Annotated in this window: 82 protein-coding genes and 1 pseudogene; 43 read left to right on the top strand and 40 right to left on the bottom strand. The window is 72.8% G+C overall.

What is annotated here, in order from left to right:
* Positions 1-200: 200 nt before the first annotated feature.
* Positions 201-1,244 (bottom strand): LacI family DNA-binding transcriptional regulator, encoded by a 1,044-nt coding sequence (locus ACFV20_RS08045; RefSeq protein ID WP_385653735.1) that lies wholly within the window; start codon positions 1,242-1,244, stop codon positions 201-203.
* 403 nt (positions 1,245-1,647) lie between these two features.
* Between ACFV20_RS08045 and ACFV20_RS08040 the strand changes: the two genes are divergently transcribed.
* On the top strand, positions 1,648-3,264 hold the full coding sequence (locus ACFV20_RS08040) for a carboxylesterase/lipase family protein (RefSeq protein WP_385653734.1): 1,617 nt from the start codon (positions 1,648-1,650) through the stop codon (positions 3,262-3,264).
* A 23-nt stretch (positions 3,265-3,287) separates the two neighbouring features.
* Here the strand turns inward: ACFV20_RS08040 and ACFV20_RS08035 are convergent, their stop codons facing one another.
* The 5 genes from ACFV20_RS08035 to ACFV20_RS08015 are packed head-to-tail and all read right to left on the bottom strand — an operon-like array spanning position 3,288 to position 11,477.
* Complete coding sequence (locus ACFV20_RS08035) at positions 3,288-3,857, bottom strand: SLATT domain-containing protein (RefSeq protein ID WP_385653732.1); 570 nt, start codon at positions 3,855-3,857, stop codon at positions 3,288-3,290.
* 30 nt (positions 3,858-3,887) lie between these two features.
* Positions 3,888-5,252: a hypothetical protein gene (locus ACFV20_RS08030; RefSeq protein ID WP_385653730.1), complete on the bottom strand. Its 1,365-nt coding sequence runs from the start codon at positions 5,250-5,252 to the stop codon at positions 3,888-3,890.
* Positions 5,249-6,430 carry a hypothetical protein gene (locus tag ACFV20_RS08025; RefSeq protein WP_385653728.1) on the bottom strand — a complete coding sequence of 394 codons (1,182 nt, stop codon included), beginning with the start codon at positions 6,428-6,430 and terminating at the stop codon, positions 5,249-5,251. The genes ACFV20_RS08030 and ACFV20_RS08025 overlap by 4 nt, the downstream gene beginning before the upstream one ends.
* Positions 6,427-8,064 carry a TolB family protein gene (locus tag ACFV20_RS08020; protein WP_385653727.1) on the bottom strand — a complete coding sequence of 546 codons (1,638 nt, stop codon included), beginning with the start codon at positions 8,062-8,064 and terminating at the stop codon, positions 6,427-6,429. Before ACFV20_RS08020 ends, ACFV20_RS08025 begins: the two co-directional genes overlap by 4 nt.
* The gene (locus tag ACFV20_RS08015) at positions 8,061-11,477 is read right to left on the bottom strand and encodes a hypothetical protein (RefSeq protein WP_385653725.1); all 3,417 of its coding nucleotides are present in this window, start codon (positions 11,475-11,477) and stop codon (positions 8,061-8,063) included. Before ACFV20_RS08015 ends, ACFV20_RS08020 begins: the two co-directional genes overlap by 4 nt.
* A gap of 225 nt (positions 11,478-11,702) precedes the next feature.
* Between ACFV20_RS08015 and ACFV20_RS08010 the strand changes: the two genes are divergently transcribed.
* The gene (locus ACFV20_RS08010; RefSeq protein WP_385653723.1) at positions 11,703-13,193 is read left to right on the top strand and encodes a hypothetical protein; all 1,491 of its coding nucleotides are present in this window, start codon (positions 11,703-11,705) and stop codon (positions 13,191-13,193) included.
* Positions 13,194-13,427: 234 nt separating this feature from the next.
* Here the strand turns inward: ACFV20_RS08010 and mmuM are convergent, their stop codons facing one another.
* On the bottom strand, positions 13,428-14,339 hold the full coding sequence (mmuM, locus tag ACFV20_RS08005) for a homocysteine S-methyltransferase (protein WP_385653721.1): 912 nt from the start codon (positions 14,337-14,339) through the stop codon (positions 13,428-13,430).
* 129 nt (positions 14,340-14,468) lie between these two features.
* On the opposite strand from mmuM, the gene ACFV20_RS08000 reads away from it, so the two are divergent.
* The 8 genes from ACFV20_RS08000 to ACFV20_RS07965 all read left to right on the top strand — a co-directional run bounded on the left by ACFV20_RS08000 (position 14,469) and on the right by ACFV20_RS07965 (position 23,744).
* A complete protein-coding gene (locus ACFV20_RS08000; RefSeq protein ID WP_385653719.1) occupies positions 14,469-15,860 on the top strand; it encodes an amino acid permease in 1,392 nt (463 codons plus the stop codon).
* A gap of 9 nt (positions 15,861-15,869) precedes the next feature.
* Positions 15,870-16,988, top strand: coding sequence for an aminoglycoside phosphotransferase (locus ACFV20_RS07995; RefSeq protein ID WP_385653716.1), 1,119 nt, complete (start codon positions 15,870-15,872; stop codon positions 16,986-16,988).
* A gap of 23 nt (positions 16,989-17,011) precedes the next feature.
* The gene (locus ACFV20_RS07990) at positions 17,012-17,389 is read left to right on the top strand and encodes an MOSC N-terminal beta barrel domain-containing protein (protein ID WP_385653715.1); all 378 of its coding nucleotides are present in this window, start codon (positions 17,012-17,014) and stop codon (positions 17,387-17,389) included.
* A gap of 234 nt (positions 17,390-17,623) precedes the next feature.
* Entirely contained in the window at positions 17,624-17,980 is a 357-nt protein-coding gene (locus ACFV20_RS07985) for a hypothetical protein (RefSeq protein ID WP_385653712.1), read from the top strand.
* A 310-nt stretch (positions 17,981-18,290) separates the two neighbouring features.
* Positions 18,291-19,406, top strand: coding sequence for a family 43 glycosylhydrolase (locus ACFV20_RS07980; protein WP_385653710.1), 1,116 nt, complete (start codon positions 18,291-18,293; stop codon positions 19,404-19,406).
* A 1-nt stretch (position 19,407) separates the two neighbouring features.
* On the top strand, positions 19,408-20,820 hold the full coding sequence (locus ACFV20_RS07975; protein WP_385653708.1) for an RICIN domain-containing protein: 1,413 nt from the start codon (positions 19,408-19,410) through the stop codon (positions 20,818-20,820).
* Between the two features lie 105 nt (positions 20,821-20,925).
* A complete protein-coding gene (locus tag ACFV20_RS07970; protein WP_385653705.1) occupies positions 20,926-21,969 on the top strand; it encodes a rhamnogalacturonan acetylesterase in 1,044 nt (347 codons plus the stop codon).
* A gap of 92 nt (positions 21,970-22,061) precedes the next feature.
* Positions 22,062-23,744: a DUF2264 domain-containing protein gene (locus ACFV20_RS07965; protein WP_385653703.1), complete on the top strand. Its 1,683-nt coding sequence runs from the start codon at positions 22,062-22,064 to the stop codon at positions 23,742-23,744.
* Positions 23,745-23,875: 131 nt separating this feature from the next.
* Here ACFV20_RS07965 and ACFV20_RS07960 read toward each other — a convergent pair whose 3' ends face one another.
* The 9 genes from ACFV20_RS07960 to ACFV20_RS07920 all read right to left on the bottom strand — a co-directional run bounded on the left by ACFV20_RS07960 (position 23,876) and on the right by ACFV20_RS07920 (position 35,128).
* Positions 23,876-24,868: a phosphotransferase enzyme family protein gene (locus ACFV20_RS07960; RefSeq protein WP_385653700.1), complete on the bottom strand. Its 993-nt coding sequence runs from the start codon at positions 24,866-24,868 to the stop codon at positions 23,876-23,878.
* On the bottom strand, positions 24,843-25,451 hold the full coding sequence (locus tag ACFV20_RS07955) for a TetR/AcrR family transcriptional regulator (protein ID WP_385653698.1): 609 nt from the start codon (positions 25,449-25,451) through the stop codon (positions 24,843-24,845). The genes ACFV20_RS07960 and ACFV20_RS07955 overlap by 26 nt, the downstream gene beginning before the upstream one ends.
* A gap of 110 nt (positions 25,452-25,561) precedes the next feature.
* Positions 25,562-26,425: an antibiotic ABC transporter ATP-binding protein gene (locus tag ACFV20_RS07950; protein ID WP_385653695.1), complete on the bottom strand. Its 864-nt coding sequence runs from the start codon at positions 26,423-26,425 to the stop codon at positions 25,562-25,564.
* Between the two features lie 354 nt (positions 26,426-26,779).
* On the bottom strand, positions 26,780-29,653 hold the full coding sequence (locus ACFV20_RS07945; protein ID WP_385653693.1) for a glycoside hydrolase family 2 TIM barrel-domain containing protein: 2,874 nt from the start codon (positions 29,651-29,653) through the stop codon (positions 26,780-26,782).
* A gap of 12 nt (positions 29,654-29,665) precedes the next feature.
* Positions 29,666-30,550, bottom strand: a complete 885-nt coding sequence (locus tag ACFV20_RS07940) for a carbohydrate ABC transporter permease (RefSeq protein ID WP_385653691.1) — start codon at positions 30,548-30,550, stop codon at positions 29,666-29,668.
* Positions 30,547-31,512, bottom strand: coding sequence for a carbohydrate ABC transporter permease (locus ACFV20_RS07935; RefSeq protein WP_385653688.1), 966 nt, complete (start codon positions 31,510-31,512; stop codon positions 30,547-30,549). Before ACFV20_RS07935 ends, ACFV20_RS07940 begins: the two co-directional genes overlap by 4 nt.
* Before the next feature lie 20 nt (positions 31,513-31,532).
* The gene (locus ACFV20_RS07930) at positions 31,533-32,798 is read right to left on the bottom strand and encodes an ABC transporter substrate-binding protein (RefSeq protein WP_385653685.1); all 1,266 of its coding nucleotides are present in this window, start codon (positions 32,796-32,798) and stop codon (positions 31,533-31,535) included.
* A 218-nt stretch (positions 32,799-33,016) separates the two neighbouring features.
* Entirely contained in the window at positions 33,017-34,264 is a 1,248-nt protein-coding gene (locus ACFV20_RS07925; RefSeq protein ID WP_385653682.1) for an ROK family transcriptional regulator, read from the bottom strand.
* Between the two features lie 198 nt (positions 34,265-34,462).
* A complete protein-coding gene (locus ACFV20_RS07920; RefSeq protein WP_385653680.1) occupies positions 34,463-35,128 on the bottom strand; it encodes an ANTAR domain-containing protein in 666 nt (221 codons plus the stop codon).
* Positions 35,129-35,365: 237 nt separating this feature from the next.
* On the opposite strand from ACFV20_RS07920, the gene ACFV20_RS07915 reads away from it, so the two are divergent.
* The gene (locus ACFV20_RS07915; RefSeq protein WP_385653679.1) at positions 35,366-35,716 is read left to right on the top strand and encodes a helix-turn-helix transcriptional regulator; all 351 of its coding nucleotides are present in this window, start codon (positions 35,366-35,368) and stop codon (positions 35,714-35,716) included.
* 94 nt (positions 35,717-35,810) lie between these two features.
* Here the strand turns inward: ACFV20_RS07915 and ACFV20_RS07910 are convergent, their stop codons facing one another.
* Positions 35,811-37,067 (bottom strand): FAD-binding protein, encoded by a 1,257-nt coding sequence (locus ACFV20_RS07910; protein WP_385653677.1) that lies wholly within the window; start codon positions 37,065-37,067, stop codon positions 35,811-35,813.
* A 175-nt stretch (positions 37,068-37,242) separates the two neighbouring features.
* Between ACFV20_RS07910 and ACFV20_RS07905 the strand changes: the two genes are divergently transcribed.
* The 6 genes from ACFV20_RS07905 to ACFV20_RS07880 all read left to right on the top strand — a co-directional run bounded on the left by ACFV20_RS07905 (position 37,243) and on the right by ACFV20_RS07880 (position 44,836).
* On the top strand, positions 37,243-38,250 hold the full coding sequence (locus ACFV20_RS07905; RefSeq protein WP_385653675.1) for a hydroxyacid dehydrogenase: 1,008 nt from the start codon (positions 37,243-37,245) through the stop codon (positions 38,248-38,250).
* A 150-nt stretch (positions 38,251-38,400) separates the two neighbouring features.
* Positions 38,401-39,720: a radical SAM protein gene (locus ACFV20_RS07900; RefSeq protein ID WP_385653674.1), complete on the top strand. Its 1,320-nt coding sequence runs from the start codon at positions 38,401-38,403 to the stop codon at positions 39,718-39,720.
* Between the two features lie 235 nt (positions 39,721-39,955).
* Complete coding sequence (locus ACFV20_RS07895; protein WP_385653673.1) at positions 39,956-41,452, top strand: cellulose binding domain-containing protein; 1,497 nt, start codon at positions 39,956-39,958, stop codon at positions 41,450-41,452.
* Positions 41,453-41,662: 210 nt separating this feature from the next.
* On the top strand, positions 41,663-42,769 hold the full coding sequence (rsgA, locus tag ACFV20_RS07890) for a ribosome small subunit-dependent GTPase A (RefSeq protein WP_385653671.1): 1,107 nt from the start codon (positions 41,663-41,665) through the stop codon (positions 42,767-42,769).
* 160 nt (positions 42,770-42,929) lie between these two features.
* Positions 42,930-44,345, top strand: coding sequence for a DNA-3-methyladenine glycosylase 2 family protein (locus ACFV20_RS07885; RefSeq protein WP_385653669.1), 1,416 nt, complete (start codon positions 42,930-42,932; stop codon positions 44,343-44,345).
* Complete coding sequence (locus ACFV20_RS07880; protein WP_385653668.1) at positions 44,342-44,836, top strand: methylated-DNA--[protein]-cysteine S-methyltransferase; 495 nt, start codon at positions 44,342-44,344, stop codon at positions 44,834-44,836. The genes ACFV20_RS07885 and ACFV20_RS07880 overlap by 4 nt, the downstream gene beginning before the upstream one ends.
* A gap of 34 nt (positions 44,837-44,870) precedes the next feature.
* Here ACFV20_RS07880 and ACFV20_RS07875 read toward each other — a convergent pair whose 3' ends face one another.
* A complete protein-coding gene (locus tag ACFV20_RS07875) occupies positions 44,871-45,353 on the bottom strand; it encodes a DUF456 domain-containing protein (RefSeq protein WP_385653666.1) in 483 nt (160 codons plus the stop codon).
* Positions 45,354-45,564: 211 nt separating this feature from the next.
* On the opposite strand from ACFV20_RS07875, the gene ACFV20_RS07870 reads away from it, so the two are divergent.
* Both ACFV20_RS07870 and ACFV20_RS07865 read left to right on the top strand, forming a co-directional pair.
* Positions 45,565-47,184: a protein phosphatase 2C domain-containing protein gene (locus tag ACFV20_RS07870; protein ID WP_385653665.1), complete on the top strand. Its 1,620-nt coding sequence runs from the start codon at positions 45,565-45,567 to the stop codon at positions 47,182-47,184.
* 66 nt (positions 47,185-47,250) lie between these two features.
* Positions 47,251-48,993: a pyruvate dehydrogenase gene (locus ACFV20_RS07865; protein WP_385653662.1), complete on the top strand. Its 1,743-nt coding sequence runs from the start codon at positions 47,251-47,253 to the stop codon at positions 48,991-48,993.
* 8 nt (positions 48,994-49,001) lie between these two features.
* Here the strand turns inward: ACFV20_RS07865 and ACFV20_RS07860 are convergent, their stop codons facing one another.
* The gene (locus ACFV20_RS07860) at positions 49,002-50,609 is read right to left on the bottom strand and encodes a helix-turn-helix domain-containing protein (RefSeq protein WP_385653661.1); all 1,608 of its coding nucleotides are present in this window, start codon (positions 50,607-50,609) and stop codon (positions 49,002-49,004) included.
* A 233-nt stretch (positions 50,610-50,842) separates the two neighbouring features.
* Between ACFV20_RS07860 and ACFV20_RS07855 the strand changes: the two genes are divergently transcribed.
* Positions 50,843-51,466: a hypothetical protein gene (locus tag ACFV20_RS07855; protein ID WP_385653659.1), complete on the top strand. Its 624-nt coding sequence runs from the start codon at positions 50,843-50,845 to the stop codon at positions 51,464-51,466.
* Positions 51,467-51,892: 426 nt separating this feature from the next.
* Positions 51,893-52,375, top strand: coding sequence for an ATP-binding protein (locus ACFV20_RS07850; protein ID WP_385653748.1), 483 nt, complete (start codon positions 51,893-51,895; stop codon positions 52,373-52,375).
* 57 nt (positions 52,376-52,432) lie between these two features.
* Here the strand turns inward: ACFV20_RS07850 and ACFV20_RS07845 are convergent, their stop codons facing one another.
* Complete coding sequence (locus ACFV20_RS07845) at positions 52,433-53,473, bottom strand: DUF2637 domain-containing protein (protein WP_385653657.1); 1,041 nt, start codon at positions 53,471-53,473, stop codon at positions 52,433-52,435.
* 305 nt (positions 53,474-53,778) lie between these two features.
* Positions 53,779-54,630: a (2Fe-2S)-binding protein gene (locus ACFV20_RS07840; RefSeq protein ID WP_385653656.1), complete on the bottom strand. Its 852-nt coding sequence runs from the start codon at positions 54,628-54,630 to the stop codon at positions 53,779-53,781.
* Between the two features lie 175 nt (positions 54,631-54,805).
* Between ACFV20_RS07840 and ACFV20_RS07835 the strand changes: the two genes are divergently transcribed.
* On the top strand, positions 54,806-55,696 hold the full coding sequence (locus ACFV20_RS07835; protein WP_385653655.1) for a GntR family transcriptional regulator: 891 nt from the start codon (positions 54,806-54,808) through the stop codon (positions 55,694-55,696).
* A 318-nt stretch (positions 55,697-56,014) separates the two neighbouring features.
* Here ACFV20_RS07835 and ACFV20_RS07830 read toward each other — a convergent pair whose 3' ends face one another.
* Both ACFV20_RS07830 and ACFV20_RS07825 read right to left on the bottom strand, forming a co-directional pair.
* On the bottom strand, positions 56,015-56,782 hold the full coding sequence (locus ACFV20_RS07830; protein WP_385653654.1) for a hypothetical protein: 768 nt from the start codon (positions 56,780-56,782) through the stop codon (positions 56,015-56,017).
* Positions 56,783-56,947: 165 nt separating this feature from the next.
* Positions 56,948-58,621, bottom strand: coding sequence for a PucR family transcriptional regulator (locus ACFV20_RS07825; protein ID WP_385653652.1), 1,674 nt, complete (start codon positions 58,619-58,621; stop codon positions 56,948-56,950).
* Positions 58,622-58,927: 306 nt separating this feature from the next.
* On the opposite strand from ACFV20_RS07825, the gene ACFV20_RS07820 reads away from it, so the two are divergent.
* The 5 genes from ACFV20_RS07820 to ACFV20_RS07800 all read left to right on the top strand — a co-directional run bounded on the left by ACFV20_RS07820 (position 58,928) and on the right by ACFV20_RS07800 (position 65,564).
* Positions 58,928-59,818, top strand: a complete 891-nt coding sequence (locus tag ACFV20_RS07820) for an FAD binding domain-containing protein (protein ID WP_385653650.1) — start codon at positions 58,928-58,930, stop codon at positions 59,816-59,818.
* Positions 59,818-60,402 carry a (2Fe-2S)-binding protein gene (locus tag ACFV20_RS07815; protein WP_385653647.1) on the top strand — a complete coding sequence of 195 codons (585 nt, stop codon included), beginning with the start codon at positions 59,818-59,820 and terminating at the stop codon, positions 60,400-60,402. The genes ACFV20_RS07820 and ACFV20_RS07815 overlap by 1 nt, the downstream gene beginning before the upstream one ends.
* A gap of 2 nt (positions 60,403-60,404) precedes the next feature.
* Positions 60,405-62,804 (top strand): xanthine dehydrogenase family protein molybdopterin-binding subunit, encoded by a 2,400-nt coding sequence (locus ACFV20_RS07810; protein ID WP_385653644.1) that lies wholly within the window; start codon positions 60,405-60,407, stop codon positions 62,802-62,804.
* Positions 62,805-62,914: 110 nt separating this feature from the next.
* Complete coding sequence (locus tag ACFV20_RS07805) at positions 62,915-64,372, top strand: NCS2 family permease (protein WP_385653642.1); 1,458 nt, start codon at positions 62,915-62,917, stop codon at positions 64,370-64,372.
* A 40-nt stretch (positions 64,373-64,412) separates the two neighbouring features.
* Positions 64,413-65,564, top strand: coding sequence for an XdhC family protein (locus ACFV20_RS07800; RefSeq protein ID WP_385653641.1), 1,152 nt, complete (start codon positions 64,413-64,415; stop codon positions 65,562-65,564).
* Positions 65,565-65,646: 82 nt separating this feature from the next.
* Here ACFV20_RS07800 and ACFV20_RS07795 read toward each other — a convergent pair whose 3' ends face one another.
* Both ACFV20_RS07795 and ACFV20_RS07790 read right to left on the bottom strand, forming a co-directional pair.
* Entirely contained in the window at positions 65,647-66,087 is a 441-nt protein-coding gene (locus ACFV20_RS07795) for an SRPBCC family protein (protein WP_385653639.1), read from the bottom strand.
* Positions 66,088-66,115: 28 nt separating this feature from the next.
* Positions 66,116-66,901: a polysaccharide deacetylase family protein gene (locus ACFV20_RS07790; protein ID WP_385653637.1), complete on the bottom strand. Its 786-nt coding sequence runs from the start codon at positions 66,899-66,901 to the stop codon at positions 66,116-66,118.
* Positions 66,902-67,048: 147 nt separating this feature from the next.
* Here ACFV20_RS07790 and ACFV20_RS07785 point away from each other — a divergent pair, with 147 nt between their 5' ends.
* The 3 genes from ACFV20_RS07785 to ACFV20_RS07775 all read left to right on the top strand — a co-directional run bounded on the left by ACFV20_RS07785 (position 67,049) and on the right by ACFV20_RS07775 (position 69,965).
* Positions 67,049-68,050, top strand: a complete 1,002-nt coding sequence (locus ACFV20_RS07785; protein WP_385653636.1) for a glycosyltransferase family 2 protein — start codon at positions 67,049-67,051, stop codon at positions 68,048-68,050.
* The gene (locus ACFV20_RS07780) at positions 68,047-68,628 is read left to right on the top strand and encodes an HAD-IIIA family hydrolase (protein WP_385653634.1); all 582 of its coding nucleotides are present in this window, start codon (positions 68,047-68,049) and stop codon (positions 68,626-68,628) included. Before ACFV20_RS07785 ends, ACFV20_RS07780 begins: the two co-directional genes overlap by 4 nt.
* A gap of 350 nt (positions 68,629-68,978) precedes the next feature.
* A complete protein-coding gene (locus ACFV20_RS07775) occupies positions 68,979-69,965 on the top strand; it encodes a glycosyltransferase family 9 protein (protein WP_385653632.1) in 987 nt (328 codons plus the stop codon).
* A gap of 15 nt (positions 69,966-69,980) precedes the next feature.
* On the opposite strand, the gene ACFV20_RS07770 is transcribed toward ACFV20_RS07775, so the two are convergent.
* Positions 69,981-70,301, bottom strand: a complete 321-nt coding sequence (locus ACFV20_RS07770; RefSeq protein ID WP_385653629.1) for a hypothetical protein — start codon at positions 70,299-70,301, stop codon at positions 69,981-69,983.
* A 104-nt stretch (positions 70,302-70,405) separates the two neighbouring features.
* Entirely contained in the window at positions 70,406-71,314 is a 909-nt protein-coding gene (locus ACFV20_RS07765) for a polysaccharide pyruvyl transferase family protein (RefSeq protein WP_385653626.1), read from the bottom strand.
* Between the two features lie 124 nt (positions 71,315-71,438).
* Between ACFV20_RS07765 and ACFV20_RS07760 the strand changes: the two genes are divergently transcribed.
* Positions 71,439-72,305 (top strand): helix-turn-helix domain-containing protein, encoded by an 867-nt coding sequence (locus tag ACFV20_RS07760; protein ID WP_385653625.1) that lies wholly within the window; start codon positions 71,439-71,441, stop codon positions 72,303-72,305.
* Positions 72,306-72,379: 74 nt separating this feature from the next.
* Positions 72,380-72,835 (top strand): VOC family protein, encoded by a 456-nt coding sequence (locus ACFV20_RS07755; RefSeq protein ID WP_385653624.1) that lies wholly within the window; start codon positions 72,380-72,382, stop codon positions 72,833-72,835.
* Between the two features lie 9 nt (positions 72,836-72,844).
* Here the strand turns inward: ACFV20_RS07755 and ACFV20_RS07750 are convergent, their stop codons facing one another.
* On the bottom strand, positions 72,845-74,374 hold the full coding sequence (locus ACFV20_RS07750) for an MFS transporter (protein ID WP_385653746.1): 1,530 nt from the start codon (positions 74,372-74,374) through the stop codon (positions 72,845-72,847).
* Positions 74,375-74,669: 295 nt separating this feature from the next.
* Here ACFV20_RS07750 and ACFV20_RS07745 point away from each other — a divergent pair, with 295 nt between their 5' ends.
* From ACFV20_RS07745 to ACFV20_RS07735, 3 genes and pseudogenes are all read left to right on the top strand, one after another.
* Complete coding sequence (locus tag ACFV20_RS07745) at positions 74,670-76,226, top strand: Re/Si-specific NAD(P)(+) transhydrogenase subunit alpha (RefSeq protein WP_385653622.1); 1,557 nt, start codon at positions 74,670-74,672, stop codon at positions 76,224-76,226.
* Positions 76,227-76,232: 6 nt separating this feature from the next.
* Entirely contained in the window at positions 76,233-77,666 is a 1,434-nt protein-coding gene (gene pntB / locus ACFV20_RS07740) for a Re/Si-specific NAD(P)(+) transhydrogenase subunit beta (protein ID WP_385653619.1), read from the top strand.
* Between the two features lie 284 nt (positions 77,667-77,950).
* A pseudogene (locus ACFV20_RS07735) lies at positions 77,951-78,592 on the top strand (phosphatase PAP2 family protein); the annotation flags it as partial.
* 39 nt (positions 78,593-78,631) lie between these two features.
* Here ACFV20_RS07735 and ACFV20_RS07730 read toward each other — a convergent pair.
* Both ACFV20_RS07730 and ACFV20_RS07725 read right to left on the bottom strand, forming a co-directional pair.
* On the bottom strand, positions 78,632-79,312 hold the full coding sequence (locus tag ACFV20_RS07730) for a response regulator (RefSeq protein WP_385653618.1): 681 nt from the start codon (positions 79,310-79,312) through the stop codon (positions 78,632-78,634).
* A gap of 7 nt (positions 79,313-79,319) precedes the next feature.
* Positions 79,320-80,696 (bottom strand): sensor histidine kinase, encoded by a 1,377-nt coding sequence (locus ACFV20_RS07725; RefSeq protein ID WP_385653617.1) that lies wholly within the window; start codon positions 80,694-80,696, stop codon positions 79,320-79,322.
* Between the two features lie 294 nt (positions 80,697-80,990).
* On the opposite strand from ACFV20_RS07725, the gene ACFV20_RS07720 reads away from it, so the two are divergent.
* Complete coding sequence (locus tag ACFV20_RS07720; protein ID WP_385653614.1) at positions 80,991-81,668, top strand: hypothetical protein; 678 nt, start codon at positions 80,991-80,993, stop codon at positions 81,666-81,668.
* 59 nt (positions 81,669-81,727) lie between these two features.
* On the opposite strand, the gene argG is transcribed toward ACFV20_RS07720, so the two are convergent.
* The 4 genes from argG to ACFV20_RS07700 all read right to left on the bottom strand — a co-directional run bounded on the left by argG (position 81,728) and on the right by ACFV20_RS07700 (position 88,227).
* Positions 81,728-83,182 carry an argininosuccinate synthase gene (gene argG / locus ACFV20_RS07715; RefSeq protein ID WP_366715178.1) on the bottom strand — a complete coding sequence of 485 codons (1,455 nt, stop codon included), beginning with the start codon at positions 83,180-83,182 and terminating at the stop codon, positions 81,728-81,730.
* A gap of 73 nt (positions 83,183-83,255) precedes the next feature.
* Positions 83,256-84,248, bottom strand: a complete 993-nt coding sequence (gene meaB, locus ACFV20_RS07710; protein WP_385653611.1) for a methylmalonyl Co-A mutase-associated GTPase MeaB — start codon at positions 84,246-84,248, stop codon at positions 83,256-83,258.
* Positions 84,245-86,419, bottom strand: a complete 2,175-nt coding sequence (scpA, locus tag ACFV20_RS07705; RefSeq protein WP_385653610.1) for a methylmalonyl-CoA mutase — start codon at positions 86,417-86,419, stop codon at positions 84,245-84,247. The genes meaB and scpA overlap by 4 nt, the downstream gene beginning before the upstream one ends.
* Positions 86,419-88,227 carry a methylmalonyl-CoA mutase family protein gene (locus ACFV20_RS07700; RefSeq protein WP_385653607.1) on the bottom strand — a complete coding sequence of 603 codons (1,809 nt, stop codon included), beginning with the start codon at positions 88,225-88,227 and terminating at the stop codon, positions 86,419-86,421. Before ACFV20_RS07700 ends, scpA begins: the two co-directional genes overlap by 1 nt.
* A 303-nt stretch (positions 88,228-88,530) precedes the next feature.
* On the opposite strand from ACFV20_RS07700, the gene ACFV20_RS07695 reads away from it, so the two are divergent.
* On the top strand, positions 88,531-89,067 hold the full coding sequence (locus ACFV20_RS07695) for an ATP-binding protein (protein WP_385653604.1): 537 nt from the start codon (positions 88,531-88,533) through the stop codon (positions 89,065-89,067).
* Between the two features lie 228 nt (positions 89,068-89,295).
* Here ACFV20_RS07695 and ACFV20_RS07690 read toward each other — a convergent pair whose 3' ends face one another.
* On the bottom strand, positions 89,296-90,651 hold the full coding sequence (locus ACFV20_RS07690; RefSeq protein ID WP_385653602.1) for a hypothetical protein: 1,356 nt from the start codon (positions 90,649-90,651) through the stop codon (positions 89,296-89,298).
* A gap of 113 nt (positions 90,652-90,764) precedes the next feature.
* Between ACFV20_RS07690 and ACFV20_RS07685 the strand changes: the two genes are divergently transcribed.
* Positions 90,765-92,006, top strand: a complete 1,242-nt coding sequence (locus ACFV20_RS07685; protein WP_385653598.1) for a molybdopterin-dependent oxidoreductase — start codon at positions 90,765-90,767, stop codon at positions 92,004-92,006.
* A gap of 313 nt (positions 92,007-92,319) precedes the next feature.
* Here ACFV20_RS07685 and ACFV20_RS07680 read toward each other — a convergent pair whose 3' ends face one another.
* From ACFV20_RS07680 to ACFV20_RS07670, 3 genes are read right to left on the bottom strand one after another with little or no spacing between them, the layout of a single operon-like run.
* Positions 92,320-93,078 carry a class I SAM-dependent methyltransferase gene (locus ACFV20_RS07680; protein ID WP_385653596.1) on the bottom strand — a complete coding sequence of 253 codons (759 nt, stop codon included), beginning with the start codon at positions 93,076-93,078 and terminating at the stop codon, positions 92,320-92,322.
* A complete protein-coding gene (locus ACFV20_RS07675) occupies positions 93,075-93,845 on the bottom strand; it encodes a DUF2064 domain-containing protein (protein WP_385653595.1) in 771 nt (256 codons plus the stop codon). The genes ACFV20_RS07680 and ACFV20_RS07675 overlap by 4 nt, the downstream gene beginning before the upstream one ends.
* Positions 93,842-94,636 (bottom strand): glycosyltransferase family 2 protein, encoded by a 795-nt coding sequence (locus ACFV20_RS07670; protein WP_385653593.1) that lies wholly within the window; start codon positions 94,634-94,636, stop codon positions 93,842-93,844. Before ACFV20_RS07670 ends, ACFV20_RS07675 begins: the two co-directional genes overlap by 4 nt.
* A gap of 114 nt (positions 94,637-94,750) precedes the next feature.
* Here ACFV20_RS07670 and ACFV20_RS07665 point away from each other — a divergent pair, with 114 nt between their 5' ends.
* Positions 94,751-95,683 (top strand): response regulator transcription factor, encoded by a 933-nt coding sequence (locus ACFV20_RS07665; protein WP_385653590.1) that lies wholly within the window; start codon positions 94,751-94,753, stop codon positions 95,681-95,683.
* Complete coding sequence (locus ACFV20_RS07660; RefSeq protein ID WP_385653589.1) at positions 95,680-96,792, top strand: sensor histidine kinase; 1,113 nt, start codon at positions 95,680-95,682, stop codon at positions 96,790-96,792. Before ACFV20_RS07665 ends, ACFV20_RS07660 begins: the two co-directional genes overlap by 4 nt.
* 313 nt (positions 96,793-97,105) lie before the next feature.
* Here the strand turns inward: ACFV20_RS07660 and ACFV20_RS07655 are convergent, their stop codons facing one another.
* A complete protein-coding gene (locus tag ACFV20_RS07655) occupies positions 97,106-98,110 on the bottom strand; it encodes an NAD-dependent epimerase/dehydratase family protein (RefSeq protein ID WP_385653586.1) in 1,005 nt (334 codons plus the stop codon).
* Between the two features lie 124 nt (positions 98,111-98,234).
* Here ACFV20_RS07655 and ACFV20_RS07650 point away from each other — a divergent pair, with 124 nt between their 5' ends.
* Both ACFV20_RS07650 and ACFV20_RS07645 read left to right on the top strand, forming a co-directional pair.
* Positions 98,235-98,966 carry a flavodoxin family protein gene (locus tag ACFV20_RS07650; RefSeq protein ID WP_385653585.1) on the top strand — a complete coding sequence of 244 codons (732 nt, stop codon included), beginning with the start codon at positions 98,235-98,237 and terminating at the stop codon, positions 98,964-98,966.
* A 123-nt stretch (positions 98,967-99,089) separates the two neighbouring features.
* Positions 99,090-100,169, top strand: a complete 1,080-nt coding sequence (locus ACFV20_RS07645) for a DUF1996 domain-containing protein (RefSeq protein ID WP_385653583.1) — start codon at positions 99,090-99,092, stop codon at positions 100,167-100,169.
* 38 nt (positions 100,170-100,207) lie between these two features.
* Here the strand turns inward: ACFV20_RS07645 and ACFV20_RS07640 are convergent, their stop codons facing one another.
* Positions 100,208-100,810 (bottom strand): cysteine hydrolase family protein, encoded by a 603-nt coding sequence (locus ACFV20_RS07640; protein ID WP_385653581.1) that lies wholly within the window; start codon positions 100,808-100,810, stop codon positions 100,208-100,210.
* A gap of 317 nt (positions 100,811-101,127) precedes the next feature.
* Between ACFV20_RS07640 and ACFV20_RS07635 the strand changes: the two genes are divergently transcribed.
* Positions 101,128-102,243: a winged helix DNA-binding domain-containing protein gene (locus ACFV20_RS07635; RefSeq protein WP_385653579.1), complete on the top strand. Its 1,116-nt coding sequence runs from the start codon at positions 101,128-101,130 to the stop codon at positions 102,241-102,243.
* Positions 102,244-102,297: the final 54 nt, after the last annotated feature.

The following is a 102,297-nucleotide window of genomic DNA, read 5'->3' as shown; positions in this document are numbered from 1 at the left end:
TGCGGCCCTGGCCGCCGTTCCCGTCCCCCGCGCCTACCCGCCCCCCCGCCCCCGGCCCGCCCCGCGGCCCCCCCGGGGCGGCCGGGACGGGCCGGGATCGCGTCGACCGCGAACGGCGTCCCCGGCAGCGTGGGCGAGGCCACCCCGCTCAGCGCCTGCGCCGGGAGCCGCTCCCACGTCCCGGCGACAGCAGGCCTCTCCTACGCGCGCGGCGCCGCCGTGCTCGCCCGTTCCACCAGTCGTGTCGACAACTCCGTCCGTGTGCTCTCCGGGTGGTGGCCGTCCATCAGACGCAGCAGCGACCGCAGGGCCGTCGCGGCCATCTCGGACAGCGGCTGGCGCACGGTGGTCAGGCCGGGGGAGGCCCAGCGCGCCTCGGGCAGGTCGTCGAAGCCGACCACACTGATGTCGTCCGGGACCCTCAACCCCCTTTCGGCCAGGGCCGCGTAGACACCGAGTGCCATCCGGTCCGAGCAGACGAAGACAGCGGTCGGCGGCTCGGACAGGTCGAGGAGCTCCCCCATGCGGCGGTGGGCCACGCTCTCGTCGAAACCGGCGTGCCGCACGTACTCGGGGCGGTGCCGGACCCCGGCCGAGGCGAGGGCCGAGCGGTACCCGGCGACCCGCGCGCTGCTGCACAGCGTCCGCCGGGGGCCGGCGATGACGGCGATCCGCTCGTGGCCCAGGGCCAGCAGGTGTTCCGTGGCCGTCAGGCCGCCCTGCCAGTTCGCAGCCCCCACCGACACCACGCCCTCCGGAGGTTCCTGCACCGGATCGATCATCACGAAGGGGATGCGGTGCTGCTCCAGCCACGCGTACTGCGAGTCGCTGAGTTCGGCCAGGTTGAACAGGACCCCGGAGGAGCCCCGGGCGACGAGTTTGTCGAGCCAGCCGCGCTCCGGGCGGCCGACCCGGGAGCGGACCAGCGCCGCCGACACCACGACCTCCAGGCCCGCGTCGTGCGCCGCCTCCTCCACGCCGTGCAGGACGGCGCCGGACCAGGAGCTCTCCAGCGAGTGCACGACCAGGTCGACCAGCCGGGGCGCCTTCGCCGCGTCGAAGCGGGGTCTGCGCACGTAGCCGAGCCGGTCGAGCGCCTCGGTGACACGGCGGCGGGTCTCGGGTGCGACGTCCTCGCGGCCGTTGACCACCTTCGAAGCGGTCGGCACCGACACTCCCGCCTCGCGCGCCACGACCGCCAGCGTCGGACCGGCCGCCACGTTCGCACTCGCCGTACGGACCATCGGGAACCCACCTCTCCGGCCCGCCCGAGGGCCGTGGAAAGTTTCGACCAGCGCTGCACACGGCGGTCACGGGGTCCGGCCGGGCAGAAAGCGCTTCCTACTCTAGGTGGGGCGCAGGGCGGCGGGAAGGGAAACCGAACGCACCGCCGCCCACCGGCCAAAACTTTCGAAACCGCGAACAGTGCTCTCAGCGAACAGCGCTCTCAGCCGGGCGCGCAGGGCAGCCGGCCGTCACCCGCTGATGCCCGCCGTGAACGCGCGCGACCGCCTCGGGTTCGGCACGCCGACGTGCGCCGGGTAACCCGAACGGCCCTCCCGCCCGCCCGTGCGCCGGAATACCCGGCCAGAATGAGTTGCTCTGATCTTCACGGTGCACGAGCGCGGTGAGGAGGCTGGTGGACGGATGACCACAGACCGGACGGAACCGCAGGCGGACCCCGTGGTGCGCACGCCCTACGGCGCCCTCCGGGGCCGGTGCGAACGGGGCGTCGCGGTCTTCCGCGGCATCCCGTACGCCGCCCCTCCCTTCGGCCCGCGCCGCTTCCGGCCGCCCGTGCCCCTGCCGCCCTGGGACGGTGTCCGTGACGCCGGTGCCTTCGGCCCCACCCCGCCGAAACCGCCCTACTCCGAGGCCTTCGCCCGCTACCTGTCCGACCCGGTCGTGCCCGGCGACGACTGTCTCAACCTCAACGTGTGGACCCCGCAGCCCGACCCCCAGGCCCGCCTGCCCGTCCTGGTCTGGCTGCACGGCGGCGCCCTGACCAGGGGATCCTCGGCCGTACCCGTGTACGACGGGCACGCCTTCGCCCGTGACGGAGTCGTCTGTGTCTCCATCAACTACCGGTTGGGCGTCGAGGGTTACGGACTGTTCCCGGACACACCCCCGAACCCCGGCCTGCGTGACCAGATAGCCGCCCTGGCCTGGGTGCACGAGGCGATAGAGGCCTTCGGCGGCGACCCCGGCCGCATCACCCTCTTCGGCCAGTCCGCCGGGGCCATCAGCATCGGCGCCCTCATCGCCGCCCCGCAGACCCAGGGCCTGGTCCGGCGGGCCGTCCTGCAGAGCGGACCACCGGAGGCGTCCGAGCGGGCCAAGGTGCGGCGGATGGTCCGCCGCATGGCGTCCCGGCTGAAGATCCCCGCCACCGCCGAGGCCTTCGCCGCCGTCGACCGCGACCTGCTGCTGCGCACCCAGGCCGACGTGAGCAGGCTGAGCAGCCCGGTGGTCGGCGGCCCCGCGTTCGGCCTCGTCATCGACGGCGACGTCGTCCCGCGCGACCCCCTGGAGGCCCTCACCGACGGCGGCGCCGCCCCCGGCGTCGAACTGCTGCTGGGCTGGACCCGCGACGAGTACCGGCTGTGGCTGGTGCCGGGCGGACTCCTGGAACGCGTCGACCGCCTCGGTGCCGTCGCCCTCGCCGGAGCCATGGCCCGCTGCCACTGCGGCAGCGACGTCCCGCGCGGCTACCGCACCCTGCACCCCGAGGCCGGTACGGCGGAGACCGTCGGCCAGCTCGTCACCGACCACCTGCTGCGCATCCCCCTGCAGCACCTGGCCGACGCCCGCACGGAACCCTCGTACGTCTACGAGTTCGCCTGGCCCTCCAACCTGCCCGGCCTCGGCGCCTGCCACGCCCTGGAACTCGGCTTCGTCTTCGACACCGGGGACGTCCCCGAGTCGCGCAAACTCGCCGGTGAGGGTGCCCCGCAGGAACTGGCCGACGCGATGCACGGGGCATGGGTCCGCTTCGCCACCGACGGCGACCCCGGCTGGCGGCGCTGGGACGAAACCCACCCGGTGCGCGTCTTCGGCGACCGGGCACCGGGTGCCGAGAACGGTCTGGCCTACACGGCGTACGGCCCCCGCGACCGTGAAATCGCCTTCTGGAAATCCGACGCCGCCACACCCCCGGAGGCCGCACCCGAACCGGTCGCGGCCGACGTCTCACCCACGCGCAGCGCGGAACTCCGCTCGGCGGTACGCCGACTCCGCCGCTCCGGCGCACTGCGCCGGCACTGAGCCACGCCCTGGGAGAAGCCCGCTCACGGCGTCGTGGAGGGTTCCGCCGTCTCCCGGCCCGGCACCTCGGGTCCACGGTCCACCGCGTACGTCTGGCCGCCGCGCCCGATATTGGCCTGGGCACGCCGGTAGGCGCGCCGCCCCGGGGGATCCGCCGCCCGGTTCTGCTCGTCCCGGCGGGCCGTCAGCTCCGCCAGCACACCCCGGGCCTCGTCGACCGGCAGCACCGGCAGGTCCACGGTCCGGGCCTGCCGGGCGGCCGTCTGCACCTCCAGATAGGCGTTGGCGCAACCCGTGGCGTGGGACATGCGCTGCGGCGCGTTCACCGTGGTCATGACGGCACTGATCCCGGCCGACACCAGCGCGAGGATGCCGGCGGCGATGCGCCCCGTCGACTCCACCAGCGCGGTCGTACCGGCCACCGCGGCCAGCAGACTCGTGGGGATGCCCATCATCAGGTGCACGCCCCGCCAGTGCTTCGCCGTCTCGAACTGCGTCTGGGCGCTGTACATCGCGCTCTCCTCGAGCCTGCGCAGCTCGTCCGCGATCGCCGCCCGCCGGGTCTGCGGATCGGCCTGCCCGTCGTCTGCCACCGTGCCCCTCCTCGTCGTCGGCCACCCACGTCACCGGCGGGTGATCTCCTCCCGGAAGAGCCGAAGGGCCCCGGGTACGGCATGGTCGGGTGGGAGGGACGCCGCCGCCGACTCCCACAGACGCAGCGTGACGTTCGAGGAGGCGTGCAGCGACGGCACCAGTTCGGCGGCGGGGACGGAACGCAGCGCCGCGAAGGGCACGGCGGGTTCGTCCGCGACCAGCTCGAAACGCTCGGGTGGCGCGACCAGGTCCAGGGCCCCCGTCAGGCCCTCCTCCCGGCTGCGCAGCGCGATCCAGAAGCGGCGCCGCCGCGACGCCCCGACGTTCAGGACGAGGGGCGCCACGAGGCCGCCGGACGCGGTCGACCACCCTTCCCCGGCAGCGGAGGGGCTCGGGAGGGTCAGCGTCACCCACAGCCGGCCACCCGGTGATTGTTCCGCCCTCACCGCGAACAGGTCGTCCTGCGCGGACTGCTGGTACGTACGGCCGGTCTCCCGGTTCGCCGCGGCGGGCAGCTCGGCGTCCATGCGGACGGACAGGGAGGGCGACCGTCGCTGCGGGCCGGTGGTGCGCAGCCGGGAGGCGACCACCCGGGCCGGGTGCCGCAGGAGGACGTCCCGCGTGGCCAGACGCTCGGCCAGCAGGGCGAGCCGGTCGGCCGTGCGAACGGGGATCCTCTCCGACCGGGCGGCCAGCAGGCCCGTCAGCAGGGTGGCTGCCTCGTGACGCAGCGCCGCCGGGTGCCGCCGCTCCCGCAGTCCGCGTTCCAGGACGGCCAGCGGACCGGCCAGCCGGGTCGCCGCGGGGGTGAACCAGTGCCGCAGTTCGACACCCGGCCGCCCGGCGGGGGCGGCGCCGTCGAGCTGAGCCAGCACCTGGTCCGCGACCGTGTCCAGGGCGTCCCACGGCAGCGTGTGGAAGAGGGCCGGCGGCGGTGCGGTCTCTGCTGCGAGGCGGTGCAGCAGGGCGTGCCTGAGGTCGAGGCTCTCGGCGGCGAGGACACCCAGGGCGTCCGGGTCCGAGGGCGGCGCGTCCCATCGCGTCTCGATCCGCGCGACCAGTTCCGTGCCGCGCGCGCCCGCCCGCAGGGGGTTGCCGTGATCGTCCAGCTCCACGTAGGTGACGCCGCGCACGGGGTGGTGGAGCGCCAGGGCGGGGACGGCCGGACCGTTGCCCCGGTGGGCGGGCACGCTCCTCCTCCGCCACGCCGGATCCCGGAACACGGGGAGCATGCGCGCGTCGGTCCGTTCGGCTCCGTCGTTCACGGGCCCGGTGATCCGCTGGGGTCCGGACGCGTGGGCGCCGGAGCCGGTGGCGCCCAGTCGGGCGACCCAGCGGGCGAGGGGCCGGTGCGCGGCGGGTGTGGAACCGCGGCCGTCGGTGTCGCCGTTCATGCGGGACTCCCCAGCAGTGTCCTCAGCAGGCGTTCCACGCCGAGCCCCAGGGTGCGCGCCACGGCTGTCTGCCGGTCCGCCGTGACGCCGCCCAGGCTTTCGTGGTGCAGGGCCAGCAACTGCGCCCAGGCCGGGTCGCCCCGCTCGCGGACCCGGTCCGCCAAGTCGTCGGGGAACTCCTTCGTCCAGGACCGCAGTTCGTCGGTGTCCACCGGGCCGTCGGCTTCCCAGCGCACCAGGAACTTCACCGCCCGCAGCGCGAGTGCGGCCTGGACCCGCGGATCGGGGGACTGGGCGACCGGGGCGAGAACCCGCGCGGTCCCCCTCAGATGGGACAGGCCGCGTTCGCCCGGGTCCAGGACGAGGTGCCGCTCGAAGTCGTAGAGGACGCTGTTCACCGTGAAGTCCCGTTGCAGGCTGTCGGAAACGAGGTCGGTGCCGGTGGCCGGGAAGGCGAAGCCGCCCACGCCAAGCCCCCGGTACTCCAGCAGCGGGATCTGTTCGTCTTCGCCGAGGACGGTGCACACGAGGGTGTCGGGGCTCACGGGAGTCCTCAGCTCGTACGTCTCGCCGTCCTCCTCCAGCGTACGGCGGGCCAGTTCCGCGAAGCGTCCCGCCGGGGCGGTGCCCGTCAGGTCCAGGTCCCGGACCGTGTCCCGGCCGCGACGGGACAGCAGTTCGCGGGGCGCCCCGCCGCACAGCCAGAGCTCGTGTCCGGCGCCCCGCACCCTCCGGGCGAGCCGCGGGAGCACACGCGACCAGGGGGCGTCGGCCAGCAGGTCGCCCACGGCCGCCGGGAGGCACCGGTGTTGCCGGGCGGCGGGCACCACGCAGTGCTCCGCCAGCCTGTCGTGAGGGAGCCGCTCGTCGCCGGGGCCCGGAGGGCGGAGCGCGGGAACGGGGCGGGGCGGGGGCGAGGCAAGACCGCCGTCGCCCTCCGTCAGCAGCCGGTCGTGCGGGGCTCCGGCCGGTGTCCCCTCCTGCGGCGGCACATAGGCGAACCCCACCACACGGTCACCCCCCACCACATCGTCCGCCATGACCGGTCCGTCCGGGGCGCGGACCTCCTCGGTCCGTGTCGCGGGGAGGTACGGCGGGCAGTCCCGCCCGCAGTCGCAGCCCGCGTCCGGTGTGCCGTCCGCCATGGCGGCGCCCTCCACGTCGTCCGTGGTGGTCATGGCGCGATCCTCCCCACCCATAGGGCCTTTCCGCCCGCACCCGTTTTCAGGTGCAGTCGCTGTTCCCATTCCGGCTCGTAGACGGAACCGTTGTACGTGTCGCTGTCGAAGGTGCCGCTGTCGTCCACCGGAATGTCGAGCAGGGCGATGTCCGCGAGTTGTGCGGCGGTGCAGGTGATGTCCCGCGCGGGTTCGTCGACGCAGCGGTGGGCGGCGAGTCCGGGGAAGACGATGCCGTTGTCGGTCCGGCCGGGGTGGCTGCCGAGCAGCCGTACCAGCTCGCGGCGGCCTTCGGAGGTCCGCAGCGCCGCCCGCGTCTCGTCGTCGCACGGGTCGCACAACGCCCGCAGGCGGGCGACGTCGTCGTCCTCGGCCGCGTCCCTGATGCGCTGCGCCAGCGCCCGCAGGTGAGCCGGCACCGGTTCGCCGCGGTCGCCGGTCTTGGCCACCCGGGCCCGCCCGGGCTGTGCCGCGGTGGGAGGCGCGCCCGCCCCCGCGGCCTCCACCGGGGTGAAGACGAACGCCGACACCCCGGAGCCGAGGTCGTGCCGCGCACCGCGCCCGTCGGTGAACACCAGGTCACCGAGGAGGGGGAAGGCGTACTCGTCCGGCTTCTGCGGCGCGGGCCGCTCGGGCACCAGCAGCCGTGCGGCACGCCCCTGACGGCCGTAGCCGACCGCCAGCATGCCCGAGCCGATGAAGCGCCACCGGCCGTCGCGCAGGTAGTACGACACGAAGCGCGCGGGAGGCACGGCCTGGCACCCCGACTGCGGTCCGAACGTCACCGTGAGGCCCCGGCCCGCCCACGCCAGTCCGCTCACGAGGACCCGGTCCTCCAGCAGGGCGTCGGTCATCGCCGCGTCGGTCGGCCGGTCCGGCTCCTGGCGGCCCTTCACACCGTACGCCGCGAGCCGCACGGACCCGACGTTCCAGCAGGCCCCGCCGGAGTCCGCCGACGCCCAGGCGATGCGCCGCCCGTCGGGGGACTGCTCGCCCTGCGCGAACGACGTGGGCGCACCGGCCGGAAGGAACGGCCGGACCTTCCCCGACCGGTCGGCGGCCACCATCTCGAACTGGCCGCGCCCCGCCTTCTCCTCCGGCAGGGAATTGGCGATCGTCACCGCGTCCCGGCCACCGGCGGCGATCGTGGCGTAGTCGGTGAGCGGCACGCTGAGCGGCGCCCGCCGGACCTTCCCGTCTGCGGCGAAGAACAGGAGCGCGTCGCCGTCGGCGGTCAGCGTCGCGGCCTCGTCGCCCAGGAAGCCGACTCCGTGGCAGGGGCAGGGCGTCGACCGCAGACGGCTGGTGGCGACGTCCAGGCGGTGGATCCTGCGTCCGTCGGATGCGTCGCCCTCCTCGTCGATCCAGGCCAGCGTGGAGCCGTCGGGGGACCACCGGACGTCGTCGGGCTCGGCCTTGAGCCGCGCCCCGCGCCAGGTGCGGCCGGTGGCGTCCGCCAGGACGATCTCGCCCGCTGCGGGCCGGACGAAGGCGAGGACAGGAGCGCCGTGGCCCCGCGCATCACCGTTCCCGGCGTCGTCCCCGCCCCCCGGCGCGTCACAGCCCGCGCCCACCAGTGTCGCCCCCACCACCAGGGCCGCCGCCCATCTCACCGCCGTGCGGAGCCGGTTCACCCGGACACTCCCTCGCACAGGTCGATGAACGGCACCGACGCGTCCACGTTCTTCTTCCACTCCTCGCGTGACAGACCGCCGCCTGCCCAGTCGCACATCCGCTCCTTCGGCGAGCCCTCGGTCATCCGCCAGAGGTTGACCGCGCCCGGCTGCTTGTGTTCGCGCCGGGGCGGCAGCGTGGCCCCGGCGAGATAGGCGCCGTTCAGGGACCACAGCACCTCGACCACGTCGTCGCCGTTGGGATCGCGCAGGGGTGGCATCGTCTGCTGTCCGGTCCTGAGGTTGTGGACCAGCACCTGACTGCCCATCGCCGTCGCCACCAGCCGTCCGTCCGGTGAGAGCGCGATGTCGCCGGCGAGTTCACCTGCGGGCAGGCGCAGGGGCGAGCGCACGGGGGTGAGCTTCCTGCCGTCCAGCAGCCTGATGGTGCGGTCGGCCCAGGAGAGGGCGGCGATCCGCGCCCCGTCGTCCGAGACCGACAGCCTTACGACCTGGGGCGCGGCGACGGTACGCAGCCGCTTCCGCGTCACCAGGTCGACCTGGACGAGCCGGGTCTTCTTCCCCTCGCCCTCGGTGAAGACGCCCGTCCGGCCGTGGATCGCCATGGCCGTGGTGCCGGGGGCGAGGTGAAGGGTGCCCAGGCGCTGCCAGCTGCCGGTCGACCAGATGCCCACGTCTCCGCTGACCTGCCGGGCCACCATCAACCGGGCCTCGGGAACGAAGGTGACCTGGGCGACGATGCGTTCCTCCAGCTTCCGCCCGCGGTCCTGCTCCGGGGACATGAGGATCTCCTGGAGGTAGGTACCGTCCCGCTTCCACAACGTCACCGCGCCTAGGCCACGGCTCTGGCCGACGGCGGCCACGTACTTGTCCGACAGCGCGAGGGAGTTGATGTACGCCGCCGGGGCGGGATAGTCGACCACGGGCTCGTAGGAGGACCCGGCGGCACCGGAGATCTCGGACGCGGAGTCCAGGTCGATGGTGTAGGCGCCTTGCGAGCTGTTGGTCGCGAAGTCGGTCAGGAGCAGCGTGTTCCCCGGGCCGAAGGCCATGCCCGTGGAGGGCTTCGCCGGGGGCAGTGCCCGCTGCACCGGTGCGTCGGCGAGGACGGTGACCCGGTTCTCGCCCACCGCCACGACGGTTCCGTCGTCGGCCCGCACGGCGGCGACGGACCGCCCCCCGCTCGGTGTGGCCAACTGCTCGGCGGGCGTGCCGAGGACGGGCCGTACGTCGATCACCGCCGTGCCGTCCGCACCGGCCACGACGACGTCGTCGCCGTCCAGTTCCAGGCCCGCGGGCCGCCGGGACACCCCGGCCAGACGGTCCGTGATCAGGCTGCTGCGCGTCCGGTCCCAGGCCATCACCCCCTTGTCCACGGCCAGGACCACCATGTCCTGGCTCGCTCGGACCAGGGAGGCGGTGCCGGGGACCCGGTCGGCCTTGAGGACGTGCGACACCTTCTCCGTCCGCAGGTCCACCGTGACCACGTCGTTGGTGGTCAGGAGCAGGACGGCCTGGTCGCCGCCGTCGGGATCCGCGTGACCGGTGACGAGGTCCGCGCTGATCGCGGTCCGGTTCGGCCGCAGCAGGTCGCGGATCTTCTTGCCCGCGATGTCGCGGAGCCTCAGGCAGCTGGTCACCGTGCGGCTGACCGGGTCGGTGACGGCCACGGCGCCGTCGTCCCAGACGGTGGTGAGGGCGGAGCCGTTGGCCGTGAAGTCCATCCCGATGATCTCGCTGTAGGCCCCCGTGCAGGAGGGTGCCTGCACGGTCCCCAGCGCCTCGGGCCTGGGGCCGGACGCGTCGAACAGCCTGACGTCCCTGCCGTCATGGGCGGCGAGGACACCCGACTCGTCGCCGCGGACGAGCCCGGCCGCCCTGCCCTCCACTTCGGCGAGTTTGCGCCCCGACCGGGTGTCCCAGACCCGGATCGCGTCGTCGCCGCCCGAGGTGTAGGCCCGGTGACCGGCGGCGTCGACGGCCAGGGCGTCGACGAAGGTCTCGTCGCCCACCCAGGTGCCCACGGTGTTGCGATTGGCCTCCAGGACTTCCTGGATGGCGTCCGCGGCCTCCTTGTTCCCGGGGTCGATCTCGTACCCGGCCAGGGCCAGGAGCCCCGCCCTGCGCGGTTCGCTGCCGCTGAGACGGACGGCCTGCGCGGCGAGTCCGGCCGCCTGCGCCTTGCGGTTGATCCGGTCGTTCTCCCCGGCCTCCAGGCCCCAGGCGGCGAGGGAGACGACGAGAGCGGTCACGAGTACACCGGCCACCAGCCGGGATATCGCGCGGGTGTCGAGCCGGCGAGCCACCTTGGCGGCCTCGTCCACGGTGACCACCGGGACGACGGTGGCCGGGCTGTGCACGGCACGGGCCTTCATCGCGTCCCGCTGGGGGACGACGACCCGGTCACCGGACTTCAGCACACTGAGTTTGCTGTCGTAGCCGCCCACGGACTCGATGACGCGGGGATTCGCGGCGGACACCGCGCCGACGACGGCCGTACGGGGGTTCGCCCGGCTCAGCCGCAGAGGCCCGAGCACGCTGCCCCGGGTCCTGCCCAGCTCTGTGAGAAGAACGGCGAAGGCAGCACCGAAGGAGGAGTCACTCACGTGGCCGACAGGGCCGTCCTCGTCCCGCAGCGACCAGAGCACGGCGCCCTTCAGCTTCTCCGGCCGCGCGGTCCGCCAGGCGTCGTCGAGGGAGCCCCGGAACCTGTCGTCGCCGAGGAAGGCCGACATGGACCGTGGATCGGGCAGCAGCCCCGTGGGCAGTCCGCGCACCAGGTCCACCTGGAGCTGGAAGCGCGCGCCCCGGTCGCCGCGGTCGGCCAGCACCGTCAGGCGGGACCCGTCGAGGGCCTTGGGCAGGCTGCCGTCGAGGGCGAGCAGGACGAGGGACAGGTGTGCGCGGACCGCGCCGGGAATCCCGTCGGCGGCGAGCAGCCGGGTGATCCGCTCACCGCGCGGTGCCCCGGCCGGCGGGGTCCACGCCGCCGTGCTCGGTGACGCCGCCTCATCGTCGACCATGGACGCGGCGCCGCTGCGCAGCAGCCAGGACATTCCGGTCCGCAGGTGTCCTTCGGCGGCGTCGGCGTCCCCGGTCAGGGCCAGTCCGAGGGCGGCGTAGGCGCGTAACGCGCGGGCCGGTGCCGACTCGCGTTCCACCAGGGGCGGGTCCACGGGTTCCGGTAACCGCGTGTAGAAGTGGGCTTCCTCCAGTACGTCGTGCAACGGCGTATGGCCGGCCATGGCGAGCCGCAACGCCTCCGTGTCACCCTCGGCGACACAGTGTGAAAGGAAGCGCAGCGGCTGGCCCTCGCGGATCAGCCGACGGTACAGATCCGCTTCGCTGGTCCCGCGCGGCAGGCGGTGCAACAGCTCTCGGACCGCGGAGGGGAGCAGGCGTTCTTCGGCCACTTCTGCCTTCCATGGCTGCACGATCAGTGGGGGGTCATCTTGGCATCGGGAGCGGCGAAAAGGGGCCGGAACGACCGGAATTGAAAGACAGTCGGTTTTTCGGTCATGCACGTTCGATCACATACGAACCAACAGGAACAGAAATGACCTCTTGTGTCGCAGCGACTGCGAAGGTCTGCCATCCTTTCCCGGCGCGTACGCCCGCTCACGAGCTGAAGGAGCGCAGTGGCTGCCACGCCTCCCCGCCGGGGATTCCGGCGCCTTCTCTGCCTGCTCTGCGTCGCGTTCCTGCTCGCCTCCTGCCAGAGCGGGCCGGACGACGACCGGCCCGGGCCCGACGTGGCCGCCGCGCGCTGGCGTCAGATCCCGCTGCCCGAACTGCCCCCCGCGTTCTTCGGGGTGACGGCCCGCTCGCTCGTGGCGTCGAAGGACGGGTTCCTTCTCGCTGTCAGCCCAGGAGGCGGTGGAGCGGAGCTCTACCGTTCCGAGGACGGCATCTCCTGGCGGTCGTCCCGGCCCTCCGCCGAGCAGATGAAGGCGGACGTCCTCGCCGCGCACGACGGTGACGTGATCGCCGCGGGCCGGCTGTTCCGGGACGGCGAGGAACTGCCGGCGACCATGCCGTACCGCGGTGAGGGCCGGTGGGGGAAGGCGGAGCCGCTGCCCGAGGGGGAAGCGTCGAACGTCGTCCTGGCGGCGGCCCGCGGACCGCGCGGAGCGGTCGTGGTGAGCCACACCGGTGGCCCCTTCGACACCGTGACCGACCAGAAGAGGGGCCGCAGCCTGCGCGTCTGGACCTCCAAGGGCTCGGCCTCCTTCCGGGCGCCGTACGACGTCTCCTGCCCCCAGTGGCCCGACCAGGAGCCGGAGGTGGGCGCCCTCGCGGGCGAAGAGGACTTCACGGTGTGGGCGAAGTGCGCGGACGCCTTCGGCACGTCGGCCTCCTTCACCCTGAAGAGCTCCGACGGTGAGACCTGGCGCAGGACCTCGGAACCTCCCGCACCCCTGGCTGCGCGCGCGGGCACTTCCCGCCCCTCGGCCGGGGCCCGGGTCGGCCAGGTCCTCGCGGTGCCGCACGGCTATGCCGCCCTGGGTTCGACCGAGACGCCCGCCCGGCTCACGGGCGCCCTGTGGTCCTCCGCGGACGGGCGGCGCTGGACCGAGGCGACGAGCGGCAAGGACGGGTTCCGGCAGTCGGTACGGGTGGACGCGGCCGCCGAGTACGACGGCACCCTCCTCGCATTCGGCACCGACCCGGAACCCGACGGGCACCCGCCCGCCCGCACCCGGGTGTGGATCGGCACCCCGCCCGGTCACGCCCCGAAGCGCATCCCCACCAAGGGAGAAGGGCTGCGGGCCGTCACCGGCACCTGGAGCTGGGCGCAGGGCACCCTGAAGGTCACGGAGCAGGGCGAGTTCACCTACCGCTACCGGGTGCTGCGCGACTGTGCCACCGACGCCCCGCCCTGCGACGACGTGACCACCTCCACCTGGGGCGGGCTCGTCACCGGCACAGTCAAGGAGGGCCCCCGCGGCACTCTGCGCGGAACTGTGCGCTCCGCCAACGCGACCGATCGCGGCCACGCCCCCGGCGACCGCGTCACCCTCACCCGCGAGCCCTACAGCGCCGTCGGCCTCACCATCGGCGACTCGGTGGTGGGCGTCTTCTGCCACCCGGGCTCGTACGACGAGCGCTGCCAGGACGTGCACGGCTGAGGACGGGATGCCCGCGAGGGGCGGCGTGCCCGTGAGGGGCGGCGTGCCCGCGAGGGGCACGGTGACCGCGAGGCGGGAGTGACAGCGAGGCGGGGTGCACGCGAGGGCGGCGTGACCGTGCGGCGGCATGCACGCGCGGGCGCCGTGCCCGCGAGGCGGCGTCACCGCGAGGGGCGCCGTGCCCGCGCGGCCTGCGTCACCGCGAGGGTCGGGGTGACGTCGGCCGGCCGTGTCCTACGCCGCCCCCAGCGCCTGCGTGATGCCCGTGATGCCGTCCGGGCCCACCCGGCAGCAGCCGCCGATCAGCCGGGCTCCCGCCTGCTGCCAGCCCTTCACCTGGCCGGTGGTGAACGTGGCACGACCGGTCCAGGCACGCGCCTCGGCGTCCCAGGTCTCGCCGCTGTTGGGGTAGACGACGACCGGCTTGCCGGTGACCCGTGCCGCCGTCGCCGCCGCGGCGTCCACGTCCTGCGGCGCGCAGCAGTTCACGCCGACGGCGATCACCTCCTCCGCCTCGGCGGCCAGGGCGAAGGCCTCCTCCAGCGGCTGTCCGGCACGGGTGCGGCCCCCGGCGACGGAGTACGTCAACCACGCCGGCACTCCGAGCCCGCGCACCGCCCGCAGCAGGGCCCTGGCCTCGTCGGCGTCCGGGACCGTCTCCAGTGCGAGGACATCGGGCCGGGCCGCGGCCAGTACCTCCAGGCGCGGCCGGTGGAAACGCTCCAGCTCGTCCACGCTCAGCCCGTAACGCCCCCGGTACTCCGAACCGTCCGCCAGCATCGCCCCGTAGGGACCCGCCGAGGCGGCCACCCACAGGGGACGCGAGGCACGCGCCCGCCGGGCCGCCACCCGGGCCAGCTCCACGCTCAGGGCCATGAGTTCGGCAGCCCGGTCCCGGCCGATCCCGCGCGCCGCGAACCCCTCGAACGTGGCCTGGTAGCTGGACGTGATCGCCACGTCCGCCCCGGCCCGGAAGTAGGCGAGATGCGCCTCGGTCACCGCCTCCGGCTGTTCGGCGAGCAGCCGCGCCGACCACAGCTCGTCACTCAGGTCGTGACCGGCCGACTCGAGCTGGTTGGACATGCCGCCGTCGAGGACGACCGTCCCGGCGGCGAGGGCTTCTGCGAGGGGGAGGGTGCTGGTCATGCCGAAACGGTAGTCGACGTTCCGCGGCAGGTCCCAGCCGTGTGTGTCCATCAAATGAACAGGTGGACCAGCATGTGGGATCGCGGTTTACGATCAGGACCCTCCCCCTCCGCTTGTACAGGAACCCTCATGACCGTCCCCAGCCCCACCGAGGCCGCCGAACCCGCCGACCGGGCCACCACCGCAACCGCCCCGGCCTCCGCTCCCCGCCGCACCTTCGGCCTCGCCGCCGCCACGGCCCTCGTCATGGGCAACATCATCGGCGGCGGCATCTTCGCCCTGCCCGCCACCGTCGCCCCGTACGGCACGGTCAGCCTGCTCGCGTTCCTCGTGCTCTCGGTCGGGGCGGTCCTGCTCGCGCTGCTCTTCGGCAGGCTGGCGCGGCGCAGCCCCGTCACGGGCGGTCTGTACGTCTACCCCCGGGACGCCTTCGGCGAGTTCGCCGGGTTCCTGTCGGCCTGGTCGTACTGGACGATGTGCTGGGTCAGCATCGCCGCCCTGGCCGTCGCGGTCGTCGGCTACGTCGACGTCCTCATCCCCCTGCACGGCAACCACGCCCTCCAGGCCGCCGTCGCCCTGGCCGCCCTGTGGCTGCCGGCCGCGGCGAACTTCGCGGGCACACGCTGGGTCGGCGCGGTGCAGGTCGTCTCCACCGTGCTGAAGTTCGTACCGCTGCTCCTGCTCGCCACCGTCGGTCTGTTCTTCGTCGACGCGGACAACTTCGGCCCGTTCAACGCCTCCGGCCAGAGCGTCTCCGGTGCGCTGGCCGCCTCCGCCGCGCTGCTGCTCTACAGCTTCCTCGGGGTCGAGTCGGCCGCGGTCAGCGCGGGCGAGGTCCGTGACCCCGAGCGCACGGTCGGCCGGGCGAGCGTCCTCGGCACGCTGGCCTCCGCCCTCGTCTACGTCCTCGGCACGATCGCCGTCTTCGGCCTGGTCCCGCACGACCGGCTCGTCGACTCGGGCGCGCCGTTCGCCGACGCCGTCAACGCCGTCACCGGCAGTGCGTGGGGCGGCACGGCCATCGCCCTGGTCGCCGTCGCCTCGATCACCGGCTGTCTCAACGGCTGGATCCTCATGGCCGCGCAGATGCCGTACGCCGCAGCCCGCGACGGTCTCTTCCCGGCGCCCTTCGCGCGCCTCGGCAAGGGCGGCGTCCCGGGCTTCGGGGTGTGGGCCTGCGCGGTCCTCGGCAGCGTCCTCATCGCCCTCAACTACACGGCGGGACCGGACACCACCTTCCGCGTCCTCGTCCTGATCACCACCTTCACCGGCTGTGTGCCCTACCTGCTGTCGGCGGCGGCCCAGCTGTACTGGCTGGCCGGCGGCACCCGCGAGCGGATCCGCCCGGCCGGTCTCGCCCGTGACCTGACCGTCGCCGTCCTCTCCTTCGGCTTCTCGTTCTGGCTCATCGCCGGCGCCGGATACGCGGCCGTCTACCAGGGCGTGCTGTTCCTCTTCGCGGGGATCCCCGTGTACGTGTGGCTGCGGGGACGCAAGGACAGGGCCGTGGCGGAGGCATAGCATCGGGGGATGCCCGAGGTCGCCGCACCGCATGCCGAAGTACGTGAGGTCCTGGGAGTCCCGGCGGACCGGGCGGTGTTCGAGCCGCTCGCGTACAACCCGTCGAACGGCGCCACGGCCGGCGTGTGGCGGGTCATCGGCGGCGGCCGCTCGGCCGTCCTGAAGGTGCTGACGCGGACGAAGGAGACCGGCGTCGCCTGGTCGGCGTCCAACGACCCGCGTCACCGGAACTTCTGGCGCCGTGAGGCCTACGTCTACCGGACGGGGCTCGCCGGGGTGTGGCAGCGGCACGGCCTCCGGGCTCCCCGCCTGCTGGAGCACGTCGAACGCCCGGACGGCGACGTGGCGTTGTGGCTGGAGGACGTGCCGGGCGAACCGGCCACCGTCTGGCCCCTCACCGGCCACGTCGACCACGCCCACCGCCTGGGCCTCGCGCAGGGCGCGGTCGGCGCGGGGGAGGACGCCCCCTGGCTGTCCCGGTCCTTCCCGCGGGACGACACCTGTGGGAACACGACCGGTGAGGAACCGCTCGACGACGACGGAGCGTGGCAACACCCCCTGGTGCGGCGGCACTTCCCGCCGGGACTGCGCGAGGACCTCGACCGTCTCCACCTGGACCGCGCGTGGTTCCTCACGGTCATGGAGGCGCTGCCCCGCGCCCTGTGCCACCTCGACCACAGGCCCGCGAACGTCGTCTCCGGCGGACCCGGCGCCAGCGTCCTGCTCGACTGGGCTCACACCGGCGACGGCGCCCTCGGCGAGGACCTCGGCAGCTACCTCCCGGACAGCGTCTTCGGCCTGTTCGTCCCGGCCGCCGACCTGCCGGGCCTGGCCAAGGCCGCCTACGACGCCTACGTGCAAGGGCTGCGACGGAGCGGCTGGCGGGGCGACGAACGCCTCGTCAGGCTGGGGGTGTGCGCGTCCGCGGTGAAGTACGGCCGGCTCACGGCCCTGATGCCGGCGCGGGCGCACGAGCAGCCGGTGGCCTACGCCGGTGAGGGCACGGTCACCGCCGAACTCCGGTCCCGGGAAAGGAGCCTGGCCCTGGCGTTCCTGGCCGAGTGGGCGGCCGAGGCGCGGACGCTGGCTCCCCTGCTCGGCTTTCCCGAAGCCCCCAGCGGCCGTTGAACCGCCGAACGGAACGAGAGGTCATGGCCCGAGTCGCCGAGCTGTCGTACTACCCCGTCAAGGGCTGCGCCGGGACGTCGATACGCGAGGCGCTGCTGACGCCGGCCGGGCCGGCGCACGACCGCAGCTTCATGGTCGTCAGCGAGGAGGGCGTGTACCGGACGCAGCGCCGGAACCCGCTGCCGGCCGTCATACGCCCCCGCATCCGCTGCGCGGTCACCCTCGTCGACCAGCACACTGGCACCCGAGCGGGCCCGGAACCCCTGCGCACCCTTGCCACCTACCGCCGCGCCCGCCAGGGCGGCATCGCCTTCGGCACGAAGTACGCCGTCCTCCGACCCGGCACGGTGGCAGTGGGGGACGAGGTCGAGGTGGTGGAGTGGCGCGAGTCCGAACTGTGAGCCCGGAGCCCGCCCCGGCCGCCCGGCGCCGCCCGGGCGGATGGTCCGCACGGCGAACACCGGACCGAGGGGTTTGACCAACTGCTCGAAGCCACCGCCGTGAGAGACATCTGATCATCTCGAAGCTGGAGAAGAAGGACATGTCCCTCTGGATGGAGAACACGGATGTCCGGACTTGAGGTGATCATTCGAATCCTCGGACACTGATGCTCTGCCAGGAGTGAGGAAGTGCACATGAGTTATGCCGAGCAGGAATGGGCCATGGCCCGCGCGTCGCTCGAGTACCAGCAGCACATCGATCTGGGTAGGGAGATCGCCTTCGGAGCTCCACGGGAGGTCGGAGAGGTCGGAGCCCCGTACGGCCCCTGCTACCCCGACCTGACGCACGGCACGGTGGAGCCCGCCCTCGCCCCCGCTCCTGAGAGCGAACCCGATCCTGAGCCGTCGAGCCTCCTGGACGACCAAGAGGAGGCGTACGAGTACCTCATCAGGACCCTCTCGGACGATCAGCGGGCCGCCCTGCGGGTGCTCTCCCTGGAGAGCCCCGCCAACGCACTTGATCAGTTGCTGGACAGGCTCTGGGACGAGTGAAGCGCGCAGGGCGCGTCTGAGCTCCACGCGTTGAAGGGCCACGTCGTGCAGGGATAGCAGGACTTCCCTGATCAGGCCGCGGTGCGCCGACTGCTTCCGGCGGAAGGCGTGGCCCTTCCACCCCACCCGCGGCTCTGCGGTGCTCACCTCGGTGAGGCCGGCCCTTCAGAAGCGGTGAACGACTCGGCCCGTCAGACCCGTTGACCTCCTCGTGGCACACCCTTACCTTTTCGGCGTTCGTAATGCCAGATGACGTTCGAGATGTCGGACGAGTGGTGTGTTCCCCCCCACCCCATGAGAGGCAGGCCGCATGAGCCGCGACCCTGTTCTGCCCGAGTCCCCCCGCCGCAGGCTGCTGCTGAAGGGTGCCGCGACCGCTGGCGCCCTGGCCGCCGTCCCCGCCCTCCCCGGCGTCGCCCAGGCGGCACCCCCGGCGGAAACCGCCTCCGCGACACCCGGCGGGCGGCCGAAGCTCGCCCCCTTCGTCAACCCGCTGGTCCGCAACCGCGCCGACCCGCACATCAACCGTCACACGGACGGCTTCTACTACTTCACCGCCACCGCCCCCGAGTACGACCGCATCATCCTGCGCCGCTCCCGCACCCTGAACGGCCTCGGCACGGCCGACGAGTCCGTCATCTGGCGCGCCCACGCCACCGGCCCCATGGGTGCCCACATCTGGGCGCCGGAGATGCACCGCATCGGCGGCAAGTGGTACATCTACTTCGCCTCCGCACCCGCCGAGGACGTCTGGGCGATCCGCATATGGGTGCTGGAGAACGCCCACCCCAACCCCTTCCGCGGCGCCTGGGTGGAGAGGGGCCAGATCAAGACGGCGTGGGAGACCTTCTCCCTGGACGCCACCACCTTCAGCCACCGCGGCAAGCGCTACCTCGCCTGGGCCCAGCACGAGCCGGGCCTGGACAACAACACCGGCATCTTCCTGTCCGAGATGGCGAACCCGTGGACCCTCAAGGGCCCGCAAGTGCGGCTCTCCACCCCGGAGTACGACTGGGAGTGCATCGGCTTCAAGGTCAACGAGGGCCCGTACGTCCTCCAGCGCAACGGCCGCCTCTTCATGACGTACTCGGCCAGCGCCACCGACTTCAACTACTGCATGGGCCTGCTCACCGCCGACGCCGACAGCCATCTCCTGGACCCCGTGAGCTGGACCAAATCGCCCACCCCGGTCTTCACCAGCAACGACACGACCAAGCAGTACGGCCCCGGCCACAACTGCTTCACCGTCGCCGAGGACGGCCGCACCGACGTCCTCGTCTACCACGCCCGCCAGTACAAGCACATCAACGGCGACCCGCTAAACGACCCCAACCGCCACACCCGTGTCCAGAGGCTCGGCTGGAAACCCGACGGCACCCCCGACTTCGGCATCCCGGTCGCCGACTCGGCAACGGCGGGTGACTGACATGAGACGGGCCCACGCCGCCCTCCTCGCCCTGTGCCTCGCACTGTTCGGCGCCCTCGCCACCGCCGGAACCGCCCAGGCCGCCCCCCAGACCGTCGCCAACGGCACCCAGTTCACCGACACCTCGGGCAACCCCGTCCACGCGCACGGCGGCGGAGTCCTCAAAGTGGGCTCCTTCTACTACTGGTTCGGCGAGCACCGCAACGCCGACAACACCTTCCGCTACGTCGACGCCTACCGCTCGACCGACCTGAAGAACTGGGAGTTCCGCAACCACGTCCTCACCCAGGCCAGTGACCCGGAGCTCGCGACCGCCAACATCGAGCGGCCGAAGGTGATGTACAACGCCGCCACCGGCACGTTCGTGATGTGGATGCACAAGGAGAACGGCACCGACTACAGCGAGGCCCGCGCGGCCGTCGCCGTCTCCGACACCGTCGACGGCGCCTACACCTGGAAGGGCAGTTTCCGTCCGCTCGGCCGGCACATGTCCCGCGACATCACGGTCTTCGCCGACACCGACGGCGCCGGATACATGATCTCCGCCGCCCGCGAGAACTACGACCTCCAGATCTACCGCCTCACCGCCGACTACACCGGCGTCGCGAGCCTCGTCGCCAACCCGTGGCCCGGAGGACACCGCGAGGCCCCGGCCCTGTTCAAGCGGGGCGGCGTGTACTTCATGCTGACCTCGGGCGCCACCGGCTGGAACCCCAACCAGCAGCAGTACGCGACGGCCACCAGCATCGCCGGACCCTGGTCGGCGATGAAGAACGCCGGCGACGCGACGGCATACGGCTCGCAGACGGCCTTCGTGCTGCCCGTGCAGGGCACCTCCGGCACCTCCTACCTGTATCTGGGCGACCGCTGGGGCAACTCCTTCGGCGGCACCGTCAACGACTCGCGGTACGTGTGGCTGCCCCTGACCTTCCCCACCTCGACGACCCTGTCGATGTCCTGGTCGCCGGAGATCACGATCGACACGGCAGCGGGAACCGTCACCGGCACCGCCGCCACGTACCACACGCTCATCGCCCGCCACTCCTCCAAGTGCGCGGACGTCACCAGCCAGTCGCTCTGGCCCGGGGCCCAGATCAAGCAGTACGACTGCAACGGAGGTGCCAACCAGAAGTACTGGTTCAAGCCGGTCGGCGGCGGTTACCACCAGCTGATGGTCAGGAACAGCAGCCTGTGCGTGCAGGAGAACGCGAGCACGGTCACCCAGGAGACCTGCGCCTCCTCCGAGACGGGCCAGCAGTGGTCGCTGACCACCACCGGCTCCTACGTGACCGTGAAGTCCCGTGCGAGCGGCGAGTGCCTCGACGTGAACGGGGCGTCCACCGCCGACGGCGCCGCACTCATCACGTACACGTGCAACGGTGGCTCCAACCAGCAGTGGACACGCGGCACCTGACCGAGCTGCGGGAACGCCGCGCACCTTCCCATCAGTCTAGAAAGCGCTTGCCGAAGGCTGTACGGTCCCCCTCCAGGTCGTGTCGCATGCCGGGAGGAGCCTGGAGTGAGACGTTTCAGCATCGCCGTCGCCGCGGCGGTGGCCCTGGGAACCGCGTTGTCGTCCGCACCCGCCCACGCGGGAGGACGGCACGCGGACCCGGGGCCAGGCCACTGCACCGCCGGCGCCTGCCACTTCGACGTCCCGCCGGGCACCTACGACGTCCGGGTCACGCTCGGCGGCGAGACGGCGTCCAGCACCGGCGTCAGCGGAGAGACCCGCCGTGCCCTGCTCCCGGAGACGGCCGTACCGGCCGGCGCGCGGATCACCCGCGGCTTCACGGTGAACGTCCGCAGCCCCGAGGGCGAGCCCACCGGCCCCGAGGGAACCCCCGGCCTCGACCTGCGGATCGGCGGCTCCGCCCCGGCCCTCGCCGACATCAGGGTCACCCCGGCCCGGCACACCCGCCAGATCCTCCTGATCGGCGACTCCACCGTCTGCGACCAGCCCGGCGACCCGTACTCCGGCTGGGGCCAGCAGCTGCCCCGGTACCTGCGCAAGGGCCTGTCCGTCGCCAACTACGCCGATTCGGGGGAGAGTACGGTCTCGTATCTGGGGAACCCGAGGCTGTGGGCCACCGTACGGCCCCTGATCCGCCCCGGCGACCTGGTCCTGGTCCAGCTCGCCCACAACGACAAGACCACGGACGAGGCCACCTACCGGGCCAACCTGGAGACCCTGGTGGACGGCGTCCGGGAGCGGGGCGGACAGCCGGTCCTTGTCACTCCCGTCGTGCGGCGCTGGTTCAACACCGACGGCACACTGAACAACGGAACCGCGCTCCTGGTCAACGGCCTCGGTGTCGACCACCCGGCCGTCATCCGCGCGGTCGCCGCCGCCCGGCGCGTCCCGCTGATCGACCTCACGGCGAAGACCAAGGCGCTCGTCGAATCCCTCGGCGTCGCAGGCTCCACAGCGCTCTACCTCACCGACGAGGCGCGGGACAACACGCACACCTCCGTGCGTGGGGCGACCGCCTACGCGGGCCTCGTCCGCGATGAACTCGTCACCCGGCGTCTGGTGCCCGAGGGCATGCTCCGGGTGGGATGAGAGCCCCTGGGGCGCCCCGACCGGAACCGGGGCGCCCCAGGTCCGACCCGTATCCACCGGCCCGCGCACGAGAGACACACGAAAGACACCCGATGCAGCTGCCTCCCGCCGACCGCACGACCTCCCCGATCACCGGCTACACCCGCGCCCACTGGGAGGCGGCGGCCGACTCCCTGCTCACCGCCGTCGCGCCGTACGCCACCGAGAACCAGGCGCTCTACCACCTGCCCGGGGAACGGGCCGGCTGGTCGGGCCGCCTCTCCGACGGCCTGGAGGGCTACGCACGCACCCTGCTGCTCGCCGCCTTCCGCCGCGACGGGAAGGCCCTGGAACGCTACGCGGCCGGCCTCGCCGCCGGTGTCTCGGGCGTCTGGCCCCGCATCGAGGACCGCCACCAGTCCCTGGTGGAGGCGGCGTCCATCGCCCTGGCCCTGCGGCTCACCCGCGACCTGCTCTGGGACCGCCTGGACGAGGGCGTACGCCAGCGGACGGCCGCCTGGCTCACCGACGCCCTCACGGCCGAACCCTGGCCCTGCAACTGGGAGTTGTTCCCGGTCACCGTGGGCGGCTTCCTCGCCGAGATCGGCCACGAGCCGGACGCCTCCCGCGCGGCGATCGACCGGGGGCTGGAACGCATCGAGCAGTGGTACGCCGGCGACGGCTGGTACACCGACGGCGACGGCCGCAAGTACGACTACTACAACGGCTGGGCGATGCATCTCTACCCGGTGCTGCACGCCTGGCTGGAGGGCGACGAGCGTCTGCTGGCCCGGTACGGCGACCGCCTCCACCGTCACCTCGGCGACTACGCCCGTCTGTTCGGCGGCGACGGCGCCCCCCTGCACCAGGGCCGCTCGCTGACGTACCGCTTCGCCACGACGGCCCCGCTGTGGCTCGGCGCGCTGACCGGCCGTACGCCCCTGCCCCCCGGCGAGACCCGGCGCCTGGCCTCGGGCGCGCTGAAGTACTTCCTGGACCGGGGCGCGGTGGACGACCGGGGCCTGCTCTCCCTCGGCTGGCACGGCTACGACGAGTCCGTCCTACAGGGCTACTCCGGCCCGGCCTCCCCGTACTGGGCGAGCAAGGGCTTCCTCGGCCTGCTCCTGCCGCCCGACCACGAGGTCTGGACGGCACCGGAGGAACCCGCCCCCTCCGAACGCGCGGACTTCGTCACCCCCGTCGGACCGCCCAACTGGCTGCTCCAGTCGACCCGTTCCGACGGTGTGGTCCGTCTCCACAACCACGGCAGCGAGGACGTGCGCTACGACCCGTACTACACGCGGCTGGCGTACTCCACCGTGACGACACCCGTGCCCGCGTACGACAACAGCGTCCTCGTCGGCGGCGACCCGAGCCGCACCGGCATCGAACCGCTCGGGGTGGGCGAGGGCTGGGCGGCCTCCCGGCACGACGCGGGCGCAGGAGCGCGGGTGACGAGTGCGGTGCTGGCGCGGGGGGCGGCGGAAGTGCGGGCGTACCTGGTCGCGGGGACGGAACCGGGCACGGAGGTCCGCGTGACCGGCTGGGCCGCGCCGGACGGCCCCCGGGCGGAACTGCTGCCCGCGGTCGGTCTCGACGACGACCTGACCGGCGTCACCGCGGGGGACTCCACCCTGTTCGTGGCCCTGGCCAGGCTCACCGCCGAGGCGGATCCGGTTCCGCTGACGGACACGGTCTCGGTGACCGTGTCCGGGGAGGGGGAGCTGCGGGTGCGCTGGAGCGAGGGTCCCGAGGTGCGGGTCCGGCTGGACGCGTCGGGCGTGCACGTCGACTGAGGTGCGCGCCGCGAGCCGCGCGCCGCGAATCGCGAGCCGCGCGCCGCGAGCCGCGACGAGTCGGCCCGGCCGGGCCGGTCGGTCGCCAGGTCGGCCGGGTCCTCGCGGGCGGCCGGGGGTCCGCACGGCCTCTACTCGTCGAGCGCGGCGACCAGCAGGGAGACGGCGGCCAGGTCGGGCGCGTTGCGCAGGAAGGCCACGGCCTGCCGGGCCCCGAACTCGCGCTGGGCGGCCGTCACGGTGGGCTCGACGGCGGTGGCGGCCTGTACGTGGATGTAGTTGAGGGCCGTGGCGAAGAGCATGGAGAAGGACTCCGGCCCGGTGACCACGGCCCGGCCGCCCGCCTCCCGGTACGCCCGGGCCAGGAGCCGCGCGGCGGGGATGTCCACCTCGTTGCCGCCGGACCAGACGTGGAGGGCGCCCGCGAACTCCCGTTCCACCGCGACGGAACCGGCGTTGTCCCAGTCGAGCAGGACGGGCCCGTCCGGGCCGATCAGGACGTTCTGGGGCTGGAGGTCCAGGTGGGAGGTCACGAGGTCGCCGGGCGCCGAGGGGGTGACCCAGTGGGCCAGCCGGGGTGCGGACGTGGCGACGAAGCGGTCCAGTTCACCGGACCAGGGCAGGCCCGCGTCCCGCACCTTCTTGAGGGCGTCCTCCCAGGCGGCGTCGTCGGGACACCGTTCGTACCAGTCGTCAGGGGGCGCGACGGCGCCCTGACCTGCCTGGTGGAGCAGCGCCATGGTCCTGCCGAACCAGGTCAGGACGTCCGGGTCGGCCGGGTCCGCGGCGACGCCGTCGACCCAGTCGTACAGCTTCACCCAGGTGCCGCCGCCGGGGGAGTGGAGGCGGGAGACATGGGCGCCGTGCCGGTCGGGGTGGAGCCGGGGGGAGGCGATGCCGAGCCCGGCCGCGGAGTCCCGTAAGGCGGCCTCGCGGGCGACCTGGGCCTCGTCGCAGCCGAAGAGGAGTTCCTTGACGGCCCAGGAGCGGCCGTTTCCGGAGAGTTTCCAGATCTGGCCGAGGGCGCCCCGGGTGACGGGTGTCATGGTCCAGGGGCCGGTGCCGAGGGAGTAGCGCTCGGCGATGACACCGGCGGTGTCATCGGACGGGGTGCGTACGGCCATCGGAAGTCCCCTTCTCGCCGGGCCAGTTCAGGAGCAGTACGTGCAGGGCGTCGATCACCCTGTCCCAGGAGGCCTGGACGTCCCGGGGCGCGCCGAAGGCGCCGGTGGACTCCAGGGCGCAGTAGCCGTGGAAGGTGCTGCGCAGCAGGCGCACGGCGTCGGTGAGGTCGGGTTCGTCGAGGCCGTAGGCGCGGAGCATGCCGTAGGTGACGTCGGCCGTGCGGCGCATCGCGGGGGAGTCCGTGACGAGGTCCTGGTCGATGCGGATCTGTGTCGCGGCGTACCGCCCGGGGTGGTCCAGGGCGTAGGCCCGGTAGGCGGCGGCGAAGGCGCCCAGCGTGTCCCGTCCGGCCTCCCGCCCTTCGACGGCGTCCGCGATCCGGGCGGTCATCTCGCCCCCGGCGAGCAGGGCCATGCGGGTCCGCAGGTCCTTCAGCCCCCGGACATGGGTGTACAGACTGGCGTCCTTCACCCCGAAGCGACGGGCCAGGGCGGACAGCGTGACACCTTCGAAGCCGACCTCGTCGGCCAGCTCGACGGCGGCGGCGACGAGACGCTCGGGGGTGAGGCCGGCTCTGGGCATGGGATGTTCGGGTCACCTCTCGCTGAGGGCCGGGCGACAGGCGTGGTCCCCCGGACGCGCCGGGCGATGGTATCCGCCGGTGGGTGCGCGGCGGTGTCGGTGGCCGTCGGTCACATCAGCCCTTCCGCGATGGCCCGGCCCGTCTTCGAGGCCGTCAGGTAGCGCAGCAGGCTGTGGGGTTTCAGGCCGTTGTCGAGGGACTCGTCGGCCACCGGGCCGAAGCGCGGGGCGAGTTCGTGGACGACGGCCACCAGGTCGCCCGGGTCGGCGACGTTCGTCCACCGGTGGACTCCGCCCGGCCAGGCGCCGCGTCCCTCCGTCGGCAGCGGGCTCAGCCGGTTGAAGATCAGGGACAGGCCGAGCGGGGAGCCGAGCGTGACCAGGTCGGTGACGGGCCATTCGGGGTGCTCGCACAGGGCCTCGTACGCCACGACCGAGCCCAGCGAGTGTGCGACCAGCACCCGGGTGTCGGGGCCGATCTCCTCCGCCACCCGGGCCCGGGCCCGCTGCCACACGACGGGCTCGTTCATGTACCGCCGCACCTGCTTCAGGGCGAGCACCATCATGCGGTCCGAGTACGTGCCGAAGAACCGGGACCCGGACAGCGCGTCCAGTGCGCCGCGGACCCGCTGGGACAGCAGCCGGCCCGTGCCGGGGATCGCGCGGGTGCCGGGCTCGTCCGGGCCGGGCACCGCCGGGTCCGTGGCCGCGGCGGCCTCCCACCACGCCGCGAGCAGCTCCGCCTCGAATCCCTCCTCGACGTCGTGCTCGTCCCAGGGCGGCACACCGAGGGCGCGGGTGCCCTCCTCGAAGAAGACGTCGCCGTAGAACGCGCAGGCGACCTCCTCCTCGGTGAGCCGGAGCCCCGACCCGTGCCGTACGCCGTCACGCAGGGCCGGGACCACGTCCCGGCCCATCAGCGCCGCCCCCGACCACTCGTGCCCGATCCCGTGCACCACCACGACCCGTGCCATCGCCCGTTCCCCCCGGTGTCCGTCAGCGCAGTCCAGAAGGTCCGAGCGTAGTACGGGACTCGGGCGGCGGGGCGCGGACGCGGAGCGGTTCGCCCCCGCGGTGGCCGGGCTGTCAGCCGTTGATGCGGTTCGCCCCCGCGGTGGCCGGGCCGTCAGCCGTTGATGCCGCTGCCGTGCGGCAGGCGCCACCGCCACCGCCCCAGCAGCAGCCCGGCACGGCCGCGACGAGGTACGTCACGCGGCCGGCTGCGGTCGAGACAGCGGCGGCCGGCCGGCACGAGGCCGACCGGCCGCGGAGGACATTCCGACAGCCCCGGTATGTCGACCAATCGGTCAATCGACTGATCGGCTTTCTTACCCGGTGGTCGAGAACACGAACGAGAACTCCGCCGGCTCCGCCTTCAGGACGTACTGCGGCAGCGGACCCGGACCGCAGGACTGCGAGCCGATGCCGTGCAGTCCGTGGTCGAGGTTGACCCACACCGTGTCGCCGGCCGTGAGGTCGGTGCGGTGCCGGGCGGCGTCGAGCTGCTCGGTCGTCCAGCGCCGCGCCGTGAAGAAGAACTCCGGGTCACCCTCGACCCGGAGGCCGCCGAGCTCCACCCAGCGCACATCGGCCCGGGCACCGTTCTCCTGCGGACGGACGTACGGCGTCTGCAGCCCGTCCACCGTCGACCGCCAACGGCCCACCATGGACGCCGTGCCGGTGTCCGGGTACGCCTCGCCGGGACCGCCTCCGAACCACTCCACCGCGTCGGCCTCCGGCAGCCTGAAGCGCACGCCCAGCCGGGGCAGCGGCACCGTCCAGTCGCCCTCCGGCGTCACGGACACGCTCAGCCGCAGCCGCTCACCGTCGGACGTCCAGCGGTACACCGTGTCCAGGCCGATCTCACGGGCGGCGGGCGCCACCCGGGTGCGGACCGTCAGCGCGTCGTCGCCGGCCTCGACGGACACCAGGCGGTGCCGCATCCGGTGCAGACCCAGCGTGCGCCACAGCACCCCGAAGCGGGTGTCGGTCTGCCATTCGGCGCCGTCGTCGTTGTCGGTCGTCGCCCGCCACACGTCCAGCCGCGGCGTCGCGTCGACCTCCACCTCGCCGATCGAGAGCAGCGTACCGGTGCGGGCGTCGAACCGGCCCGGGCCGAGTGTGATCCGGCCGTCGTCCGGGACGGGCCGGTCGGTCGCCGGGAACGAGGGCAACGGCCGCGCCCCCACCGCGAACTGGCCCCAGGCCACCACATGGCCCTTCGCCGCCCACGACGTGTCGTCCGCGAGCAGCGCCCGCACCGTCCACTGCCGTTCGCCGCCCCGGCCGTCCGCGGGCGGCTCCGGCAGCTTCACCTCGGCGCTCTCGCCCGGCGCGAGCGCCGGCACCGCGAGCGAGCCCGACTCGACGGTCTCGCCGTCCACCTGGCACGACCACGCGAAGGCCAGCGCGGACAGGTCGGCGAAGTCGTGCTTGTTGGTGATGTGCACGGTGCCGTTGGCCCCGTCACCCTCGATGCGGACCGGCTCGACGACCTTCTTGTACTCGATCAGGCCCGGCGACGGCGTCCGGTCCGGGAAGACCAGCCCGTCGCACACGAAGTTGCCGTCGTGCAGCTCCTCGCCGAAGTCACCGCCGTAGGCGTAGCCCAGCTCGGCGTGCTTGACGCCGTGGTCGATCCACTCCCAGACGAAACCGCCCTGGAGCCTGTCGTACGTCTCGAACAGCTCCTGGTAGTCGGCGAGGCCGCCCGGGCCGTTGCCCATGGCGTGCGCGTACTCGCACTGGATGAACGGCAGCTCGCGGCGCTTGCGGGTCCCGCCGTCGAGCCGCCGGCCGATCTTCTCGACCTCGTCGTGGAAGGCGTACATCCGCGAGTACACGTCGGTGTCGCGGCAGTTCCAGTCGCCCTCGTAGTGCACCAGCCGCTCGGGGTCGCGGCCGCGGATCCACTCGGCCATGGCGGTCAGGCCGCGTCCGGTGCCGGCCTCGTTGCCCAGCGACCAGAACACGATCGACGGGTGGTTCTTGTCCCGCTCCACCATGCGCGCGGCGCGGTCCAGCAGGGCCGGCGTCCAGCGGTCGTCGTCGACCGGGTTGTCCCGCCAGTCCTGCTCGGTGAAACCGTGGGTCTCCAGGTCGCACTCGTCGATGACCCACAGGCCGTACTCGTCGCACAGGTCCAGGAAGGCCGGGTGCGGCGGGTAGTGCGAGGTGCGCACGGCGTTCAGGTTGTGCCGCTTCATCAGCAGCACGTCCTCGCGCATGGTCTCCAGGTCCAGCGCGCGGCCCCGCTCGGGGTGCCACTCGTGCCGGTTGACGCCCCTGAACAGGATCGCCCGGCCGTTGACCTTGATCAGCCCGTCCTCCAGGGCGACCGTGCGGAAGCCGATGCGCAGCGGCACCCGCTCCCCGTCCGTGGCCAGCACACCGTCATACAGCTTCGGAGTCTCCGCGGTCCACGGCTCGACGGCGACCGTGACCGGATCGCCGGTCGCGACATCGATGTCCAGGGCGGGTACGGTCACACGCCCGGCGACGTCGGAGTCGACCCGCAGGGTGCCCTCGCCGGTGGTGTGGTCGTAGGAGGCGTGCACGAAGAAGTCGCCGACGCCGCCCGCCGGGCGGTGCAGCAGCGTCACGTCCCGGAAGATGCCCGGCAGCCACCACTGGTCCTGGTCCTCCAGGTACGACCCGGCCGACCACTGGTGCACACGCACCGCGAGCACGTTGCGGCCCGGCTTCAGCAGCTCGCCCACCGCGAACTCGTGCGCGAGGCGGGAGCCCTTGAACTCGCCGAGCTCCGTGCCGTTCAGCCAGACCCGGGCGCAGGACTCGACGCCGTCGAAGCGCAGCACCGCCCCGCCGTCCGACGGCCAGTCGGACGGCAGGTCGAAGACCCGCAGGTGGTCACCGGTCGGGTTCTCCGTCGGCACGTACGGCGGGTCCACCGGGAAGGGGTAGAGGTGGTTGGTGTAGATCGGGGAGCCGAAGGCCCCGTCGCCCTGGAGGACCCAGTGTCCGGGGACCGTGACCTCGGCCCAGTCCCCGGCGTCGTGGCCCTCTTCGGCGAACGAGTCGTCCTCGGCGCCGGCGGTGGCCGAGAGCCGGAAGCGCCAGCGGCCGTTCAGCGACAGGAACCGCGCGTCCGAGGACGCGTACCAGGCGCGGGGCGGCAGGACACCGCTGCCCGGGGAGACATCCTCGACGTAGTCGACGGAGGGGGTCGTGCGGTAAGACATCGGTCTCCTAGCTCAGCCCTTGATGCCGGTCTGTGCGATCCCCTGCACCAGCCAGCGCTGGAGGAAGAGGAAGACGAAGACCAGGGGCAGGATCGAGATGGCGGTGGCCATGAAGATCAGGTGGTAGTTGACGGTCTGGTTCGTCATATACGACGACAGCGCCACCTGGACCGTCCAGGCACTCGGATCCTGGCCGATGACCAGGGGCCAGAGGAAGGCGTTCCAGCCGTTGATGAAGGTGATCGTGGCGATGGCCGCGAAGAAGTTCAGCGAGTTCGGCACGACGATCCGCCAGTACGCGCCCCAGTAGCCGAGCCCGTCCACCCGCGCCGCCTCCTCGAGCTCCTTCGGGAACCCCAGGAAGTACTGCCGGAACAGGAAGCACGTGAAACCACTGAAGAGGCCCGGGATGATCAGGCCCCGGTAACTGTCGACCCAGCCGAGGGACGAGACCAGCACGAAGCTCGGCACGAAGGTGACGGCCGTGGGCACCATCAGGGTCACCAGGACGGCGTAGAACACCTTGTTGGCGTGCTTGTACGGGATGCGGGCGAGGCCGTATCCGGCCATCGAGCAGATCAGCAGGATGCCGGCCGTGTGGAGGACGGCGACGACCACGGAGTTCCACAGGGACTGCGCGAAGTCGACGGTGACGTCGTCGAAGGGCTCGCTGATGTTGCCCCACTGGACGGACGTGGGGAACCACTTCCAGGTCTCGCCCGTGATCTCCGGGTCCGTCATCAGCGCGTTGCGGACGATCAGATAGAAGGGGATCAGGAAGAGGAGGGCGGCGACGCCGGTCGCGATGTACAGACCGGTGCTGCCCATGACGCCGCCGCCGCGTTCGGCCTTGGCCGGCTTCGTCGTCTCGGTGATGTCGGGTGCCGTGGTGGTCACTTGGACTCCTCACCCCTTCCGAAGCCCATGATCTTGCCCTGGAGCAGGGTGACGACGCAGATGAGCAGGGTCAGCACGACCGCGCCCGCGCTGCCCGCGCCGTAGTTCTGGTTCTGGCCGAGGGCCATCTTGTAGAGCTCGACGAGCGGGGGCTGGCCCCAGGTGGCCTTGCCGAGCAGGTTGAAGAACTCGTCGAAGGCCTGGTAGGCGGCGACCAGCAGGAGCAGGATCACCGCGGTGGAGGTGGCCCTGAGCTGGGGCAGGGTGATGTGCCGGAAGGTCTGCCAGCCCGGTCTGGCGCCGTCGATGGACGCTGCTTCGTACAGCTCCCGGGGGATGTTCTGCAGCGCCGCGATGAACAGGATCATGTAGAAACCCGACTGCAGCCAGAGGCGGACGGTCACGATGACCAGCCAGTACCAGGGCGGGTCGGGGTTGGCCAGCCACGCGATGTTGTCGATGCCGAACCATCCGAGGACGGTGTTGGCCAGACCGAAGCGGACGCCGTTGAAGATGGACATCTTCCAGATCAGCGCGGCGGCGACATAGCTGACCGCGGTCGGCAGGAAGAACACCGACCGGAAGAACGCCCGCATGAACCGCAGCCGGTGGACCAGCAGCGCGAGACCCAGCGAGAGGGCCCAGGTGGCGGGCACGATGAACGCGGCGAACACGGTGAACGTGACCAGCGAGTTCCGGAAGTTCGTGTCCGTCAGGATCTGCCGGTAGTTGTCGAGGCCGACGAACTCGCTCGGCGTGACGGTGAAGCGTGCCTCGAAGAAGCTGAGCCAGATGCTCCAGCCGATCGGCACGAAGACGAAGATCACCAGGCCGGTCAGGAACGGCCCGGTGAAGAGCCAGAAGTTGAAGGTGCTGCTCGCCCTCAGGCCCCGCCACGGCCGAGGCCGGGAGACCTCGGCCGGGGCGGGCTGGGCGACCCCGCGCGTGGTGGTGGTCGACATGTCGAGATCCCTTCGGTGGTCTATCCGAAGAGCTTCTTGAGTTCGGCGTCGACCTTCTTCTCACAGGCGTCGAGCTGGGCCTTCGGGTCACCGTCCTTGCGGACGGTGTTGGCGATCACGTCCCAGAACGCGGCGATCATGGCCTGCGTCCAGCCGATGTTGTCGAAGTGGCCGAACTCGTTGAAGAGCTTGACGCCCTCGGCCGGCAGACCGGACTTCAGCTTGGTGGCGGACCGGGCGAGCGAGGAGCGCGGCGGGATGTGGAAGCCGTAGGAGGTGGCGAAGTCCTCCTGGTACTTCTTCTGGTCGATCCACAGCCACTTCACGTATGCCTTGGCCGCCTCGACGTTCTTGCTCTTGGCGTTGACGAACATCGACCAGCCGCCGTTGTAGACCGACTGCTTGCCGGCCGAACCGACCTTCGGGAAGGGGAAGATGCCGATGTCGTCGCCGAGCGCCTTCTGCATGGCCGGCATGGCCCACATGCCGCACCACTGGATCGCCGTCAGGCCCTGGATGAAGGCCGAGGGATCCCACGAGTCGGCGGGGGCGTCGAGCAGCAGGTTGCCGCTGGTGAACAGGCCACGCAGCTGCTTGAGACCCTCGGCGACGGCGTCGGTGTTGAAGGCGGGCTTGTTGTCCGCGGTGAGCGTGTCGGCGCCGGCCGACCAGATCAGCGGGCGGTCGATCGAGGTCAGGTCGTTGCCCAGGAAGATGCCCTTGACCTTGCTGGTGGTCAGCTTGTCGGCGGCCTCGATCAGCTCTTCCAGCGTGGTCGGCACCTCGACCCCGGCCTTCTCGAACATCGAGGGACGGTAGAAGAGGAACTGCGGGTCGTCGATCATCCGGACGCCGTATATCTTGCCGTCGACCGTGTGCGACGTGATGTCGGCCTGGTTGAAGTCGTCCTTGACCGGTTCGATGATGTCGGTCAGATCGGCCACCTGACCGCTCTTGACGAGCTGGATCTGCGGGTGGAACTCGAAGACGTCCGGCGCGTTCTTCGTGAGCAGCGCGGCGAAGAGCTTCTGCTCGTAGTTGTTGCCGGTGATCCACTGCGTGGTGACGTCGGCGTCCTTGTAGTCCTTCGCGTACCGCTTCACGGCCTGCTCGACGCCGGCCTCGCCGTACGCGTGGAAGTACTGGACCAGGCCGTCGCCCGAACCGGACCCACCGCCCCGGCCGTTGTTGCCGCCGCACGCGGCGAGTCCGCCGGCGGCGGCCAGACCCATCGCGGCCCGCAGTACGTTCCGGCGGTCCCAGTTCATGTTGCTCGATGCCGACATGCTGACGTCCTTGTCTCGAGTGTGGCTGCGGCTCTGCGGCTCACTGCCTGAGGGCCCACGGCCCGCAGGCGCGCGCCAGGTGGCTCAAAGAGAGGTGCGGTGCGGGACGCTAGAGCTTCGGCTAAGGCTTCGGCAAGGGGTTGGACGAAGTCTGTGCGAAGCGTTGTGTCCGGTTCGCGATTTCGAACGCGCGGGGGGAGCGGAGGAGTTGGTTCCCGCTACGCGGGCGGGGCGGTGGTACGGCTCCGCACGGGGGTGGTGCGGGTGCCGTTCTTCTGCCCGACGGTCTGCAGCGCGCCTTCGAGCGCGAACGTGGCCGCGCCGAGGCACACCGGGTCGGTGGGGATCGGGGAGAGGACGACCTCGGTGGCGGCCAGTGGCCGGGGCAGCGCGTGCCGGGTCACGGCCTCGCGCACCTCGTGCAGCAGCGGCTCGCCCAGGGTGCGGGCGACCCAGCTGCTCAGCACGACGATCTCGGGGTTGAACAGGTTGACCAGGTCCGCGACGCCGGCGCCCAGATAGCGGGCGGTCTCGTGGACGACCCGGCGCGCGACGGGGTCGTCCGCCGCGACCCCGCGGGCGAGGGCGTCGATGGTCGCGGTCTGGTCCTCGGCGTGCAGCAGCGCGCTGCCGGGGTCGAGTTCGCGCAGGTTCAGCATGATGCCGCGGGCGCCGACGTACGTCTCCACGCATCCGTGGTTGCCGCAGCGGCACAGGCGTCCGTCCAGCACCATCGTGGTGTGGCCCCACTCGCCGGCGCTGTTGCTGACGCCCCGGTGCAGTCCGCCGCCCAGGACGAGACCGGCGCCCACGCCGGTGCCCAGGTTGACCACCACCGCGTTCCCGCGTCCGCGCGCGGCGCCGAACCACAGCTCGGCGACCGCGCTGGCGCGCAGCGGGTTGTCCAGGTACAGCGGGTAGGCGATGTGCTCGGTGAGCAGGTCGAGGAGCGGTACGTCGTGCCAGTCCCAGTTCGGCGCGTACTCGGAGATGCCGGTCGCGCGGTCGACCTGCCCCGGCACGCTCACCCCGACCCCCAGTACCCGGGCGCCCTCGATGCCGGCCTGGGTGACGACGGAGCCGACGGCGGTGGCCACGTGGCCGACGACGTGCTCGGGCAGGCTCTCGCCGGGCCGGACGTCCTCCTCGGCGCGGGCCAGCACGTTCAGTCCGAGGTCGAACAGCTCGACGTGGACGTACGTCTCGGCGATGTCGACGCCGATCAGCGCGCCGCCCGAGGTGTTGACCGCGACCAGGCCGCGGGGGCGGCCGCCGGCCGAGTCCTCGAAGCCGACCTCGGTGATCATGCGCAGGTCGAGCAGCTCGCCCACGAGGGTGGCGACCGTCGCGAGGCTGAGGCCGGTGGCCGCCGCCAGTTCCTGCCGGGAGGTGGGTGACTCCGCGATGATCTGGCGCAGCACCTCGTAGCGGTTCGCGGTGCGGATGTCACGTGAGGTGCGCTTCACCGGGGTGCCTCATTCCTTCCCAGACCGGCCGGGCCGGGTCGAGTCGGCCACGGCGCGGCGCAAGGCTATGGGCTGCCGGGACTTTCGACAAGGGGTTTGGAAAGGGGCTTTATAAAGTGCGCGCCTGGTGAAGGGCGGTGATGGCCGGACGCGGCCCGCCCATCATGCCTCAGTGCGGGACCGGCGGCCCCCGCCGTGTCAGTCCCGTCCCTCGGCGTGAGCCCCGGCGGCAGCGGGCGGCGCCTCGCCCGGGCGGCTCGCGCCGGCGACCGCGGCGGACAGCTGCCGTTGCACCTGCTCCGGCAGTGTCGCGCCGCGTACGGTGCCCACCAGGTCCCGGGCCAGGTCGTGCAGTTTGGTGTTGGTGTTCTGCGAGGTCCTGACCAGCACGCTCCAGGCCGCCTCGGGGGTCAGGCCGAAGGAGGCCATGAGGATGCCGCGGGCCAGGTCGATGGTGGGCCGGGTCTGCATGGCGCGGCGCAGCTGGGTGACTTCGGCCCGCAGGTCCTGGCCGTCCTCCTGCGGCGGGACCGTGCCGGGCGGGTCCGGGGGTGCGGCGCTCCGCGTGGGGCGGGAGTCCGTGAACAGCTCCCGCGTGCCGGTCAGGTCGAGAAGGCGGTCGACCGCGACGCCGCACGACCGGACGGTGACCGACCTGCCCTGCTCGACGGCGCGATCGCGCAGGTCCAGCAGGGCGTTCAGGCCGGAGCAGTCGCAGAAGCCGACCGCGTCCAGACGCAGGTCGATGCCGTCGCCCGACAGGGGGAGCAGGTCGTACAGCTCGGGCAGCAACCGGCGGCTGCCCAGGTCCAGTTCACCCCACATCGTCACGGTCATCCGGTCGCCGCTCGGAACGACGTCCATGGTCGCCGTGCAGGGCGGGATCGCCGTCGGCGCACGGCCGGTCGCCGCGGGTGCGGCGTCTTCCGGGGTGTGAGACCGCGCAGCATACGCAGGCTCCGGCATGGCCCTGTTCTCCCTCGTCCGTTCGCCTTGCCTCCGGTTTCGGCGTTGCCTCTCTACCCCATGCATGTCAATCAATACATGAAACGGCATACGTGTTTTTGGGTGCCTGAATGTTCTGTCGTTAGAGTTGGGTGCATGGATGGAGTGCCCGAGTCACACGCCGGATGGACGTTCCTCACCAATCACGCCCGCGTGCTGGCCGCCATTGCCGACAATCACAGCGCCCGTATCCGGGACATCGCGGCGCACTGCCGGCTCACCGAGCGGGCCGTGCAGAAGATCATCGCGGACCTGGAGCAGGACGGGTACCTCTCCCACACGAGGGAGGGGCGCACCAACACGTACCGGATCGACCCCGGCAAGGTGCTGCGCCACCCCGCCGAGGCCGGACTGACGGTGGCGTCCCTGATGTCCCTGCTCGTCAAGGACGAGGCCGGCCGCGCCACGACCTCGGCCACCCGCGGCCGCACCCGGCCCGCCACCTGACCGGCGCCCGCCCTGCCACGGACGCCTCCGGGCCGGTCCGGCACCCCTTCCGGCCACGTCCGCGCGAGCACCTCGCCCACGCCTGTGCCTTCGCCTACGCCTGCCCGAGCACCTCCCGCACGAAGGTGTTGGCGAACGTTCCGCTCGGGTCCAGCTCCTGCGTCAGCGTCCGGAAGTCGCCCAGGCGCGGGTACAGCTCCCGCAGGGCGGGCGCGGGCAGGGTGAACACCTTCCCCCAGTGCGGGCGGGCCCCGAAGGGGGCCAGTGCCTCCTCGACCCGGCGCACCACCGGCAGGACCGCCCGGGTGTCCTCGACCCACGTGAAGTGCGCCGCGACCGTGTCCCGCCCGTAGGAAGGGCTCAGCCACTGGTCGTCGCCGGCGACCGTGCGCACCTCGCAGGTCTGCAGGACGGGCGCGACGCTCTCCCGGACGGCGTCGAGCGCGTGCAGCATCTCCACGGCGTGCCCGCGCGGCAGCAGGTACTCCGACTGCAGTTCCGCCCCGCTGCTCGGCACGAACTCCGCCCGGAAGTGCGGCAGCCGCTGGTGCCACGGCCCCGGCACACCGAACTGCTCGGTGCAGTGGACCGCGGGCATGCCCGGCACCGGGTGCATCTTCTCCGTCGCGGGAGCGGCCCAGGGGAACGCGGGCAGCGGCTGGTCCGTGCGCCGCTTGAGCCACACCTGCCCGAAGCCCGGCTCGCGCCAGTCGGTGAACAGGCTGACGCTGTACCCCGTCGCCATCACCGTCTCGAACACCCCGGAGTCCAGGCCCTCCAGGGGCAGCCCGGTGAAGACATGCTGCTCGACCTCGTAGGCCGGCTCCAGATCGAGGGTGAGCGCGGTGACGACGCCGAGCGCGCCCAGCGCGGTGACGGCTCCACCGAACCGCTCCTCGCCCCGCCCCACGGTCACCACCGAGCCGTCGGCCGTGACCAGCTCCACCTCGCGCACGGACGCCGAGAGCGGGCCGTTGAGCACGCCCGAGCCATGCGTGCCGGTCGCGACGGACCCGGCCACCGAGATGTGCGGCAGCGACGCCATGTTGTGCAGCGCCAGCCCCTGCGCGTGCACCCGGCGGGCCAGTTCCGCGTAGCGCACGCCGCCGCCGACCCGGACCGTGCGGGCCACCGTGTCGATCTCCACCTCGGGGGGCAGGTCCGCCAGCGACAGCAGGACGCCCTCGGGACCCGGCTCGGCGATCTCGTTGAACGAGTGCCCGCTGCCGAGGACCCGCACCCGGTCGCTCCGCGCGACGAGCGCGCGCACCGCGGCCGGTGAGCCGGGCCGGTGCACTTCCTTCGCCGCGTAGGTGACGTTGCCCGCCCAGTTCGTCACGGTCCCGTTCATCCCACGTCCTTCCCCGAGGCGACGGGGACGGAAAGCCCCCCGCGGGAACCTACCCCCGGTCCATGGTCCATTGCCGCTCCCGTCCGGATCCGCCTAGGGTAAGAGCGTAGAGAGCGTTTTCTGTGCGCGGTGCGGAAACCGCTCGGACAACGTCCCGAGCAGGAAGGTCACCTCTGTGAGCCGGCGCCCCCAGGCACTGTTCGCCCTGGCCGCGGAGAACGTGCCGCTGGTCTTCCCGCCCGAGGTGCTGGCGCGGCTGCGCGAGGCGGTCGACATCGACCCGGGCCTGGTGGTCCAGGACTTCACCGACCCGCGCGCCCTCGACGCGCTCGCCCGGGCCGAGATCCTGGTGACCGGCTGGGGCTGTCCCCGGATCGACAAGACGGTGCTGGACAAGGCGCCCCTGCTGCGGGCGGTGCTGCACTCGGCCGGCTCCGTGAAGTCCTTCGCCACCGACGCCCTCCAGGAGCGCGGCATCGCCGTCTCCTCGGCCGCGGGCGCCAACGCGCTGCCGGTCGCCGAGTACACCCTCGCCATGATCCTGCTCGCCGGGAAGGGCGTCCTGGCCGCCCGCGACCGGCTGCGCGCCACCCGCCCCGTCGCGGGCTGGGGCGTCATCCCCGGCATCGGCAATCACGGCCGCCGGGTCGGCGTCATCGGAGCCTCCCGCATCGGCCGCCGCGTCCTGGAACTGCTCCGCCCCTTCGACCTGCGGCCCGTCCTCACCGACCCCTACGTCGACGAACGCGCGGCCGCCGCGCTCGGCGTCCCCCTGCTGCCGCTGGACGAGCTGCTGCGCACGTCCGGCATCGTCACCGTGCACGCCCCCGAGACGCCCGAGACCCACCGCATGATCGGCCGCCGTGAACTGGCGCTCATGCCCGACGGGGCGGTGCTGATCAACACCGCGCGCGGTTCCCTGGTCGACCACGACGCACTCGTGGCGGAACTGCGCACCGGGCGCCTCACCGCCGTCCTCGACGTCACCGACCCGGAGCCGCTCCCCGTCGACTCGCCCCTCTACGACCTGCCCGGCGCCTTCGTCACCCCGCACCTCGCCGGCTCCCAGGGCAACGAGCTGGCCCGGCTCGGCCTGGTGGTCGCGCAGGAGGCGGAACGCCTGGTGGCCGGCGAGCAGCCGGCGTACGCGGTCGACTGGGCGGCGCTGGAGCACGAGGCCTGACCCGTCCGGGACGGTGAACGCCGGCCCGCGGTCCGGGGTGAAGCATCACGAACAGAGCATTTCGTCCGCTCCGGGGGACCCGGTACCCGCCCCGCGCGGCCGGGGGCATACCGTGAGGAGTCGTACGTCCGAACCGGGAGGAGAGACGGGATGGGCAGCCGTACCGCGCTGGTCGAGGATCTGATGGAGCGGTTCCCGCACGTGCCGCGGGAGGCCGTCTTCAAGGAGGACCTGCTCCGCGGCGGCGTCGCCTTCGACCCGTCCGCGCTCAGCGACAACGAGGGCGGCGAGGTCAAGCCGAAGTCGTACTTCATCTTCTCCTTCGACCACGGCACCCTGCCCGAGCTGGGGGAGGCCGCGCTGCGCCGCCCGCCGGAGGAGATCATCCTCACCGGCGGCCCCTACGACCTGCGCCGCACGGTCGTCTCGGTCCGGGTGAACCCCGCCTCCCCCTACCGCGTCGCCGCGAACGAGGACGGCGTGCTCGGCCTCTACCTCGACGGCAAGCGCATCTCCGACGTCGGCGTGCCGCCGATGCCCGAGTACTACCGGCACACCCTCGCCAACGGGAAGTCGGTCATGGAGGTCGCCCCGACCATCCAGTGGGGCTACCTGATCTACCTGACCGCCTTCCGCGTGTGCCAGTACTTCGGCGCCAAGGAGGAGTGCCAGTACTGCGACATCAACCACAACTGGCGCCAGCACAAGGCGGCGGGCCGGCCGTACACGGGCGTGAAGGACGTCGACGAAGTCCTCGAGGCGCTCGACATCATCAACCGGTACGACACCGCGAAGGTGTCCACCGCGTACACGCTCACCGGCGGCGCGATCACCTCGAAGGTCCAGGGCCTGGACGAGGCGGACTTCTACGGGCGGTACGCCAAGGCCATCGAGGAGCACTTCCCGGGCCGCTGGATCGGCAAGGTCGTCGCCCAGGCCCTCCCGCGCGACGACGTCCAGCGCTTCAAGGACTACGGCGTGCAGATCTACCACCCCAACTACGAGGTGTGGGACGAGTACCTGTTCAAGATGTACTGCCCCGGCAAGGAGCGCTACGTCGGCCGCGACGAGTGGCACAAGCGGATCCTGGACTCGGCTGAGGTCTTCGGCGCGCGCAACGTCATCCCCAACTTCGTGGCGGGCGTGGAGATGGCCGAGCCCTTCGGCTTCAAGACGGTCGACGAGGCCATCGACTCCACCACCGAGGGCCTGCGCTTCTTCATGTCGCACGGCATCACGCCCCGCTTCACCACCTGGTGCCCGGAGCCCACGACGCCGCTCGGCAAGGCCAACCCGCAGGGCGCGCCCCTGGAGTACCACATCCGTCTGCTCCAGGCCTACCGGCAGACCATGGAGGACTTCGGCCTCTCCTCGCCCCCCGGCTACGGCCCGCCCGGAGCCGGCAACGCGGTCTTCTCGGTGAGCTCCTTCATGGACAGCCTCCCGGCCGACGCACCCACCGGCGTTTGATAACGCTTCGATGACAACGCCCCTCGGGGCGGCACCGAATCGAGTCGCAGGGCGGCCGCCCCCGTATGGCACACCGAAGCCGGAGCCAGGGGGGTGCGGCCGCCCTTCGTGATATCTGAACAGGGCGCTTGTCAGTTGTGTGGGAGGCGTGAAAAGCTCTTGCACTGCCGCGAGGTTCCCCCCAACTCCAACACCGATGTGGTGAGTTGACCTCGCTCGTGGATGCAGGAGACTCATGCCCGACCTGCCGACCCCTCAGGACGCCACCGAGGCCGCGCTGTTCTCCGAGTGCTGGGACGCGGTCCTCGCGTACGCGGACCTGTGCACGTCCGGTTCCGCGGCCGCCGCACAGCTCGGCCGCGAGGCGTTCGCGCACGGCATACGCGAGGCCCGTGACGCCGAGCACGGCCTCGTCCGCGGCAGTGCCCGCCGCCCGGCCCGGCTGCCCCGCATACCCCTGCTGCTGACCTCCGTGCGCACCACCGCCGCGGCCTGGGAACAGGAGGGGCAGGGCCACAAACTCGACCCCGACCTGCGCCTGTGGCTCAACTCCGACAAGGCCGCCCGCTACACCGGCCCGCCCCTGCAACGCCCCCTCGCCCTGCGCGGCCTGCGCGATCTGCAGCAGGCCGACGCCGAACTGCTCTGGTTCGCCGAGGTGGAGGCGCTGCCGCTGCCCCTGGTCGCCCGCCGCCTGGGGCTCGATCCGGCCGGTGTCGCCGAGGAACTCCAGCAGGTGCGCACCCTGTTCCGGGACCGCTGCCACCGCAACCACCTCGACACCCCGATGGACCCCCAGTGCCGCAGCTACGCCCGGCTGCTGGACGCCGTCACCCGCTCCTCCGCCGCCGAGACCCCCGGCGACCTGTCCCGGCACCTCGCCACCTGCGTGCAGTGCGCCGAAGCCGCCGCCTGTCTGCGCCTGCACGGCGGAGCCCTGCCCGGGGCGCTGGCCGGCGGAGTGATCGGCTGGGGCGGCCTCGCCTACCTGGAGCGCCGCCGCCGCGCCGCCGAAGTACGCCTCGGCGCCGGCCGCCCCGGCTCCGCGGACAAGGCGGGCGGAGAACCGGAGGACGGCGAGCAGAAGGCCCGCGTCGCCCGCAACGGCCTCCTCGTCGCCGCCGTCCTGGTCTCGGTGCTGGCGCTCGGCGTCTCCCTCATGCCCTTCGGCGGCGACGGCGACGACCTGGGCGCGCGCGGCGGCGTCGACCGCCAGCCCGTGGCCGACAGCGCTCCGCCCCTGCCCTCCGCCCCGTCCCTGGCGCCCACGACCTCGAAGCCGGCCGCCGAGCGGACCACCCAGGACACCGAGCGGCCGGAGAAGTCGGGCGAGCCGGAGGACGACAAACGCCACACCGAACCCCAGGGCACCTCCTCGCCCACCGGCCGGACCGCACCCGACAAGAGCGCCGACCCCCTCTGCCGCGTCGCGTACGACCTGGTCAACCAGTGGCCCGACGGCTTCCAGGCCACCGTCACCGTCACCAGCACCCGCTCCCTCGACTCCTGGCGCGTCGCCTGGTCCTTCCGGGACGGCCAGCAGGTGGGCCAGATGTGGGACGCCTCCGTCGCCCAGGACGGCTCCCGCGTCACCGCGACGGCCGCCGACTACAACAAGAAGGTCCCGGCGGGCGGCGACCTGTCCTTCGGCTTCCTCGCCTCCTGGCGCGGCAAGAACTCCCCGCCGTACGACTTCGAACTGAACGGCCAGGCCTGCGCGAAAAACAGTTGACGCACCCGCGCCGGGGCGGGATATCGTCACCTCGGTTCCGCGCACACCGCGGTTCCGTGACACCAAGAGCCGAGCGATGAGGAGGTGTTGACCGATGGCTGTCATTGCGATGAGCGCTGCCCGCATCCAGTCCATGAAGTCCACCTCCATGGCCGCCGGCTGATCCGACCGCATGCGTCGGGCCGGGGGCCGACCTCGGAAGGGTCACCCTTGTCTTCCTCCTCCGCTTCATCCGTTTCCTCCGCGCTCGCTCCCTACGGCTGGGACGAGGCCTGGGCCGAGGCGTTCGCCCCCTACCAGGCCGAAGGGCTGCTGCCCGGGCGGGTCGTACGGGTCGACCGCGGGCAGTGCGACGTCGTCACCGCCGACGGGCCGCTGCGGGCCGACACCGCGTTCGTCACCCCGCACGACCCCCTGCGGGTGGTGTGCACGGGCGACTGGGTCGCCGTCGAACCCGGCGGGAACCCGCGCTACGTCCGCACCTGCCTGCCGCGCCGCACCGCCTTCGTCCGCTCCACCTCCTCCCAGCGGTCCGAGGGACAGATCCTCGCGGCCAACGTCGACCACGCCGTCATCGCCGTGTCCCTCGCGGTCGAGCTCGACCTCGGGCGCATCGAGCGTTTCCTCGCGCTCTCCTGGGAGTCCGGGGCCCAGCCCGTCGTCGTCCTCACCAAGGCCGACCTCGTGCCGGACGCCGTGACCCTCGCGCACCTCGTCCAGGACGTGGAGACGAGCGCGCCCGGCGTGCCGGTCGTGCCCGTCAGCTCCCTGGGCGGGGACGGTCTCGACGTGCTCGCCGCGATCGTCGGCGGCGGGACGTCGGTCCTGCTCGGCCAGTCCGGCGCGGGCAAGTCGACCCTCGCCAACGCACTGCTCGGCGAGGACGTCATGGCCGTCCAGGCCACCCGCGACGTCGACGGCAAGGGCCGCCACACCACGACCACCCGCAACCTGCTCGTACTGCCCGGCGGAGGCGTCCTCATCGACACCCCCGGGCTGCGGGGCGTCGGCCTGTGGGACGCCGAGACCGGCGTCGAGCAGGTGTTCTCCGAGATCGCGGAACTGGCCGAGCGGTGCCGCTTCCACGACTGCGCCCACGAGGCGGAGCCGGGCTGCGCCGTGCTGGCCGCCGTCGACAGCGGTGAGCTGCCGCAGCGGCGGCTGGAGAGCTACCGCAAGCTGCTGCGGGAGAACCAGCGCATCGTCGCCAAGACCGACGCCCGCCTGCGGGCCGAGATCCGCAAGGACTGGAAGCGGAAGGGAGCGATGGGCCGCGCCGCGATGCAGGCGAAGCGGGGCGCGCACTGGCGCGCGTGACCACTACGCGCCCGCGGCGGGGCGGGGTGGGATCCGGTGTTCGCCCGGCGGGCGCGCACCCGCCGTGGGGGCGGAGGCCGGGCCCGCGCCCGGCCCCCGCCCGATCGTGGTGTCCGATATCCGCCAGCGGACAGGCGGGCGGCGGGCGCAGACTGGGGCTGTGACGCAACAGGGAACGGACGAGGACACCAGGTACGAGGCCGTGCGCAGCCGCGACGCCCGTTTCGACGGCGTGTTCTTCTTCGCCGTCGCGACGACCGGCATCTACTGCCGGCCCAGCTGCCCCGCGGTCACCCCGAAGCGGGCCAACGTACGGTTCTTCGCCACCGCCGCCGCCGCGCAGGGCTCCGGGTTCCGTGCCTGCCGGCGGTGCCGCCCGGACGCCGTGCCCGGCTCCGCCGAGTGGAACGTCCGCGCGGACGTGGTCGGCCGGGCCGTGCGGCTGATCGCCGACGGCGTCGTCGACCGGGAGGGCGTCGCCGGACTCGCCGTCCGCCTCGGCTACAGCGCACGGCAGGTGCAGCGGCAGCTCACCGCCGAACTCGGCGCCGGGCCGGTCGCCCTCGCCCGGGCGCAGCGGGCCCACACCGCCCGCGTCCTCGTGCAGACCACCGACCTGCCGATCACCGAGATCGCCTTCGCGGCGGGCTTCGCCAGCGTGCGGCAGTTCAACGACACGATGCGGACGGTGTACGCGTCGACGCCGAGCGAGCTGCGCGCCGCCGCACCCGAGCACGGCCGGGCCCGCCGCACCCCCACCCCGAACGCCGGCATCCCGCTCCGGCTCGCCCACCGCGGCCCCTACCGGGCGGGACCCGTCTTCGACCTGCTGGAACACGAGGCCGTACCCGGCATCGAAGAGGTGAGCGGCCCACCCGGCGCCCGCACCTACCGGCGCACCCTCCGCCTCCCCTACGGCACCGGCATCGCCGCCGTGGGCGAACGCCCCGGCACCGCCCGGAGCGGGCTCGGCGCCCACCCGGGCGGCTGGCTCGACGCCCGGCTGCACCTCACCGACCCGCGCGACCTGACCACAGCCGTCCAGCGGCTGCGGCGCCTGTTCGACCTCGACGCCGACCCCTACGCCGTCGACGAGCGCCTCGCCGCCGACCCGCGGCTCGCACCCCTGGTCGCCGCCCGGCCCGGGCTGCGCTCGCCGGGCACCGCCGACCCGGAGGAACTCGCGGTGCGTGCCCTGGTCGGCCGCACGGAGGCGGAACGGCTCGTACGCCGCTACGGCAAGGCCCTCGACGCCCCCTGCGGAAGCCTCACCCACCTCTTCCCCGAGCCGGCCGTGCTGGCCGGGGCCGAGCCCGCAGGCGCCCTCGGCGCGCTCACCGCCGCCCTCGCCGACCGGGCCGTACGCCTGGACCCGGGCGCCGACCGGGACGCCGCGCAGGACGCCCTGCGGGCCGTGCCCGGTCTGGACGGCCGTACCGTCGCCGAGATCCGCGCCCGCGCCCTCGGCGACCCGGACGTCGCCCCGCCCGGCCTCGACGCACCCGACAGCTGGCGCCCCTGGCGCTCGTACGCACTGAACCACCTGCGCGCAGCAGGGGAGTGGGAGTCCCGATGACCTGCCCGACGTACTGGACGAGCGTGCCCGGCCCCCTCGGGCCGCTGCTTCTCACCGCCGCTCCGACCGGCGAGCTGACCTCGCTGTCGGTTCCGGGGCAGAAGGGCGGACGCGCGGTGCGGGACGACTGGCGTCGCGACCCCGGACCCTTCCGGGAGGCCGAGGAGCAGCTCGCCGCGTACTTCGCCGGGGAACTGAAGGAGTTCCGTCTGGCCTGGCGCACCGAGGGCACCGCCTTCCGCGAGAAGGTCTGGGCCGCGCTGGACGACATCCCGTACGGCGCGACCGCTACCTACGGCGAGATCGCCGCGCGCATCGGAGCGCCCCGGGCCGCGGTGCGGGCGGTCGGCGGTGCGATCGGTGCGAATCCGCTGCTGGTGATCCGCCCCTGCCACCGGGTGATCGGGGCGGACGGGGCGCTGACCGGCTACGCGGGCGGGCTGGACCGCAAGGTACGGCTGCTGACCCATGAGGGGGTGCTGCGGGCCTGACACGAGGGGGTGCCGCGGACCGACGGCCGCCCGCTCAGCCCCAGAGGACGGCGCCCACCCAGGCCGCCGCGATCAGCTGGCAGGTGAACAGTTCGGCCAGGACGCTCCAGCCGCCCGCGCGCATGACCGTGCGCAGGGCCGCCACCGCGTCGGCGTGCCGGCCGAGGCGGAGCCGCTCGAAGAGGTAGACACCGCTCAGGAAGCCGGGGACCGAGCCGAGGACGGGAATCAGGACGAAGCCCAGGACGGAACCGCTGCCGGCACAGGCCAGCATGCGGCGGGTGGTGTGGTTCATCCGCAGCCTGCGGGGCGGGAGCGCCCAGCGGACGGCCTGGGAGGCCAGCAGCAGGACCGTGGCCCCGACCAGCACCCACCAAGCGACGGGCTGCGGGTCCTTCAGCGCCCACCACATGACCGCGGCCCACACCAGCAACGATCCCGGCATGGCGGGCAGCAGCACTCCGCACAGCCCGAGCAGGATGACCAGCCCGACCAGCAGGAGGTCCCACACTCCCATCTGACCAGACTGCCGGAACACCGGAGAACGCGCAGGTCAGCAGCGTGGCCGAGGCTCAGACCCGCAGGTCAGCCGCCCGTGCCGCACCGGACCCCGCCTTTCGTACGGCCGTTCTACGGCTCACCCGACGTGCCGTTCACGGCCCCTCGGTGGGCCGGTTTTTTCCACAAGCCCCGTTTTCATCCCGCTCGTGCGGTGGACAATCAGGGGCATGAGCCAGCAGGGGGGAAGGCCCACCGGTCACGAGGACGACTGGTGGAGGGAGTTGTACGACGACTCCACCGACGACACGGGCCCCGCACCGGCGCGGGATTCCCTGGACGACCGGTTCGCCTCGGCGTCGGGGGCGGTGGGGGAGGAGACCCGGGAGCGTGGCGGCTCCCCGAACCGGCCGGCGGCGCGGCCCTTCGGTGCGGAGCCGGTGGTCCCGGCGCCCCGCACCGGAGCCGACGACGTCCACGACCCGCCCCCCGCCCCCGGCCCGCCCCGCCCACGTGCCCCCTGGGAGCCGCCGACGAAGCGCCCCACGGGCCCGGTGAGCTTCCCGGCAGCCCAGCAGCCGCCGCGACACACCGACCGCACAGCCACCGGCTCGTCCCCCGACCGCCCGGATCAGCCGCCCGCCCCGCCGGCCCCCGACGCGCGGACCCCCCGCGTCCCACCTCCTCCCACGGACCCTCCGGCCTGGCCGGCCCCCGACACCGCCGCCGAAGCGCCCGTACCGCCGCGTCCCGCCGCGCCGCCGCCCGCGGTTCCGCAGGCCCAGGACGCTCCACCCGCACCGGCGCGTCCCGCCGAACAGCCCTCCGTGGTTCCGCAACCGGACGACACCCCGTCGGTGCTCGAACCGCCCGTGCCCGCTCCCGGGGCCCGTGGTTACGTCGGTACGCGACCGCCGACCTATGACGCCGAACCCACCGCGCTCCCGGCCGCCGACCCGGACGACCTCGACGATCTCGTGGCGGACACCGTGCTGGACGGGGCCCGGTACGGCGCCTGCACGGTGCGGGCCGTCTCCCTGCGGGGGGACTCCGCGCGGTACCGGGGGGAGCCCCGCAGGGATGCGCTGCTCATGGCCCGGTTCGGTGGGGGGGACCACGCGCTGCTGCTGGTGGCGATGGCGACCGGGGCCCGGGCCACGCCCGGTGCGCACCGGGCCGCCGCCGAGGCCTGTCACTGGATCGGACGAGCCGTCGGACGCAGCCACGCCCGGCTGGTCGAGGACATAAGGGACGGACGGCGCGGCGACCTGAAGTCCGGGCTGCACCGGCTCACCGACCGCAGCCTCGGCAAGCTCCGGGCCAGCGCCTCCGAGCAGGGCGTCGCCCCCGAGGAGTACGCGGCCAGCCTGCGCTGCCTGCTGCTGCCGGCCGACCCCCGGTGCCGCACCCGGGTGTTCTTCGGGGTCGGGCCGGGCGGACTGTTCCGGTTGCGCGAGGGGGAGTGGCAGGACATCGAACCGCAGGTCGCCGAAGTCAAGGGCGAGCCCGTCCTGGGCTTCGGCTCACCGCCCTCCGAGACGCCCGAGGGCGACCGGCTCACCATGGACCTGGGCATCCCCACCCCGCCCAGCCCCTACGAACCGGCCCCGGAGCCGCCCCGCGAGCCCTTCCGCTTCCGCACGTCCGTCGCCCGCCCGGGTGACACGCTCCTGATGTGCAGCGGCGGCCTCGCCGACCCCCTGCACGGCGAGCCCGACCTGGGCGAGTACCTCGCCGAGCGCTGGTCCCGCCCCGAGCCGCCCGGCCTCGCCGCGTTCCTCGCCGACTCCCAGGTACGGGTCAAGGGCTATGCGGACGACCGTACGGCCGCCGCGGTGTGGGAGGCGTGAGCGCGAGCCGTGTGACTTGATGGAACCCGGAGGGATCCGAGCAGACCGAAGGGGCAGACGAGAACCATGGCCAAACAGAACGTCGCGGAACAGTTCGTCGACATCCTGACCCGCGCCGGGGTCAAGCGCCTCTACGGCGTCGTCGGCGACAGCCTCAACCCGATCGTCGACGCCGTCCGCCGCAACTCCGCCATCGACTGGATCCATGTCCGGCACGAGGAGACCGCCGCCTTCGCCGCCAGTGCCGAGGCGCAGATCACCGGCTCTCTCGCCGCCTGCGCCGGCTCCTGCGGCCCCGGCAACCTCCACCTCATCAACGGCCTCTACGACGCCCACCGCTCCATGGCCCCGGTCCTCGCCCTCGCCTCGCACATCCCCTCCAGCGAGATCGGCCTCGGCTTCTTCCAGGAGACCCACCCCGACCGGCTGTTCACCGAGTGCAGCCACTACAGCGAGATGATCTCCAGCCCGGAGCAGATGCCGCGGCTGCTGCAGACCGCCATCCAGAACGCCGTCGGCCGCAGCGGCGTCAGCGTCGTCACCCTGCCCGGCGACATCGCCGACCGGCCCGCGCCCGAGAAGGCCGCCGAGACCGCCCTCGTGACCTCCCGCCCGACGGTCCGCCCCGGCGACGCCGAGATCGACCGGCTCGTCGAGATGATCGACGAGGCCGGCAAGGTCACCCTCTTCTGCGGCAGCGGCACGGCCGGAGCCCACGCCGAGGTCATGGAGTTCGCCGGGAAGATCAAATCCCCGGTCGGGCACGCCCTGCGCGGCAAGGAATGGATCCAGTACGACAACCCCTTCGACGTCGGCATGAGCGGCCTGCTCGGCTACGGCGCCGCCTACGAGGCCACCCACGAGTGCGACCTGCTGATCCTGCTCGGCACCGACTTCCCCTACAACGCCTTCCTCCCCGACGACGTCAAGATCGCCCAGGTCGACGTCCGGCCCGAGCACCTCGGCCGCCGCTCGAAGCTGGACCTCGCGGTGTGGGGCGACGTACGGGAGACGCTGCGCTGTCTGATCCCGCGGGTGCGGGAGAAGAAGAACCGCCGCTTCCTCGACCGGATGCTGAAGAAGCACGCCGACGCACTGGAGGGGGTGGTCAAGGCGTACACCCGCAAGGTCGAGAAGCACACGCCGATCCACCCCGAGTACGTGGCGTCCGTGCTCGACGAAGTGGCGTCCGACGACGCCGTGTTCACCGTCGACACCGGTATGTGCAACGTCTGGGCCGCCCGCTACATCTCGCCCAACGGCCGCCGCCGCGTCATCGGTTCCTTCTCCCACGGCTCGATGGCCAACGCCCTGCCCATGGCCATCGGCGCGCAGTTCACCGACCGCAAACGGCAGGTCGTGTCGATGTCCGGCGACGGCGGCTTCTCCATGCTGATGGGCGACTTCCTCACGCTGGTCCAGTACGACCTGCCCGTGAAGGTCGTGCTGTTCAACAACTCCTCGCTCGGCATGGTCGAGTTGGAGATGCTGGTGGCCGGTCTCCCGTCGTACGGCACCGCCAACAAGAACCCCGACTTCGCCGCCGTCGCCCGGGCCTGCGGGGCGTACGGGGTGCGCGTCGAGAAGCCCAAGGACCTTCCGGGCGCCCTGAAGGACGCCTTCAAGCACAAGGGCCCGGCCCTCGTCGACGTGGTCACCGACCCCAACGCGCTGTCCATCCCGCCGAAGATCAAGGCGGAGATGGTGACCGGGTTCGCCCTCTCCGCCTCGAAGATGGTGCTGGACGGCGGGGTCGGCCGGATGCTCCAGATGGCCCGCTCCAACCTGCGCAACGTGCCCCGGTTCTAGCTGTAGTTCTAGCTGTAGGGGGTCCACGCGCGTGCGGAGGTGTCGTACACGTAGCGGGGCAGGCCCTGGATGCCGCTGGTCCGGAACGGGCGGCCGTCGTCGTCGATCCGGACCGTGCCCCGGCGGCCCTCGGAGGACCAGTCCAGCTCCAGGTACCAGCGGCAGTCGCACGCCGTGGTCCGGGCGTTGACCAGCAGCACCTCCGGGTCCCGGGCGGACACCCGGTAGGGCATGCGCACCGCCGGGATCGGCGTACCCGCGTCGCTCCCGGCGACCGCGCGGGCGATGGGCCGGTCCTTGTCCAGGTTCACGTCGAAGGAACGGGGGGTGATCGCCCCGCCGCAGCCCCGGTCCATGGCGTAGGCATAGCCCTGCGCCGGGGCGGTCCGCCCCACCACGCGCACGCGCAGCGCCTCCAGTACGACGGCCGTGTCGGTCCGCCCCTGCACGGTCAGTCGCACGAGCGTCTCGCCGCCGTGCACCGCGTTCTGCGACGCGGCCCAGACCCCCGCGTCCTGCGGGACGGGCGGCGGCGCCACCTGCCCGGGCGGCCGGGCGATGACGTAGTCGTGAGCGCAGCCGAGCTCCCAGGCCTGCGAGTCGGCCGACCAGGTGAGGGGCGGGGCGGACGTGGAGCCGCCGGTGGACGGGGTGGTGCGGGAGGAGGGTGTCGGAGGGGGCTTCGGCTGCTTCGGGGTGGCGGAGGGAGAGGACCGCCGGGGACTGGGGGAAACGCCGCTCGGAGTGGGAGAGGCGTCGCGCCGCTCCGGGGCCTTGGTCTCCGTCATGGCGGAGGGCGCCGGACCGGCCGGGCCGGCCCGGCCGCCGGCCGGCGTACGCCGCCCGTCCGGCAGTGCGGCGAGACTCCCGAGTGCCGCGAGCACCGCGCAGGCGGCGGCCAGTCCGACCGCGACGCGCCTGCGGCGGTACCAGGGGCGACGGGGGAGCGGGGAGTCTGCCGCAGGGCCGCCCACAGGGCCGTCCAACGGCCCGGGTCCCGAGTCGTCCATCGCGTCGGGTTGCGGGTCGTCGACCGCGTCGGATGCCGGGTCGTCCACCGCGTCGGGTCCTGAGTCGTCCATCGCGTCGGGTTGCGGGTCGTCGACCGCGTCGGATGCCGGGTCGTCCACCGCGTCGGGTTGCGGGTCGTCGACCGCGTCGGATGCCGGGTCGTCCACCGCGTCGTCCGCTGCCTCCGCTGCCGGGTCGTCCACCGGGCCGGGTACCGGACCGGTCGTCAGGCCGTCGACGGCGTCCTGTGCTTGCTCCGGTTCGTCCTCCCCGGTGGCGATCTCGCCCTCGCGCGCCGCACCGGCCGTAGCGGCTGTGGCTGTCGTGGCCGCCGTGCGGGGCCGCTGCCGCGCCGCCGCGGCCAGGAGCCAGCGGCGGTGGAGCTCCAGACGTTCCTGCGGGGACGCCCCGCACAGGGCGGCGAAGCGCTCCACGGGGGCGAAGTCGACCGGGACCGCCTCACCCGCGCAGTAGCGGTGCAGGGTCGAGGTGTTCATGGCCAGGCGCCGGGCCAGTGAACCGTAACTGCGGTCCGTGCGCTCCTTCAGCGTCCTCAGCAGCGCCGCGAACTCCCCGACGTCGTCGACGTCGTCCTGTGCCGACACCCTTCCCCCGTCCTCGTAGGCCCGACCCGGCCCGGGAACGGCATCCCAGGCACCCCATGTACCTGCACGTCAGACGGCCTGGGATGGTTCCACCGTGCCGGATCGGATGCGGGCTGTTGCGCCCGTCCGGTGTGACCGCTGATGCTTTTGGTGCCGCACCGAGCAGACCCGGGCCGACCGGCCGGCCGCGCGGCGGCATCGACCATCCACGCTTTCACCCACGGGGGACACCCATGCCCATGCACATCCGAGCCGGCGCGCTCGCCGCACTCACCGTTGCCGCCCTCGCGGCGGGCACGGTCCTCACGGCCCCGGCCGCCGGTGCCGCGCCGACGGCCGCCGCACCCGCGTTCCTGTCGGCGTCCCAGCTCCCGCCGCACCCGGCCTCCACGTGGACGGCCGGCCCGGTCACCGAAGGGTTCCCGGAGGCACTCGGTACCTGTGTGAGCACGGAGGGCGTGCCCTCCTACGACTACCGGTACCGGGAGTTCCGGACCGACCTGGACACCAGTGCCGTGCAGCTGACCGTCGTGGCGGACACGGCCGCCCTGGCCAAGGCCCTGGCGAAGCACTACGACGACCTGATCCGCACCTGCGCCGACCGCCTGGAGAAGAACGACCCCGACATCGAGGCCGAGGGCCGGGACTACGGTGCGCTGCCCGTCGAGGAGGGCGCCCGCGTCCGCGGCGTGCACACGGAGACGTCCTGGGGCGCCACGGACATCTCGCTGCTGTCCGTCGGACGCGACGGCCGGACGGTCACCGTCGTGCGGTGGGGCCAGATGGGCGACTTCGGGGACGCCCCCGTCGCCGCCTTCAAGAAGACGACGACCACCGCCGTCAACAAGCTGTACTGACGCGCGTCCCTCGCGAGATACGGGGCCGTCCTCCTCCCACGGGGGTGGGGAGGACGGCCCCGTACCGGTTCCGGGGGCCGTCAAGACCGTCGTACTTCAGCCAACTTCAGCCGGGTGGCGCGCACCTCGCGCGCTCGCCCCGGCCCCTCCCCGGGTACGCACGGATCGGCAGCCGGACATCGGCCCATCGTCCGATCTCCGGCGGTCAGCATCCGTCCGGGGACGATGACCGGCTACCCTCTTGTCCCCCTCCCCTCCCGCGCCGTAGCGCTTCGCGCCCCGCCGCCCGCGGCGCCCGCGCGGTTCCGGTGGCCGAACACCCGGTCGTCGACGATCCGGCATGACTGCCGCGTTCGCGTTGGGGCATGGATCCCCGTGAACGTGTTCGAGCAGGGGGGAACCGACATCGGCGCGCGGGCGGGGGTCATGGAGAGGCAGGCACGACGAGGCGGTCCCATAACGATCGGGAGCTTCTCGGCGAAGACGGTGGAGGACAGGACCGACGATGTCACGGAACACGATCCGGCGCCGCAGTTGAGGCGCCGACTCGGGCGGGCGGACCTGCGGGCCGTACCCGAAGCGCGCAGGGCCCTGCGGGAACTGCTCGGGCAGTGGGGGAAACACGGGCAGTCCGACGTGGCGGAACTGCTCACCAGCGAACTCGTCACCAACGCGATCGTCCACACCGACCACGACGCGGTCCTCACGGCCACGGTCGGGCCCCGCGGACTGCGGGTGGAGGTCCGGGACTTCGTGGCCCGCAGACCCCGGCTGCGCGTCCCGGTCGCCGACGAGGGCACGAACGGCAGGGGCCTGCTCCTGGTGCAGTCCCTCGCGGACGCCTGGGGCGTACGGCCGCACGGCGTGGGCAAGTCCGTCTGGTTCGAGCTGGAGGCCGGCGCGGCCTGAACGCCGAAAGGGCGCGGCCCGCAGGCCACGCCCCTTCACCGCTGTGCCGCGGCCCGGCTAACCGAACTGCTGCTCAAGGTCCTTGAGCTTGCGCTCCAGGGAGTCCAGACGCGGCAGCGCCATGGTGTCGTCCTCCGCGGTGAGGTCGACGGTCACCGCGTCAGCTCCTTTGCGCACCGGCTGAAGGGAGGGACGCGAGCGCACGGGCAGGGGCTCCGGCGCGGATATGGCAGGCTCCGCGGAGACCTGCGAGGAGCCGCGCTCCACCTGCACCTCCAGCTGCCGTCCGCCACCGCGGCCGAAGTGACCGCGGTGACCGCGGCTGATCGCCTTCAGCTGCGCCCGCTCCACACGCTGCTGGTCGCGCCGCCGCTGCCGGGCCTCCTCCTTCTTGCGCATGTCGTCGCGCACCTCGTCGACCGCCTCGTCCAGGCTGCGCACACCCTCCAGGAGCATCAGCGACCAGGCGCGGTAGGTCTCGCGGGGGGCCCGCAGCCAGCGCACCATGCGGATCTGCGGCAGTGGGCGGGGCACCAGACCCTGCTCCCGCAGGGCGGCCCGGCGGGTCTGCTTCAGCGCGCGGTCGAACAGGACCGCCGCCGACAGGGACATGCCCGCGAAGAAGTGGGGGGCACCCGCGTGGCCGGCGCCCCGGGGGGCGTGCACCCAGTTGAACCAGGCCGCGGCGAAGGCGAACGTCCACACCAGTATCCGGGAGCCGAGCGCCGCGTCTCCGTGGCTGGCCTCGCGCACCGCGAGGACGGAGCAGAACATCGCCGCGCCGTCCAGGCCGAACGGGACGAGGTACTGCCAGCCGCCGGACAGTCCGAGGTTCTGCTCGCCGAAACCGACCAGGCCGTGGAAGGAGAGCAGGGCGGCGACGGCCGCACAGCAGAACAGAAGAAGATAGGAGAGGGTGCCGTAGAGGGCTTCCTTGCGTCTGCGGCGTTCCTCGCTGCGCTCCCAGGAGTCGTCCGCGCTCGTGTCCTTGACCGAGGAGCGCTTGCCGCGCGCGAGCACCGCCACCGCCGCCAGCATGCCCAGGAGAAGCACGGCGCCCGGAAGCAGCCAGTTCAGCGATATGTCGGTCAGTCTCATCTGGGTGGTCCCTTGCATTGGGATAGGGCGTAACGCCCGCCATAGTGGCCCAATCCCATCGGCCCTCAGGGGGTTTCGGTGCAAGAGACCGCCAAGGAAGTGCGAGGGAATGCCCAGGACGGCGATCTGCTCGAACTGTCGCTTGAGGGGCGGGAGTTGAGTTCGAACAAGACTACCCGCACGAGTGGTTCTCCGGAAAGTTCCCGTGACCCGTGGGGGTGATGTGATTCGCCGACGGGAGGTGGTGCTCGGGCCCCGGGGCTGGGTGGCCGGTCGCGTGATGATCTCGCGTGCTGATCTTACGGTCAGCCGGCTGTGGCCAGCAGCCTGGTGACGCGGTCCGTGTCGCAGGTGCGCGGGCAGGTGGTGCAGGTGTCCTCGGGGCGCAGCGTGTAGAACATGCAGCAGCTCGCGCGGTCCCGGGTGAGCAGCGGCTCGCCGCCGGGGCCGGTCAGCTCCCGGAACGCCGCCGTGCCCACGTACGGCTTGGTCGCGCCCGGCAGGAGCAGCTCCAGTTCGCGCATGGCGCGCCGCTCCTCGGTCTCGCCGAGCAACTGGGCGACGTACCACAGGCCTTCGACGATCTCGTCGGTCGCCATGCCCCACAGGGCGCGCCCGCGGCGGCGCATCCGGGGGCCGAAGCCGGTCAGTACCGGCTCCAGGTGCTCGGCGACCGCCGACCGGACCTCCGCCCGCAGCGCCTCCTCGTCCGGGACGACCCGGGCGCCGGGCAGCCCGGCCGCCTCGTCGCCGGGCAGGCAGGCGAAGCCGGCGGGGCGGACGGCCAGGCGTCCGAGGGCGTGGCCCGGGGCGGTGCGGTCGTAGGAGACATGGGTCACGGGGTAGCGGGGGACCCGGCGGTGCAGGAACCACGGCACGGTGATCAGGAGGCAGGCGGGCCATGCGTAGCGGTGCAGGCCGAAGCCGGCCACGACGTCGGGCCGGGCCTGCCGGTCGTAGTCGCGCCGGATCTGCTCCACGTCCCACGCCAGGAAGGCGTCGAGGGCGGGGCCGGCGGCTGCGAGGTCGGCTGCCGCCGCCCAGCCGTCGCCGCGGGGGGTGTCGTCGTCCGCGTGCAGTTCGGTGACGGCGAGGCCCGGGAGCACGTCGGCCAGGCGGGCGTAGGCGCCGGAGACGGCCGAAACGGGCGCAGGCATGTGATCACCGATCCGTCGGGAGAAACGGGGTTCTTGAAGGTAAGCCTAACCTTACTGAAGATCGCCGGAAATTGAACGGGGCTGTGAACCGGGGGCTTCGGCGCTTATGGTGCTGACGGGCGCGTGACAACCCGCCGTAATGACCCCAAGTACCGATACGTCCGGAGGAGGACCCGTGAGGCAGGGAGCGCAGGGCTCTGCGGACACGGGGGCTCACGCACCGTGGGGAGCCGCGGCGGCTTCGGCGTCGGATCCGGCTTCGGTGTCAGGCCCGGTCTCGGCGGCACGATCGGCTTCGGTGTCAGGATCGGCTTCGCTGTCGGCGGCTGCGTCGGCCGGGTCCGGGCGGGTGCCGCGGCAGGTCGGCGGCGTGCGAGGCGAGCACACGCACAGTGAGCCGGCCGCGCCGGTCGCCCCGCGGGTCCGGCCCGTGGTGCAGCGGGCCTCGGTGCGCGGGCAGATCCTGGACGCGTTGCGCGCCGCGCTGGTGGCGGGGGATCTGCGGCCCGGCGAGGTGTACTCGGCACCGGTGCTCGGCGAGCGGTTCGGGGTCTCGGCGACGCCGGTCCGGGAGGCCATGCAGCAACTGGCCCTCGAAGGCGCGGTCGAGGTCGTTCCCAACCGTGGGTTCCGCGTGGTCGAGCGAGGCGTTCGGGAGCTGGCGGAACTGGCCGAGGTCCGGGCGCTGATCGAAGTCCCGGTGATGCTGCGGCTGGCCCGCACCGTTCCCGCCGAGCGCTGGGCCGAGCTGCGCCCGCTCGCCGAGGCGACGGTCCGCGCGGCGTCATCGGGCTGCCGTGCCACCTACGCGGAGTCCGACCGGGGGTTCCACCGGGCCGTGCTGTCCCTGGCGGGCAACGCGCAGCTGGTGCAGATCGCGGAGGACCTGCACCGCAGGGCGCAGTGGCCGCTGGTCGGGGGTGGGCGCGGGGTGCGGGCGCGGGCCGATCTGCTGGCGGACGCGCACGAGCACACGGCGTTGCTGGACGCGCTGGTGGCGCGGGATCTCGATGTGGTCAGGGCGCTGGTGGGGGAGCACTTCGCGGGGGCGGGCGCCGTCGGCTGAGCGGCCGGGGTCCGCGCCCGCCGCCGGGTGGTGGGTCGGGGCCGCGCCGGGGGGTGTCCGTCCTCGGAACGGCGCGATGGACGCACATGCCGACTGACTGTTCGTTGACGCGCCAACCGCTGCGGGCGGACACCCCCCGACGCGTCCCCTTCTCGCCGTACGCGGGTGCGGGAGCGCTCGGCTGCGGGCAGTCGTGCCGCCAGGGGCGGCACGGGTGGGCGTGGGCGTCCCCCCTGCCAGCGGAGCCGAGAGCTTGGGGGAGGCACCCCGCTCCGCCGGGCCGCGGATCCGCCCGGCCCGAGCGGCGACCCCGAGTGCCTACGCCGTCGCGGCCGGCGGCACCGGCGGAGCCAACTGGCGGGACAGCCACGTCGGTACGCCGCCGAGCAGCCGGAACAGCCGTCGCGCCTCCTCACGCAGCCGCGACGCCTCCGGCTCCGTCTCCGTGTCCGCGAGGGACACCAGGGCCGGGGCCGTACCGACCAGGTAGCCCAGCTCCTCCCGAAGCCGCAGCGACTCCGCGAAACCGTGCCGTGCCTCCGCCAACTCCCCTTCGCGCAGGGCGAGTCCGGCCAGGTGGCGCCAGGTGAACGACAGCAGCAGCGGGTCGGAGTGCGCCGTCGCGCCCGCGTGGGCCCGGCGGTATGCGGCGCGGGCGGCCTGGGGGGCGCTCGTCAGGTTCTCCGCCAGCAGACCGCGACGGAAGTCCAGCAGCGCCCGCGCGGGAGCCCCGGGAGGGAGCAGTGCCGCCGCCCGGCCGAGCGCCGCCCGTGCCTCGTCAGCCCGGTCCCGTACCGCGAGCAGGGTCGCCGCGTAGGCCAAGTAACCGCGTTCACAAGCGGCCGCGCCCCGCTCGTCGTCGCTGTGGGCCATCGCCTCGGCCGTGCGCAGCGCGTCCTCCGCCTCTTCCCAGCCCTGCTCGGTGTACAGACACCGCTCCACCAGGAGCGACGCCCGTTGCAGCGCCGCCGCCGGTGTGGCCGGCAGGAGCAGGGCGGCCGCGTCGGACCAGCACCCGCGTGAGCGCAGCCGCCATACCGCGGTCTGGAGGGGATCGTCACCGGCGGTCGTTCCGTTACCAGACATGGCGGTATGCGCCACGTTGCCCTCCCCGAGCACGCCATCGAGCTGTTGAGTGGTGGCGGCATCTCAGCACGAATCGACGGGCCGGGCCAAGAGGGTGGGTGAAGGATTTCACAAAGTCGTGGGATCCCGGGGTGCCCCGGGTTTGCCCCCGGGACACCCCGCGTATCAGCTCATCCGCAGTGCCAGGAAGAAGTCCAGCTTGTCCTCCAGGCGCGACAGGTCACGACTCGTCAACTGCTCGATTCGGCCGACCCGGTAGCGCAGCGTGTTGACGTGCAGGTGCAGACGGGTGGCGCAGCGGGTCCAGGAGCCGTCGCAGTCGAGGAAGGCCTCCAGGGTGGGGATCAGCTCGGCGCGGTGGCGGCGGTCGTAGTCCCGCAGCGGGTCCAGCAGGCGGGCCGTGAAGGCGCGGCGGACGTCGTCCGGGACGAAGGGCAGCAGCAGGACGTGCGAGGCCAGCTCCTGGTGGCCGGCCGCGCAGACGCGGCCCGGGCGGGCCGCCGCGACCCGCCGGGCGTGGCGGGCCTCCTCCAGCGCGCCGCGCAGCCCCTCCGCCGAGTGGACCGCCGCGCTGACGCCCAGCGTGAGCCGGCCGTCGCCGTCGAGGCCCGCCGTGAGGGGTTCCCGTACCGACGCCAGGAGCGTGTCCGCGTGGACGCCGGGCTCCGGACCCTCGTGCTCCGCCGAGACCGCGGGGAGCGGGACCAGGGCGATGGCCTCGTCACCGGTGTGGGCCACCGCGATGCGGTCGGAGTGCTCCGGCCCGGCGACGGCGGGGTCCACGAGGACTTCCTCCAGCAGGGCCTGCGCCACCGGGCCGCCCTCGATCCCCTCGCCCTCCCAGTCGACGCGGGCCACGACCACCTGCCAGTGCGGCGCGGAGCCCAGGCCGGGCAGCAGCACCGGCGCGGCCACGCGCAGGCGGGCGGCGATCTCGGCGGGCGCCGCGCCCGCCTGGACCAGTTCCAGGACCTCCTGGGCCAGCCGGCGGCGGACCGTGCGGGCCGCGTCGCGGCGGTCCCGTTCGACGGCGATGAGCTGGGTGACGCCGTAGAGCAGATCCAGCCGCTCGTCGGGCCAGTCGCCGGCGTCCGCCTCCACGGCCAGCAGCCAGTCCGCCAGGACGCTCTCGCGGACGTCCCGGGCGGGCTGCGGGGAGCGGCCCGTGGAGCGGACCGGGAACAGGGAGTACGTCGTGGCGCCCAGGGTGACGCGGTGGGGGCCGCGGCGGCCCGTCCGGGTGGCGGCCAGGTGTTCCCCGGCGAGCCGGGCGCACGCCTCGGGCGGCAGGGCGGGGCCCGTCGCCTTCGAGCCCGCGATCAGCCGGCCGGTGGGGGAGAGCACCCAGGCCCGCAGGTCCAGGTCGGTGCCGAGCAGGTCGAGGACGACGTCGGGGCCGCCGCCGGCCGGTCCCGCGGTCATCATCCGGCGGTGCCGGTCGACGACCGCCGCCAGGTCTCCGGCGCGCTCGCCGGAGACCTGCCGTACGACGTGCTCGGTGATCGTCGCGAACGCCACGGACTCGTGCACCGCGAAGAGCGGCAGGCGGTGCCGGGCGCAGGCCACGACCAGGTCCTCCGGCACGTCACCGAGCTCCGCCTCGCCCGCGGCGAGGGCCGTCACGCCCGCCTGCACCAGGATCCGGACGAACGGCTCCGAGTCGTCGGCGTCCCGGCGCCACGCCAGGCCCGTGAGCACCAGTTCGCCGCCCGCGAGATAGCGGCTGGGGTCGCGCAGGTCGGTGGTCATCACACCCCGGACGGTGCGGTCCAGCTCGTCCTCGCCGCCGAGCAGCTTGAGGCCCAGCGCATCGGTGTCCAGCAGTGCGCGCAGCCGCATTCTCGTCGCCGCCGTTCTTTGTCTCGAATTCAAGCCCTGCCCCGGCTGTGTTCCAGGTCACGCGGTCGTATCGCGTGTTTCCACAGGAGAACGAGGAGGTTTCCACGGGCCTCCGTTCATACGAATCTACAAGATGCCTGTCCTGGCCAGCCAACTCCTTCATGGTTTCCGTGACTGACTCGCTTGGCGCAACGCGCTGTGTACTGAGGCCACTACGCGTTAACAGCACATGAACGAGCCGGGACCGCCGCACACGGATTGGCTCAATCTGAACGCCCCACGAGAAGACGAAGAAGAGAGCCGGTCATGGACTTCCTTCGCCCCGCCAGCTGGGAGGAGGCGCTCGCCGCGAAAGCCGAGCACCCCACAGCTGTGCCGATTGCGGGTGGCACCGACGTGATGGTCGAGATCAACTTCGACCACCGCCGGCCCGAGTACCTCTTGGACCTGAACCGCATCGGCGACCTCTCCGAGTGGGAGGTCGGCGAGGAGAGCGTGCGGCTCGGCGCATCCGTGCCCTACACCAAGATCATGGAGAACCTGCGCGCCGAGCTGCCGGGTCTCGCCCTCGCCTCGCACACGGTCGCCTCCCCGCAGATCCGCAACCGTGGCGGCGTCGGCGGCAACCTCGGCACCGCCTCCCCGGCCGGGGACGCCCACCCCGCCCTGCTCGCCGCGGGCGCCGAGGTGGAGGTGGAGTCGGTGCGCGGGAGCCGTCTCATCCCCATCGACGCGTTCTACACCGGTGTGAAGCGCAACGCGCTCGCGGCCGACGAGCTGATCCGCGCCGTGCACGTGAAGAAGGCCGACGGGCCGCAGCAGTTCTCCAAGGTGGGCACCCGGAACGCGATGGTCATCGCCGTGTGCGCCTTCGGGCTCGCGCTGCACCCCGAGACGCGGACCGTGCGGACCGGGATCGGTTCGGCCGCCCCGACACCCGTCCGGGCCAAGGCCGCCGAGGAGTTCCTGAACGCCGCGCTGGAGGAGGGCGGCTTCTGGGACAACGGAAAGATCGTCACCCCGTCGGTCGCCAAGCAGTTCGCGGACCTGTGCTCCGCCGCCTGCAACCCGATCGACGACGTCCGGGGCACCGCGAGCTACCGCCGCCACGCGGTCGGCGTCATGGCCCGCCGCACGCTGACCTGGACCTGGGAGTCCTACCGCGGCACCCGCCGCCTCACCGAGGGAGCTGCGTGATGCGTGTCACCTTCACGGTCAACGGCCGTCAGCAGGAAGCCGACGACGTGTGGGAGGGCGAGTCCCTGCTGTACGTGCTGAGGGAGCGGCTCGGCCTGCCGGGTTCGAAGAACGCCTGCGAGCAGGGCGAGTGCGGCTCGTGCACGGTCCGGCTGGACGGCGTGCCGGTGTGCTCCTGCCTGGTCGCCGCCGGGCAGGTGGAGGGCCGCGAGGTCGTCACCGTCGAGGGCCTCGCCGACTTCGCCAGGCAGCGCGCCGAGGGCGGCGGCTGCGCCTCCGGCGCCTGCGGTACGTCGCTGCAGGACGCCCAGCACTGGGAGGCCAAGGGCACCGACTCGCAGACCGGCGAGGGCACCGAGCTGTCCGCCATCCAGCAGGCGTTCATCGACGCCGGCGCCGTCCAGTGCGGCTTCTGCACCCCCGGCCTGCTCGTCGCGGCCGACGAGATGCTGGAGCGCAATCCCAACCCGAGCGACGCGGACATCCGCGAGGCGCTGTCGGGCAACCTGTGCCGCTGCACCGGCTACGAGAAGATCATGGACGCGGTCCGCCTCGCGGCCGCCCGGCAGTCGGAGGCGGTCTGAGCATGGCGTCCCCCAGCGGTACCCCCACGAAGATCACCCAGGGCTCCCGGACGAAGGGCGGCATCGGCGAGTCCACGCTGCGCCCCGACGGCACCCTCAAGGTCACCGGCGAGTTCGCGTACTCGTCCGACATGTGGCACGAGGACATGCTGTGGGGGCAGATCCTCCGCTCGACCGTCGCGCACGCCGAGATCGTGTCCATCGACACCGGCGAGGCCCTGGCCATGCCGGGCGTGTACGCCGTGATGACGTACGACGACCTGCCGACCGACGTGAAGAACTACGGGCTGGAGATCCAGGACACCCCGGTCCTCGCCCACGGCAAGGTCCGCCACCACGGCGAGCCCGTCGCCATCGTGGCCGCCGACCACCCGGAGACCGCGCGCCGGGCCGCCGCGAAGATCAAGGTCGAGTACCGCGAGCTGCCCGTCATCACCGACGAGGCCTCCGCGACCGCCCCGGACGCGCTGCTCGTCCACGACAACCGCGACGACCACCACGCCGGTCACGTCCCGCACCCCAACATCGTGCACCGCCAGCCGATCGTCCGCGGCGATGTCACGGCCGCCCGGGAGCGGGCCGATGTGATCGTCACGGGCGAGTACACCTTCGGCATGCAGGACCAGGCCTTCCTCGGCCCCGAGTCCGGCCTCGCCGTGCCGGAGGAGGACGGCGGCGTCCACCTCTACATCGCCACCCAGTGGCTGCACAGCGACCTGCGCCAGATCGCGCCCGTGCTGGGCCTGCCCGAGGACAAGGTGCGGATGACGCTCTCCGGCGTCGGCGGCGCGTTCGGCGGCCGCGAGGACCTGTCGATGCAGATCCACGCCTGCCTGCTGGCCCTGCGCACCGGCAAGCCCGTCAAGATCGTCTACAACCGGTTCGAGTCGTTCTTCGGGCACGTCCACCGCCACCCCGCGAAGCTGTACTACGAGCACGGGGCCACCAAGGACGGCAAGCTCACCCACATGAAGTGCCGGATCGTCCTGGACGGCGGCGCCTACGCCTCGGCCTCCCCGGCCGTGGTCGGCAACGCCTCCTCCCTGTCCGTCGGCCCGTACGTGGTCGAGGACGTCGACATCGAGGCCATCGCCCTCTACACCAACAACCCGCCCTGCGGCGCGATGCGCGGCTTCGGCGCGGTCCAGGCGTGCTTCGCCTACGAGGCGCAGATGGACAAGCTCGCCGCGAAGCTCGGCATGGACCCGGTGGAGTTCCGCCGGCTCAACGCCATGGAGCAGGGCACGCTCCTGCCGACCGGCCAGCCCGTCGACTCCCCGGCCCCGGTCGCCGAACTGCTGCGCCGTGTCAAGGCGATGCCGATGCCGCCGGAGCGCCAGTGGGAGTCCAGCGAGGGCGCCGACGTACGGCAGCTGCCGGGCGGCCTGTCCAACACCACGCACGGCGAGGGCGTCGTACGCGGCGTCGGCTACGCGGTCGGCATCAAGAACGTGGGCTTCTCCGAGGGGTTCGACGACTACTCCACCGCCAAGGTCCGCATGGAGGTCGTCGCCGGCGAGCCCGTCGCCACCGTGCACACCGCCATGGCGGAGGTCGGCCAGGGCGGCGTCACCGTCCACGCGCAGATCGCCCGCACCGAGCTGGGCGTCACGCAGGTGACCATCCACCCGGCCGACACCCAGGTGGGCAGCGCCGGTTCGACCTCGGCCTCACGGCAGACGTACGTCACCGGCGGCGCGGTGAAGAACTCCTGCGAGCTGGTCCGCGAGAAGGTCCTGGAGATCGGGCGCCGCAAGTTCGGCTCCTCCCACCCGGCCTGGGCGACGGCCGAGCTGCTCCTGGAGGGCGGCAAGGTCGTCACCGACGGCGGCGAGGTCCTCTCGGACCTGGCCGACGTGCTGGAGGGCGAGACCGTGGAGGTCGAGGCGGAGTGGCGGCACCGGCCGACCGAGCCCTTCGACCTGCGCACCGGGCAGGGCAACGGGCACGTGCAGTACTCCTTCGCCGCGCACCGGGCCGTCGTCGAGGTCGACACCGAGCTCGGCCTGGTGAAGGTCATCGAACTGGCCTGCGCCCAGGACGTCGGCAAGGCGCTCAACCCGCTGTCGGTGCTCGGCCAGATCCAGGGCGGCACCACACAGGGCCTGGGCGTGGCGGTCATGGAGGAGATCGTCGTCGACCCGAAGACGGCGAAGGTCAAGAACCCCTCCTTCACCGACTACCTGATCCCGACCATCCTCGACACGCCGACCATCCCGGTCGACGTCCTCGAACTCGCCGACGAGCACGCCCCGTACGGGCTGCGCGGCATCGGTGAGGCACCGACCCTGTCGTCGACCCCGGCCGTCCTCGCGGCGATCCGGAACGCGACCGGGCTCGAGCTGAACCGGACTCCGGTGAGGCCCGAGCACCTGACGGGCACCCAGCTCTCCGAGGGCTGAGCAGTCACGTTCCCCTGGGGGCTTCGTCCCCCAGGGCTCCTTGTTCGTCTCGGGCCGTCCCCCGGGTCGTGAACATCCCAACCCCCTTTGAAACTTGGGAGACGGCACCCATGACCCAGCAATCACTGGAGCCGAGGACCACAGCCGACGACGCGGGTGAAGGCACCCGCGTCCCGGCCGGACGGTCCTGGCTGGACAGGTACTTCCACATATCCCACAGAGGGTCCACGGTCGCCCGTGAAGTGCGCGGCGGCATCACGACCTTCATGGCGATGGCGTACATCCTCCTGCTCAACCCCCTGATCCTGTCCGGCAAGGACGCGGCCGGGGCCACGCTCGCCCAGCCGGCCCTGATCACCGCGACCGCGTTCGCGGCGGCCTTCACCACCCTGCTGATGGGCTTCGTCGGCAAGGTGCCCCTGGCCCTCGCTGCCGGGCTCTCCGTCTCCGGAGTCCTCGCCTCCCAGGTCGCGCCCGAGATGACGTGGCCGCAGGCGATGGGCATGTGCGTGATGTACGGCGTGGTCATCATGCTGCTGGTCGTCACCGGCCTGCGTGAGATGATCATGAACGCGATCCCGCTCGCGCTCAAGCACGGCATCACCATGGGCATCGGCCTGTTCATCGCCCTCATCGGCTTCTACAAGTCGGGTTTCGTGCACCAGGGCAAGGCCACGCCCCTCGCGCTCGGCCCCGCCGGTGAACTGGCCGGCTGGCCGGTGCTGCTCTTCGCGGGCACCCTGCTGCTGATCTTCATGCTCCAGGCCCGCAACGTCCCGGGCGCCATCCTCATCGGCATCGCCAGCGGCACGGTCGTCGCGGCGGTCCTGAACGCGGCCGGCGTCATCGACCCCCGGCAGTGGGCCGGTGGCGCACCCGAACTGCACGGCAGCGCCGTCTCCATGCCCGACTTCTCGCTCTTCGGGGACGTGCGGTTCGGCGGCTGGGGCGAGGTCGGCGCGATGACGGTCGGGATGATCGTCTTCACGCTGGTGCTCGCCGGGTTCTTCGACGCGATGGCCACCATCATCGGCGTCGGCACCGAGGCCAAGCTCGCCGACGACAAGGGCCGCATGCCGGGCCTGTCCAAGGCACTGTTCATCGACGGGGCCGGCGGCGCGATCGGAGGCGTGTCCGGCGGCTCGGGCCAGACGGTGTTCATCGAGTCGGCGACCGGTGTCGGCGAGGGCGCCCGTACCGGCCTCGCCTCCGTGGTGACGGGCCTGTTCTTCGCGGCCTGCCTGTTCTTCACCCCGCTCACGGCGATCGTGCCGCAGGAGGTCGCGTCCGCCGCCCTCGTCGTCATCGGCGCCATGATGCTGATGAACGCCCGGCACGTGGACTGGGCCGACCGGGCCACCGCCGTCCCGGTGTTCCTCACGGTCGTCCTGATGCCGTTCACGTACACCATCACCACTGGCGTCGCCGCGGGCGTCGTCTCCTACGTCGCCATCAAGACAGCCCAGGGCAAGTGGCGCGAGATCGGCGCCTTCATGTGGATCCTCACGGCGGTGTTCCTCGTGTACTTCGCCCTCAACCCGATCGAGAGCTGGCTGGGCGTCCACTGACGCCCACGCCCCGGCCGCAACCCCAAGGAGACCGAGACAGATGCTGGACATCGCCGAGGAGCTGAACCGGTGGGTCGAGCAGGGCCGTGACTTCGCCGTCGCCACCGTGGTGGCCGTCGGCGGCAGCGCGCCCCGCCAGCCCGGCGCCGCGCTCGCGGTGGACGCCGAGGGCACGGCGATCGGCTCGGTCTCCGGCGGCTGCGTCGAGGGCGCGGTCTACGAACTGTGCGAACAGGCGCTGCGGGACGGCGAAACCGTCCTGGAGCGCTTCGGCTACAGCGACGACGACGCCTTCGCGGTGGGCCTCACCTGCGGCGGCGTCATCGACATCCTGGTCACCCCGGTACGGGCCGCCGATCCGGTCCGCCCGGTGGTCGCGTCCGCGCTCGCCGCCGCCGCCGAAGGAGAGGCGGCGGCGGTGGCGCGGATCGTCTCGGGGCCGCCCGAACTGACGGGCCGCGCGCTGCTGGTCCGTCCCGACGGATCCTTCGAGGGCGGCTTCGGCGCCCACCCGGAACTCGACCGCACGGTCGCCGCCGAGGCCGGCGCCTTCCTGGACGCCGGCCGCACCGGCACCCTGGAGATCGGCGAACAGGGCTCACGCTGCGGGGCGCCCCTCACGGTCCTCGTCGAGTCCTCGGTCCCCGCACCCCGCATGATCGTCTTCGGGGCGATCGACTTCGCCTCCGCCCTGGTGCGCATGGGCAAGTTCCTCGGCTACCACGTCACCGTGTGCGACGCGCGACCCGTCTTCGCGACCCGCACGCGCTTCCCCGAGGCCGACGAGATCGTGGTCGACTGGCCCCACCGCTACCTGGAGGGCACCGACGTCGACGCCCGCACCGTCCTGTGCGTCCTCACCCACGACGCCAAGTTCGACGTGCCCCTGCTGCAGCTGGCGCTGCGCCTGCCGGTGGCGTACGTCGGTGCCATGGGCTCCCGGCGCACCCACCTGGACCGCAACGCCCGCCTGCGAGAAGTGGGCGTCACCGAACTGGAGTTGAGCCGGCTGCGCTCGCCGATCGGCCTGGACCTCGGGGCCCGCACACCCGAGGAGACGGCCCTGTCGATCGCGTCGGAGATCGTCGCCGGCCGGCGGGGCGGCAGCGGCGTGTCCCTGACCGGGGCACACACGCCGATCCACCACGAGCCGGGCCCGGCGACGGCCGGGCGGATCGGGTCGGTGGCCTGAACCGGGCCGGGGCGCCGGGCCGCGTCCGAGCCGGCGGTTCAGGGCCTCACGAGCAGGCGGTTCACGGCGTCGAGCACGCGGTTCAGGGCTGCCGGAGCAGCCCGTTCAGGGCCCGCCCGAACACGTACCGCGAGGAGTGCCGCACCACGCCGTCGAAGAGCGACGGCAGGAACCGGACACGGATCTCCTCCCGCCAGATGACCCGCGCACGGCCGCCCGGCCCGGGCCGCACCTCGAGTTCGGCCCACCCCAGCACCACACGGCCCCGCTTCTCCAGCCGGCACAGGCCCGCCGCCCCGTCCACGGGCGGCTGCCACACGGTGACCTCCATGGGGTCGTCGAAGCCCAGCGGTCCGGCGCCCGAGCGGGCCACGACGAGAGTCCCCTCGCGTGTGGGCCCGGGCGGCACGACCCTGACCACGGTCATCGGCACCGCGTCACCGTGCCGCTGCCAGCGGGTGATCCGCCGCCACGCCTCGTCGAGGGGGAGCGGGGCCGTGCGTTCGAGCAGGAAGTTCGCCACGCTCCGATCGTAGGGAACCGGCGCGGCGTCAGCGGTACACCTCGCCCGGCTCCGCCTGTCCAGGCGCCAGCAACTGGGGCACCGTCACGAAGACGTAGCCGCGCTCCTTGAGGGCGTCGATGATCCCGGGCACCGCCGGCACCGTGCCGTCGTAGAGGTCGTGGAGCAGGATGATCCCGTCCCGGGAGGCCTGGGCGAGGACGCGGCGGGTGATGAGGTCGGAGTCGGTCGTCCGGTAGTCCTTGGCCGTCACGGTCCACAGCACCTCGGCCAGGCCCAGTTCGCGGCAGATCTCGTGGACGGTGCCGTCGGTGCGGCCCTGCGGCGGGCGCATCAGGGTCGGACGCCGGCCGGTGAGGCGTTCTATCTCGTCGTTGGGGCGCTCCAGTTCCTCGCGTATCTCCTCGGGGCTCAGCCGGGTCAGAATCTTGTGGTCCCAGGTGTGACTGGCCACTTCGTGGCCCTCGTCGGCCATGCGCCGCACCAGGTCCGGGTACTTCTCGATGTGTCTCCTGCCGAGGAGGAAGAAGGTCGCCGGGACCTGCTTCTCCTTGAGGACGTCCAGCAGCCGCGCCGAGTGCTCGCTCGGCCCGGCGTCGAAGGTGAGGGCGATGCACTTGACCTCGCGGCAGTCGACGGCGCCGAAACGGGCCGGCTGCACGTCGGTCACCGGGCGGGCCCGCACGGCGCTGGGAGCCGTGGTGCCGCTTCCCGCGCAACCGCTCAGGGCGAGGGTGAGAGCGGCGGTCGCCGCGAGTGTCGCGGTTCGGAACGCGGTCCCCGTTTTCTTCATCTTCTGGGTCAGAGAAGGCATGCCGGGACTATACATTGCGTGTATACGCGTGGTTTATAGTCGCCGAGGTGTTCCCTGACGGACCTGACCTGGTGTTTGAGCGAGCCGTACCGCGGCACTCGCCAGCACGGCAGTTCCGCGTACACCGTCGGAGGGAGGGGCGCCCGGATGACCTCGTACGCCGTCGTGATCCCCACTCTCGTGCCGGACACCCTCGCCGACTGTCTCGCCGCGCTCGCCGCCGCGACCGGGCCGCACCCCGAGGAGATCGTCCTCGTCGACGACCGGCCCGATCCCGAACCCGGGGCGCTGCGGCACCCGTTGGACGTCCTCGGCGACCTGCGTGAGCGCACCGTCGTGCTGGCCGGCGGCGGTCGTGGGCCCGCCGCCGCCCGCAACACCGGGCTGCGCGCCGTGCGTACACCCTGGACCGTGTTCCTCGACGACGACGTCCAGGTGGGGGCCCGCTGGTGCGAGCAACTGGCCGAGGACCTCGCCGGGGCGTCCCCCGACACCGCCGGCGTCCAGGGCGTCCTCGCCGTGCCGCTGCCCGGCGAACGCCGCCCCACCGACTGGGAACGCGACACCGCGGGACTCGTCCGGGCCCACTGGGTCACCGCCGACATGGCCTACCGCACCGAGGCCCTCAAGCAGGTCGGCGGCTTCGACGAACGCTTCCGACGCGCCTTCCGCGAGGACGCCGACCTCGCGCTGCGCGTCCTCGACGCGGGCTGGCGCATCCGGCAGGGCCGCCGCACCACCCGCCACCCCTTGCGCCCCGCCTCCCGCTGGGCGTCCGTGCGCCGGCAGCGCGGCAACGCCGACGACGCCCTCATGCGGCATCTGCACGGCCCCGACTGGTGGGACAAGGCCGTCGCGCCGCGCGGCCGGATCCGCACCCACGCGGCCATCACGACCGCGGGCCTCGCCGCCTGCGCCCTCGCGGCGACCGGGCACGGCCGTGCCGCCACGGCCTGCGCGCTCGGCTGGGCGGCCGGCACGGCGGAGTTCGCCCGCGCCCGCATCGCCCCCGGCCCGCGCACCCGCCACGAGGTGACGACGATGCTGGCGACCAGCGTGCTCATCCCGCCCACCGCGACCTGGCACCGGCTGGCAGGTGCCTGGCGCCACCGACACACCCCCGCCTGGCAGGAGGAGGCCACCCCGTGAGCCCGGTCAAGGCCGTGCTGTTCGACCGTGACGGCACACTCGTCGAGGACGTCCCGGACAACGCCGACCCCGAGCGGGTGCGTCCCGTCGAGGGCGCTCGCGAGGCACTCGCGCTGCTGCGCGGGCGCGGCATCCGCACCGGTGTCGTCACCGACCAGCCGGGGGTCGCGAGCGGGGTGCTCACCGATGCCGACGTGCGCCGGGTCAACCACCGCGTGGACGAACTCCTCGGCCCCTTCGACGTGTTCGCCGTCTGCCCGCACGCCCCCGACGACGGCTGTCACTGCCGCAGGCCGCAGCCCGGCATGCTGCTGTGGGCGGGCGGCCGGATCTGCACCGGACCCGACGGGCTCGCCGTCATCGGCTCCACCGCGGCGGACGCCGAGGCCGCGCGCCGGGCCGGTGCCCACGGCATCCTCGTCCCGAACGGGCACACCCGCCCCGAGGAGACCGCCCGGGCCGACCACGTCGCCCCGGACCTGCTGACCGCGGCCCGGGCGCTGCTGGACGGCCCCCCGAAGGGCCGCGTCCTCGCCGACGAACGCCCCATCCGGCAGGCGTTCACGACAGACCCGTGACCGCCGCTCACGGGTCCGCACGGCATCCGGTGGGTGTGCCGGTGGCCGGGGCTCGCGGGTTCGCGCGGCATCCGGTGGGTGTGCCGGTGACCGGGGCTCGCGGGTTCGCGCGGCATCCGGTGGGTGTGCCGGTGACCGGGGCTCGCGGGTTCGCGCGGCATCCGATGGGTGTGCCCGTGACCGGGGCTCGCGGGTTCGCGCGGCACTCGATGGGCGTGCCCGTGACCGGCGCTCACGAGTTCCCGCGGCATCCGATGGGCGTGCCCGTGACCGCCGCTCGCCGGTTCGCGTGGCACCCGATGGGTGTGCTTGCGGCGGCGGAGCCGGGGGCGGGGCGGCAGGCTGCTGGCATGACCTCGGACCAAGGGGCGCAGCCCGCCCGACCCCGTCTCCTCGTCCTGCGTGCCCTCGGGCTCGGGGACCTGCTCACCGGCGTCCCCGCCCTGCGCGCGCTACGCCGGTCCCACCCGGGGCACGAACTCGTCCTGGCGGCGCCCGCCGAGCTCGCTCCGGTCGCCGCCGCCACGGGAGCCGTGGACCGGCTGCTGCCCGCCTCCGCCCCCGGCCGGGCCGTCCCGCGCACACTCGACTGGACCGGCCCGCCCCCGGACGTCGCCGTCGATCTGCACGGCAACGGCACGCCCAGTCACCTGCTGCTGCTGGACCTGCGCCCGCGGAAGCTGCTCGCCTTCGCCCACCCGGACCTGCCCGGCATCGACGGCCCGCCCTGGTACGCGCAGGAGCACGAGAGGGATCGCTGGTGCCGCCTGCTGCGGGCCTACGGCATCGAAGCCGACCCGGGCGACCTGCTGCTGCCCCGCCCGTCCACCGCGTCCCCGGCGCCCGGCGCGGTCGTCCTGCACCCCGGCGCCGGGTCGCCCGCGCGCTGCTGGCCCGTCGAGCGGTACGCGGCTGTGGCCGGCGCACTGCGTGCCCGGGGGCTGCGGGTCGTGGTGACCGGCGGTGCGGCCGAGGGCGACCTGGTGGCCCGGCTCGCCAAGGAGGCCGGTCTGCCGGACACCGACGTGTTCGGCGGCGGCCTCCCGTTCGAACGGCTGTCGGCGCTCGTCGCCGGTGTCCACGCCGTCATCAGCGGCGACACGGGCATCGCCCACCTCGCGGTGGCCCACGCCACGCCCTCCGTCACCCTGTTCGGCCCGGTCGCGCCGAGCCGCTGGGGCCCGCCGGCCGACCCGCGCCACCGCGCCCTGTGGTACGGCCCGGAAGGAGATCCGCACGGCCGCCGGCCCGACCCGGCGCTCCTGCGCATCACCACCGACGACGTCCTGCGCGCCGTCGGCGAACTGAGCGAAGTGCCCGGCGGGCCGCGGCCGTAGCGGGACGGGACGCCTTCAGCTCCCGCACCACCGGCACATCAGCCGGAACCCGGCGAACATCGTCAGCGGCCATATCGCGGCGAACGCCCAGATCACCCCCGGCTCCGCCGTGACGATCCCGGCCACCATCAGCCCCGTCGATACCGCGAGCAGGACCGCCACGGTCCACACCCGGGGGCGATAGGAGGCGACACGGGCCAGGAGAAGGGCGGGATCGGGGCGGCGATTGACTCGGTGGGTGCGCAGCTTGCGGTCGAGGCGACGGTCGCGGCGCAGGGCCCGTTCCATCTCGTCGAGGATGCGCTGCTCGTTCTCGGGAAGTCGGCCGATGGACACGCTCTCTCCTTCCGGGCGGCCGGACCGTCTCTCCGTCAGGGGGACGTGCGGCGGTGGAAGTACGGCGGGGGACATGCAAGCGGGTGCCCCGTGGGGCCCCCGCGCTAACCGGGCACCGGCCGCGCCAGCGCCTCGACGAGCCGGTCCGCGCTGTCGGGCACGGTGCCCTCCCGGAACCCGTCGCGGATCTGCCGCGCCATCACCCGGCCGCCGGTCAGGCACCAGTCCCACCAGCGGTCCAGCTGCCGCACGTCCAGCCGCTCGGCGGGCACCAGCGCGGGCCAGCCGCAGGCGCGGGCCTGCGCGGTCAGCTTGGCGCCGCCCGCCACCGGGTCGACGGCCAGCACCGGCGTGCCCACCCGCAGCGCGATCACCAGCCCGTGCAGCCGGTCGGTGACGACCAGGTCCAGCCGGGCCAGCACCGACTGCAGCTGCGCGGGCGTCGCGCTCAGATGCCAGTCGTGCGTGTCCAGCCGGGTCTCCAGTTCCAGCCTGCCGCAGTCCTTGCCGGCCAGCCAGCGCGTCACCTCCTCGGCGACCTGCCCGTGCCGCCGAAGCCGCCCGTACTCGTGCTGCCCGTGCGCGAGGATCACCCCGACCACGGGACGCGCCGGTACGTCCGGGGCACGGGCCGCGAGGTCCTCCACCGGCTCGCTGTCCGGACCGTCCCGCGGCAGCACCCGGTCGAAGCCGGTCACCGCCGGGCTGCCGGGGTCGATCACCGAGGTGCCGACGGCGATCCGCACACAGTGCGCGAACCGCCGGTGCAGCTCCTCGACCTGCGGCCCGTGCAGCGGGCCGCACACGAAGACGAGGTGGGTGTAGTCCTCGGGCCACAGCCGGTCCAGATGCAACGCCTCCGGACGGAAGCGGGGGCTCCAGGCGACGTCGTAGGGGATGCCCGTCCCCCGCATGACGTCCTCCACCCGGCGCAGGGCCAGCACGTCCCCGGCGGTCGCCTCCCGGTCCCGGAAGCTGAACCACCCGGTGAGCAGCACCCTGCGCGGTCGCATGCCCTGTTGTGTGTGCACAGGCCCTGAGTTCCCGTCCCACGCTGAGACATTCAGGGCATTACGGTCACCGACCGTCCTGTCACCGGGCGTGAAACGGAGCGGTGCACGGCCGTAGGGTGGACCCATGGCTCGTACGGCCGGGCGGACACCCGCCGCCCTCACCGTCCGGCCCTCGGTGCCCGCGCTCGTGCCGCTGATCGGCGCGATGGGCTACGCCGAGGCGCGGTGCGCGCACGCCGTCGAGGTGGCCCTGCCCACGGGGGCGGCGCAACTCCTGGTGAACCTGGACGCCGACGCCCTGTCCTCGTCCTCGTCCTCGTCCACGTCCACGTCCACGCGCACGGGCGCGGACCGGCGTACCGGCGGCGCGGCCCTGCACGGGCCGTTCACGGCGCCGGCCCTGATCGACCCCGCGCAGCAACGGGCCGTCCTGTGGGTGGCGTTCCGCCCCGCCGGCGTCCACCCCTTCCTCGACGCCCCGGTCCACGCGCTCCGCGACGAACTCGCCGGCCTCGACCAACTGTGGGGCACGCACGGTCTGGTGCTGCGCGAGCGGCTGCTGGAGGCGGTGGCGGCCGGCGGACCGCAGGCCGCGCTGCGGGTGCTGGAAACGGTCCTGCTGGAGCGGGCGCGGCGCCCCCTGGAGCCCGACCCGGCGGTCCGTCTCGCCGCCGCGCTGCTCGACCGCGGCACGCCCGTCGCCGAGGTCGCCGACCGGCTGGGCTGGACCCCCAGGACACTGACCCGCCGCTGCACCGACCAGCTGGGGCTCGCCCCCAAGCGGTACGCCCGGATCCGGCGCTTCCAGCGGCTGCTGCGCCGGGTGAACGCCGGGCACGGGCCGCCGGACTGGGCTGCCCTGGCCGCGGACTGCGGCTACCACGACCAGGCCCATCTGATCCACGAGTTCCGCGCCCTCGCAGGCATCACCCCGACCGCGTACGTCCCGCGCTCGCCGGGCGAACCCAACCACGTTCCGCTCGGCGGGTGAACCAGCCCTGCGGGCCGCGCCCGGGTGTCGGTTTTCTACAATCCACGCCCGCCGGAACCGGCGATCGTGGGGGCATGACGAACGCACCCGCAGAACCCCCCGTCACCCGGCTGTACGCACGGCTCGTGGTCTCCGACGCCGCCCGGGCGGTCGACTTCTACCGTGCCGCGCTCGGCGCCGAGGAGCGCGAACGGTACACCGGACCCGACGGCAGGATCGTGCACGCGATGCTGCGCCTCGGCGGCGCGGCGATCGCGGTCAAGGACGCCGACGCGGGCGACCCGGCGCCGACGTCCCTCGGCGGCAGCCCGGTGATCATCGCGCTCGACGTGTCCGACCCCGACGCCGTGGCCCGGGCCATGGTGCGGGGCGGGGCGACCGTGGTGCACCCCGTCGCCGACCAGCACTACGGGCAGCGCGGTGGCCGGCTCGCCGACCCGTTCGGCCACCTCTGGATGATCTCCCGGACCATCGAGGAGCTGACACCGGAGCAGATCCAGCGGCGCACGGACGAGTCGTTCGCCTCCTGACGGGCCGCGTCAGCGGGTCTGCGCCGCCGGCTCCCGCACCGTCGCGTTCGACTCCACCGTGCCGCCCGGATGCCGCAGGGCGCACAGGAAGGCGATGCCCAGCGCGATGGCCATGCCGTAGAACACCCACTGGTTGGCCTCCGCGAAGTCCATGCGGATCGCGGACATCGCGTCCCGGGTGGCCTCGGCGGCGGGCCCGGTGCCGGTCGGCGGCCGGGCGTCGCCGTTGCCCGTGACCGACTCGGTGACGTCGCGCGCCACGCTCTCGGCCGTCCCGGCGGGCACGCCCCGGGACTCCAGGGTGCCCGTCACGTTGTCGGTCGTGACGTGCGTCAGGATCGTGCCGAAGATCGCCATGCCCACGCTGGCCGCGAAGTTGCGCACCGTCTGCGTGATGCCGGTGACCTCGCCGTAGGAGGCGCCGATGGCCCGGTTCACGGCGTCCGTCGACGCCGGGGCCAGGATGAAGCCGATCCCGGCCCCGGACAGCGCGGCGTAGAGCCACTGGTCGTGCATGGTCAGGTTGGTGAGTTCGCCCGCCCAGAGCGCGAACCCGACGGCGCCCACCACGCCGCCCAGTTTCAGGGCCGGCCGCGCGCCCTTCTTGTCGAGGATCCGGCCGCCCCACTGGGAGGCGATCGCGAAGCCCACGAAGACGTACAGCAGGAACAGCGCCGCCTGGTTCGGCGAGGCGCTCAGCGACACCTGCGCGTAGACGGAGGCGAAGAAGAACAGCGGGACGAACGCCAGCATCGCGAAGAACAGCACCAGCGCGTCCACGCTGAACGCCTTGTCGCGGAAGACCCGCAGGTCGATCAGCGGATGCTCCACTCCGCGTTCGTAGCGGACGAACCCGGCCAGCACCGCGAGACCGCCCGCGATGCACAGCCAGGTCTTCCAGCTGTCCCAGCCCCAGGAGAATGCCTGCTGGAAGCCGAGGACGCTCAGACCCATGCCGATGGCGATGAGCACGGCACCCGGCACGTCCAGCGTGCCGGACCGCCGCCGGTCGGGGATGCGGGCCAGAGCCGTCAGCACCAGCGCCACGATCGCCACCGGGACGTTGACCCAGAACACGGCCCGCCAGGTCCAGTCCGTCAGCCAGCCGCCGAGCAGCGGTCCGATGGCGGTCAGCGCACCGGTGACGCCGAAGAACAGGGCCAGGGCGCGACCGCGCCGCTCGACCGGGAAGACGGCCACCACCACGGCCAGGGCCGCGGGGAACAGCAGTGCCGCCCCGATCCCCTGGGTGGCCCGGAAGAAGATCAGCCAGGCCTGTGCGGCGTCGCCCTCGGGGACGCAGCCGCACAGCACGGACGACACGACGAACACGAGCGTGCCGATGACGACGACCCGGCGCGGCCCGTACAGGTCCGCCAGCCGCCCACCGAGCGCGAAGAACGCCGCGAGGGCCAGCAGGTAGGCGTTGATCACCCACTGCATCCCGGAGGACGACAGGCCCAGTTCGCGGACGATGTCCGGAGCCGCGATCGACACGATGGTCTGGTCGATGAAGGTCATGGCGACGGCGAACATCATCGCCGCCAGCGCCAGCGACTGGTGCGGCGCGGTTCGGGAGGGGGACGCGGTCCCGCGCCCCGGGCGCACGTTGCTCACCAGCCCAGTCTGCGCCCGGGGGAAACATGCCGCATCACGGGGCATCTGCCGCCTCTGGCGTCACGTCAATACCGCCGAACGGGCCCTTCTGCAACCCCTCGGTCGTGTGAGGACGGCCTCCCCGGCCATGTGACGGTGGTCCGCCACGGATACCGCGTCGACCGTGCAGGATGCGGGCACCAAGGAGGACAGGAACAAAGACGAGGAGAGGCAGACGATGGTTCCAGCGGAAGCTGAACCCCAGAGGATCGGCATTCCGGCCGAGTCCACTGCGGGCGAGACCAGGGTGGCGGCCACACCGGCCACCGTGGGCAGACTCGTCGCGCTCGGGTACGAGGTGGTGGTCGAACCGGAGGCGGGGGCCTCGTCCCGCTTCTCCGACGCGGCCTACGAGGAGGCGGGGGCCCGCCTCGGCGATCCCTGGCAGGCGGAGATCGTGCTCAAGGTCAACGGCCCGTCGAGCGAGGAGATCGGCCGGCTGCGCGACGGGGCGACCCTGGTCGCGCTGATCAGCCCCGCGCTCAACCCGGAGCTGGTCGAGGAACTGGCCCGGCGGCCCATCACCGTGCTCGCCATGGACGCCGTGCCGCGCATCTCGCGCGCCCAGTCCCTGGACGTCCTCAGCTCGATGGCGAACATCGCCGGCTACCGGGCCGTGGTCGAGGCCGCGCACGCCTTCGGCCGGTTCTTCACCGGCCAGGTCACCGCCGCCGGCAAGGTGCCGCCCGCCAAGGTGCTGGTGGCCGGTGCCGGCGTGGCCGGCCTCGCCGCGATCGGCGCGGCCCGCAGCCTCGGCGCGGTGGTCCGCGCCACCGACCCCCGTCCCGAGGTCGCCGAGCAGGTCCGCTCGCTGGGCGGGGAGTTCCTCTCCGTGGCGACCGAGCAGGAGGTGAGCACCGACGGCTACGCCAAGGCCACCTCGGACGACTACAACCGGCTCGCCGCCCGGCTGTACGCCGAGCAGGCCGCCGACGTCGACATCATCATCACCACCGCGCTCATCCCGGGACGCCCGGCGCCGCGGCTGATCACCGCCGAGGACGTGGCGAGCATGAAGCCCGGCAGCGTGATCGTCGACATGGCGGCCGCCCAGGGCGGCAACGTCGAGGGGACGGTCGCCGGGAAGGCGGTCGTCACCGACAACGACGTGACGATCATCGGCTACACCGACCTGCCCGGCCGACTGCCCGCCCAGGCCTCGCAGTTGTACGGCACCAACCTCGTCAACCTGATGAAGCTGCTCACCCCGGGCAAGGACGGCCGGCTCGTCCTCGACTTCGACGACGTGGTGCAGCGGTCGATGACCGTGGTCCGTGAGGGCGAGAAGACCTGGCCGCCGCCCCCGGTCCAGGTGTCCGCCGCCCCCGCCCCGGCGGCCGCCAAGGAGCCGGAACCGGCCGCCGCCGGGACACCGGCGAAGCCCGCCCGCCCCGCCTGGTCCTCCTACGCCCTCGTCGGCGCGGGAGCGCTCGCGCTGTTCCTGGTGACGGCCTTCTCCCCGAGTGAACTCCTCGGCCACTTCACGGTGTTCGTGCTGGCGATCGTCATCGGCTTCTACGTCATCGGCAATGTGCACCACGCGCTGCACACCCCGCTGATGTCGGTCACCAACGCCATCTCCGGCATCGTCGTGGTCGGCGCGCTGCTGCAGATCGGGCAGGGCGACACCGCCGTCACCGTGCTGTCGTTCGCCGCGATCCTGCTGGCGAGCATCAACATCTTCGGCGGATTCGCCGTCACCCGCCGCATGCTCGGCATGTTCTCGAAGGGCTGATCAGGGATGACCACAGACACGGCCGCCCAGGCCGCCTACGTCGTCGCGGCGCTGCTGTTCATCCTCAGCCTCGCCGGCCTCTCCCAGCACAAGACGTCCCGTTCCGGAGTCGTCTGGGGCATCGCGGGCATGGTCGTGGCCCTGGCCGCCACGGTCGGGCTCGCCTCCCGCAGCATCTCCGCGACCGGACTGGTGCTGATCGTCGTCGCCACGGCCCTCGGCGCGGGCATCGGCCTGTGGCGGGCCCGGGTGGTCGAGATGACCGGCATGCCGGAGCTGATCGCCATCATGCACAGCCTGGTCGGTCTCGCCGCCACGTTCGTCGGGTGGAACGGCTACCTCGACGTCGACGCCGAGCTGTCCGGTTCGCTGCTGGGCATCCATCACGCCGAGGTGTTCATCGGGGTGTTCATCGGCGCCGTCACCTTCACCGGTTCCGTCGTCGCGTACCTGAAGCTCTCGGCCCGCATCAACTCCCGCCCGCTCACGCTGCCCGGCAAGCACGTCCTCAACATCGGCGCGCTGGTCGCCTTCGTGGGGCTGACCATCGCGTTCGTGGCCCGCCCGGGCATGGGCCTGCTCATCGCGGTCACCGTGATCGCGCTCGCCCTCGGCGCGCACCTGGTCGCCTCGATCGGCGGCGGCGACATGCCGGTGGTGGTCTCCATGCTCAACAGCTACTCCGGCTGGGCCGCCGCCGCTTCGGGCTTCCTGCTGGCCAACAACCTGCTCATCGTCACCGGTGCGCTGGTCGGTTCCTCCGGTGCCTACCTGTCGTACATCATGTGCAAGGCGATGAACCGCTCGTTCATCTCGGTGATCGCGGGCGGCTTCGGCACTCCCGCGGCAGCCGCCGACGAGGGCGAGCAGGGCGAGCACCGGGAGATCAGCGCCGAGGAGACCGCGGAACTCCTCGGCAACGCCACCTCGGTCATCATCACGCCCGGTTACGGCATGGCCGTCGCCCAGGCCCAGTACCCCGTGGCCGAGTTGGCGCGCAAGCTGCGCGACCGGGGTGTGGAGGTGCGCTTCGGCATCCACCCCGTCGCGGGCCGGCTGCCCGGGCACATGAACGTGCTGCTCGCCGAGGCCAATGTGCCGTACGACATCGTGCTGGAGATGGACGAGATCAACGACGACTTCGCCGCCACGTCGGTCGTCCTGGTCATCGGCGCCAACGACACGGTCAACCCGGCCGCCACCGACAACCCGTCGAGCCCCATCGCGGGCATGCCGGTGCTGCACGTGTGGGAGGCGTCGAACGTGGTCGTCTTCAAGCGGTCCATGGCCGCCGGCTACGCGGGGGTGCAGAACCCGCTGTTCTTCCGCGAGAACACGCAGATGCTGTTCGGCGACGCCCGGCAGCGCGTGGAGGACATCCTGCGCGGCCTGGACTCCCTGGACGCACCGGTGCCGGAGATGGCCGGCACGTCACGCTGAGCACGGTGCCCCGCCGGTACGGACCGGCGGGGCACCGTTTTGTCTGGGGGGTACGTCATGCGGGGTGTGACGTGGGGTGAGGCGGGTTCGTCGAGCTCCTGGGACTCCTTCTCAGGGGGTGTTCCGCGCCTCGCTCCAGGCCGATCTCGCCAACGCGCAGGCGCGCAGCACCCGGCTGGTGCGGAACGAGGACGCCCGTAGCCGTCAACCCTGACGATCGTCAGGGTCCGGTGTTGCCGTTCGGCTCGGGTTCCCGGCTGTTGCCGCTTCTACGTTCGGTCCTCATGGAACGAGAACTGCGCAGGAAAGTCCGAGCCGGTCGGCCGCTCGGCGCGTTGGCCGTCCTGGGTGTGGGAGCAGGAGTTGTCACGTGGCTGTCCCCCGGTGGCCTGGGCGACGCTGGTGCTGTCGAGGTCACAGGTGGAGCTTCGGCGTCCGCGTACCGGTCGGTGACCGGGGCGGTGGCGGATGCACCGTCGTGGCTGGGCCCCCTCCTGGACATGGCCACCGAGGGCACTCTTGTGATCCTCGGAATGGTGCTGGTCTGGATGGGGTGGACAGCGATCCGCCGCAACGACGCACGAGGGGTCGCCGGATCCGTACTGACCGGCGTCGGCACCGTCGCGGCCTACGCGGTGAGCGAAGCGGTGAAGCTCGTGGTGGACGAGGAGCGTCCTTGCCGTGCGTTACGCGCAGGCGCCGAATCCGTCGCGGAATGTCCCGGAGCGGGGGACTGGTCGTTCCCGAGCAACCACGCCACCCTGGCCGCCGGGTTGGCCGTCGGTCTCGCGATGCTGCGGCCCCGCCTCGCCGCGATCACGCTGCCGCTGGCCGGGGCCGCCGCGCTGCTGCGCGTACTGGTGGGGGTCCATTACCCGCACGATGTGCTCGCCGGCGCGACGCTCGGCGGCGCTGTTGCGGCGGCGGTGCTGCTCGCCTTCCTGCCCCTTGCCCAGGCGGCCGCATCACGGGTGGGGAGGCTGAGGCGGAACGATCCCGGCCTCGTGGGCCACGACCGCGGCAGCGGCACGGTTGTCGACGCCCAGCCTCGCCAGGATGGAACTCACATGGGCTTTGACCGTTCCCTCCACCACATGGAGTCTCCGGGCGATCTGCGCGTTGGACAGGCCGCTTCCGAGAAAGGCCAGGACCTCACTTTCCCGGGCAGTGAGGGCGGCCACCCGGTGGCGGGCGGCGGAGCGCCGACCGGCCAGGGTGCCCGCGCCCGTCGCAGCGAGGTGCGCGATGACCCGGGCCGCGACTTTCGGTGACAGGTAGGCGGCGCCTTCGGCCACCGCACGCACTCCGGTGATCAGTTCCTCGGGCTCGCCCGACTTGATCAGGAAGCCCGCTGCTCCACCGCCGAGCGCCTGAAGGATGTAGTCATCCTCGCCGAAGGTCGTCAGCATGACGATCCTCGTATGCGGCACGGTGTTACGGATTTCCGCGGCAGCGTCGATGCCACTGATTCCCGGCATACGGATATCAAGTACGGCCACCGCAGGACGGTGGCGTTGAGCCAGTTCCACGGCGTCGTGCCCGTCGACGGCCTCGGCGACGACTTCGATGTCCGGATCCGTGGCAAGAACGGCGCGTACCCCTGCGCGGATCATCGGCTCGTCGTCGGCGATCAGCACCCGGATCATCGAGCGCTCACGGGGTGATCGTGTCCAGGGACACCAAGATGTCCTTCCGGAAACAGAGCCGGTAAGCGTCGCCGGACCGGTCGTCGAACCTGTCGGCCGTCATCGCGTAGTACTCGCACGTCATGCCGTCTCCCGTCGGCTCGGCGGTCAGCGGTCGATGGCTCGTCTGCCGGTCCGGCAGGAAACGCTCCACCTCGGAACGATCTTGCCCCACATGCAGGCGGGCATGGTCGCGTGGGTCCAGGACCGACTGCGACGCCGACAGCATCTCCCAGCCCGTGAGAGCTCCGCTCAGCACAGCTCCCGTCACGAGGGGCACCATGACCGCGGCGACAAGGGCCCGGCCGACCCGGCGCCGAGCGCGGCGATGCTCCTGCGGCACCTCGTCACCGCGAGAGGCTGAAGACGCGACCGGCGGTGGCGGCGGCGAGGGCGTGTGCGGGATACGCGCGACGACCGCGTAGCCTCCCTCGCACGGGCCGTGGTCGAACGAACCCCCGGTCAGCCGCACACGTTCTTCGAGGCCGACGAGGCCACGCCCTCCGATCCGAGGCCGGGGCCGCTGGTCGGCCGCAGACAACGGCGGGCCGTTCTTCACGACGACCTTCGTTTCTGTTGCCGTACGCGTCACGTGGACCGTCGCGGTCGCGCCGGACGCGTGCTTGGCAACGTTGGTCAAAGCTTCCTGCACAACCCGGTGAGCCGCCCGTTTGACCATGGGCGGCACCTCGTCCGCCTCGCCGTCGATGCGCAACTCCACCGTGAGACCGGCCGCAGAAGCCTCGGAAGTCAGACTCGTGAGGCTGGAGTTGTGGGGATCCACCGGCGTTGTGCCGGTCTCCTCACGCAGGACACCGATCACCTCGCCGAGACGCTCCACCGCGGCCGCGGCTCTGGCTCGGATGTCCCCTGCAGCCCCTTGGTGGTGTTCTTCGAGGTTCGGCGCGAGTTTGAGTGCGCCGGCTGACAGAGCGATCAGGCTGAGGTCATGGCCGAGTACGTCATGCATGTCCTGGGCGATACGTGCCCGCTCGCGCAGCCGAGCTTGATCAGCGATCAGTTGCTGCTCGCGTTGCAGCTGATCGGCGCGCTCCCATCCGGCCCGGACGAGCTGCTGATACTGGCACCAGAACCGGCCCGAGAACCAGGGCAGCATCGTGGCGGCGACCACCACTGTCACCAAGCGGCCGGCGAGGGGGAGCCAAGCGGGAACGACGGACAAGGCCACCACACCGGCCGCGAGAATCGCGACCAGGGCGAGCACTGTCGGCGCCGTCCGTCCAGGACGTCGTCCTGCCAGGAACGCGGCAATGGCAGTCGGGACAGCCCACCACAGGTTCACCACGCTCAGACCGGCAGCCAACGCTGTAGCCGCTGTGAGCATGGTCCCAGGACCAAGTGCCCGCCTTAATACAGCAGTTCCGGTCCCACTCCGAACGTTGATCCTTGTGCTGTTCACAGAGGTGACGGTACGGACATCGGGCGCCGTCCGACCACTGCCGAAAGTCCAATCTGCGCGCGTGACCGGCGAGCACCGGGTGGCGAAGCGCCCCCGCTGTTCCTGGGGTGCGGTCGGGCCGGTATCGGCGTTGACTGGTGACAAGGGCATCACGACCCGCCCGGCACGCGGTGGAACGACGCAGCCGCGCCGAGGCACGGGCATGCAGCGGAGTCGACCATGACCCATCACCTTCGGATACGCGTGGGCGCGATGCTGGCCACCGCTGTGCTGGCCCTGACCGGTGGCTGGGCGTACGGGGCCCCCGCGGTCGACGACATGGACCAGGACATCGAGACGGCCGTGCAGGGCGTCGACGCCTACTGGGACGCCCACTGGTCCGACTTCTTCACCGGGACGTACGTCCCGCCCACCGTCCTGGGCGAGTACGACGGTGCCTCCGCGGACGTCCCCCTCTGCAACGGCGAACCGCTGGCCGACGACAACGCCGTCTACTGCGCGACGACCGAGGACTATCTCGCCTGGGACACCGACCTCATGCGCGACGGCTACCGGTTCGGAGACGGGTTCGTGTACCTGGTCGTCGCCCACGAGTGGGGTCACGCGATACAGAACCGACTCGACGTCCGACTGCGGACGATCGACAGCGAACTGCAGGCGGACTGCCTGGCCGGAGCGGAACTCGAGGGTGCCGCCCGGGACGGAACGATCGTCTTCGAGGCCGGGGACGTCGACGAGTTGCGTACGGCCCTCGTCCTCGTCGCCGACGAGACCCCCTGGACGAAGGTCGGGGACCACGGAAGCGCCTCCGAACGAGTTGACGCCTTCACCAGGGGGCAGCAGCAGGGGGTCGAGGCATGTCTGCCGTCCGCGGTCGCGGACGACGCGCAGTCGTGAAGAACGCGGGAGGCCGGCCCGACGCGATGTCGGGCCGGCCTCGACGCGCTGCCGTGGGGTCAGTCCGTGCCGGACTCCATCGCCGCGCGGTCCAGCCACGCGTCCTCCTCCGAGACCTCGCCCCGCGAGGCGATGGCCTCGGCGCCGCCCTGCGGCAGCTCGGGCATGGTGCCGATGAGCCCGGTCGCGGCGGCCTGGGAGGCGCCGATGGTGGGGCTGCCGGTGCCGATCAGGCCGATGCCGGCGTACTGCTCCAGCTTCGCGCGGGAGTCGGCGATGTCGAGGTTGCGCATGGTGAGCTGGCCGATCCGGTCCACCGGGCCGAACGCGGAGTCCTCGGTGCGCTCCATGGACAGCTTGTCCGGGTGGTAGCTGAAGGCCGGGCCGGTGGTGTCGAGGATCGAGTAGTCCTCGCCGCGCCGCAGCCGCAGCGTCACCTCGCCCGTGACGGCGGCGCCGACCCAGCGCTGCAGCGACTCGCGGATCATCAGCGCCTGCGGGTCCAGCCAGCGGCCCTCGTACATCAGCCGGCCGAGGCGCCGGCCCTCGGTGTGGTACTGGGCGAGGGTGTCCTCGTTGTGGATCGCGTTGACGAGACGCTCGTAGGCGGCGTGCAGCAGGGCCATGCCCGGCGCCTCGTAGATGCCGCGGCTCTTGGCCTCGATGATCCGGTTCTCGATCTGGTCGGACATGCCGAGCCCGTGCCGGCCGCCGATGGCGTTGGCCTCCATGACCAGGTCGACGGGGGAGGCGAACTCCTTGCCGTTGATCGACACCGGGCGGCCCTCGGCGAAGCCGATCGTCACGTCCTCGGCGGCGATCTCGACCGACGGGTCCCAGAACCGGACGCCCATGATCGGCTCGACCGTCTCGACGCCGGTGTCCAGGTGCTCCAGGGTCTTGGCCTCGTGGGTGGCGCCCCAGATGTTGGCGTCCGTGGAGTACGCCTTCTCCGTGCTGTCCCGGTAGGGCAGTCCGTGGGCCAGGAGCCACTCGGACATCTCCTTGCGGCCGCCGAGCTCCGTCACGAACGCGGCGTCCAGCCAGGGCTTGTAGATCCGCAGGTGCGGGTTGGCGAGCAGGCCGTAGCGGTAGAACCGCTCGATGTCGTTGCCCTTGAAGGTCGAGCCGTCGCCCCAGATCTGGACGTCGTCCTCCAGCATGGCCCGCACCAGCAGCGTGCCGGTGACGGCCCGGCCGAGCGGGGTGGTGTTGAAGTAGGCCCGCCCGCCCGAGCGGATGTGGAACGCGCCGCAGGTCAGCGCAGCCAGGCCCTCCTCGACCAGCGCGGCACGGCAGTCGACCAGACGCGCGATCTCGGCCCCGTAGGTCTTGGCACGGCCGGGCACCGAGGCGATGTCGGGCTCGTCGTACTGGCCGATGTCGGCGGTGTAGGTGCACGGGACGGCGCCCTTGTCGCGCATCCACGCGACCGCGACGGAGGTGTCGAGACCGCCCGAGAAGGCGATGCCGACGCGTTCGCCGGCGGGCAGGGAGGTGAGGACCTTGGACATAGAAAGAGTATGTCTCACTTTGCATAGTCATGCAAGCTGGGTATGCGAAAACGCCGTCCCCGCCGCTCAGGGCTCAGGAAGGCGCCGTCCCGGAACCCCCGAGCGCGCCGAGGATCCGCTCGGCGGCCAGCGTCGGGGTGAGCTCGCCCGCCCGGACACGCTGCTCCAGCACCGGCGCCAGCTCCCGTACCGCCGGGTCGGCCCGCAGGCGGCCGAGGAGCTCGTCGCGGACCATGGTCCAGGTCCAGTCGACCTGCTGGTCGCGGCGCTTGGCGGTGAGCCGGCCGGTGGAGTCCAGCAGGGTGCGGTGCTGCTCCAACCGCTCCCACAGCGTGTCCAGACCGGTCGACTCGCGGGCACTGCAGTGCAGCACCGGCGGCGTCCAGAACGCGTCCTTGCCGTGCATCAGCCGCAGCGCGCCCGCCAGTTCGCGGGCGGCGGCCCGGGCGTCGCGCTCGTGCGGCCCGTCCGCCTTGTTGACGGCGATCACGTCGGCCAGCTCCAGCACGCCCTTCTTGATGCCCTGGAGCTGGTCGCCGGTGCGGGCGAGGGTGAGCAGCAGGAACGTGTCGACCATGTTCGCGACGGCCGTCTCGGACTGGCCGACACCGACCGTCTCCACCAGGATCACGTCGTAGCCGGCCGCCTCCATCACCACGATCGACTCGCGGGTGGCCTTGGCGACGCCGCCCAGCGTGCCCGCGGTGGGGGAGGGGCGCACGAACGCCGCCGGGTCCACGGCCAGGCGCTCCATCCGGGTCTTGTCACCCAGGATCGAACCGCCCGTCCGGCTGGAGGACGGGTCGACGGCCAGCACCGCGACCCGGTGCCCGAGCGAGGTCAGCAGCGTGCCGAACGCGTCGATGAACGTCGACTTGCCCACGCCCGGCACCCCGCTGACGCCGATCCGCCGGGCCCGGCCGCTGTGCGGCAGCAGCGCGGTCAGCAACTCCTGGGCCAGCGCCCGGTGCTGGGGCCGCGTCGACTCGACGAGGGTGATCGCGCGGGCGATGATCGCCCGCTTCCCGTCGAGCACACCCTTCACATACGCGTCGACATCGATCACAGCTCGTGCCCGAGACCGTCCGACAGCCGCCGCACCAGGTCGTACGCCGCGTCCGGGATCACCGTCCCGGGCGGGAAGACGGCCGCGGCGCCCATCTCCAGCAGCGTCGGCACGTCCTGCGGCGGGATCACACCGCCGACCACGACCATGATGTCCTCGCGGCCCTCCTCGGCCAGCGCCTCGCGCAGCGCCGGGACGAGGGTGAGGTGACCGGCCGCCAGCGACGAGACGCCGACGATGTGCACGTCCGCCTCGACGGCCTGCCGCGCCACCTCGGCGGGCGTCTGGAACAGCGGGCCGACGTCCACGTCGAAGCCGAGGTCGGCGAACGCCGTGGCGATCACCTTCTGGCCGCGGTCGTGACCGTCCTGGCCCATCTTCGCGACCAGGATGCGCGGGCGGCGGCCCTCGGCCTCCTCGAAGGCGGACACCAGGGTGCGGGTGCGGTCCACGCTCGGGGACTCTCCGGTTTCGTTGCGGTACACGCCGGAGATCGTACGGATCTGCCCCGCGTGCCGGCCGTACACCTTCTCCAGGGCGTCGGAGATCTCCCCGACGGTGGCCTTCGCGCGGGCCGCGTGCACGGCCAGCTCCAGCAGGTTGCCCTCGCCGTCGGCGGCCCGGGTCAGCGCGTCCAGCGCGTCCTGGCAGGCCCGCTCGTCGCGCTCCGCGCGCAGCCGCCGCAGCTTCTCGATCTGCTGCGCCCGCACGGAGGAGTTGTCGACCTTCAGGACGTCGATCTGCTCGTCGGACTCCACCCGGTACTTGTTGACACCGATCACCGGCTGGCGGCCCGAGTCGATTCGGGCCTGCGTGCGGGCAGCGGCCTCCTCGATGCGCAGCTTCGGGATGCCCGCGTCGATGGCCTTGGCCATGCCGCCCGCGGCCTCGACCTCCTCGATGTGCTGCCAGGCCCGCCGCGCCAGGTCGTACGTCAGCTTCTCCACGTACGCGCTGCCGCCCCACGGGTCGATCACCCGGGTGGTGCCGGACTCCTGCTGGAGGAGCAGCTGCGTGTTGCGGGCGATGCGCGCCGAGAAGTCGGTGGGCAGGGCGAGCGCCTCGTCGAGGGCGTTGGTGTGCAGCGACTGCGTGTGGCCCTGGGTGGCCGCCATCGCCTCGACACAGGTGCGCGTCACGTTGTTGAAGACGTCCTGCGCGGTCAGCGACCAGCCAGAGGTCTGCGAATGGGTCCGCAGGGAGAGGGACTTGGCGTTCTGCGGGTCGAACTGCTTCACGAGCTTCGCCCACAGCAGGCGCGCCGCCCGCAGCTTGGCGACCTCCATGAAGAAGTTCATGCCGATCGCCCAGAAGAACGACAGCCGCGGCGCGAACGCGTCCACGTCCAGGCCCGCTTCACGGCCCGCCCGGATGTACTCCACGCCGTCGGCGAGGGTGTATGCCAGCTCCAGATCGGCCGTCGCACCCGCCTCCTGGATGTGGTACCCGGAGATGGAGATGGAGTTGTACCGCGGCATCCGCTGCGAGGTGTACGCGAAGATGTCGGAGATGATCCGCATCGACGGCTTCGGCGGATAGATGTAGGTGTTGCGGACCATGAACTCCTTCAGAATGTCGTTCTGAATGGTCCCGGCCAGCTTCTCGGGCGGTACGCCCTGCTCCTCCGCCGCCACGATGTACAGCGCCAGCACCGGCAGCACGGCACCGTTCATCGTCATCGACACGGTCATCTTGTCCAGCGGGATGCCGTCGAACAGCTGCCGCATGTCGTAGATGGAGTCGATGGCCACGCCCGCCATGCCGACGTCGCCCGTCACGCGCGGGTGGTCGCTGTCGTAGCCGCGGTGCGTGGGCAGGTCGAAGGCGACCGACAGGCCCTTCTGGCCGGCCGCGAGGTTGCGCCGGTAGAAGGCGTTGGACTCCTCGGCCGTCGAGAAGCCGGCGTACTGCCGGATCGTCCAGGGCTGGTTGACGTACATCGTCGGGTACGGGCCGCGCAGGTACGGCGCCGCTCCCGGGTACGTCTCCAGGAAGTCCAGGCCCTCCAGGTCACGGCCGGTGTACAGCGGCTTGACGGCGATGCCCTCGGGCGTCTCCCACAGCAGGTCGTCACCGCCGGAGGCGTTCTTGACCGCCGTACGCCACTCGTCGGCGCCGCCGTCGGGGGCCGGGGTGCCCAGCTCGATCCCGGAGAAGTCGGGGATACCCATCACGACACTCCCATGCGGTCGAGGGTGGCGGACAGCACGGCGACGGCGTCACAGCCCGCGAAGACGTACGAGTCGACACCCGGGTACTCCCCGGGGCGGCCCGCGAGGAACACATGCCGTGCGCCGGCGGCCTTCAGGGCCTGGACGGCCGCCTCGGCCTGCTCCGCGTACAGCGCGTCGCTGGAGCACAGCACGGCCTCCGTCGCACCGCTCTCCTCGAAGGTGCCCTCCGCGACCGGCTCGATGCCGCCGGCCTGGAAGAGGTTCGAGGCGAAGGTGAGGCGGGCGGTGTGGGCGGCGGCCGGGCCGAGCGCGGAGAGGAAGATCCGCGGCCGGGAGCCGGTGGCGGCGAGGTGGGCGTCCGAGCGGGCGCGCAGCGCCTCGTACGCCTCGTCACGGCGGACGCGCGGCAGGCCGCCGGAGCGCGGCTGGGGAGCGTCCGCGCGGACCACCGGCTTCTCCGCGAGGAACGGGAACTCGCTGACCCCGGTGACGGGTTCGCGCCGCTTGGCGAGCCTGCCGGCGCGGGCCTGCCAGGTCTCGGCGAGATCCCGCTCCACATCGCCCGAGCGCAGGGCGGCCGCCATGCCGCCGAGCCGCTCGACGCGCTGGAAGAACTCCCAGCCCGCGTGGGCGAGTTCGTCGGTGAGGCGCTCCACGTACCAGGAGCCGCCCGCCGGGTCGATCACCCGGGCCAGGTGCGACTCCTCGATGAGGATCGTGGAGGTGTTGCGGGCGATGCGGCGCGCGAACGCGTCCGGCAGGCCGAGGGCGTGGTCGAAGGGCAGCACCGTGACCGCGTCCGCTCCGCCCGCACCGGCGGCCAGGGTGGCGATCGTGGCGCGCAGCATGTTCACCCACGGGTCGCGGCGCGTCATCATCACCGGCGAGGTGACCACGTGCTGGAGCTGCGCCCCCGCGCGCGGCGCCCCGCAGGCCTCGGCCACCCGGGCCCACAGCCGGCGCGCGGCCCGCAGCTTCGCGATCGTCAGGAACTGGTCGGCGGTCGCCGCGTACCGGAACTCCAGCTGCGCACAGGCCTGTTCGACGTCCAGCCCGGTCGCGGTCAGCTCCCGCAGGTAGGCCACGCCGGTGGCCAGCGAGCAGCCCAGCTCCTGGGCGGCCGAACCGCCGGCCTCGTGATACGGCAGCGCGTCCACGGTCAGCGCCCGCAGCCCCGGGTACTCCCCGGCGCACAGCCGCGCGAGCTCCGCCGCCGCAGCGGTCTCACACCGCTGACCGGTGCGGGCCTCGTCCCCGAGGGGATCCGCGCCCAGGCTGCCGCGCGCGGCGTCCCGGGCCACCCCCCGCTCCTCGTACACCCGCAGCAACTCCCGCGCGGCGGACTCCACGTCGCGGCCCGCGTCCAGGACGACGGGCGCCAGGTCGAGGTACACACCGTCGAGGACCCGGCCGAGGTCCGGCACCGCGATGCCGCCCTCCCCGACCGTCAGCCAGAGCGAGGTGACGCCGTTCTCCAGGTCCCCGAGCACCGCGTCACGGTCGGCCACCGTGTGCCGTTGCCGTACGTCCCAGCCGCCGACCGTGTTCCCCTCGGGGCGGCCGCCGCGCACAAAGGGGGCGAAACCGGGGAAACCCGGCTCAGGCGCGGAGTCGTGGGCGGTGTAGAGAGGGCGGGTGCGCAACCCGTCCTCCAGGGCGGTGGACAGGGCTTCCTCGGCCTCGGCCCCCTCGACGTCCTTGCCCGATTTGCGCAGTACGCCCGCCACAAGGCGCTGCCACTGCTCATGGGGCACGTCAGGGAACTCGCCGGCCAGCTCAAGCCCGTCGTCAGGCAGGACCGTCATGCTCGGATGTTAGGCCACGTTAACGAACGAGCAGCAGAGGGAACGGCTGTGACCTTGCCCTCGCTCCGTCTGTGACCTCGCTCTCCCCGCCCCGCGCCCGGCGTGGACGAGGGGTGAGCGCCGTGTTCATGCTAGCGACGCGTCCGCCCGCCGGGTCCCGAATGTGGCGGAGAAGTGACGGCCGTCCGTGCGGCGCAGAGCACACTCGGCGGTGCGCCCTCGGCAGTGTGTGCGCTGAGGGCCTGGGTAGACGAACGACCGAAAGGTCACTTGGCAGCACGAACAACAACGAAAGAGCCCCGTATGGTCATCCCGCTTATGAAGCAGGCGGAAGATGAGCCGGGCGCGGACGAGCGGGCCACCCTGCGCTACGGCGCGGTCTGGGCCGAAGGCGTCGCGTGCGCCGTCGAGGCGCGCCGGGCGCTGCGCGCGTTCCTGTCGCACGCTCCACGTACCGGCCGCCTCTCCCTGCCGGCCCCGCTGGCGATCGACGCCGAGCTGGTGGTCAGCGAACTGGTCACCAACGCGATCCGGCACGCACCAGGACCCTGCGGGTTGATCCTCCAACTGTCCGAGGAGGGGCTCTCCATCACGGTGTGGGACACCTCCGCCGAGCAGCCGGTGGTCAGACAGCGTGACGGGCAGCGCTTCGGCGGCCACGGGATGCACGTGGTGCACACGGTCAGCGAGGACGTCATGGTCCGTCCCCTCGGCGAGGGCAAGCAGATCACGGCCCGCCTGCGCCCGGCGCGGAAGGAAGAGGCCGGAGCGGTGGTGGAGGAGGCCGAAGCGGTGGTGGAAGAGGCCGAAGCGGTGATCGACACCAATCCGGCGGCCTGAGCCGGCCCGGCCGTCTCCGGGTGGTGAACCCGGCCGGGCTGCCTCCGGCCGGGCTTCCTCTTGCGGGCTTGCTCCCGCGGGGCTTGCTCCCGCGGGGGTTGCTCCCGCGGGGCTTGCTCCCGCGGGGGTTGCTCCCGCCGGGCTTTTGCGCGGGGCTTTCTCCGGCCGGGCCGCTTCCGGCCGGGTCCCCTCCCTCGGTGTTGCCTCCCGGCGGGGGCTCGGCGGGGTTCACCACCCGGTGATGAGCAGGTGGTTGAGGAGCAGGGCGAGCAGCGCCTGGGCGGTGAGCCACAGGCGGGGGCGGGGGAGGAACGCGCACGCCGGCAGGAGCCACAGGGCGAAGGGGAGCCAGATGCGTTCCGTCTCCGCCTTGCTCATGCCGGACAGGTCGGCGACCAGCAGGGCCGCCAGCGCGGCGGACACCAGAAAGGCGAGGCGGACACCGGCCCGGGCCCCGGTGCGGTGCCGGAGCAGGCAGTCCGCTGTCCGCCGCAGCCCCGCCACGGTCGCCGGCCCCGTGACGAGCACCGCGCAGGCCAGATTCGCCCACACCCAGTAGCCGTAGGGACGGACGCCGCCCGCGCCCTGGCCGTAGCGGGTGACCAGCAGGCGGTAGGACTCCCACCAGTCGAAGCCGGCGAGCGTGAACACCACGGGCACCACGGCCAGCCCGGCGAGCAGCGACGCCGGCAGGACCGGCCGCCGCCGGACCCCGCGGCGGCCGAGGACGAGCACCGCCCCCGCGATCAGCGCGACGAGCGTGAGGCCGTACGACAGGTAGCAGGTCAGGCCGAACAGCAGCCCCGAGGCGCCCGCCCACCCCGGGGACCCCCGGGTGACCGCCAATGCCAGCGACGCCACGGCCCAGGCCGCCACCGCCGCGAAGTACGCGTCGGCCGAGGTGCCCATCCACACGGCGGCCGGAGCCAGGACCAGGAAGGGCGCGGCCCGGCGGGCGAGCGCCTCGTCGGCCAGCGCGCGGAGCGCGACCAGCACGGCCACGCACGCGGCCGCCCCGACGACGACGCACCACATCCCGGCCCAGCCCCCGCCCCGCAACCCGGCCCGGTCGAGCAGCACGAACGTGAGGGTGGCGGCGGGCGGGTGCCCGGCGACGTGGGCGGGCCAGTTGTCGGGGGACTCCAGCAGGATGTGCCCCGTGAAGCCCCGCAACGCCCCCGGGATGTCATGGAAGCGGTCGATGACCTGCAGGTACTCATGACGGGTGGTGAGCCTGCGGGCGATGCCCCGGTGCCAGCCGTCGACCAGGGCGAGGGACAGGATCCAGATCACGGACGTTCCCCAGGCGGCCGGGAGCAGCGCACGCCACGGCAGGCGGGCCGCCAGGACGGGCCCGTACGCCACCGTGGCGACCGCGGTCAGGACGGCGGCCGGGGTGCCGGGTCCCGCATGGGGGTACCAGGACGCCAGCAGCGGGGGCCAGTCGACGAACAGCGTCCGGCGGGTGTCCTCGATGTGACGGCCGACCAGGACGGACGCCGTCACGAGCAGGGCGGCGGCCCCGGCGGCGTACACATCGCGGCGCGAGTCCCGGGACGGGGCGGTGGGCGGGGTGCGGATCACACCGGCACGCTAGGCCGCGCGACCGGCCGCGGACCGCCGACCGGGCCCGACGTCAGCGTTTCGTCATGGGTCGCGCACCCGTGCGCGGGGTGTTCGCGGCCTACCGTCGGCTCATGCGAGACGACCCACGCGATCCGCGGCTCCCCACGTCCCCCGGCTTCTGGCGCAGCCCCCTGCGAGGGCCCTGGTTCACCTCGGTGCTGGGGCTCGTCCTGCTGGCCGGCATCACCGTGCTGTTCCTGACGGGACTCCTCTCGTACGCCGCCTACAACCCGGATCTCTCGCCGGTCAACGACAAGACCCCGGGCAAGGGGATCCTCGGCTTCTACCTGTTCGCCTGGCCGACGGACCCGCACTGGCTGTACCGGCTGAACCAGGGCGTCCACGTCACCCTCGGCGTCACCCTGATCCCCGTCCTGCTCGCCAAGCTGTGGTCCGTCGTGCCACGGCTGTTCGCGCTGCCGCCGGCCCGCTCGCTCGCGCACGCCCTGGAGCGGATCTCGCTGCTCCTGCTGGTCGGCGGCGGGCTGTTCGAGTTCGTGACCGGCGTCCTCAACGTCCAGCTCGACTACGTGTTCCCCGGCTCGTTCTACCCCTTGCACTTCTACGGCGCCTGGGTCTTCATCGCCGCCTTCGTGGCCCACGTCCTGCTGAAGGCCCCCACGGCCCTGCGCAATCTGCGGCAACGGGGGGAGGAGAAGAACGACCTGGTCCCACCGCGACCCGCCGAGCCGACCGTCTCCCGGCGCGGCGCCCTCTGGTTCGTCGGGAGCGGATCACTGCTGCTGTTCGCCACGACCGTGGGGCAGAACTTCGGCGGCCCGCTGCGGCGCACCGCCCTCCTCGCCCCGCACGGCGGCGGCGAACCCGGCACCGGCCCGAACGGTTTCCAGATCAACAAGACCGCCGCGTACGCCCGGATCGACACCGCGGAGACGTCCGGGGACGTGTGGCGGCTCGTCGTGACGGGGCGCGCCGGAACGGTCCGCCTCAGCCGCGCCCGGCTCGCCGGGCTGCCCTTGCACAGCTCGGCGTTGCCCATCGCCTGCGTGGAGGGCTGGTCCACCCCCGACCAGTGGTGGCGGGGGGTGCGGCTGCGCGACCTCGCGGCCCTCGTCGGGTACGAGGACGATCCGCCGGACGTGTTCGTCGAATCCCTCCAGCGGCAGGGCGCCTTCCGCAAGGCCGCGCTGCGCGCCAACCAGGTGGCCGACCCGCGTTCCCTGCTCGCGCTGTACGTCAACGGCGAGGAGCTGTCGCCCGACCACGGCTACCCGGCGCGGATCATCGTGCCCGCGGCGCCCGGCGTGCTGAACACCAAGTGGGTGGCCCGGATGACGTTCGGAGACCTGTGATGCGAGGACGCGCCGTCATCGGCAGCCCCCTGCACCTGCTGGTGCTGTGCTGCTCGTTCGCCCTGGCCGCCTACGCGGGGGTGCGCCTGCTGGCCGGGGACTGGTTCGGCGTGGCCCTGTGGGTCGTGGGCGCCGCGCTGCTGCACGACCTCGTCCTGCTGCCGCTGTACGCGGCGGCGGACCGGGCGATGGTCCGGGGGCTGGAGGGCCTGCGCCGCCGGGAGTGGGTGATGTACGTGCGTGTACCGGCCGCCCTCTCGGGGCTGCTGCTGCTCGTGTGGTTCCCGCTGATCAGCTCGATGGCGCAGGCGCGCTACCGGTCCGCCACCGGCCTGCCGCCGGAGGTGTTCCTCACGCGCTGGCTGCTGATCACCGCCGCCCTCTTCGGCGGCTCGGCGCTGCTGCTGGCGGTGCGGCTGCTGCGACTGCGCAGGGCGGCGAATCGCCGCCCGCCGGCCGTCCACTGACCGGCCCGCTCCCAGCCCCGCGCGTACCGCAGCAGCGCGCGGGTGCCCAGCCGGGCCCAGGGGAACGGGGCGCCGGAGGTGGCGTGGGCGTCGGTGATGTGGACGTCCACGCGTTCGTCGACCTCCGCGGGGGCGGTCTCGGCGATCAGCAGGCCGCCGGGGCGCAGGAGGGCGGCGACCCGCTCCAGCAAGGCGCGCGGGTCGCCGCCGATGCCGATGTTGCCGTCCATGAGCAGCACGGTGTCCCAACGGCCCTCACCGGGCAGCGGCTCGAACACGGAGCGCCGCAGCGCCTGCCCGCCGAGCCGGGCGGTGTGCTCCACGGCGGCCCCGCTGACGTCGATCCCGAGCGCGGTCCGGCCCCGGGCGGCCAGTTCCGCCACGAGCCGCCCGGGCCCGCACCCCACGTCCAGCACGGCCCCCTCGCACCGGTCCAGCACATCCCGGTCGACCGCGTCGGCCCGGGCGCACCAGCGCTCCACCTCCAGCGGCAGCAGCCAGCCGTCCGGCCGCCGCAGGAACAGCGGGCCGCGGCCGGCCCGCAGGGCGGCGTCGTAGGGGTCGGCGGCGGCCCACGCCAGGGCGGTGGCAGGCGACGCGCTCATCGGAACCCGCCCACCGACGCGACCGGCCCGGCGGCCGGCCCGGCATCGGACGGCCGGGCGGCGGACGGCTGGACCGTGGGCGGCGCGGAGGTGGACGGTTCGACCGTGGGCGGCCCGGAGGTGGACGGCTGGACCGTGGGCGGCCCGGCGGGGAGCGGTCCGTTCGCCGTGCACCGGGCGAGCCGCTGCGCGAAGCGCCCCCGTGGGGCCAGCGCGGCGACGGCGTGGGCGTCGGGAGCGGTGTCGACGTCACGCAAGGACGGCAGGTCCCGCACCCGCAGGCCCGCCGCGACCAGCCGCTCCCGCTGCACCGCACCCGTCACCGGCGTCGACATGGGCACGCCCCGCAGCAGAGCGGGATCCGGACTCGCCAGACCCAGCGCCCAGAAACCGCCGTCCTCGGCCGGGCCGAACCAGGCGTCACAGCCGGCGAAGTCCACGGCGAGCAGTTCCGGGGTCACCTGAGGGGTGTCCATGCCGATGAGCAGGGCCGGTCCGGTGCAGCGCGCGAAGGCCGCGGCCAGCCGCTCGTCCAGACCACCCGCGCACTGCGCCACGACGTCGAAGCCGGGCGGCAGCCACGGGCCGGGGGAGCCGTCGAGCACGAGGACGCGCCGGGTGGCGGGCGTGGCGGCCACCGCGTGCAACGTGTCCGCGAGGGCCGCTTCGGCCAGTGCGGCCGCCTGCCGGGGGGTGAACGGCGGCGTGAGCCGCGTCTTCACCCGGCCCGGCCGCGGCTCCTTGGCGATGACGAGCAGCGTGGTCAACGGACCGTTCCCCCTTCGTGCGCCGGGTCGGCGTGGGCTGTATCGGCGTGGGCTGTCTCGGCGTGGGCTGTCTCGGCGCGGGCCGGGTCCTCGTGCGCCGGGGCTTCGTGGCCCGGCGCCTCGGCGAGGACGCGGCTCATGTCCCGTACGGCCTGCCACGTGCCGCGCCAGGTGCCGGTCACCTTCGAGGCCCCGGTGCGCGGCAGGTACGGCACGTCGTGCTCCTCGATCCGCCATCCCGCGTCGGCCGCGCGGACCACCATCTGCAGCGGGTAGCCGCTGCGCCGGTCGCTCAGGCCGAGGGCGAGCAGCGGTTCCCGGCGGGCGGCGCGCAGGGGGCCGAGGTCGCGCAGCCGCAACCCGGTGCGGCGGCGCAGCATCCGCGCCAGGGCGAGATTGCCGGCCCGCGCATGCGGGGGCCACGCGCCCCGGCCCTGCGGACGTCGCCGCCCGAGCACCAGGTCGGCCCGTCCGTCGCGCACCGCGCGCACGAACGGCACCAGGAGCCCGGGGTCGAGGGAGGCGTCGCAGTCGCAGAAGCACACCACGTCGGCGGTGGCGGCCGTCAGCCCGGCGTGGCAGGCCGCGCCGAAGCCCCGCCGCGGTTCGTGCACCACGGTCGCCCCGTACGCGCGGGCGACGTCGGCCGAGCCATCCGTGGAACCGTTGTCGACGACGAGTGCGCGCCAGCCCGGCGGAATCCGTTCGAGCACCCATGGGAGGGCCTCGGCCTCGTTCAGGCAGGGCAGCACCACGTCGACGTCCGAAGGTGTCGTCGTCACGGGTCTCACCCTACGAACGCGAACCGGACATACCGGGCCACCGCTCCTTACGAAACGCGGACGTCGGAGCGATGCGGCGGTGCTCGCGCTCCGCCAGGGGTGAGGCGGTGCCAGGCTGGAGGCATGCAGCAGCAACCGCACGAGCACCCCGGGACCGCGGGCGGGGCGCCCAGGATCCTGGTCGTCGACGACGACCCGACCGTCGCCGAGGTCGTCACCGGCTATCTGGACCGCGCCGGATACACCGTCGACCGCGCCGACGACGGCCCCACCGCCCTGACCCGCGCCGCCGCGCACCGGCCGGACCTGGTCGTGCTCGACCTGATGCTGCCCGGCATGGACGGTCTGGAGGTGTGCCGGCGGATCCGCGGCCACGGCCCCGTGCCCGTCATCATGCTCACCGCCCGCGGCGACGAGGACGACCGGATCATGGGCCTGGAGGTCGGCGCCGACGACTACGTCACCAAGCCCTTCAGTCCCCGCGAACTCGTCCTGCGCGTCGAGTCGGTGCTGCGCCGCAGCCGCCCCGCCGTCACGGGGCACCGGTTCGGGGCGGCCGGCCTGACCGTGGAACCGGACGCCCGCCGTGCCACCAAGAACGGCACCGAACTCGCCCTCACCCTGCGCGAGTTCGACCTGCTCTCGTTCTTCCTGCGGCACCCCGGACGGGCGTTCGGCCGCGAGGACCTGATGCGCGAGGTCTGGGGGTGGGACTTCGGCGACCTGTCGACCGTCACCGTCCACGTCCGCCGGCTGCGCGGCAAGGTCGAGGACGACCCGGCCCGGCCCCGGCTGATCCAGACCGTCTGGGGCGTGGGCTACCGCTTCGAACCCGGCGCACCAGACGCACCCGGCGCACCCGGCGCACACGGAGGACCCGGCGCGCCCGGTGCACACGGAGGATCCGGCGCACACGGTGCACACGGAGGATCCGACGCACACGGAGGACCCGGCGCGCCCGGTGAACTCGGTGAGCCCGCAACACCCGCAGCATCCGGTGAACCCGGTGAACCCGGTGAACCCGGTGAACGCCGTGGAGGAGCCGAGCGACCGTGAGTGCCAACGTCCTGATCGCCCTGTACGCCTTCGCCGGTGCCGCCGTGACGGGGCTGGCCGGAGCCGGTGTCCTGCGCCTGATCCGCCGCAGATCGCTGACCGTCTCCCTCGCGGTGGTGGCAACCGTCGGCATCGTCGCCATGCTCGCGGGCACGCTCGCCGTCGCCTGGGCGATGTTCCTGTCGGCGCACGACCTGACCGTCGTCACCACCGTCGTCGCCATGGCGGCCGTGGTCTCTCTGGCCACCGCCCTGCTGCTGGGCCGCTGGGTCGTCGCCCGCAGCCGTGAACTCGCGGTCGCCGCACGCTCCTTCGGCGACGGCGGGAACTTCGCCGCACCCGACGGACCCGCCACCGCGGAACTCGCCGCGGTGAGCCGTGAGCTGGCGGCCACCAGCGCCCGGCTCGCCGAGTCCCGGGAGCGCGAGCGCGCCCTGGAGGCGTCCCGGCGTGAACTCGTCGCCTGGATCTCGCACGATCTGCGCACACCGCTGGCCGGTCTGCGCGCCATGTCGGAGGCCCTGGAGGACGGCGTCGCCGCCGACCCGAAGCGCTATCTCCAGCAGATGCGCACCGAGGTCGAACGCCTCAACGACATGGTCGGCGACCTCTTCGAACTCTCCCGCATCCACGCCGGGGCCCTGGCGCTGACCCCCACCCGGATCTCCCTGTACGACCTCGTCGGCGACGCCCTCGCCGGTGTCGACCCGCTCGCCCGCGAGTACGGGGTGCGGCTGGTGGGCGGCAGTATCGAGCCGGTGCCGGTGGAGGTGGACGGCAAGGAGATGAGCCGCGTCCTGGGCAACCTGCTGGTCAACGCCATCCGCCGGACCCCCGCCGACGGCACGGTCGCCATCGCCGCCGAGCGTTCGCCCGAGGGCGTCGTCCTGTCCGTGACGGACGCCTGCGGCGGGATCCCCGAGGAGGACCTGCCGCGCGTGTTCGACACCGGCTGGCGTGGCACCCATGCCCGGACGCCCCCGGCGGGGGCGGGCCTGGGCCTCGCCATCGTCCGCGGCATCGTCGAGGCCCACCAGGGCCGGACCGGCGTACGCAACATCCCCGGGGGCTGCCGCTTCGAGGTGGTGCTGCCGGCCGCCGCCTCCTGAACCCGGCCGGGGCAAGGTGCCGGCGGCCGCCGCGTCGGCACCCGGCCGAGGCAGGTGCTGTGCCGGCCGCCGCGTCTGAACCCGGCCGAGGCAGGTGCTGTGCCGGCCGCCACGTCGGCACCCGGCCGAGGCAGGTACTGTGCCGGCCGCCACGTCGGCACCCGGCCGGAGCCGGCAGGTCTGCTCCCACACCTCCGCCCCTCACGCTTCCCCCCCTCACGCCTCCCCCCTCACACCTCCGCCCTTCACCCCTCTCCTCGTACCTCAGCCCCTCGCGCATCCCGGCGTGCGCGAAGGGCTGAGGTGTGAGGGGCTACTCCGCGCGCATGCCGGCCCGCGCGAACTCCGTCATGCCGTCCGCGAAGCCGACCTCGGGCTTCCACCCCAGCGCCGCCCGCAGCCGCGACGAGTCCGCGGTGATGTGCCGTACGTCCCCGAGCCGGTACTCGCCCGTGACGACCGGCTCGGGCCCGCCGTACGCGGCGGCCAGCGCCCGGGCCATCTCGCCGACGGTGTGCGGGTCGCCACTGCCGGTGTTGTAGGCGGTGAGCACGCCGGGAGCGGCGGCCCGTGCCTCAAGCGCCACGGCGTTGGCCGCCGCCACGTCCCGCACGTGCACGAAGTCCCTGCGCTGCCGCCCGTCCTCGAACACCCGCGGGGCCTCGCCCCGGGCGAGCGCCGAGCGGAAGAAGGAGGCGACGCCGGCGTACGGGGTGTCCCGGGGCATGCCGGGTCCGTACACGTTGTGGTAGCGCAACGACACCGCCGATCCGCCCGTGCAGCGGGCCCATGAGGCCGCCAGATGCTCCTGGGCCAGCTTGGTCGTCGCGTACACGTTCCGCGGATCGGCCGGGGCGTCCTCACCGACCAGCCCGGGGGCGAGGTCCGCCCCGCACCGGGGGCAGACCGGCTCGAAGCGGCCCGCGTCGAGATCGGCCACGGCCCGCGGCCCGGGCCTCACCACCCCGTGCCGCTCGCACGCGTACCGCCCCTCGCCGTAGACCACCATCGACCCGGCGAGCACGAGCCTTCGTACTCCCGCCTCCGCCATGGCCGCGAGCAGCACGGCCGTGCCGAGGTCGTTGTGCGAGACGTAGTCCGCCGCGTCGGCGACGCCGTCGCCGAGCCCGACCTTCGCGGCTTGGTGGCACACGGCGTCCACTCCGGCCAGGGCGCGGCTCACCGCCGCGGGGTCCCGCACGTCGGCCGCGGGATCCTCCCGTACGTCGAACACGACCGCCTCGTGCCCCCGCTCCCGCAGGGCGGCGACCACATGGGACCCGATGAACCCGGCACCGCCGGTGACCAGTACGCGCATACGGGCACGCTAGGCGCACCTCGGCGCCGGGCCACGGGGACGCGGCGGTACGTCATGACTCCGTAAGAAGGGCACGGGTGCGCCGGACCGCGGCAAACCGGGCCCGGCGCGAGAACCTGCCCCCATGACAGCTTCCCCCGCACCCGACACGGCTCACCGCTTCGACGACCTGACGGCCCTCTACATCAACTGCACCCTCAAACCGTCCCCGCAGCGCAGCCACACCCAGGGCCTGATCGACAAGAGCCGGTCGATCATGGACGGCGCCGGTGTGACCACCGAGCTCGTCCGCGCCGTCGACCACGACATCGCGACCGGCGTCTACCCCGACATGACCGAGCACGGCTTCGCCACGGACGCCTGGCCCGCGCTGTACGAGAAGGTCATGGCGGCGGACATCCTGGTCCTGGCCGGGCCGATCTGGCTGGGCGACAACAGCTCCGTCACCAAGCAGGTCATCGAGCGCCTCTACGCCTGCTCCTCGCTGCTCAACGACCAGGGGCAGTACGCCTATTACGGGCGGGTCGGCGGGTGCCTCATCACCGGGAACGAGGACGGCGTCAAGCACTGCGCGATGAACATCCTCTACAGCCTCCAGCACCTCGGCTACACGATCCCGCCCCAGGCGGACGCGGGCTGGATCGGCGCGGCCGGCCCCGGGCCCTCGTACCTGGACCCCGGCTCGGGCGGCCCGGAGAACGACTTCACCAACCGCAACACGAGCTTCATGACCTGGAACCTGATGCACGTCGCGGCCCTGCTCAAGCGAGCCGGAGGGATCCCCGCCTTCGGCAATCAGCGCTCGGAGTGGGACGCCGGCTGCCGTCCGGGTGCGGACAACCCCGAGCACCGCTGACCGCCCCGGCCGACGCGGACGGCCATTTCTTACGCGACGGTGACGCGGGCCCGGAACCGGTGGCCGCCCCTCGTCCCACCGGCCACGGTGGTCCCACCCGACACACGAACGGAAAGGGCCACCATGAACCAGGGACACAGGCGCGACCGCAAGCGTCGCAACGTGATCATCCTGCTCGCGGGGCTGGCAGCGGGGGGCGTCGGACTCGCGTCGGTCGCCCTGCAGGCCAACGCGACCGACGCCCCGCGTGCCACCACCCGTGCGGCTTCACCCCTGTCCGGGCCGGGGGTGAAGCCGTCGCCGGCCGCCGGCAACGGGCCGGTGCGGGCGGACTTCGTGGACATCACCAAGGTCGCCCCCAATGTGCCCGCCCGGCCCCGCGACGGCCGCAACGCCTCCAAGGGCGTCTTCAAGACCCGCTGCGGCGTCAACGCGGAAGGCCGGCACAACTCCGACAACGTGATCGTCGCCCCGGGGGTGGGCAACGGGGCACACCACACCCACGACTACGTCGGCGCCATCGGCGTCGACGCCTTCACCACCGACGACACCCTCGCCGCGGCCCGCACCACCTGCACCAACGGCGACCGGTCGACCTACTACTGGCCGGTGCTCCGCGACCGCAAGGGAGTCGAGAGGGCGGACGCGGGCAAGCCCGGCGGCGGAGCCGAGGGCAACGTCGGCAAGATCCTCACCCCCACGTCCGCGAGCCTCACCTTCGTCGGCAGCCCCGCCACCAAGGTGGTCGCCATGCCGCGCTTCCTGCGCATCATCACCGGTGACGCGAAGGCCAACGCGAACGGCGGCGCCAACGCCAACGCGGCCTGGTCCTGCACCGGCTTCGAGAACCGGGTCCAGCTCAAGGACAGGTATCCGATCTGCCCCGCCGGCAGCCAGGTGGTCCGCACCGAGCGCTTCCAGAGCTGCTGGGACGGCCGGAACACCGACAGCGCGGACCACCGCAGCCACGTCGCCTTCGCCGACGCACGGGGCAGGTGCCCGGCCGGGTTCAAGACGGTCCCGCAACTCGTGCAGCGCCTCACCTACAGCGGTCTGGCCGGCAGCACCCGCTTCGCCGTGGACAGCTTCCCCGAGTCGCTGCACAAGCCCATCACCGACCACGGCGACTTCATCAACGCGATGCCCGAGCGGCTGATGAGGCAGGCCGTGGCCTGCATCAACTCCGGCCGCCGCTGCGGCTGAACCCCCGCGGAGCGCGCCGGGCCGGCCGCCGCACGGACTCACTCCTCACGGGGCGTGAACTCGGTCTCCTTCGCCGTGATGATCCGGGCGCCCATGTTGCGCCCCATCATCTCCAGGGCCGCGGACGCCAGATTCGGATGGATGGAGGCCACGGCGTCCTTCGGCACCGTGACGTCCAGGTGGCGGATGTGCGCGTCCAGGGCGGAGTACAGGACGCACTGCTCGGTGACCTGGCCGGTCAGAACCACGTGCCCGACGTCCAGGCTCCACAGCAGGTAGGACAGGGGAGTCTCGAAGAAGACCGAGTGGCGGGCCTTCATCACGAAGAGTGACCGATCGTCGGGCCGGATCGGCTCGATCAGATGGGCGTGCGGCTGGGACAGGGCGGCGTCCAGCAGCTCGCCGTGGTGCGAGCGCCACAGGCCGAAGTTGTCGTTCACGTAGATCACGGGGATGTCGGCCTCACGGGCCCGGCCGATCAGCTCCGTCAGGACGGGCACGACCTGCTCGACGGACGGCACGAGCAGCTCGGCGTCCTCGTGCTCGTAGGTGTTGATCATGTCGATCACGATCAGCGCCGATCGCGCCGGGTCGGAGCCCCGCCCTCTGCCCTCGGCCGCCCCTTCGCTGCTGTCACTCATGGGATGCGGCGGGATCGCGTCGCGGAAGAGGTCGGAACATCGGATCTCCCGGGTGGGGCGTGTGGTGCGGGTTGCGGGAACGCACTGCTGAGTACCCGGCGGCGCGGCAGGGCTAACAACCTGCGGACATTCCGCCGACACCCCCGCGGGACATTCCGCCGCCCCCCGCGGGGCGTCCCGCCGACACCCCGCGGGGCGTCCCGCCGACGCCCCGCCCCCGCGTCGTCTCGGTCCGTGGATCCACCGGGGGAGCGTGGGCGCTTCCCGTCCGGAGTCGCGGACAGAAGCTGTCCGCAAGTCTCGCTACCGTGCCTCATATGACGAACACCAAGCGGAGCGTCACCGGCACGCCACCCCTGCTCGGCGTGCGGGCTCTCAACCGGGCGACCCTCGACCGGCAGTTGCTGCTGCGCCCCGCCCGGCTCTCCGCCGCGGCGGCCGTCGAGCACCTGCTCGGACTCCAGGCGCAGAACGTCACCCCGCCGTACTACGCGCTCGCCGCCCGGCTCGACGGGTTCGTCCCCGAGGACCTGTCGCGGCTGATGGCCGACCGTGCGGCCGTCCGTATCGTCACGATGCGCTCCACCCTCCACACCCACACCGCCGACGACTGCCTGACCCTGCGGCCGCTGGTGCAGCCCGCCCGCGACCGGGAGCTCGTCACCTTCCGCAAGGGACTCGCCGGGGTCGACCTGGAACGGCTCGCCGCGCTCGCCCGCGACCTCGTCGAGACCGAACCCCGCACCATGGCGCAGCTGCGCGAGGCGCTGCTCCGGGAGTGGCCCGAGGCCGATCCGCAGGCCCTGGCCGTCGCCGCCCGCTGCCGTCTCCCGCTCGTGCAGGTGACCCCCCGGGGACTGTGGGGACGCAGCGGGCAGGTCCGTCTCACCACCGCCGAGCACTGGCTCGGCCGGCCCGCGCAACCGGCGCCCGCGCCCGACGCGGTCGTCCTGCGCTACCTCGCCGCCTTCGGCCCGGCCTCGGTGAAGGACATGCAGGCCTGGGCCGGCATGACCCGGCTGCGCGACGCCTTCGAACGCCTCCGCCCGCGGCTGGTGACCTTCCGGGACGACAGCGGCGTCGAACTCTTCGACCTCCCGGACGCCCCCCGCCCCGACCCGGACACCCCGGCCCCGCCGCGTTTCCTGCCCGAGTTCGACAACCTGCTGCTCTCGCACGCCGACCGCGGCCGCGTCGTCCCGCCCGCGTACCGGGGCCGCTCGTGGAAGGGCAACATGGCCTACCGCACGCTCCTCGTCGACGGCTTCCTCGCGGGGCTGTGGCGGCTGGAGGAGGACGCGCTCGTGATCGAGCCCTTCGGCCGCCTCACCCGCACGCAGCGGGACGAGGTCACCGCCGAGGGGGAGCGGATGCTGCACGTCATGCACCCGGGGGCGGCCTACGACATCCGGTTCGGGGCCGTACGGACCTGAGACGCCTCCCGGACATGGAAAGGGGGCGTGGGGGGGGCCGGCGGGGGGGCGCGC

This window comes from Streptomyces sp. NPDC059696 (assembly GCF_042733745.1).
Classification (GTDB): domain Bacteria; phylum Actinomycetota; class Actinomycetes; order Streptomycetales; family Streptomycetaceae; genus Streptomyces.
This window is presented reverse-complemented; position numbering and strand designations above follow the sequence as displayed.

Excerpts from the sequence above, each read along its gene's own strand:
- ACFV20_RS08045 (WP_385653735.1), bottom strand. The coding sequence starts at position 1,244 with ATGGTCCGTACGGCGAGTGCGAACGTGGCGGCCGGTCCGACGCTGGCG.
- ACFV20_RS08040 (WP_385653734.1), top strand. The coding sequence starts at position 1,648 with ATGACCACAGACCGGACGGAACCGCAGGCGGACCCCGTGGTGCGCACG.
- ACFV20_RS08030 (WP_385653730.1), bottom strand. The coding sequence starts at position 5,252 with ATGAACGGCGACACCGACGGCCGCGGTTCCACACCCGCCGCGCACCGG.
- ACFV20_RS08025 (WP_385653728.1), bottom strand. The coding sequence starts at position 6,430 with ATGACCACCACGGACGACGTGGAGGGCGCCGCCATGGCGGACGGCACA.
- mmuM (WP_385653721.1), bottom strand. The coding sequence starts at position 14,339 with ATGACCAGCACCCTCCCCCTCGCAGAAGCCCTCGCCGCCGGGACGGTC.
- ACFV20_RS08000 (WP_385653719.1), top strand. The coding sequence starts at position 14,469 with ATGACCGTCCCCAGCCCCACCGAGGCCGCCGAACCCGCCGACCGGGCC.
- ACFV20_RS07995 (WP_385653716.1), top strand. The coding sequence starts at position 15,870 with ATGCCCGAGGTCGCCGCACCGCATGCCGAAGTACGTGAGGTCCTGGGA.
- ACFV20_RS07990 (WP_385653715.1), top strand. The coding sequence starts at position 17,012 with ATGGCCCGAGTCGCCGAGCTGTCGTACTACCCCGTCAAGGGCTGCGCC.
- ACFV20_RS07985 (WP_385653712.1), top strand. The coding sequence starts at position 17,624 with ATGAGTTATGCCGAGCAGGAATGGGCCATGGCCCGCGCGTCGCTCGAG.
- ACFV20_RS07980 (WP_385653710.1), top strand. The coding sequence starts at position 18,291 with ATGAGCCGCGACCCTGTTCTGCCCGAGTCCCCCCGCCGCAGGCTGCTG.
- ACFV20_RS07975 (WP_385653708.1), top strand. The coding sequence starts at position 19,408 with ATGAGACGGGCCCACGCCGCCCTCCTCGCCCTGTGCCTCGCACTGTTC.
- ACFV20_RS07965 (WP_385653703.1), top strand. The coding sequence starts at position 22,062 with ATGCAGCTGCCTCCCGCCGACCGCACGACCTCCCCGATCACCGGCTAC.
- ACFV20_RS07960 (WP_385653700.1), bottom strand. The coding sequence starts at position 24,868 with ATGGCCGTACGCACCCCGTCCGATGACACCGCCGGTGTCATCGCCGAG.
- ACFV20_RS07955 (WP_385653698.1), bottom strand. The coding sequence starts at position 25,451 with ATGCCCAGAGCCGGCCTCACCCCCGAGCGTCTCGTCGCCGCCGCCGTC.
- ACFV20_RS07950 (WP_385653695.1), bottom strand. The coding sequence starts at position 26,425 with ATGGCACGGGTCGTGGTGGTGCACGGGATCGGGCACGAGTGGTCGGGG.
- ACFV20_RS07945 (WP_385653693.1), bottom strand. The coding sequence starts at position 29,653 with ATGTCTTACCGCACGACCCCCTCCGTCGACTACGTCGAGGATGTCTCC.
- ACFV20_RS07935 (WP_385653688.1), bottom strand. The coding sequence starts at position 31,512 with ATGTCGACCACCACCACGCGCGGGGTCGCCCAGCCCGCCCCGGCCGAG.
- ACFV20_RS07930 (WP_385653685.1), bottom strand. The coding sequence starts at position 32,798 with ATGTCGGCATCGAGCAACATGAACTGGGACCGCCGGAACGTACTGCGG.
- ACFV20_RS07920 (WP_385653680.1), bottom strand. The coding sequence starts at position 35,128 with ATGGACGTCGTTCCGAGCGGCGACCGGATGACCGTGACGATGTGGGGT.
- ACFV20_RS07915 (WP_385653679.1), top strand. The coding sequence starts at position 35,366 with ATGGATGGAGTGCCCGAGTCACACGCCGGATGGACGTTCCTCACCAAT.
- ACFV20_RS07910 (WP_385653677.1), bottom strand. The coding sequence starts at position 37,067 with ATGAACGGGACCGTGACGAACTGGGCGGGCAACGTCACCTACGCGGCG.
- ACFV20_RS07900 (WP_385653674.1), top strand. The coding sequence starts at position 38,401 with ATGGGCAGCCGTACCGCGCTGGTCGAGGATCTGATGGAGCGGTTCCCG.
- ACFV20_RS07895 (WP_385653673.1), top strand. The coding sequence starts at position 39,956 with ATGCCCGACCTGCCGACCCCTCAGGACGCCACCGAGGCCGCGCTGTTC.
- ACFV20_RS07880 (WP_385653668.1), top strand. The coding sequence starts at position 44,342 with ATGACCTGCCCGACGTACTGGACGAGCGTGCCCGGCCCCCTCGGGCCG.
- ACFV20_RS07875 (WP_385653666.1), bottom strand. The coding sequence starts at position 45,353 with ATGGGAGTGTGGGACCTCCTGCTGGTCGGGCTGGTCATCCTGCTCGGG.
- ACFV20_RS07870 (WP_385653665.1), top strand. The coding sequence starts at position 45,565 with ATGAGCCAGCAGGGGGGAAGGCCCACCGGTCACGAGGACGACTGGTGG.
- ACFV20_RS07865 (WP_385653662.1), top strand. The coding sequence starts at position 47,251 with ATGGCCAAACAGAACGTCGCGGAACAGTTCGTCGACATCCTGACCCGC.
- ACFV20_RS07855 (WP_385653659.1), top strand. The coding sequence starts at position 50,843 with ATGCCCATGCACATCCGAGCCGGCGCGCTCGCCGCACTCACCGTTGCC.
- ACFV20_RS07850 (WP_385653748.1), top strand. The coding sequence starts at position 51,893 with ATGGAGAGGCAGGCACGACGAGGCGGTCCCATAACGATCGGGAGCTTC.
- ACFV20_RS07845 (WP_385653657.1), bottom strand. The coding sequence starts at position 53,473 with ATGAGACTGACCGACATATCGCTGAACTGGCTGCTTCCGGGCGCCGTG.
- ACFV20_RS07840 (WP_385653656.1), bottom strand. The coding sequence starts at position 54,630 with ATGCCTGCGCCCGTTTCGGCCGTCTCCGGCGCCTACGCCCGCCTGGCC.
- ACFV20_RS07830 (WP_385653654.1), bottom strand. The coding sequence starts at position 56,782 with ATGTCTGGTAACGGAACGACCGCCGGTGACGATCCCCTCCAGACCGCG.
- ACFV20_RS07825 (WP_385653652.1), bottom strand. The coding sequence starts at position 58,621 with ATGCGGCTGCGCGCACTGCTGGACACCGATGCGCTGGGCCTCAAGCTG.
- ACFV20_RS07820 (WP_385653650.1), top strand. The coding sequence starts at position 58,928 with ATGGACTTCCTTCGCCCCGCCAGCTGGGAGGAGGCGCTCGCCGCGAAA.
- ACFV20_RS07815 (WP_385653647.1), top strand. The coding sequence starts at position 59,818 with ATGCGTGTCACCTTCACGGTCAACGGCCGTCAGCAGGAAGCCGACGAC.
- ACFV20_RS07810 (WP_385653644.1), top strand. The coding sequence starts at position 60,405 with ATGGCGTCCCCCAGCGGTACCCCCACGAAGATCACCCAGGGCTCCCGG.
- ACFV20_RS07805 (WP_385653642.1), top strand. The coding sequence starts at position 62,915 with ATGACCCAGCAATCACTGGAGCCGAGGACCACAGCCGACGACGCGGGT.
- ACFV20_RS07800 (WP_385653641.1), top strand. The coding sequence starts at position 64,413 with ATGCTGGACATCGCCGAGGAGCTGAACCGGTGGGTCGAGCAGGGCCGT.
- ACFV20_RS07790 (WP_385653637.1), bottom strand. The coding sequence starts at position 66,901 with ATGCCTTCTCTGACCCAGAAGATGAAGAAAACGGGGACCGCGTTCCGA.
- ACFV20_RS07785 (WP_385653636.1), top strand. The coding sequence starts at position 67,049 with ATGACCTCGTACGCCGTCGTGATCCCCACTCTCGTGCCGGACACCCTC.
- ACFV20_RS07775 (WP_385653632.1), top strand. The coding sequence starts at position 68,979 with ATGACCTCGGACCAAGGGGCGCAGCCCGCCCGACCCCGTCTCCTCGTC.
- ACFV20_RS07765 (WP_385653626.1), bottom strand. The coding sequence starts at position 71,314 with ATGCGACCGCGCAGGGTGCTGCTCACCGGGTGGTTCAGCTTCCGGGAC.
- ACFV20_RS07760 (WP_385653625.1), top strand. The coding sequence starts at position 71,439 with ATGGCTCGTACGGCCGGGCGGACACCCGCCGCCCTCACCGTCCGGCCC.
- ACFV20_RS07755 (WP_385653624.1), top strand. The coding sequence starts at position 72,380 with ATGACGAACGCACCCGCAGAACCCCCCGTCACCCGGCTGTACGCACGG.
- ACFV20_RS07750 (WP_385653746.1), bottom strand. The coding sequence starts at position 74,374 with ATGATGTTCGCCGTCGCCATGACCTTCATCGACCAGACCATCGTGTCG.
- ACFV20_RS07745 (WP_385653622.1), top strand. The coding sequence starts at position 74,670 with ATGGTTCCAGCGGAAGCTGAACCCCAGAGGATCGGCATTCCGGCCGAG.
- pntB (WP_385653619.1), top strand. The coding sequence starts at position 76,233 with ATGACCACAGACACGGCCGCCCAGGCCGCCTACGTCGTCGCGGCGCTG.
- ACFV20_RS07730 (WP_385653618.1), bottom strand. The coding sequence starts at position 79,312 with ATGATCCGGGTGCTGATCGCCGACGACGAGCCGATGATCCGCGCAGGG.
- ACFV20_RS07725 (WP_385653617.1), bottom strand. The coding sequence starts at position 80,696 with ATGCTCACAGCGGCTACAGCGTTGGCTGCCGGTCTGAGCGTGGTGAAC.
- ACFV20_RS07720 (WP_385653614.1), top strand. The coding sequence starts at position 80,991 with ATGACCCATCACCTTCGGATACGCGTGGGCGCGATGCTGGCCACCGCT.
- argG (WP_366715178.1), bottom strand. The coding sequence starts at position 83,182 with ATGTCCAAGGTCCTCACCTCCCTGCCCGCCGGCGAACGCGTCGGCATC.
- scpA (WP_385653610.1), bottom strand. The coding sequence starts at position 86,419 with ATGGGTATCCCCGACTTCTCCGGGATCGAGCTGGGCACCCCGGCCCCC.
- ACFV20_RS07700 (WP_385653607.1), bottom strand. The coding sequence starts at position 88,227 with ATGACGGTCCTGCCTGACGACGGGCTTGAGCTGGCCGGCGAGTTCCCT.
- ACFV20_RS07695 (WP_385653604.1), top strand. The coding sequence starts at position 88,531 with ATGGTCATCCCGCTTATGAAGCAGGCGGAAGATGAGCCGGGCGCGGAC.
- ACFV20_RS07685 (WP_385653598.1), top strand. The coding sequence starts at position 90,765 with ATGCGAGACGACCCACGCGATCCGCGGCTCCCCACGTCCCCCGGCTTC.
- ACFV20_RS07680 (WP_385653596.1), bottom strand. The coding sequence starts at position 93,078 with ATGAGCGCGTCGCCTGCCACCGCCCTGGCGTGGGCCGCCGCCGACCCC.
- ACFV20_RS07665 (WP_385653590.1), top strand. The coding sequence starts at position 94,751 with ATGCAGCAGCAACCGCACGAGCACCCCGGGACCGCGGGCGGGGCGCCC.
- ACFV20_RS07655 (WP_385653586.1), bottom strand. The coding sequence starts at position 98,110 with ATGCGCGTACTGGTCACCGGCGGTGCCGGGTTCATCGGGTCCCATGTG.
- ACFV20_RS07650 (WP_385653585.1), top strand. The coding sequence starts at position 98,235 with ATGACAGCTTCCCCCGCACCCGACACGGCTCACCGCTTCGACGACCTG.
- ACFV20_RS07645 (WP_385653583.1), top strand. The coding sequence starts at position 99,090 with ATGAACCAGGGACACAGGCGCGACCGCAAGCGTCGCAACGTGATCATC.
- ACFV20_RS07640 (WP_385653581.1), bottom strand. The coding sequence starts at position 100,810 with ATGAGTGACAGCAGCGAAGGGGCGGCCGAGGGCAGAGGGCGGGGCTCC.
- ACFV20_RS07635 (WP_385653579.1), top strand. The coding sequence starts at position 101,128 with ATGACGAACACCAAGCGGAGCGTCACCGGCACGCCACCCCTGCTCGGC.